75 protein-coding genes and 1 riboswitch are annotated in these 83,216 nt (G+C 71.4%); of the genes, 36 read left to right on the top strand and 39 right to left on the bottom strand.

Going from position 1 to position 83,216, the window contains the following annotated elements; genetic code table 11:
- Positions 1-225 precede the first annotated feature (225 nt).
- From ACZ4U4_RS13305 to ACZ4U4_RS13290, 4 genes are all read left to right on the top strand, one after another.
- Positions 226-1,173 (top strand): ATP-grasp domain-containing protein, encoded by a 948-nt coding sequence (locus ACZ4U4_RS13305; RefSeq protein WP_467872630.1) that lies wholly within the window; start codon positions 226-228, stop codon positions 1,171-1,173.
- A 49-nt stretch (positions 1,174-1,222) separates the two neighbouring features.
- Complete coding sequence (locus ACZ4U4_RS13300; protein WP_467872628.1) at positions 1,223-1,648, top strand: ATP-binding protein; 426 nt, start codon at positions 1,223-1,225, stop codon at positions 1,646-1,648.
- A 238-nt stretch (positions 1,649-1,886) separates the two neighbouring features.
- Entirely contained in the window at positions 1,887-2,234 is a 348-nt protein-coding gene (locus tag ACZ4U4_RS13295; protein WP_467872625.1) for an ArsR/SmtB family transcription factor, read from the top strand.
- 56 nt (positions 2,235-2,290) lie between these two features.
- The gene (locus tag ACZ4U4_RS13290) at positions 2,291-2,785 is read left to right on the top strand and encodes a peptidylprolyl isomerase (RefSeq protein WP_467872623.1); all 495 of its coding nucleotides are present in this window, start codon (positions 2,291-2,293) and stop codon (positions 2,783-2,785) included.
- A 118-nt stretch (positions 2,786-2,903) separates the two neighbouring features.
- Here ACZ4U4_RS13290 and ACZ4U4_RS13285 read toward each other — a convergent pair whose 3' ends face one another.
- Together ACZ4U4_RS13285 and ACZ4U4_RS13280 are read right to left on the bottom strand one after the other, a co-directional pair.
- Positions 2,904-3,899: an SDR family NAD(P)-dependent oxidoreductase gene (locus ACZ4U4_RS13285; protein ID WP_467872620.1), complete on the bottom strand. Its 996-nt coding sequence runs from the start codon at positions 3,897-3,899 to the stop codon at positions 2,904-2,906.
- A gap of 60 nt (positions 3,900-3,959) precedes the next feature.
- Positions 3,960-5,471 (bottom strand): aminotransferase class I/II-fold pyridoxal phosphate-dependent enzyme, encoded by a 1,512-nt coding sequence (locus ACZ4U4_RS13280; protein ID WP_467872617.1) that lies wholly within the window; start codon positions 5,469-5,471, stop codon positions 3,960-3,962.
- A gap of 293 nt (positions 5,472-5,764) precedes the next feature.
- Here ACZ4U4_RS13280 and ACZ4U4_RS13275 point away from each other — a divergent pair, with 293 nt between their 5' ends.
- On the top strand, positions 5,765-6,184 hold the full coding sequence (locus ACZ4U4_RS13275; protein ID WP_467872615.1) for a PPOX class F420-dependent oxidoreductase: 420 nt from the start codon (positions 5,765-5,767) through the stop codon (positions 6,182-6,184).
- Positions 6,185-6,233: 49 nt separating this feature from the next.
- Here the strand turns inward: ACZ4U4_RS13275 and mmsB are convergent, their stop codons facing one another.
- The 6 genes from mmsB to ACZ4U4_RS13245 all read right to left on the bottom strand — a co-directional run bounded on the left by mmsB (position 6,234) and on the right by ACZ4U4_RS13245 (position 13,158).
- Entirely contained in the window at positions 6,234-7,154 is a 921-nt protein-coding gene (gene mmsB / locus ACZ4U4_RS13270) for a 3-hydroxyisobutyrate dehydrogenase (protein WP_467872613.1), read from the bottom strand.
- Positions 7,148-8,227, bottom strand: a complete 1,080-nt coding sequence (locus ACZ4U4_RS13265) for an enoyl-CoA hydratase/isomerase family protein (RefSeq protein ID WP_467872611.1) — start codon at positions 8,225-8,227, stop codon at positions 7,148-7,150. Before ACZ4U4_RS13265 ends, mmsB begins: the two co-directional genes overlap by 7 nt.
- A complete protein-coding gene (locus tag ACZ4U4_RS13260; protein WP_467872609.1) occupies positions 8,224-9,378 on the bottom strand; it encodes an acyl-CoA dehydrogenase family protein in 1,155 nt (384 codons plus the stop codon). The genes ACZ4U4_RS13265 and ACZ4U4_RS13260 overlap by 4 nt, the downstream gene beginning before the upstream one ends.
- Entirely contained in the window at positions 9,375-10,874 is a 1,500-nt protein-coding gene (locus ACZ4U4_RS13255; protein ID WP_467872607.1) for a CoA-acylating methylmalonate-semialdehyde dehydrogenase, read from the bottom strand. Before ACZ4U4_RS13255 ends, ACZ4U4_RS13260 begins: the two co-directional genes overlap by 4 nt.
- Before the next feature lie 276 nt (positions 10,875-11,150).
- A riboswitch (cobalamin riboswitch) is annotated at positions 11,151-11,330 on the bottom strand.
- A 74-nt stretch (positions 11,331-11,404) separates the two neighbouring features.
- Positions 11,405-12,046 (bottom strand): CBS domain-containing protein, encoded by a 642-nt coding sequence (locus ACZ4U4_RS13250; RefSeq protein WP_467872604.1) that lies wholly within the window; start codon positions 12,044-12,046, stop codon positions 11,405-11,407.
- 113 nt (positions 12,047-12,159) lie between these two features.
- Complete coding sequence (locus ACZ4U4_RS13245) at positions 12,160-13,158, bottom strand: YdcF family protein (RefSeq protein WP_467872602.1); 999 nt, start codon at positions 13,156-13,158, stop codon at positions 12,160-12,162.
- A 224-nt stretch (positions 13,159-13,382) separates the two neighbouring features.
- Here ACZ4U4_RS13245 and ACZ4U4_RS13240 point away from each other — a divergent pair, with 224 nt between their 5' ends.
- Together ACZ4U4_RS13240 and ACZ4U4_RS13235 are read left to right on the top strand one after the other, a co-directional pair.
- Positions 13,383-14,294, top strand: a complete 912-nt coding sequence (locus tag ACZ4U4_RS13240) for a universal stress protein (protein ID WP_467872600.1) — start codon at positions 13,383-13,385, stop codon at positions 14,292-14,294.
- A gap of 66 nt (positions 14,295-14,360) precedes the next feature.
- A complete protein-coding gene (locus tag ACZ4U4_RS13235) occupies positions 14,361-15,194 on the top strand; it encodes a universal stress protein (protein ID WP_467872598.1) in 834 nt (277 codons plus the stop codon).
- 58 nt (positions 15,195-15,252) lie between these two features.
- Here ACZ4U4_RS13235 and ACZ4U4_RS13230 read toward each other — a convergent pair whose 3' ends face one another.
- Entirely contained in the window at positions 15,253-15,906 is a 654-nt protein-coding gene (locus ACZ4U4_RS13230) for a CBS domain-containing protein (RefSeq protein WP_467872596.1), read from the bottom strand.
- A 350-nt stretch (positions 15,907-16,256) separates the two neighbouring features.
- Between ACZ4U4_RS13230 and ACZ4U4_RS13225 the strand changes: the two genes are divergently transcribed.
- From ACZ4U4_RS13225 to ACZ4U4_RS13205, 5 genes are all read left to right on the top strand, one after another.
- The gene (locus ACZ4U4_RS13225) at positions 16,257-17,024 is read left to right on the top strand and encodes an HAD family hydrolase (RefSeq protein ID WP_467872594.1); all 768 of its coding nucleotides are present in this window, start codon (positions 16,257-16,259) and stop codon (positions 17,022-17,024) included.
- Positions 17,021-19,402 (top strand): glycoside hydrolase family 65 protein, encoded by a 2,382-nt coding sequence (locus ACZ4U4_RS13220; protein ID WP_467872592.1) that lies wholly within the window; start codon positions 17,021-17,023, stop codon positions 19,400-19,402. The genes ACZ4U4_RS13225 and ACZ4U4_RS13220 overlap by 4 nt, the downstream gene beginning before the upstream one ends.
- Positions 19,377-20,798: an Acg family FMN-binding oxidoreductase gene (locus tag ACZ4U4_RS13215; protein ID WP_467872590.1), complete on the top strand. Its 1,422-nt coding sequence runs from the start codon at positions 19,377-19,379 to the stop codon at positions 20,796-20,798. The genes ACZ4U4_RS13220 and ACZ4U4_RS13215 overlap by 26 nt, the downstream gene beginning before the upstream one ends.
- 29 nt (positions 20,799-20,827) lie before the next feature.
- On the top strand, positions 20,828-21,730 hold the full coding sequence (locus tag ACZ4U4_RS13210) for a universal stress protein (protein WP_467872587.1): 903 nt from the start codon (positions 20,828-20,830) through the stop codon (positions 21,728-21,730).
- A 103-nt stretch (positions 21,731-21,833) separates the two neighbouring features.
- Entirely contained in the window at positions 21,834-22,325 is a 492-nt protein-coding gene (locus ACZ4U4_RS13205) for a universal stress protein (protein WP_467872585.1), read from the top strand.
- Between the two features lie 10 nt (positions 22,326-22,335).
- Here the strand turns inward: ACZ4U4_RS13205 and ACZ4U4_RS13200 are convergent, their stop codons facing one another.
- Positions 22,336-23,184 carry a dienelactone hydrolase family protein gene (locus tag ACZ4U4_RS13200; protein WP_467872583.1) on the bottom strand — a complete coding sequence of 283 codons (849 nt, stop codon included), beginning with the start codon at positions 23,182-23,184 and terminating at the stop codon, positions 22,336-22,338.
- A 305-nt stretch (positions 23,185-23,489) separates the two neighbouring features.
- Here ACZ4U4_RS13200 and ACZ4U4_RS13195 point away from each other — a divergent pair, with 305 nt between their 5' ends.
- Positions 23,490-24,770, top strand: coding sequence for a chloride channel protein (locus ACZ4U4_RS13195; RefSeq protein WP_467872581.1), 1,281 nt, complete (start codon positions 23,490-23,492; stop codon positions 24,768-24,770).
- A 78-nt stretch (positions 24,771-24,848) separates the two neighbouring features.
- Positions 24,849-26,081 (top strand): MFS transporter, encoded by a 1,233-nt coding sequence (locus ACZ4U4_RS13190; protein WP_467872578.1) that lies wholly within the window; start codon positions 24,849-24,851, stop codon positions 26,079-26,081.
- 100 nt (positions 26,082-26,181) lie between these two features.
- Here ACZ4U4_RS13190 and ACZ4U4_RS13185 read toward each other — a convergent pair whose 3' ends face one another.
- Positions 26,182-27,135 (bottom strand): DMT family transporter, encoded by a 954-nt coding sequence (locus ACZ4U4_RS13185; RefSeq protein ID WP_467872575.1) that lies wholly within the window; start codon positions 27,133-27,135, stop codon positions 26,182-26,184.
- Between the two features lie 155 nt (positions 27,136-27,290).
- On the opposite strand from ACZ4U4_RS13185, the gene ACZ4U4_RS13180 reads away from it, so the two are divergent.
- Positions 27,291-28,301 carry an aldo/keto reductase gene (locus tag ACZ4U4_RS13180; protein WP_467872573.1) on the top strand — a complete coding sequence of 337 codons (1,011 nt, stop codon included), beginning with the start codon at positions 27,291-27,293 and terminating at the stop codon, positions 28,299-28,301.
- 97 nt (positions 28,302-28,398) lie between these two features.
- Here ACZ4U4_RS13180 and ACZ4U4_RS13175 read toward each other — a convergent pair whose 3' ends face one another.
- The 21 genes from ACZ4U4_RS13175 to ACZ4U4_RS13075 form a co-directional block, all read right to left on the bottom strand.
- A complete protein-coding gene (locus tag ACZ4U4_RS13175) occupies positions 28,399-29,379 on the bottom strand; it encodes a carbohydrate kinase family protein (RefSeq protein ID WP_467872571.1) in 981 nt (326 codons plus the stop codon).
- A 1-nt stretch (position 29,380) separates the two neighbouring features.
- On the bottom strand, positions 29,381-30,604 hold the full coding sequence (gene metK, locus ACZ4U4_RS13170; RefSeq protein WP_467872568.1) for a methionine adenosyltransferase: 1,224 nt from the start codon (positions 30,602-30,604) through the stop codon (positions 29,381-29,383).
- 53 nt (positions 30,605-30,657) lie between these two features.
- Complete coding sequence (locus ACZ4U4_RS13165) at positions 30,658-31,467, bottom strand: class I SAM-dependent methyltransferase (RefSeq protein ID WP_467872565.1); 810 nt, start codon at positions 31,465-31,467, stop codon at positions 30,658-30,660.
- Positions 31,468-31,638: 171 nt separating this feature from the next.
- Positions 31,639-32,961: a cytochrome P450 family protein gene (locus ACZ4U4_RS13160; protein WP_467872563.1), complete on the bottom strand. Its 1,323-nt coding sequence runs from the start codon at positions 32,959-32,961 to the stop codon at positions 31,639-31,641.
- Between the two features lie 132 nt (positions 32,962-33,093).
- Entirely contained in the window at positions 33,094-33,909 is an 816-nt protein-coding gene (locus ACZ4U4_RS13155) for a carboxymuconolactone decarboxylase family protein (RefSeq protein ID WP_467872560.1), read from the bottom strand.
- 47 nt (positions 33,910-33,956) lie between these two features.
- Positions 33,957-34,796: a class I SAM-dependent methyltransferase gene (locus ACZ4U4_RS13150; protein ID WP_467872558.1), complete on the bottom strand. Its 840-nt coding sequence runs from the start codon at positions 34,794-34,796 to the stop codon at positions 33,957-33,959.
- On the bottom strand, positions 34,790-35,593 hold the full coding sequence (locus ACZ4U4_RS13145) for an alpha/beta fold hydrolase (protein ID WP_467872556.1): 804 nt from the start codon (positions 35,591-35,593) through the stop codon (positions 34,790-34,792). The genes ACZ4U4_RS13150 and ACZ4U4_RS13145 overlap by 7 nt, the downstream gene beginning before the upstream one ends.
- Positions 35,590-36,252 (bottom strand): substrate-binding domain-containing protein, encoded by a 663-nt coding sequence (locus ACZ4U4_RS13140; RefSeq protein ID WP_467872553.1) that lies wholly within the window; start codon positions 36,250-36,252, stop codon positions 35,590-35,592. The genes ACZ4U4_RS13145 and ACZ4U4_RS13140 overlap by 4 nt, the downstream gene beginning before the upstream one ends.
- Positions 36,253-36,255: 3 nt before the next feature.
- Positions 36,256-37,044, bottom strand: a complete 789-nt coding sequence (locus ACZ4U4_RS13135) for a DUF6182 family protein (RefSeq protein WP_467872551.1) — start codon at positions 37,042-37,044, stop codon at positions 36,256-36,258.
- A complete protein-coding gene (locus tag ACZ4U4_RS13130; protein ID WP_467872549.1) occupies positions 37,041-38,171 on the bottom strand; it encodes a hypothetical protein in 1,131 nt (376 codons plus the stop codon). The genes ACZ4U4_RS13135 and ACZ4U4_RS13130 overlap by 4 nt, the downstream gene beginning before the upstream one ends.
- A 2-nt stretch (positions 38,172-38,173) precedes the next feature.
- Entirely contained in the window at positions 38,174-39,592 is a 1,419-nt protein-coding gene (locus ACZ4U4_RS13125) for an NAD(P)/FAD-dependent oxidoreductase (RefSeq protein ID WP_467872546.1), read from the bottom strand.
- 2 nt (positions 39,593-39,594) lie between these two features.
- On the bottom strand, positions 39,595-40,449 hold the full coding sequence (locus ACZ4U4_RS13120; protein ID WP_467872544.1) for a class I SAM-dependent methyltransferase: 855 nt from the start codon (positions 40,447-40,449) through the stop codon (positions 39,595-39,597).
- 160 nt (positions 40,450-40,609) lie between these two features.
- The gene (locus ACZ4U4_RS13115; protein ID WP_467872541.1) at positions 40,610-42,292 is read right to left on the bottom strand and encodes a GH3 family acyl-acid amido synthetase; all 1,683 of its coding nucleotides are present in this window, start codon (positions 42,290-42,292) and stop codon (positions 40,610-40,612) included.
- Positions 42,289-42,921 carry a hypothetical protein gene (locus ACZ4U4_RS13110; protein WP_467872539.1) on the bottom strand — a complete coding sequence of 211 codons (633 nt, stop codon included), beginning with the start codon at positions 42,919-42,921 and terminating at the stop codon, positions 42,289-42,291. The genes ACZ4U4_RS13115 and ACZ4U4_RS13110 overlap by 4 nt, the downstream gene beginning before the upstream one ends.
- Positions 42,918-43,613, bottom strand: a complete 696-nt coding sequence (locus ACZ4U4_RS13105; RefSeq protein ID WP_467872536.1) for an HAD family hydrolase — start codon at positions 43,611-43,613, stop codon at positions 42,918-42,920. Before ACZ4U4_RS13105 ends, ACZ4U4_RS13110 begins: the two co-directional genes overlap by 4 nt.
- Positions 43,614-43,691: 78 nt before the next feature.
- Entirely contained in the window at positions 43,692-44,519 is an 828-nt protein-coding gene (locus ACZ4U4_RS13100) for an AfsA-related hotdog domain-containing protein (RefSeq protein ID WP_467872533.1), read from the bottom strand.
- Positions 44,520-44,531: 12 nt separating this feature from the next.
- Positions 44,532-44,750: a tautomerase family protein gene (locus ACZ4U4_RS13095; RefSeq protein WP_467872531.1), complete on the bottom strand. Its 219-nt coding sequence runs from the start codon at positions 44,748-44,750 to the stop codon at positions 44,532-44,534.
- Between the two features lie 45 nt (positions 44,751-44,795).
- A complete protein-coding gene (locus tag ACZ4U4_RS13090; RefSeq protein WP_467872528.1) occupies positions 44,796-45,689 on the bottom strand; it encodes a hypothetical protein in 894 nt (297 codons plus the stop codon).
- Complete coding sequence (locus tag ACZ4U4_RS13085; RefSeq protein ID WP_467872526.1) at positions 45,682-46,302, bottom strand: hypothetical protein; 621 nt, start codon at positions 46,300-46,302, stop codon at positions 45,682-45,684. Before ACZ4U4_RS13085 ends, ACZ4U4_RS13090 begins: the two co-directional genes overlap by 8 nt.
- Before the next feature lie 136 nt (positions 46,303-46,438).
- Positions 46,439-46,681 carry a phosphopantetheine-binding protein gene (locus tag ACZ4U4_RS13080; protein ID WP_467872524.1) on the bottom strand — a complete coding sequence of 81 codons (243 nt, stop codon included), beginning with the start codon at positions 46,679-46,681 and terminating at the stop codon, positions 46,439-46,441.
- A gap of 224 nt (positions 46,682-46,905) precedes the next feature.
- Positions 46,906-47,661, bottom strand: coding sequence for a helix-turn-helix transcriptional regulator (locus ACZ4U4_RS13075; RefSeq protein ID WP_467872522.1), 756 nt, complete (start codon positions 47,659-47,661; stop codon positions 46,906-46,908).
- Between the two features lie 320 nt (positions 47,662-47,981).
- Here ACZ4U4_RS13075 and ACZ4U4_RS13070 point away from each other — a divergent pair, with 320 nt between their 5' ends.
- The 4 genes from ACZ4U4_RS13070 to ACZ4U4_RS13055 all read left to right on the top strand — a co-directional run bounded on the left by ACZ4U4_RS13070 (position 47,982) and on the right by ACZ4U4_RS13055 (position 51,940).
- Entirely contained in the window at positions 47,982-48,797 is an 816-nt protein-coding gene (locus ACZ4U4_RS13070; protein WP_467872519.1) for a thioesterase II family protein, read from the top strand.
- A gap of 144 nt (positions 48,798-48,941) precedes the next feature.
- Positions 48,942-49,769, top strand: a complete 828-nt coding sequence (locus ACZ4U4_RS13065) for a helix-turn-helix transcriptional regulator (RefSeq protein WP_467872517.1) — start codon at positions 48,942-48,944, stop codon at positions 49,767-49,769.
- A gap of 338 nt (positions 49,770-50,107) precedes the next feature.
- The gene (locus ACZ4U4_RS13060) at positions 50,108-51,118 is read left to right on the top strand and encodes a beta-ketoacyl-ACP synthase III (protein WP_467872515.1); all 1,011 of its coding nucleotides are present in this window, start codon (positions 50,108-50,110) and stop codon (positions 51,116-51,118) included.
- 162 nt (positions 51,119-51,280) lie between these two features.
- Positions 51,281-51,940: an NADPH-dependent F420 reductase gene (locus ACZ4U4_RS13055; protein WP_467872513.1), complete on the top strand. Its 660-nt coding sequence runs from the start codon at positions 51,281-51,283 to the stop codon at positions 51,938-51,940.
- 141 nt (positions 51,941-52,081) lie between these two features.
- Here the strand turns inward: ACZ4U4_RS13055 and ACZ4U4_RS13050 are convergent, their stop codons facing one another.
- Positions 52,082-53,290, bottom strand: coding sequence for an acyltransferase family protein (locus ACZ4U4_RS13050; protein ID WP_467872511.1), 1,209 nt, complete (start codon positions 53,288-53,290; stop codon positions 52,082-52,084).
- 303 nt (positions 53,291-53,593) lie between these two features.
- Here ACZ4U4_RS13050 and ACZ4U4_RS13045 point away from each other — a divergent pair, with 303 nt between their 5' ends.
- Positions 53,594-54,841 carry an MFS transporter gene (locus tag ACZ4U4_RS13045; protein ID WP_467872509.1) on the top strand — a complete coding sequence of 416 codons (1,248 nt, stop codon included), beginning with the start codon at positions 53,594-53,596 and terminating at the stop codon, positions 54,839-54,841.
- Between the two features lie 75 nt (positions 54,842-54,916).
- On the opposite strand, the gene ACZ4U4_RS13040 is transcribed toward ACZ4U4_RS13045, so the two are convergent.
- Positions 54,917-56,887, bottom strand: coding sequence for a fumarylacetoacetate hydrolase family protein (locus ACZ4U4_RS13040; protein ID WP_467872506.1), 1,971 nt, complete (start codon positions 56,885-56,887; stop codon positions 54,917-54,919).
- A 32-nt stretch (positions 56,888-56,919) separates the two neighbouring features.
- Between ACZ4U4_RS13040 and ACZ4U4_RS13035 the strand changes: the two genes are divergently transcribed.
- From ACZ4U4_RS13035 to ACZ4U4_RS12970, 14 genes are all read left to right on the top strand, one after another.
- The gene (locus ACZ4U4_RS13035; protein ID WP_467872504.1) at positions 56,920-57,516 is read left to right on the top strand and encodes a TetR/AcrR family transcriptional regulator; all 597 of its coding nucleotides are present in this window, start codon (positions 56,920-56,922) and stop codon (positions 57,514-57,516) included.
- Positions 57,517-57,637: 121 nt separating this feature from the next.
- Positions 57,638-57,853, top strand: a complete 216-nt coding sequence (locus ACZ4U4_RS13030) for a Tm-1-like ATP-binding domain-containing protein (protein ID WP_467872502.1) — start codon at positions 57,638-57,640, stop codon at positions 57,851-57,853.
- Positions 57,775-58,875, top strand: coding sequence for a Tm-1-like ATP-binding domain-containing protein (locus tag ACZ4U4_RS13025; RefSeq protein WP_467872500.1), 1,101 nt, complete (start codon positions 57,775-57,777; stop codon positions 58,873-58,875). Before ACZ4U4_RS13030 ends, ACZ4U4_RS13025 begins: the two co-directional genes overlap by 79 nt.
- Positions 58,872-59,702, top strand: a complete 831-nt coding sequence (locus ACZ4U4_RS13020; protein ID WP_467872497.1) for a phosphoenolpyruvate hydrolase family protein — start codon at positions 58,872-58,874, stop codon at positions 59,700-59,702. The genes ACZ4U4_RS13025 and ACZ4U4_RS13020 overlap by 4 nt, the downstream gene beginning before the upstream one ends.
- Positions 59,703-59,711: 9 nt before the next feature.
- On the top strand, positions 59,712-60,149 hold the full coding sequence (locus ACZ4U4_RS13015; RefSeq protein WP_467872495.1) for a DMT family transporter: 438 nt from the start codon (positions 59,712-59,714) through the stop codon (positions 60,147-60,149).
- A 2-nt stretch (positions 60,150-60,151) separates the two neighbouring features.
- On the top strand, positions 60,152-60,565 hold the full coding sequence (locus ACZ4U4_RS13010) for a DMT family transporter (RefSeq protein WP_467872493.1): 414 nt from the start codon (positions 60,152-60,154) through the stop codon (positions 60,563-60,565).
- Positions 60,566-60,903: 338 nt separating this feature from the next.
- Positions 60,904-63,042, top strand: coding sequence for an ATP-binding protein (locus ACZ4U4_RS13005; protein WP_467872491.1), 2,139 nt, complete (start codon positions 60,904-60,906; stop codon positions 63,040-63,042).
- A 165-nt stretch (positions 63,043-63,207) separates the two neighbouring features.
- Positions 63,208-64,527, top strand: a complete 1,320-nt coding sequence (locus ACZ4U4_RS13000) for an SUKH-4 family immunity protein (RefSeq protein ID WP_467872489.1) — start codon at positions 63,208-63,210, stop codon at positions 64,525-64,527.
- A 141-nt stretch (positions 64,528-64,668) separates the two neighbouring features.
- The gene (locus ACZ4U4_RS12995; protein WP_467872487.1) at positions 64,669-65,133 is read left to right on the top strand and encodes a hypothetical protein; all 465 of its coding nucleotides are present in this window, start codon (positions 64,669-64,671) and stop codon (positions 65,131-65,133) included.
- Between the two features lie 381 nt (positions 65,134-65,514).
- On the top strand, positions 65,515-65,703 hold the full coding sequence (locus ACZ4U4_RS12990; protein ID WP_467873118.1) for a hypothetical protein: 189 nt from the start codon (positions 65,515-65,517) through the stop codon (positions 65,701-65,703).
- A gap of 281 nt (positions 65,704-65,984) precedes the next feature.
- Positions 65,985-73,052, top strand: a complete 7,068-nt coding sequence (locus ACZ4U4_RS12985) for a toxin glutamine deamidase domain-containing protein (protein WP_467872485.1) — start codon at positions 65,985-65,987, stop codon at positions 73,050-73,052.
- Positions 73,049-73,312: a DUF6406 domain-containing protein gene (locus tag ACZ4U4_RS12980; protein WP_467872483.1), complete on the top strand. Its 264-nt coding sequence runs from the start codon at positions 73,049-73,051 to the stop codon at positions 73,310-73,312. Before ACZ4U4_RS12985 ends, ACZ4U4_RS12980 begins: the two co-directional genes overlap by 4 nt.
- Positions 73,309-73,581: a DUF6406 domain-containing protein gene (locus ACZ4U4_RS12975; protein WP_467872480.1), complete on the top strand. Its 273-nt coding sequence runs from the start codon at positions 73,309-73,311 to the stop codon at positions 73,579-73,581. The genes ACZ4U4_RS12980 and ACZ4U4_RS12975 overlap by 4 nt, the downstream gene beginning before the upstream one ends.
- 181 nt (positions 73,582-73,762) lie before the next feature.
- On the top strand, positions 73,763-75,955 hold the full coding sequence (locus tag ACZ4U4_RS12970) for an SUKH-4 family immunity protein (protein ID WP_467872478.1): 2,193 nt from the start codon (positions 73,763-73,765) through the stop codon (positions 75,953-75,955).
- A 100-nt stretch (positions 75,956-76,055) separates the two neighbouring features.
- On the opposite strand, the gene ACZ4U4_RS12965 is transcribed toward ACZ4U4_RS12970, so the two are convergent.
- The 5 genes from ACZ4U4_RS12965 to ACZ4U4_RS12945 form a co-directional block, all read right to left on the bottom strand.
- Positions 76,056-76,256: a hypothetical protein gene (locus ACZ4U4_RS12965; protein ID WP_467872475.1), complete on the bottom strand. Its 201-nt coding sequence runs from the start codon at positions 76,254-76,256 to the stop codon at positions 76,056-76,058.
- Between the two features lie 233 nt (positions 76,257-76,489).
- Positions 76,490-77,158 carry a LysE family translocator gene (locus tag ACZ4U4_RS12960; RefSeq protein WP_467872472.1) on the bottom strand — a complete coding sequence of 223 codons (669 nt, stop codon included), beginning with the start codon at positions 77,156-77,158 and terminating at the stop codon, positions 76,490-76,492.
- Between the two features lie 219 nt (positions 77,159-77,377).
- Positions 77,378-77,761: a MarR family transcriptional regulator gene (locus tag ACZ4U4_RS12955; RefSeq protein ID WP_467872470.1), complete on the bottom strand. Its 384-nt coding sequence runs from the start codon at positions 77,759-77,761 to the stop codon at positions 77,378-77,380.
- A 42-nt stretch (positions 77,762-77,803) separates the two neighbouring features.
- Positions 77,804-80,467 carry an NACHT domain-containing protein gene (locus tag ACZ4U4_RS12950; RefSeq protein WP_467872468.1) on the bottom strand — a complete coding sequence of 888 codons (2,664 nt, stop codon included), beginning with the start codon at positions 80,465-80,467 and terminating at the stop codon, positions 77,804-77,806.
- A 252-nt stretch (positions 80,468-80,719) separates the two neighbouring features.
- Entirely contained in the window at positions 80,720-80,941 is a 222-nt protein-coding gene (locus tag ACZ4U4_RS12945) for a hypothetical protein (RefSeq protein ID WP_467872466.1), read from the bottom strand.
- Between the two features lie 226 nt (positions 80,942-81,167).
- On the opposite strand from ACZ4U4_RS12945, the gene ACZ4U4_RS12940 reads away from it, so the two are divergent.
- Complete coding sequence (locus ACZ4U4_RS12940) at positions 81,168-81,419, top strand: SPDY domain-containing protein (RefSeq protein ID WP_467872464.1); 252 nt, start codon at positions 81,168-81,170, stop codon at positions 81,417-81,419.
- A 1,293-nt stretch (positions 81,420-82,712) separates the two neighbouring features.
- Complete coding sequence (locus ACZ4U4_RS12935) at positions 82,713-82,952, top strand: hypothetical protein (RefSeq protein WP_467872461.1); 240 nt, start codon at positions 82,713-82,715, stop codon at positions 82,950-82,952.
- Positions 82,953-83,216 lie beyond the last annotated feature (264 nt).

Here is an 83,216-nt window from a genome sequence, read left to right as displayed (position 1 = left end):
CCCCCCCCCCCCCCCCCCCCCCCCCCCTTTCCCCCCCCCCCCCCCCCCCCCCCCCCTCCCCCCCCCCCCCCCCCCCCCCCCCTCTCCCTCCCCCGCCGTGCCGTCCCGCGCCCGCAGCCCGCGACCTCGGCGGCCGGGCTGCGGGCGCCCGCGTAGGATCCCGCATGTCAAAGGTCAAGGATCTGCCGGGCGGACGGTGGACGTGCGGCGATCGGGGTGGCATCGATGAGGCTCTGCTTCCTGGTGGAGGAGGAGTACCGCCACGACGGGATGCCCCGGGAGGTGATCGCCCAACTCGGCGCCTGGGGCCACGCGGTGGACATCATCCGGCCCGGCCGCTCCCTGCTGCCGCTGACCTCCGCCCTCACCGCCGGCGACCACGACGCGTGGGTGCTCAAGACCGTCTCCGGCGGCCCGGGCCTCACCCTGCTGGAGGCCGCCGCGCACACCGGCCTGACGACGGTCAACGACGTGCGGGCCATCCGCGGCGTCCGCGACAAGGCGCTCGCCGCGATCATCGCCCGCACCCACGGGCTGCCCGTCCCGGTGACGTACGCGGCCGTGTGCGCCGCGGAGTTCGCGCGGATACCCGAGGCGGAGTTCCCGCTCGTGGTCAAACCCGCCGACGGCAGCTCCGGGCGCGCCGTCCGGCTGGTCCGCGACCCGGGCGAGCTGACCACCACGGACCACGGACCCGCCGCCGGGCTGCTGATCGCCCAGCCGTACGTCCCCAACTCCGGTACCGACCTCAAGGTCTACAGCGTCGCCGGGGAGCTGTTCGCCACCGAGCGCCGCTCGCCGCTCCACCCCGGGCACGCGGTCCGCGAGCGGCGCGTCCCGCTCTCCGCCGAGGTCGCCCGCATCACCGCCGAGACGGGCGCCGCGTTCGGCCTCGATCTCTACGGCGTCGACGTCCTGTTCGGGCCCGACGGCCCGGTGGTCGTCGACATCAACGACTTCCCCAGCTTCCGTCAGGTCCCGGACGCCGTCGCCCGGGTGTCCGCCGCCGTCCTCCGCCTCGCCCGGCGCGACCCCGGCGCCCTGACCGCCCCGCCGCTCCCGGTCCCGGTCGCCGTTCCGGCGCAGCCCGCGGCGCACGGACGCCCCGTCCGACCGTACGGAGCCGCACCACCTCCTGGACCTGCGGAATTGCGAAAGTTGGCAATTGATTAGATGCTGTGGCGATGACCTTTGCATCAGGACCCGGCCACCGGGCGGCGCGGTGATCGCGGGGCTGGAATCGCTGCGGCAGCGCCACGTCCTCACCCTGCCCACCGTCCCGGCCGCGGTCCGGATGGCGCGGGAGACCGCCGAGCAGGTCCTCGCGGAGTGGCACATCGGCGCGCGCCACCCGACCGTCGGACCGGCGCTGCTGATCCTCGCCGAGCTGGTCACCAACAGCGTCCGGCACGCCGCACCGCTCTCCACCCAGCTGACCGTCGTCTACGCGGCCCGCCGGGACCGGCTGGTCGTCGCGGTCCACGACCGGCACCCGTACCTGCCGACGCTGTACGGCGCGACGGTCGGCAGCGAGGACGGCGGACTCGCCACCGTCATGGAGCTCACCCTCGGTCTGGGCGGCACCGCCGGGGTGCTCCCGGACGCGGACGGCAAGGGCAAGACCGTCCGGGTCTGTCTGCCCCTGTGAGCCGGTCCGCGCGCCGCCGGGCGCCCGCCGGGGCCGCCTCCGGTGACCGGCGGAGTTGATAATCTTGGCGATTGCCGAGGTCACCACGTCGGCCTCAGGTGGCTCCGGATCCCGCGCGCGTCGGCCGCCCGTCACCGCGCGGGAGGAGGAAACCGATGTCGTCGACGAGCGGATGGACGCGGTACGCCGCGGAGGGCCCGACCGGGTGCTCCCGCCGCGCCGGAGAAGTGGGGGCGCGATGAGTACGCCGCTGTACCAACTCAAGGCCGAGTTCTTCAAGACACTGGGGCACCCGGCGCGGATCCGCGTCCTGGAGCTGCTGAGCCGGCGGGAGCACGCGGTGGCGGAGCTGCTGCCCGAGGTCGGTCTCGAACCGGCGCATCTGTCGCAGCAGCTCGCGGTCCTGCGGCGGGCGAAGCTGGTCACCACCCGCAAAGAGGGCTCGACCGTCCACTACTCCCTGGCCAACCCGCAGGTCGCGGAGTTGCTCAGGGTCGCCCGGACGATCCTCACGGGCGTCCTCGCCGGACAGGCCGAGCTCCTCGCCGATCTGCGGGCCACCACGAACGACACCCCGGCGCCGTAGGCCCGGGTCCGAGGGCGGCGCACGGGACGGGGTACACCGGGTGCCACAATGCCTCCATGAGCACCAACGTATTTTTCGACATCACCATCAACGACCAGCCCGCGGGTCGCATCGTCTTCAAGCTGTACGACGACGTCGTGCCGAAGACCGCCGCGAACTTCCGTGAGCTCGCCACCGGCCAGCACGGCTTCGGCTACGCCGGCTCCGGCTTCCACCGCGTGATCCCGCAGTTCATGCTCCAGGGCGGTGACTTCACCAACCACAACGGCACCGGTGGCAAGAGCATCTACGGCGAGAAGTTCGCCGATGAGAACTTCCAGCTCAAGCACGACCGGCCGTTCCTGCTGTCGATGGCCAACGCCGGCCCGAACACCAACGGCTCGCAGTTCTTCATCACCACCGTCGTCACCTCCTGGCTCGACGGCAAGCACGTCGTCTTCGGCGAGGTCGTCGAGGGCCAGGAGCTGGTGAGCAAGATCGAGGGTCTGGGCTCGCAGAGCGGTGCCCCGCAGGCCAAGGTCACCATCGACAAGTCCGGCGTCGTCGCCTGACACCCGCACCACCGACGGGCCCCGGCACCGTCGGCCGAGCGCGCCCCCGGCACCCCGCCGGGCGGCGCGCTCGGCCGTTTCCGGGGCGCGGAACGCGTCAATCTGCGGTCGGATCCCGTCACCGGTCTTTGCGGATGCGTGCGTTGCAGCGGGCCGCGCCGCGGCGGTCGAGGAGGCCGAGGACGGCGCGCAGCCGGGGCGCGGGCGGCTGGTCGGCGTCGGCGACCTCGGCGCCGGTCACCGTCGCCGGGGCGTCGCCGCGCGGCAGTACGCGGGCGACGGCGGCCATCAGCCGGCCGGTGGTCACCGGGGCCACGCCGCCCGCCACGGCGCCGAGCCGGGCGGCCGGGGTGAGGACGATCCGCGGGCGGCGGCGCCGGATCCCGGTGACGATCCGGTCGGCGGCCCGTTCGGCGTCCATGGAGAGCAGCGGCAGCCCGGCCAGCGCCGAGAACCAGGCGTACTCCCGCCGCCGGTCGCCGCCGAAGTACGCCCGCCCGGGCGCGCCGGTGCGCACCGGTCCCGGGTGGACGGCGGTGACGGTGACGCCGTGCGCCGCCTCCTCGGCGCGCAGCCCCGCCGCGAGGGCGCCGACGGCCGATCCGGCGCAGGCGTACGGCACCAGATGCGGTACGGGCACCGGCGCGCCCACCGACCCGATCAGCCCGAGACGGCCGCCGACGGGGCTGCGCCGCAGGTGGGGCAGGGCGGCGAGGGAGGTGTGCAGGGCGCCGGTGAACACCGCGTCCAGCGCCTGGCGGAAGCCGTCGGGGCCGAGCGCCTGCGCCGGGCCGACCTGAAGGAAGCCCGCGTCGGCGACGGTGATGTCGATGCCGCCCTCGTCCTCGGCGATCTCCGCGAACCGGTCGCGGACCGCCGCCGCGTCCCGTACGTCGCAGACGACGCCGCGCACCGGGCCCCCGGCGCTGCGCCCGGCGAGCCGGACCGCCCGGTCGAGTTCGGTGGCGTCCGGGGCGAGCAGCACCACCCGGCAGCCGTACTGCGCGAAGCGGCGGCCGAGGAGGAGGCCCAGTCCGCGGGAGCCGCCGGTGACGACGGTGGTGAGGCCGCCGATGTCCGGTGCGGCGGTCAGCACGTCGCGGGCTCTGGTCATGGCGCACCTTCCGGCCCGGGGTGCCGCCGCGGACGCGGGGCGGGAGCGGAGATTTCCGCGTCAACGGTACGTCGGCGGGGGTTCCGGCGCGCGGTGGGCGGGGCGCTCCGCGCGGACGCGCAGGGTGGCCAGCCGCGGGTCGACGGCGTCGGGGACGTTCATGCCCCCGGCGACACCGGTGCGCAGATAGGCGAGGACAGGTTCGGTGAGACGTTCGCCGGGCAGGACGGCGGGGATGCCGGGCGGGTACGGCGTCAGCATCTCGGCGGCGGTCCGCCCGGCGGCCTCCGCCGCGGGGACGTCCTCGACCGGGCCGAAGAAGGCGTCACGCGGCAGGCACACCTGCTCCAGCCGGAGCGCGGAAGGCTCCGGGACCTGCACCGCGGGGGCGGTGGGCAGGCCCGGTGCGGCAGCGGCGGCGGCGCGGACCGCGGCGAGCAGCGCGGTCGTGGTCTCCCGGTCGTCGGCGTGGGTGAGCTGGGTGTTGATCCGCCGGTGGTCGGCGAGGTGGGCGTCGATCCGGCGGTGGGCGCGCAGCCAGTCGGCGATCTGGTAGCCGGTGACGCCGAGGCCGGAGACGTCGATGACGACGGGCAGCGGATCGAGGTCGTCCGCGAGGCCGGGGCCGCAGAAGTCGGTGCGGTCGTTCACGTGCAGACCGTCGATCGCCTCGATCTCCGCGCGGACCTGTGCGGCGAAGCCGAGGGCGCGGCCCATGAGGTCCCGGCCGTGCTGGACCATCTGGCGGCGCCACCCGTCGAGTCCGGCGTAGATCGGGACGGCGGGGCTGGTGGTGCCGAGCAGGTCGGCGCGGGTCTTGAGCAAGGCGGGGTCGACGAGGTCACCGCCGAGGTGGAAGACGGAGCCCTGTTCGAGGCCGCTGCCCATCTTGTGGATGCTGGTGACGCAGATGTCGGCGCCGGCGTCCATCGCCCAGGACGGCAGGTCGGGGTGGAACGGCAGATGGGCGCCCCATGCCTCGTCCACGATCAGCGGGCGGCCGTGCCGGTGGCAGACGGCGGCGAGCCCGGCGAGGTCGGCGCAGCTGCCGTACGGGGTAGGGCTGGTGATCAGCGCGCCGCGGGCGTCCGGGTGGGCGGCGAAGGCGTCGGCGACGTCCTGTGCGGACGGTGGGTGGGCGAGATGGCGTTCGGCGTCCCAGCGGGGGTTGAGCCAGACGGGCCGGATGCCGGAGAGGATGAGGCCGGCGACGACCGATTTGTGGGCGTCACGGCCGATCAGCAGCTTTTCGTGGGGGCCGGCGACGGCGAGCATGGCCGCCTTGACGGAGAGCGAACTGCCGCAGGTGGAGAAGAAGGTGTGTGCCGCGTGGACGGCCTCGGCCATCAGCCGTTCGGCACGCTCCAGGACCCGGTCGCTGGTGCGCCGGTCGTCGAGCCCCCCGGAGGCCAGGACGTCCCCGAGGAAGGCCGCATCGCCCAGCACCGCACGGACCCGTGGGTCCGCGCCCCGCGCCTGCTTGTGTCCGGGCGGGCTGAAGGGCAGCCGGTCCGCGCGGTGGTAGGCGGCCAGTGCCTCCAGGACCGGTGCCTCGTTCTGGTCGAGTGGCATGGCGCACGTGTTCCCGGGCCGCTGCCGCGCCAATCAGGGCGTTCGGGTGCCGTCGGGGCTGTGGGGTCTGTGGGGGCTTTCCGGTCCTCCGGGTGACGAAGACCGGAAGGGCCGTCGCGGGTGGTGACCGGGCCGGCCGGTTCGTCCCGGTTCACGGGAGCGGCCCTCGCGGGATGGCGGTCCGGGCGGGGAGCGGACAGCATGTCCCGGGGGCTCCGGTGCCCGCGGCAGGCGGCCCGGCGTCCGTCACCCGCCCGTTCCCGTCCACCGGCCCCGACCGTGAGGTGTGCCCCATGTCGAAGCCTCCGCTGCCCGAGGCAGCCACCGCCATGCTGGCGAAGGCCAACCCCGCCGTCATCGCGACCCTGCGGCCGGACGGCCAGCCCGTCTCCACGGCCACCTGGTACCTCTGGGACAGTGGCCGCGTCATGGTCAACATGGACGAGGGCCGCCGGCGGCTGACGCACGTCCGCGACGATCCGCGGGTGACGCTCACCGTGCTCGACGAGGGCGACTGGTACACCCATCTCAGCCTCGTCGGCCGCGTCACCGAGCTGCGGCCGGACGGGGAGCTGAAGGACATCGACCGGCTGGCCCGGCACTATCTCGGCACTCCGTACCCGCGGCGGGACCGGGCCCGGGTGACCGCCTGGATCGAGATCGACCGGTGGCACGGCTGGGGCGCCCACAAGGACAGCGCGCAGGCCGGATGACCGGGCCGGGGCCCGCACCGCGACGGGCCCCGGTCTCACCCCGTGCAGGTCAGGACGGGCCCTCCGGCGCCGTCCGCGGGGTGCCGGAGCGTTCCCGGATGGCCGCCACGATGGCGGAGAAGTCGCGGTCCGCTCCCCCGGCGGCGCCGAACTCCTCGTACAGCCGGGCCGCCTGGAGGCCGAGCCGGGCGTCGACCCCTCCGGCGCGGGCGGCGTTGGCGGCCAGGCCCAGGTCCTTCGCCATGAGGGGGGCGGCGAAGCCGGGGCGGTAGCCGCGGTTGGCGGGGCTGGTCGGGACGGGGCCGGGGACCGGGCAGTTGGTGGTCAGCGCCCAGCACCGGCCGGACGCGGCGGCGGCGACGTCGTAGAGCGCCTGGTGGGACAGGCCCAGGCTCTCGCCGAGGACGAACGCCTCGCTGACCGCGATCATCGAGATGCCGAGGATCATGTTGTTGCAGATCTTCGCGGCCTGTCCGGCGCCCGCGTCGCCGCAGTGGACCACCTTCTTCCCCATGGCCGCGAGGAGCGGTTCGGCCTCGGCGAACGCGGCCGCGCCGCCGCCTACCATGAAGGTGAGGGTGGCCGCCTCGGCGCCCACCACCCCGCCGGAGACGGGAGCGTCCAGTGCCCGGTGGCCCGCGTCGGTGGCCGCCCGGTGGGCGTGGCGGGCGTCGGCCACGTCGATGGTGGAGCAGTCGACGAAGAGGGTGCCCGGCGCGGCGGCGGCGAGCAGGCCCTCGTCCCGGTAGAGCGCGAGGACGTGGCGGCCCATGGGGAGCATGGTGACGACCACGTCGGCGCCGGCCGCGGCCTGCGGTGCCGAGGCGGCGGGGGTGACGCCCGCAGCCGCGGCCGCGGCCAGGGACGCGGCGTCGAGGTCGTATCCGCACACCTGGTGACCTGCGCGGACGAGGTTGGCGGCCATGGGGCCGCCCATGTGGCCGAGTCCGATGAAGGCGATGTTCACCACGGGACCTCCTGGGGTGCGGCGTCGGTGACCAGCCGCAGCGGCCGGTCGTCGGGCGGGGCGAAGAAGCGCGCCACGTCGTCGTCGGTGACCTCGGCGAGGGTGGCGGGCGACCAGCGGGGCGTGCGGTCCTTGTCGATCACCTGGGCGCGGATGCCCTCGGCCAGGTCGGGGGCGGTGAGCGCGGCGCAGGAGACGCGGTACTCCTGCTCCAGCACCGCCTCCAGCGGGCCGAGGCCGGGGGCCCTCCGCAGGGCGGCGAGGGTGACCTTCAGCGAGGTGGGCGAGGCGGCGAGGAGCGTGGTGGCGGCCTCCTTCGCGGCGGACAGGCCGCTGCCGAGGAGCCGGTCCACGATCTCCTCGACGGTGTCCGCCGCGAAGGCGTGGTCGATCCACCCGCGGTGTGCGTCGAGGCGGCCGGGCGGCGCCTCGCCGACGAAGGCCGGAAGGACGTCGTGGACCTCGCGGTCGGCCAGCGCGGTGCGGAGGTCCGGCAACCGGTCGGCCGGGACGAAGTGGTCGGCAAGTCCGCAGCGCAGCGCGTCCCCGGCGGCGACCGGCTGCCCGGTCAGCGCGAGGTAGGTGCCCAGCTGACCGGGGGCGAGCGCCAGCAGATGGGTGCCGCCGACGTCGGGGACGAAGCCGATACCGGTCTCCGGCATGGCGATCCGGGTCCGTTCGGTGACGATGCGGACGGTGCCGTGTGCGGAGAGGCCGACGCCGCCGCCCATCACGATGCCGTCCATGAGCGCCACATACGGCTTGGGGTAGCGGGCGATGCGGGCGTTGAGGCGGTACTCGTCGCGCCAGAAGGCGGCCGAGGCTCCGCCGCCGTCCGCGCGGATGTCGTCGTGGATGGCGCGGATGTCGCCGCCCGCGCAGAGTCCGCGCTCCCCCGCGCCGGTGAGGACCACGGTCCGGACGGCCGGGTCGTGCTCCCAGGCGTCCAGCGTCTCGGAGATCTTGCGGACCATGGGGTGGGTGAGGGCATTGAGGGCCCAGGGGCGGTTGAGGGTGAGGAGGCCGGTGCGGCCCGTCACCTCGGCCAGGACCGTGCCGTCGTCGGATGCGGTCACCGGGCGACCTCCGTCAGGCCGCGGGCCACGATGAGCCGCATGATCTCGTTGGTCCCTTCCAGGATCTGGTGGACCCGGAGGTCCCGGACGATCTTCTCGATGCCGTACTCGCTCAGATAGCCGTAGCCGCCGTGGAGTTGCAGGGCCCGGTCGGCGACGGTGTAGCCGGTGTCGGTGGCGAACCGCTTGGCCATCGCGCACAGCTGCGGCGCCTGCGGGTCGCCGCCGTCCAGGGCGTCGGCGGCCTGCCGCACCAGGGCGCGGGCGGCGGCGAGTTCGGTCGCCATGTCGGCGAGGCGGAAGCGGAGCGCCTGGGCGTCGAGCAGCGGGGCGCCGAACGCCTCCCGGTCGGCGAGGTGGGCCAGGCTGCGGTGGAGGGCGCTGCGTCCGCCGCCGAGCGAACAGGCGGCGATGCCGAGGCGGCCGCCGTTGAGGCCCGCCATGGCGATGCGGAAGCCGTCGCCCTCGGCGCCGAGCATCCGGTCGGCGCCGACGCGGACGCCGTCGAGCACCACCTGCCGGGTGGGCTGCGCGTTCCACCCCATCTTCTGCTCGTCGGGCCCGAACGACAGCCCCGGATCGTCGCGTTCGACGACGAAGGCGGAGATGCCGCCCGGCCCCTCGCCGCCGGTGCGGGCCATCACGATGTAGACGTGGGAGGTGCCGGCGCCGGAGATGAACTGTTTGACGCCGGTGAGGACGTAGTGGTCGCCGTCGCGGACGGCGCGGGTGCGCAGGGCGGCGGCGTCGGAGCCGGCGCCCGGTTCGGTGAGGCAGTAACTGCCGAGTGCGTCCATGGCGCAGAGACCGGGCAGCCAGCGGGCGCGCTGGGCGGCGTCGCCGTGGTGGTCGATCATCCAGGCGACCATGTTGTGGATGGAGAGGTATCCGGCGATGGAGGGGCAGCCGGTCGCCAGGACCTCGAAGACGACGACGCCGTCGGCGCGGCTCAGCCCGGAGCCGCCGTACTCCTCACGTACGTAGATGCCGCCGAGGCCCAGTCCGGCGGCCCGGCGCAGGACGTCGACGGGGAAGTGCTTGTCGCGGTCCCAGGCGACGGCGTGCGGGGTGAGGTGTTCCTCGGTGAAGTCGAGGGTGACCTCGGCGAGGGCGAGCTGGTCCTTGGTGAGGGTGGTGGTCATCGCCCTCATCCCATCGTCGGCAGGGTGAAGCTCGCGCCTTCCTTGACCCCGGAGGGCCAGCGCGAGGTGACGGTCTTGGTGCGGGTGTAGAAGCGGATCGCGTCGGGCCCGTGCTGGTTCAGGTCGCCGAAGCCGGACCGCTTCCAGCCGCCGAAGGTGTGGTACGCGACGGGCACCGGGATCGGGACGTTGACGCCGACCATGCCGGTGTCGACGCGGCGGGTGAAGTCGCGGGCGGTGTCGCCGTCCCGGGTGAAGATCGAGACGCCGTTGCCGTACGGGTGCGCGCTGGGCAGCCGCAGCGCCTCCTCGTAGTCGGCGGAGCGCACCACGGCGAGCACCGGGCCGAAGATCTCCTCGCGGTAGATCCGCATGGCGGGGCTGACCTTGTCGAAGAGGGAGGCGCCGGCGAAGAAGCCGTTCTCGTGGCCGGGGAGGGTGAAGCCACGGCCGTCGACGACGAGTTCGGCGCCCTCGTTGACGCCGATGTCGACGTAGCGGCGCACCCGGTCGACGGCGTCGCGGCCGACCATCGGGCCGAAGTCGGCGTCCGGGTCGTCGGAGGTGCCGATGCGCAGGGTGCCCATGCGCTCCTTGAGGCGGGCGACGAGGCGGTCGGCGGTCTCCTCGCCCACCGGGACGGCGACGGAGACGGCCATGCAGCGCTCGCCCGCGGAGCCGAACCCGGCGCCGATCAGCGCCTCGACGGCCTGGTCGAGGTCGGCGTCGGGCATCACGATCAGGTGGTTCTTGGCGCCGCCGAAGCACTGGGCGCGTTTGCCGTGGCGGGCGGCGGTGGCGTAGACGTCGGCGGCGATCGGGGTGGAGCCGACGAAGCCGACGGCCTGGACGCGGGGGTCGGCGAGGAGGGTGCCGGCCGCCTCCTTGCCGCCGTTGACGACGTTCAGCACGCCGGGCGGCAGACCGGCCTCCAGGAAGAGTGCGGCGAGCCGCAGCGGGACGGACGGGTCGCGTTCGGAGGGCTTGAGGATGACGGCGTTGCCGCAGGCCAGGGCGGGTGCGGCCTGCCAGAGCGGGATCATCGCGGGGAAGTTGAACGGGGTGATCCCGGCGACGACGCCGAGCGGGCGGCGCAGCGAGTGCACATCGATGCCGCGGCCGGCGTTGTCGGTGAACTCGCCCTTGAGCAGATGCGGGATCCCGGCGGCGAACTCCACGACCTCCAGGCCGCGTTGGAGGTCGCCGTGGGCGTCCGCGACGGTCTTGCCGTGTTCGGAGGAGAGCAGCCGGGCGAGCTGTTCCCGTTCTTCTTCGACGAGTTGGAGGAATTTCAGCAGGACGCGGGCGCGCCGCTGCGGGTTCCACTCGGCCCATTCGGGCTGGGCCGCGGCGGCGTCGGTGATCGCCCGCTCGGTGTCGGCCCGCCCGGCGAGCGGGACGCGGGCCTGGACCTGCCCGGTGTTGGGGTCATGGACATCGGCGAAGAGCCCCGAGGTGCCCGGGGCGGGGGCGCCGCCGATGAAGTGCGTCAGTTCACGGACCATGAGATGCCTGCTCTCGTCAGGTGCGATCCGGGGAGGGCGCGGCAGGCCGGGGGCGCACCCGGTGGGGTGCGGGCACGGCATACCGCGGGACACGATGGCCGGGGCCGTCGCGGGGTCGGGGTGCGGCCGGGGGCGTCGCGCGGGGGCGGGCGCCGCCGGGCGCCGTCACGAGCGCCGCGTCAAGCCCTTCGGGCGGCTGCCGCCGCTCGGCGCGCCGGTTCACCTGGGTCGTGGAAACGGACCGGTGCCATGCGTGTCTGCTCCATCCTCGTGGACAACACGGAACACCCCGCGGCCGGTATCCTGACTCCCGGATCTGCGCGCGCCCTTGGCCTTCCCGACGGTGTTTCCTCCGTCAGTGGCCTTCTCTCGCCGAAGGGCGTACTCCCCGGTCACAGTGGCGGGACCGCGCCGGATTCACACCGGCTTCCCTGCACCGCGGGCCTTGGCCCCGAAGATATAGTTGGACGTCCTAGTAAGTCCACCCCCACCCGCCGGGCGGTTGCCGCGGCGGGTGGGGGCGTCTCAGGTCAGACGGGCTCCGGCGGCTCGACCGGCTCCCGGCTCTTCAGGACTGCGCGGTCGTCCGTCTCGTAGGTGAGGCGGTTGATCACCTCGACGACGCCGTCGACGCTCTCGCACAGCCGCACCGCCACGACGACCAGGCTGCGGCGCGCGAGGGTGCCGCTGAGCGTGACCGTGCCGTCCGAGACCTCCACGGTGACGGCGGACGGCGGGACGTTCAGCGTGCGGGTCAGCACGTCCTCCAGGATCTCCTCCTGGATCGCGCGGTCGCGCCGCAGGAAGAGCTGGACGAGGTCGCCGCGGCTGAGCACGCCGATGAGCAGCCCCTCCTCGTCGACCACCGGCAGGCGCTTGACGCCCTTCTCCTCCATCACCCGGGCCGCCCGGATCGCGCTCCACTGCGGGCGCGCCACGACGGCGGGGCTGGTCATGAGCGAGGCGGCGGTGTTCGACGGTGTCCGGTCGATGTGCCGTCGCAGCAGATCGGCCTCGGAGACGACGCCGAGCGTGCGGCCCGCCTCGTCCACCACCGGTACCGCGCTGATGTCGTACTCGTCCAGCAGCCGCGCGATCTCACCGAACGCCGTGCCGAGCTGTACGGCGACGGCGCCGGGCGTCATCAGATCGGCGACACTGCGGTGCCTCATCGTGTTCTGGTCCCTCCCGATATCCGCCCCAACGGGATATCTGCGGTCCATTGTCGCGCGTCCCCCGGCGACGTTGTCCGGTACCTCCGGAGGAGGGCCGCGGCCGGTCCGTCTCAGGTCCGGGTCGCGACGAAGGCCACCAGGGCGATCAGGGCGGCGCAGACGCCCAGATTGACCAGCTTGTGCTCCCAGAACACCGCGACGAACTCGCGGAGGGTGGCGCTCGGCCAGAAGTACCTCGCGGTCGGCGAACCCAGCACCTGGCCCGGGACGCCGGACTGGCGGGCCGTCATGGCGGCGCGGAAGGCGTGGAAGTTGTTGGTGACGACGACGCAGCGGTAGTCGCGCTTCCCGGCGGTCATGACCTCGTGGCTGAAGCGCAGGTTCTCGTCGGTGGTCCGGGAGCGGTTCTCCTCCTGGACGTGATCGGCCGGGGCGCCCTGCTCGACCAGCCAGCGGGCCATCGCCTCGGCCTCCGGCAGCTTCTCGTCCGGGCCCTGGCCGCCGGAGGTGAGCAGCACCGGCGCCGGGCCGCCGCGGGCGATCTGCGCGTCGTGGATCTCCAGGCCCTTGCGCAGCCGGGAGGCGAGCAGCGGCGGCACCCGCTCGCCGCCGATCAGTCCGGAGCCCAGCATGACGACGTAGTCGACGTCGCCGCGGACCGCGATCCGCCCGTAGAGGAAGGCGTAGGCGAGGAAGCAGAGGAAGAGGAAGGAGAGGTAGGCGGAGAGGAGGAGCACCGCTACGGCGGCGGGGAGGGCGGGCGTGCCCCGCAGGTGCCCCAGCGACAGCAGCAGGACGATCAGGCCGAAGACGGCCACGCCCAGCAGACCGGAGAGGAGGTTGGCCGGGCGGAGCCCTTCCTTGCGGGCCATGGTGATGCCGTTGGCGATCAGGAAGCCGCCGAGCGCCAGCACGCCGACGACGGGCACGGAGAAGACCAGCAGATAGACCACGACGGCCGCACCGGTGGGCAGCTGGCTCACTCTGCCGAGGAGCCAGCCCGAGAGGCTGATGAGCGCCAGTCCGAGGAGGACCGCGTTACGGAAACGGCGGCGGTCCTTCCAGATGCTGAGACCGAGGAGAGCGAAGAGGAGGGCGGTCATGATCATGCCCGAAGTATGCAATGCCGCCGCGCCACTCCGCCGCCCGCTGCCGCGCCCGGGACCGATCCGTGACAGGGCAGGTCAGCAGGGGTCCGGCGGGGGTTTGCGGGCTCGGTGCGCACCCCTCGGGGAGGTCCGGGCGGGCCCCCGGGGCCGGTCGGCCCTGGCGTGGCGGCCGCCGCGGGGTGAGGGTGGAAACAGGCCCCCGGAGCCGGAAGGCGGTGACGAGGATGGAGCTTCCCGTGGTGGTGGGCGTCGACGGTTCCGACGCGAGCCTGGCGGCCGTCGACTGGGCCGCCGACGAGGCCGTACGGCACGGCTGTCCGCTGCGTCTGGTGCACGCCTCACTGTGGGAGCGGTACGAGGGCGTGGTGCCGGATCCGGCCGCTGACCTGCCCGCGGAGCGGCTGCTCGCCGAGACGATCGTCGCCGCCGCGGCCGAACGCGCCGGACAGCGGGCGCCCGGCCTGACCGTCACGGCGGACGTGGCCGCCACCGACGCGGCGACCGCCCTGCTCGACGCGGCGCAGGAGGCCGGTCTCCTGGTCGTCGGGGACCGCGGACGGGGCGCGGTGGCCGGTCTGCTGCTCGGCTCCGTCAGCCTCCTGGTCGCCGCCCGCGCACACTGCCCGGTCGTCGTCGTACGAGGGGACCGGCAGGCCCTGGACGGCGAGCACGGGCGGGTGCTGCTGGGCATCGGCGACCACGACGTGGACTCCCCGGCCGTGCGGTTCGCGTTCCGCGCGGCGGCGGCGCGGGACGCGGAGCTGGACGCGGTCCGCACCTGGCGGCGGCCGCTCCACGAACCGGCCGACCATCCGCTGCTGGCCGGTGAGCCCGGCACGTACCACGAACAGCGCGCCGGGGAACTGCTCGACGAGGCGCTGGCGGCCGCGGTCCGCGACCACCCCGGGGTGCGGCTGCGCCGGAGTACGCCCGAGGGGCCCGCGCGCCGGACGCTGACCGAGCGGTCGTCCGCCGCCGATCTGCTGGTTCTCGGGGCGCGGCGGCGCGGCGGCGTCTTCGGGCGGGAGTTCGGCGGCGTCGTCCACCGGGCGCTGCACCATGCGGCCTGTCCGGTGGCCGTCGTCCCGCTGGGGCGCCCGGCCACCGCCGAGGCGCCCGAGGAGGAGGAACCGTGAGTGGGACGGCCGGCGGCGGTTCCGTGGGACGGAGCCGGAGCTGAGGGACGGGGTGCGGAGCCGGAGATGAACGACATCCTGGTCGGTGTGGACCCGCAGAAGCTGTCGGTCCCGGCACTGGTGTGGGCCGCCGACGAGGCAGCCCACCGCAGGGAGCGGCTGCGGCTGGTCACCGTCGCGCCGCCGCTGCGGTACGGCGCGTTCACCCGCCGCAGCACCCTGCTGATCCGCGCGCAGTCGGCCCTGGCGACGGCGGAGGACCTGGTACGGGAGCTGCACACCGGGCTGTGGACCGCTACGGAGTTCCTGGACGGGCCGCCGGTCGCCGTGTTGCAGGACCGGACGGCGGACGCCGCGCTCGCGGTGCTGGGGTCGCGGCACCGGCGCCTCGCCGAGGTCCTCGGTGAGGCGTCGGTGGCGATCCCGGTGGCCGCGCGCGCCCACTGTCCGGTCGTGGTGGTCCGCGCCCCCGAGCGCCCGGCGATCCATCCGCCGCTGGTCGTCGTCGGGGTGGACGGCGGCGCGGGCTGCCGGGCGGCCGTCGGCTTCGCGGTGGCCGAGGCGGCGCTGCGCGAGGCCCGGCTGCGGGCGGTCTGGGTGTGGCCCGGCCCGTTCCCCTACCAGGACGACACCGAGGAGGACCTGGCCGAACGCCGCCGTGCCCTGGCCGAGGCGGTCGCGGGCTGGGCCGAGCGCTACCCCGAGGTCCCCGTGGAACAGCAGGTCGTGCGGGGCCGCCCGGTCGAGGAGCTGAGCCGGGTCTCGTACGCGGCCCTCGCGGTGGTCGTCGGCCGCGGGAGCCACGGCGGGCGGTGCGGCGGGCGGCTCGGGTCGACGGTCCACGGGTTGCTGCACCGTGCGGCGTGTCCGGTGGTCGCGGTGCCGCCCGCGGAGGGGTGAGGCCCGAGGACGGCGGGTGGGCGGCTTCCGCCGGTGGCCGCGCGCGGGCGGTGGGGCGCTACGGGGCCGGCCGGGCCGTGAGGGCGCACCGTACGTCCACCACGCCCTCCACGGCGCGGGTCAGGCGGGCGGCGACCGGGACGACCGCGGTGTCGGTGACCTCGCCGGAGAGGGTCACGACGCCGGCTTCGACGGTGACGCCGATCCGCCGGTGCGCGTCCGGGAACAGCGGCTCGACGACCTCGCGGCGCACCTCGGCCGCGAGGTCCCGGTCCGGGCGGAGGAACACCTTGAGTAGGTCGGCGCGGCTGACGATGCCGCGGAGGGCCCCGTCCTCGTCGACGACCGGCAGCCGTTTGACGTGGTGGGTGGCCATCAGGCGGGCGGCCTGGGGCAGGGACGCCCCGGTGCCGACGGTGACGGCGGGCGCGGCCATGAGGTCCTCGGCCCGGCGGGAGCCCGCCTTGGCGGTGGCGTCGAGGCGGCGCCGCTGCTCGATCAGCCCGGTGCGGTGGTCGCGGAACTCCTCCTTCGCCAGCAGATCGGCCTCGGACACCACCCCGACGACCCGGTCCGCCGCCTCGACGACGGGCACGGCGGTCACCTTCCGCCGGGCCATCGCCGCGACGATCTCCTTGAAGCCGGCGTCCCGCCGGACCGCGACGACCTGCCGCGTCATCACATCGGCGACGGTGAAGTGCTGGGCGGTCATGGGGCTTTCCTCATCGTGCGGGGTGCGGGCCGCGTACGGGATCGGACCGGTGGGCGGCGCGGGCGCTCCGCGCCGTCCGGGCTGCGGGCGGCCTGCTCCCACCGTCTCCCGCCGGGGTGTTCGGCGCATGCCGGGCCGGCGGGGCCGCGCAGGCCGCCGGGCGGGGAGGAGCCGCCCCGTGTGCCGGGACGAGGCCGCCCCGGTTGCGGCCGTGCGGGTTCGCGGAACCCTGGTAAGGGACCACGGCCGACCGGGGCCCGGGAGCGGGCGCTCCCCCGGCGGGGCCTGCGGCCCGGGGGCCGTCCCGGGGCGCCCGGACGGTCCGTACGCCGTGCGCGAGGAGGCTTCAGGTGAACTCCCCCGGCCCGCCGACCGGCCCGCTGCACGCGGTCGTCCTGGACACCGACGGCGTCCTCCTCGACTCCGCCCGGCTGCACGCCGCGGCGTGGAAGACCGCACTGGACGCCTGCCTCCGGGCGGTCGCGGACGGCGCGCAGCCGCCGTTCGACGCCGACGCGGACTACCGCCGGTTCGTCGACGGGAAATCCCGCCACGACGGGGCGGCCGCCTTCCTCACCGCCCGGGGCATCGGTCTCCCGACGGGCACCCCGGGCGATCCGCCCGGCTTCGGCACCGTGTGGGCGGTCGCCGCGGCCAAGGAGCAGGCGTTCACCGAGCGGGTACGGAGCGAGGGCGTCACCGCGTTCCCGGACGTCGCACCGGCGCTGCGGGCGCTGCGCGCCGACGGGGTGCCGTGCGCCGCGGTGTCGGCCTCCCGGCACGCCCGCGACCTGCTCGCGACCGCCGCGCTCGACCGGCTCCTCACCGTGATCGTGGACGGCGTGGACGCCGCCCGCCACGGTCTCGCCGGGAAGCCCGACCCGGCGCTCTTCCTGCACGCCACCGGCCTGCTCGGCGCCCGCCCGGCAAGGACCGCGGTGGTCGAGGACGCGCTCGCCGGGGTGCAGGCGGCCCGGCGGGGCGGCTTCGGACTCGTCGTCGGCATCGACCGGACCCCGGACGGCGCCGCATCCGCCGCACTGCGCGAGGCGGGCGCCGACGAGACGGCCGACGCGCTGACGGCGCTGGTCGGACGCGTACGGAGGGAGCACGGATGACGGACCCCGACTGGCGCTACGACCGCTACGCCCCGGAGCGGGAGCGGCTGGTCGAGGCGCTCTGCACGCTCGGCAACGGCCGGTTCGCCACCCGCGGCTCCGCCCCCGAGTGCCCGGCCGGCCCCGTCCACTACCCGGGCACCTATCTGGCGGGCTGCTACGACCGGCGCACCTCGGAGATCGCGGACCGCCGGATCGAGAACGAGGACCTGGTCAACCTGCCCAACTGGACGCTGCTGCGCTACCGCTGCCGGCCCGACGACGCCCCGCCCGGCCCCTGGTTGACGCCCGCCACGGCGCGCCACTGCACCACCCGCCTCGATCCGCGGACCGGCGTCCTGATGCGGGACCTGTTCTTCGAGGACGCCGACGGGCGCGGGCTGCGCGTCCGCCATCTGCGGATCGTCCACATGGCGGACCCGGATCTGGCGGCGCAGCGCACGCTCTTCCGCGCCTACGGCTGGCGCGGCGCCGTCGAGGTCGAGTCCGTGCTCGACGGTGCCGTCACCAACAGCGGCGTGGAGCGCTACCGCAACCTCGAAGGGCGGCATCTCACGGAGCACCGGGCAGGGTTCCGGCCCGGTGGCATCGCCTGGCTCACCTGCCGCACCACCGACCCGGGCATCCGGATCGCGCTGGCCGTCCGTACCGAAACCGTCCCGGAGTGCCCCGCCCGGGAGACCGTCACGGAGACCGGGGCCGTCCGGACGTACCGGCTGCCGCTGGCGCCCTGCCGCACGGCGACGGTGGTGAAGACCCTGGCCCTGCGCTCCTCGCTGGACCGGCCGGTCGCCGATCCCCTCACCGCCGCCTGCGACGGGGCCGCCCGGGCACCGGCGCTGCCGCAGCTGCTCGCCACCCACGAGGCGGCCTGGGCGCGGCTGTGGGAGCAGGGTGAGCTGGAGGTGCCGGGCGAGGCGGGCCGGATTCTGCGGCTGCACCTGTTCCATCTCCTCCAGACGCTCTCCCCGCACACCGCCGACCTCGACGCCGGTGTCCCCGCGCGCGGGCTGCACGGGGAGGCGTACCGGGGGCACATCTTCTGGGACGAGCTGTTCGTGCTGCCCTATCTCGGTCTGCACTTCCCGGAGGTGGCGCGGTCCCTGCTCCTGCACCGGTACCGGCGGCTCCCGGCCGCGCGGGCGGCGGCGCGCCGCGCGGGCCTCCCGGGCGCCATGTACCCCTGGCAGAGCGCGAGTTCGGGCCGCGAGGAGACGCAGACGCTGCACCTCAACCCGCGCTCCGGGCGCTGGCTGCCCGACCACTCGCATCTCCAGCGCCATGTGGGATCGGCCATCGCCCACAACGTCTGGCGGTACGCGGAGACCACCGGCGACCGCGGGTTCCTGTACTCCGCCGGGGCGGAGATCCTGCTGGCGGTCGCCCGCTTCTGGTCCGGGGTCGCCACCTTCGATCCGGCGCTGGGCCGCTACCGGCTCACCGGCGTCGTCGGCCCGGACGAGTACCACGACGCCTATCCGGACGCCGCCGCACCGGGCATCGACGACAACGCCTACACCAACGCGACCGCCGCGTGGGTGCTCGCCCGCGGGCTCGACCTGCTCGGCGAACTGCCCGCCGCCCGGCGCGCGGAACTGGCCGGGTCCCTCGGCCTCGACGACGCGGAACTGTCCCGCTGGGACGACATGTCCCGACGCCTGTACGTCCCCTTCCATCAGGGCGTGATCAGCCAGTTCGCGGGGTACGGCGAGCTGGCGGAGCTGGACTGGGCGCGCTACCGGGACCGCTACGGCAACATCCGCCGGCTCGACCGGATCCTGGAGGCCGAGGGCGACACCGTCAACCGCTACCAGGCGTCGAAACAGGCCGACGCCCTGATGCTCGGGTACCTCTTCCGCCCGTCGGAACTGGCCACGCTGTTCGCCCGGCTCGGGTACCGGATGGACGACGCGCTGTGGCGCGCGACGCTCGACTACTACCTGCGGCGCAGCAGCCACGGCTCGACGCTCAGCAGCCTCGTCCACGGCTGGCTGCTCACCCGCGGGAAGGGCCCCGGGGCCCTGGAGTTCTGCCGCGAGGCGCTGCTCGGTGATGTCGCGGACCTCCAGGGCGGGACGACGGGCGAGGGCATCCACCTCGGGGCGATGGCGGGCACCGTCGACCTGGTGGAGCGCGGGCTCACCGGCCTGGAGGCGGGCCCGGAGGGGCTGCGGGTGGCGCCGGTGACGCAGCGGGCGATCCCCTGGTTCACGTTCACCTGCTGCATCGGCGCCCACCGGGGCGTGCGGCTGCGGATGCTGCCCGGGCGGCTGGCCGTCCGGGTCCCGGCGTCGTCCCGGGACCCGCTGCCGGTGGCCCTCCCCGGGGACCGGCACCGCACCGTCGCGCCCGGTGAGGAGCGCTGGTTCCGGCTCTGAGACGGCCCGGCGGGCTCGGCGGGAAGGCCGCCGGGACCGGGGCGACCGGCTCCTCGACGCGGTCCTCGCCGTCGGGGCGGAGCTGGAGCTGCCCGAGGTGCCGCGCGGCATCGTGCAGGCGGCCGTGACACCGGTGGACGCCCGCTACGGCGCGCTCGGCGTCATCGGCGCACCTCCGGAGACCCACGAGGCCCCGCCCCCCGGCATGGCCGGGCGGGCTCCACCGCGGCAGAAGCCGGTCGCCCCTCCCGCCGGGTCCCGGGCGGGGACCTGCGGCCTGGTACGAACGGGCCGGAGCGGCGACCCTGGAGGAAACCGGCTGCGTTCGCCGGAACCGGCCGTCTGCCGGAACCGGCCGTTCGCCGTCCGCCCCGTCCAGGAGGTGCCGGTGTCCGCTCCCCCTCTCGACGACACGCTGGTGAGGGCGCTCGTCGCCGACGCCGTCACCGCGCCGTCGCAGCACAACGCCCAGCCCTGGCGGTTCCGGTACACCCGGGCCGACCGCACGCTGACCCTCGCCGCCGACCCCGGGCGCGCCCTGCCGCACACCGACCCCGCCGGCCGCGCCCTCCACCTGGGGTGCGGCGCCGCGCTGCTGAACCTGCGGGTCGCCGCGGCCCACGCCGGACTGCACGCGGCGCCCACCCTGCTGCCCGACCCGGAGCAGCCCGACCTCCTCGCCGCCGTACGCCTCGGCGATCCCGCGGAGCCCGGTGGCCTGGGCCCCGTCGATGCCGACCTCGCCGGGCTGCACGCCGCGGTCCGCGCCCGGCACACCAGCCGGCTGCCGTACACCGACCGGGAGATCCCCCCGGCGGTACGCGCCGCGCTGCTCGCGGCCGCCGCGGCCGAAGGGGCCTGTCTGGCCTTCCTGACCGGTCCGCACCGTGAGACCGTCCTCGACCTGATCGAGCAGGCCGAGGGGTACAACCGGATGGACGAGGCCCGCGACGCCGAACAGCGCCGCTGGACCCGTGCGAGCGCGGACGGACCACCGGCCGACGACGGCGTCCCCGAGTACGCCTTCGGCCCCCGCTCGCCGGACGCCGCCGCGCCGGTCCGGGACTTCGCCGGGCGGCAGGCGCAGCCGGACCGCGCCTACGCCACGTTCGAGTCCCGTCCCCAGCTCGCGACGTTGAGCACGCCCGGCGACGACCCGGCCGACTGGCTGCGGGCGGGACAGGCGCTCCAGCGGGTCCTGCTGCGCGCCACCCGCCGCGGACTCGTCAGCTCCTTCGCGACCCAGCCCGTCGAATGGCCCGAGCTGCGCTGGCTGCTGCGCGACCCGGTGTCCGGCGCCGGCCACGTCCAGACGGTCCTGCGCCTGGGCTACGGGCCGGAGGGGCCCGCGACGCCCCGGCGCCCGGTGGCGCAGGTGCTGACCATCGTGCCGTGAGCGGTCCGCCCGCCGTACGAGGAGGAGCCATGGAACCGGAAGTGATCACCGTGGGGCTGGACGGCAGCACCGAGAGCCTGGCGGCGGCGCGGTGGGCGGCCGAGGAGGCCGAGCGGCGGCGGGCCGTGCTGCGGCTGCTGCACGCCTGGATCCTGCCGGGCTCCGAAGGGCCGCACACCCCGCCGGACCGCGACCGGAACGCCGGTGCCCGGCACCTCGTGGAACAGGCCCTGGACGAGGTCCGTGCCGACCATCCGGACCTGCGGATCATCGAGGACCTGGTCGGCTCCGAGGCCGTACCGGCGCTGCTGCGCGCGGCGGAGGCGTCGCGGCTGCTCGCCCTCGGTTCCCGGGCCCTCACGGCGTGGGAGAGCTATGTCCTCGGCGACGTCAGCCTGGAGGTGGTGGGCCGGGCCGACCGTCCCGTCGTACTCGTCCGGGAGGGCTGGTCGGGGCGTCCGGCGTTCCGCGGGGCCGCGGCGGAGGACGTGCCGCGGCCCGCCCCGCGCGTGGTCGTCGGGATGGGGCTGACGGGCCCCTGTGACGCCCTCCTCGCCTTCGCCTTCGACGCCGCGGCGCGCCGTGGTCTGCCGCTGCACGCCGTGCACGGCCGGGCCCTGCCCGTCACCGTCTACGCGCCCTGGGGCATCGACCCCGACGCCGCCGGGCAGTTCGTCGCGGAGCGGGAGGGGATGCTGCGGGAGACGGTGCGGCCGTGGCGGGAGCGGTTCCCCGGGGTCGAGGTGGCGGTGACGGTGCGGCCGGAGAAGCCGACCCGGGCCCTGGTGCACAGCGCGCCCGGGGCCGTCCTGCTGGCGGTCGGCCGTCGGCGGCGGCACGCCTTCGGCCCCCGGGTGGGGCCGGTCGCGCACGCCGCGATGCACCATGCGGCCTGCCCGGTGGCGGTGGTCCCGGACGAGGAGGCGGCCTGACGGTGTCCCGCTGCGGCGGGGCCGGGTGTGACGGAAGCTGGGGGAAGGGCGTGCACGGGCACGCCGTTCCGGTGCGCCGGAAACCCGTCCCGCGGAGGTCGCCATGGAGAACCGGCAGCAGGACCACGGACGCATCGTCGTGGGCGTCGACGGCTCGGAGCCGTCCCAGGAGGCGCTGCGCTGGGCGTTGCGCCAGGCGGAGCTGACGGGGAGCACCGTCACCGCGGTGATGGCGTGGGAGTACCCGCCGCTCTACGGCTCCGTCGGCTGGATGGACACGCCCCAGGACTTCCGTACGGTCATCGAGCAGTCGGCGTACGAGGAGCTGGTCGGCGCCGTAGCGAAGGTCGTCGAGCCGGGGTCCGGGCCGCCGGTGGAGCCGTTCATCGGGTACGGCACGGCCGCCGGGGTGCTGCTGGAAGCGGCCCGCGGTGCCGATCTGCTGGTCGTCGGCAGCCGCGGGCGCGGCGGTTTCACCGGGGCGCTGCTGGGCTCGGTCAGCCACCACTGCACGGCACACGCCCCGTGCCCGGTGGTCGTCGTCCGCGAGATCGAACCGGCGGAGGACGAGAAACCGGCGGAGGACGAGAAGTAGGGCGCAGGTCTCAGCTGCCGCTCTCCGGTACGGCCGGCCGCTCCCCCAGCAGCCGGGTGCGGAAGAGGTCGAGGACCTGGTCGAGGGCGGCGCGGGTCGGCTGGCCCGGTGCGTCGATCAGATGCTCCGTCACGACGGCGTGCGGTGCGGCGAGTGCCTCGGGGTTGGCGTCCTCGTCGTCCAGTTCCACGGCGACGAACGCGTCCCCCAACTCGCGGCGGAGCGCGGCGAACCTCTCCTCCGGTACGAAGCGGTCGCCGCGGAACCGCATGCCGAGGACGCGCAGATCTCCGCGGGCGCAGCGGTCCTTGACGACGGCCAGCTCCGCCGGGGAGATGTCGATCGTGGAGCGGCGGGAGGCGGTGACCGGCAGCGGCAGCGAGGGCTGGGCGAGGACGGGGGCGAGCAGCCGCTCGTCGGTGGCCATGGCGAGGGCGAAGCCGCCGGTGGCGCACATGCCGATCGCGCCGACGCCGGGGCCGCCGCACCGTTCGTGCTCCTGGGCGGCGAGCGCCCGCAGCCAGCTGACGACCCGGGAGCTGCGACCGGTGGCGAGGAGCGTGAACTCCCGGCTCACACAGAGCTTGACGAACGTGGACCGGACGTACGCCTGGGCCCGCAGCGGGCCGTGCGCCGACGGGTGGGGGTCGCGTCCGGGGACGCCGAACAGGACGGGCAGCACGGCGGTGCACCCTATGGCGGCCACCCGTTCGGCGAACCCGAGGACCTTGGGCGTGATGCCCGGCATCTCGGACATCACGATCACGGCGGGTCCGGTGCCGCGGCGCAGCACCTTCCGGGTGACGCCGTCGTGCGTGAAGGTGGTCCGCCCGAATCCTTCGAGCCCGTGATCCGCCATGGTCGCCCGCCCATCCGATGCCGTCGCCGATACCGCGATACCCCGTATCAGGGGCCGCGCCCGCGGGGGCGCATGCCCCGACGGTGCCAGGGCCCCGCCGTCCGTGTCCCCGTTTTCCCGCGGGTGCGACGCACGCCACGTGGCCGCGCCCCCGGCGTACGGGCACGACACGCGCGCCGGGTCCCGCGCCGCGCGCGCCGGGCCGGGAGACGATGCCCGGCAGGGTCCGGCAGCGGCGCCGGGACCTGCCGGGAAGGCGAGCGATGGGCACAGAGCGGAACGGACGGGCCCGAGGCGGCCGGGCGGTGGAGCAGCCGAACCTGGTCGCACCGGCGGACGTCCCGTCGCTGTCCGCGCGGTTCTGGGTGCTGGTGGTGGCCACCGGGGTGCTGGCGGGGCTCGCGGGCGCCGCGCTGATGGCGCTGCTGCACGCGGCGGCGCATCTGACGTACTCCTACGGTTCGGGGAGTTTCCTGGCCGCGGTCGAACGGGCGGGCGCGGGCCGCCGGGTGGCGGCACTGGCCGCCGCCGGGGTGGTGGCCGGGGCCGGCTGGTGGCTGCTGCGGCGGTGGACGGGGCCCGGCGGTTCGGAGGTGAGCCGGGCGCTGTGGCAGGACGAGGGGCGGCTGCCGCTGCGGCGCAGTCTGGGTACGGCGGTGCTGTCCGTGGTGATCGTGGGCATGGGCGCGTCGCTGGGCCGGGAGGCCGCGCCGCGGCTGGCGGGTGCGGCGCTCGCGTCCCGGCTGTCCGACTGGGCCCGCCTGAACACCGCGCACCGCAGACTGCTGGCCGCCTGCGGCGCCGGTGCGGGTATGGCGTGTGTCTACAACGTGCCGCTGGGCGGGGCGCTGCTCACCCTGGAGGTGATGCTCGGCGTGCTGTCGCTGCGGCTGGCGCTGCCCGCGCTGGCCACCTCGTGCCTGGCCACCGCGGTGTCCTGGACCGTGCTTCCGGCCGGGCCGACCTACCGGCTGCCCCAGGTGCAGCTGTCCGCGTCGCTGCTCGTGTTCGCCCTGGTGATCGGCCCGTTCGCCGGGTGGGTGGCGGTCGGCTGGGTGCGGATGATCCGGATCGCGCACGGGCGGCGGCCGGCGGGGTGGGGGCTGCTGGTCGGGCCGCCGCTGGTGTTCACCGCGGTCGGCGCGCTGGCCGTGCCGTACCCCGAACTGCTCGGCAACGGCAAGGACATCGTCCAGCACACCCTGGGCGGGCAGTTCGGCGTCGCCACCCTGGTGGCGCTCTTCCTCCTCAAACCGCTCGCCACCGCGGGCAGTCTGGGCAGCGGCGCCAGCGGCGGGCTCTTCACCCCGACGCTCGCCACCGGCGCGCTGCTCGGTTCCCTCGCCGGGCAGGGCTGGACGCTCGCCTGGCCGGGTCCGGCCGCGGGCTTCGCGATCATCGGCGCGGCGGCCGTCCTCGCCGCCGCGATGCAGGCGCCGATCGCCGCCGTCGTCCTGGCGCTGGAACTCACCCGCACCCTCGACGCCCTGATGGTCCCGCTGCTCTTCGCGGTCACCGGCGCGGTGCTGGTCTCCCGCCGGCTCGACACCCCTTCGCTGTACTCGGTACGGCTGCCCGCCCAGTGACCGGGGCGTACGGCGGCGGGCGCGCGCCCGGCGTGGCGTGCCGGTGCCACCGGGCGCCGCCCGGTAGGACACTTCCCCATGGACGACCACACCGGACAGCAGTCGCAGCGGGGCGGGCGGAGCGGCTGGTACAGCGCCGGGGTGGGCGGTGTAGGCGCGGCGAGCTTCTTCAGCGACTCCGGGCACGAGATCGCCACCGCCGTGCTGCCGGGCTTCCTCACCGCCACGTTGCACGCCTCGCCGGGGGCGCTCGGCGTGGTCGAGGGGGTCAGCGATGCGCTCACCGGGGTCGCCAAACTGGCGGGCGGCCCGCTGGCCAATTCCCCCGCGCGGCGGGCGAAGATCGCCACCGGCGGCTATCTCGGCACCGCGCTGGCCACCGGCGCCCTCGGCCTCGCGCAGTCCGTGTGGCAGGTCGGCGTCCTGCGCGCCACGGCGTGGGCCTCGCGCGGGATCCGGTCACCGGCCCGGGACGCGCTGCTGGCCTCCCTCGCCCCGCCGGGCGCCTACGGACGCGCCTTCGGCCTGGAGCGGGCCGGGGACAACCTCGGCGCGGTCGTCGGCCCCCTCCTCGCGGCGCTGCTGGTCTCCGTCATCGGCATCCGCGCCACGCTCTGGTGTGCGGCGCTGCCCGGTCTGCTGGCGGCGGTGGCGATCACCTTCGCCGGACGCGAGGCCCGCCGCACCCTCGCGCAGCCCTCCGCCCGGCGCCGTGTCCGGCTCCACCTGGGCGATCTGCGGCGCGCCGGGATGGCCCGTGCGCTGCTGCCGGTGGCGATGTTCGAGATCGGCAACATCGCCGTCACCCTGCTCATCCTGCGCGCCACCCAACTCCTGCACCACGGCGCCCGCGACCTCGCCGCCGCCACCTCGCTGGCCGTGCTGATCTACGCGGCGCACAACGCTTTCGCCGCCGCCGTCGCGTACCTGGGCGGCCACTGGATCGACCGGGCGGGCCCCCGTACCGCCTTCGCCACCGGCGGCGTCCTCTACCTGGCGGCGTACGGCATGTTCGCCGTCCCCTGGCACGGCTGGCCGCCGCTGCTGGCCGCGTTCGTGCTGGCGGGCAGCGGCATCGGGCTGGTCGAGCCCGCCGAGTCGACGCTGGTGGCGGGGATGCTCCCGGACGCGCTGCGCGGCAGCGGCTTCGGGCTGCTCGGACTCGTCCAGTCCTTCGGCGACTTCGCCTCCTCGGCCGTCGTCGGCATCCTGTGGACGGCCTTCGGCCCGGCGGTCGGCTTCGGCTACGCGGCGGCGTGGACCGGCGCGTCGGCGGTGGCGGTGTGGGCGACCGGACGCGGACGGCGCTGACCCCGGCTCCGGCGGAGCGCTCCGCCCCGGGCGCCGGTCCGGACCGGAAACAGGCTTCCTGCCGGATCCACGACCGCTGCGAGGTCTGTGCCGGATGTCGCTACGCGGGGCGCGCGGCGGGCTTCTTCCGAGGTGTGCGGTTGCTGGTCCACACCGCGGCGATCACCAGGGCGCAGCCGCCCAGCTGGGTCGGGGTGGGCGTCTCGCGGAGGATGAGGAGGGCGAACGCGATGGCCATGACCGGCTGGAGGAGCAGCAGCGCCGCAGCGGTGTTGGGCGGGAGCAGCGGCCCTCCCTTGCTGATCAGCAGCCAGGCCGCGACCTGGCCGAGGAGCGCCAGCGCCACGATCCAGCCCCAGGAGGCGGCCGGGACGGCCAGCGGCAGCCCGGTCGTGAGGAGGCTGATGACACCGGAACTGACGGTGGCCGCGGCCGTCGAGACGCAGACCGGGGTCACCACGTGCCGCGGTGAACTCCGGCCGCAGCGGCGCATCAGATACAGATACACCGCATAGGCCGTGCCCGCGCCGACGCCCAGCAGCGCCCCTCGCACGGGGTGCACGGCCTGCTCGCCGGAGCCGACGACGCCGCCCGCCAGGGTGATGCCCATCAGCATCAGCGGACAGGCCAACAGGAAGCGGCGCGTCACCCGCGTGCCGTCCCAGACCCGGGCCAGCAGCGGGAAGACGATCACCTGCACATTGATGAGCACGGTGGAGACCGCGGCGCCGATGTCCAGGATGCTGAGGGTCCACATCACGTAGTCGGCGCCGAGGAACACGCCCGCGAGGATCGCGTTCCGGTGCAGCGCGGCGGGCATCGCGCCGCGCCGACGGGTCTCGTACCAGAACATCGGCACGAGGGCGAGCAGGGCGACGGCGCAGCGCAGAAAGGCCGCGGTGCCGGCGTTGACGTCGGCCAGCTTGACGAAAACGGCCGACATCGAGAGGCAGGCGGCCCCTCCGATGATCAGGGCGGCTGCCGTCGGCTGGATGCCCGGCATCTCCGGGACACGCTCGGGGGCGGGGGTTCGGGTCTTCGATGTGGCTTCCACGCCAAGCAGCCTTCCCCCTCGACGCGACAGCACTACGTGGAGATGCCGCGGGGAGGGGCGCCGTCGCGAGCGCCGCGACACCGCCGCCCCACGCCTCCGCATTCCTGGCCGGGACGTCTTGCGTGAGAGCGCACTCCAACTCCTAGGTTCGGCGCGTGCGATACATCAAACTCGGAACGACCGGACTGGAAGTCTCCGCCATCGCCCTGGGCTGCATGAGCTTCGGCGAGCCGGACCGGGGCGGCGAGCCCTGGTCACTGGGCGCGGACGCCGCCCGGGACATCATCAAGCAGGCCCTCGAGGGCGGCGTCAACTTCCTCGACACGGCCAACGGGTACAGCGCCGGAAGCAGCGAGGAGATCGTCGGACAGGCGGTCAAGGACTTCACCCGGCGCGAGGAGGTCGTTCTCTCCACCAAGGTCTGGATGCGGATGCGCCCCGGCCCGAACGGCGCCGGGCTGTCCCGCAAGGCGATCTTCGCCGAGCTGGACGCCTCCCTGAAGCGACTGGGGACCGACTACATCGACCTGTACCAGATCCACCGCTGGGACTACGACACCCCGATCGAGGAAACCCTCGAGGCGCTGCACGACGCGGTCAAGTCCGGGAAGGTCCGCTACATCGGAGCCTCTTCCATGTACGCCTGGCAGTTCGCCAAGGCCCTGTACCTGGCCGACCTGAACGGCTGGACCCGGTTCGTGTCGATGCAGGACCACTACAACCTCATCCACCGGGAAGCGGAGCGGGAGATGCTCCCGCTCTGCGCCGACCAGGGCATCGGCGTGATCCCGTGGAGCCCGCTGGCGCGGGGCAGGCTGACGCGGGCCCGGGACACCGCCACGGCGCGCGCCGGGACCGACGAGGGCGGCAAGATCCTCTACCGCGACGAGGACCAGGCGGTGGCCGAGCGCGTCCACGAGATCGCCGGCGAGCGGGGGCTGTCCCCGGCCCAGGTCGCCCTGGCCTGGGTCATGCGCAACCCGGTGGTGACCTCGCCCATCGTCGGGGTCACCAAGCCGGCCCAGCTGGCCGACGCGGTCGCCGCGGTGGACGTCGAACTCGACGAGGACGAGGCCGCCTACCTGGAGGAGCCCTACCAGCCGCACGAGGCCGCCTACCTGAAGGAGTCCTTCTACAAGCAGCGCCCTGTGGCAGGCTCCCGGTAGTCCGGGCCACCGCCGGGCCGCCGGGACACCCGGCGGCCCGGCGGCCATGACGGCTCCTCCTCCGCCTGCGGAATCTCTCAGGCATCGGAGGACGCCGTCACCCCGGCACCTCGACGCAGCGCGCGATGTCCGCAGAGGCGCCTGCGCCATAGGTGTCCGCGACGCGTGCCAGCAGATCACCACTCAGCCGATACTCCTGGGTCCCCACCGTCTCCAGAACCGTGGTGGCCACGGCACAGCCCAACTGAGCCGCCCTCTCCTCGGACAGGCCGCGTGACATACCCACGAGATATCCCGCGCGGAAGCCGTCCCCCACACCCGTGGGATCGACAGCCTTCTCGGACGGCACGGCAGGGATGGTGAGGACTGCTCCTCCCCGGGTGGCGACCGTCACCCCGTTCGCCCCCCGGGTGGTGACCCAGGTGCCCACACGGTCCCCCACCTGTTGCTCGGTCCACCCGGTGCGTTCACACAGGAGCGCGGCCTCGTATGCGTTACTGAAGAGCAGCTGCGCTCCGTCGACGAGCCGGCGGGCCTCCTCCTTTCCCAGACGGGCCAGTTGTTGTGAGGGGTCGGCGGCGTACGCAATGCCGAGCTGCCGACTCGCGGACGTGTGGCGCTGCATCGCCAGAGGGTCGTCCGGTGCGATGACGACGAGGGCGGGTCTGCCCCAACCAGCTGTGATGTCGGCCAGACTGATATGCCGCGCTTCGGTCATGGCACCCGGGTAGAAGGCGGCAATCTGGTTCTGGTCCCTGTCGGTGATGCACATGAATCTGGCCGTCCGGGACTGCTCGCTCACCTTCACATGGCTGATGTCCACGCCGTGCATGCGTAACCAGGCGCCGTACTCGGTGAAATCCGTGCCCACGGCACCGACCAGCAAGGGAGTGCATCCCAGCAGGCCGAGGCCGAAGGCGATGTTCGCGGCGGTGCCGCCCCTGCGTATCTGGAGATCGTCCACCAGGAAGGAGAGCGAGATGTGGGCCAGTTGGTCGGGCAGCAATTGTTCACCGAAGCGGCCCGGGAATGTCGTCAGATGGTCGGTGGCGATGGACCCGGTGACGGCGATGCGCATGTCAGACGCTTGCCGCCTTGCGCAGCGCCTCGACCCGGTCGGTGCGTTCCCAGGTGAACTCGGGGAGTTCACGGCCGAAGTGGCCGTACGCGGCGGTTTGGCCGTAGATCGGGCGCAGGAGATCGAGGTCGCGGATGATGGCGGCCGGGCGGAGGTCGAAGACCTCGTCGATGGCCTGCTCGATCTTGTCGGTGTCGACGGTGGCGGTACCGAAGGTCTCGACGAAGAGGCCGACCGGCTCGGCCTTGCCGATGGCGTACGCCACCTGAACCTCGCAGCGGGAGGCGAGGCCCGCCGCGACGACGTTCTTGGCCACCCAGCGCATCGCGTACGCGGCGGACCGGTCCACCTTCGACGGGTCCTTGCCGGAGAAGGCGCCACCGCCGTGGCGGGCCATGCCGCCGTAGGTGTCGATGATGATCTTGCGGCCGGTCAGACCGGCGTCACCCATCGGACCGCCGATCTCGAAGCGGCCGGTCGGGTTCACCAGCAGGCGGTAGCCGTCGGTGTCCAGCTTGATGCCGTCGTCCAGGAGGGCCTTCAGCTCCGGCTCCACGACGAACTCGCGGATGTCGGGGGCGAGGAGGGACTCCAGATCGATGTCGCCGGCGTGCTGCGAGGAGACCACGACGGTGTCCAGACGGACCGCCTTGTCACCGTCGTACTCGATGGTGACCTGGGTCTTCCCGTCGGGACGGAGGTAGGGGACCGTGCCGTTCTTACGGACCTCGGACAGGCGCTTCGACAGCCGGTGGGCCAGGAAGATCGGGAGCGGCATCAGCGTCGGTGTCTCGTCCGACGCGTAGCCGAACATCAGCCCCTGGTCGCCCGCACCCTGGCGGTCCAGTCCGTCCCCCTCGTCCCTCCGGGAGGCCCCCTCGACCTGGGTCTCGTACGCGGTGTCGACGCCCTGCGCGATGTCCGGGGACTGCGCACCGATCGACACCGACACTCCGCAGGAGGCGCCGTCGAAGCCCTTCTTCGACGAGTCGTAGCCGATGTCCAGGATGGTGTCGCGCACCAGCCGGGCGATCGGCACGTACGCCTTGGTCGTGACCTCGCCGGCCACATGGACCAGGCCGGTCGTGATGAGCGTCTCCACGGCGACACGGGACGTGGGGTCCTCGCGCAGGAGCGCATCGAGAATGGCGTCGCTGATCTGGTCAGCAATTTTGTCGGGGTGCCCCTCGGTCACCGACTCCGAGGTGAACAGACGACGGGACATGGCGATCTCCAGGATAAGGGACGGGCAGGCCGAGGAAGTGGACAGCCTTCACGTCATGCAGGGTCCTTGGTGACGGTGATGTTGTTGAAGCCGCAGGTCGCAGAGGTCTGGTGGTTGCTCTGCATCCACTCCTTCAGCTCCGCCTCGAGTTCCGCTCGGCTCTCCGGTGACAGCTCCAGGGTGTAGTTCCTGAATGCGGTGGCCATCAGGAGATTCCAGCCTCTGTCGGCCGTCCGGTAATCCGCTACGACGGACCGGTGGGTGAGCTTGACCTGCTGCCCCTGTGTCACTTCTTCGAGGAGAGTTTTCAAGAAGTGGATGTCTTCCGTGCTGCGCCAGGGTGTGGGGACCTGCAAGCCTTCCGTCTTGCTCTGTGCCAGGTCCAGGAGGACGCCGGAGATGGGCGCGAGGAAATTGCGCCCCAAGGTGCAGAGGACCAGTTTGCCGCCAGGCTTGACGGCGCCCCACAGTTTCGTCAGGAAGGCTTTGAGATCTGAGGCGAAGAAGGGGCCGCAGGAGGACACGACGATGTCGTATGCGGCGACATCGAACTGTGCCTTCTCCATGTCCTCCACGACGAACTGGATGTTCTTCACCCCTGCGGCCGCTGCGTTGGCTTCGGCTTCTTCGATCATGGAGGAGGAGACATCGATGGCCAGGGCGCTTCCTGTCGGTCCGGCGAGCTCCGCCGCCTTCACGATCGCGTCGCCCGTCCCGCAGGGCAGATCGAGTATCCGGTCGCCTTCCTTCACCGCCATGTCGGCCAGCAGCGGGTCGCGAATCAGATGGGGGAAAGTGTCCTGGATCTTCGTGTACTCGTTTGCCGCCTTCTGGAACGTGCCGCGAGAGTCGAATCCAGTCATTTCTTGAATCCCCTTCAGGTCTGTGAGCCCGTGATGATGGGCAGGCGGTCACGCCAACGGAAATACGTGCTGGCGAACTCCATCTGCGCCCCTGGTTCGGGGCAGGGGTGTTCCAGGATCTTCAGAAGGATGCAGGAGAAGGTGAGCCTCTGGGAATTCAGCTGCTGCAACTCAGCCGCGTCCCACACATTCATCTTCGGAGCACGGCGCCGAGGGAGGAAGTGTTTCCTGATCGTGGTGGTGCGAACACCACCTGTGACGAGAACCTGCCGCACGGGTTTCCCCGGGTGTCCCGTCGGCCCAGCGGACAGGGAGGCGCCGGGGGCCTCGTATGAGCAGGCCCTGGCGCCAGGGCAGGCGCGCCGGATCCGCGTCCAGGGCCAGGTCCGGGCAGCGCTCGAGGAGTGCGGTGATCGCGGTGGCCGCCTGGAGCCGGGCGAGAGGGGCGCCCAGGCAGTAGTGGATGCCATGGCCGAACGAGAGGTGACCGCCCGTGGCCCGGCGGATGTCGAAGCGGTTCGGGTCCGGGAAGCGGGCGGCGTCCCGTCCGGCGTCGGCGAGAGCGATCAACACCAGCTCACCACCCCCCGGGACGGTCACCCCGCCGATCGTCACCGGCCCGGTGGTGAATCGGTACGTCGTCGTCTCGACCGGGGTCTCGTGGCGCAGCATCTCCTCCACGGCGTTGTCGATGAGGCCGACGTCGGTTCGTAGGGCCGCGAGTTGGTCCGGGTGGCGGAGCAGGGCGAGGACGCCCGACGCGATGAGGTTGACCGTGGTCTCGAAGCCGGCGACCAGCAACAGCCAGGCCATGCCGATGAGTTCGTCGGCGGAGAGGCGGTCGCCGTCCTCGTCGGTGGTGCGGATGAGGGCGCTGATCAGGTCGTCGCCGGGGCGGCCGCGCTTCTCGTCGGTCATGCCGACCAGATAGGCGGTCATCGCGCTGGTCGCGGCGCGGCGGGCGTCGCGGTCCGGGCTGCTGAGGGCTTCTTCGGCCCAGGTGCGGAAGGAGCCGCGGTCCAGGGAGGGGACACCGAGGAGTTCGCAGATGATGCCGATCGCGAGCGGGAAGGCGAGGGCCTCGACGAGGTCGGCGCGTCCGTCGGGCGACGAGAGCATGGTGTCGAGGAGTTCGCCGGTCAGGGCCGCCACGCGCGGCAGGAGAGTCTCCACGCGGCGCGGGGTGAACTCCCTGGAGACCAGTCTGCGCAGCCGGGTGTGGTCCGGCGGGTCCGAGCTGAGCAGGTTGTGGCCGGCGGACAGCCGGGCCAGCGGCAACTCGGGGGACGCGTGTTTCCAGTTCTTGGACAGCGCCGGGTCGGTGAGGGCGTCTTTACATGCCTCGTACCCGACGACGAGCCAGGCTTCCGCGCCCTCGGGGACCCGCACACGGTGTACGGGTCCCCGGGCACGGAGTTCGGCGTAGACGGGGTGGGGATTCCTGAAGAATTCCTCGCCGAACGCCCCGAAGTCTGCTGCGATGTCCGTTTCCATGGTGAGCTGCTTCCCTTGATCGGTGCTGGATGCACGAACCGGTCAGCCATACGGTGTTCACGAACAGGCAACGGGGCGTTCCACGTTTTTATGACCGTGATTCCACGGGCATGCCGCTACCGCCGTACCGCTTTACGGCTCTACGGAGAGGTTTCGCTTCTCGAACACTTCCCGGGCCGTCCTGATGGCGTTGAGGACGCGCGGGAAGCCCGCGTACGCGGTCACCTGCGTCAGGGTCTCCACGACCTGGGCCGGGCTCAGGCCGACGTTGAGGGCGGCCCCGATGTGCACCGCCTGCTGGGGCGCCGTGTCACCGAAGGCCGTCAGGGCGGCGACGGTGACGAGCTGCTTGCGCTGCGGCGAGAGCCACGGCCGGTGGTAGATGTCGCCGAAGGAGAACTCGACGATGTACCGGGCCAGATCGGGAGCGATGTCCTTGAGGGAGTCCACGACGTCCAGGCCGTGCTCGCCGTCGATCCTGACCAGGTTCTCGGCGCCGCGCTCGTAGCGGTCGCGGTCGTCGTCCATGACCACCGGGTCGACGGTGACACCGTGGTCGGTGAAGACGGCCCGGGCGACGCGGATCGCGTTGAGCACGCGCGGGAGGCCCGTGAAGGGGGCCAGATGGACGAGGGCTTCCACGATCTCCAGGGGGGTGACGCCGACCTTGAGGGCGGCGTCGATGTGGAAATTCAGCTGGGGTGCGGTGTCCCCCAGCGCGGCGAGCGCGCCGACCGTGGCCAGCTCGCGCTCCTGCGCGTCGAGTCCGGGGCGATCGAAGAGGTCGGCGTAGGCCCACTCGACGACGAAGCGGCCGAGGTCCGGGGCGATGTCGGCCAGCGCGTCGACGATGGCGGCGCCGCGTTCGCCGGAAATCTCACCGAGGACGGCGAGGCCACGCTCGTATCGGGTGTCGGCCTGCGTGGACGGGGAATTGGGCTCATTCATACTGCACCATGCTAGTAATTAGAGTGCACACCAAGCAATTTGAGAATTCAGACGGTACCGACCGCGACGACATTTCCCTCACTGATGTAACCGTCCGGGTGGCGCAACGGGTTCGCCGCGCCCTCCGGGTCGAGGAACGGCGCCCAGTCGCCCGCAATCCCGAGATTCCGTGCCTGCCGCGCGAAAAGCGCGCACGCGTTGCCGTAGAACCGCAGGGCCGCAGGGGAGAGCGGGGCGTGGTGCTCCATGAGGATCGTGCGCTGCCGCACCGAACGGAGACCGGCCTCGCGGAGCCGGCGATACAGGTCGCGGCCGCGCAGCAGCTGCCGCGCGTACCCGGGGGACGCGGCGGACGCCCGGAAGAAGTCGGTGATCAGGAACGGGTCCGCGGGGCGTACGGTGCTCAGCGTGCCGTCGACGTCCTTGACCGCGACCAGTCCCCCGGGCCGGGTGACCCGGCGGAACTCCGCGAGGGCACGGGCCAGTTCGGCGTCGTCGAGGTACTGGGTGGTGTTCGCGCACCATACGGCGTCGAACGAGGCGTCCGGGTAGGGCAGCCGGAGCACGCTGCCCTGCCGTATCTCCGTCCGCAGCCGGGCCTGATGGTTCCGCATCCGCTCGGCGGCCCGCTCGACGTTCTCCCCGGCCAGATCGAGGGCGGAGATCCGGCCCCGTTCGCCGACGAGTTCCGCGAGCAGGGGCAGAAAGGTGCCGCTTCCGCAGCCCGCGTCCAGGACATGCCAGCCGGCGCGGATTCCGACACCCTCCAGGGCCTCCTGGTAGGCATCGGCGCAGGCTTCGAAGTGCGGGTCGACGATCTCCTCATGGGTGAAGGCCAGGCCGGTGGAGGTCGTGTAGCCGAGCCCCGCGTGATCGTCTGTCAGCATGCTGTCGCTCCATTCGGACGGGGGCCCTGCGCCGCGGCGAGGAGGCCGATGAGGATCTCCACGGTTTTCCCGGGTGCCTCCAGCGGGGCGAGGTGGCCGACGCCGGGGAGGGTGACGAGTCGGCCGTGGGGCAGGGCGGCGGCTGTCTCGCGGGCCTCGTCGAGGCTGACGAGTTCGTCCTCCTCACCCTGGACGACCACGGCGGGCACGTCCGTGGCGCTCAGGGTGGCCAGGGAGTCCTCGCGGGCGGCGATGGCCCGCTGCGCCCATGCGACGGAGTGCGGCTCGGCCTTCCCGGCCAAGGCCGTCACCTGGGTCGACAGCTGGGGCCGCCGGGCCCGGGTGGTGGCGCCGAGCAGGGACGGGGCGGTGTCCGTGACGATCCCGGCGCGCAGCGAGTCGTCGCTGATCAGGTCGGCGAAGCGGAGGCGCGCCGCGGCCCCCTCCGGCGTGTCGGCCGTGCCCCGGGCCGCGAACAGGGCCAGTGCGCGGACGCGGTGCGGATGGCGGCGCAGGAACGACATCGCCGTATAGCCGCCCATCGAGCAGCCGACGACGACCGCCGAGTCGATGGAGCGGCGGTCGAGTTCGCGGGCCAGGTCGTCGGCGACCAGGTCGAGGGAGGGGGCGGCGTCCGCCGGGAGCGGGGTGCCGCCGAAGCCGCGCTGGTCGAGGGGGAGGACGTGGTGGCCGCGGGCGCGCAGGGCCCGGGCGGACTCGTCCCACATGGACGAGTCGAGAGGCAGGGCGTGGAGCAGGACGACGGGGAGGCCCGCGCCGGTCTTCGTCCCGCTCATCGTCGGGCCGCCCGTTCCGCGTCGCCGACGAACCGCCGGACCGGTTCGGGCAGCCGGGTGCCGCGCAACCAGGCGAAGGTCACCGGGGAGGGGGGCAGGTCGTGCACCGGGACCACCTTGATGTCGGGCGGCAGGACCGCGTCGAGGGACTGGAAGGACACATGCATCGCGAGAGTGCTCCGGAGCTGTTCCACCAGGGCGGGCACGGTGGTCATGGTGTGCGTACGGCGGATGACACGGCCCGCCGGGGTACGCGGCGGTACGACGAGATCCCAGACGTGCGGCGGGAAGCCGTCGGGGCACCGGAAGCCCTCGTGGTCGGCGAGGTGTTCGAGGGAGACCGACTCCTGGGCCGCCAGGGGGTGATGGGCGCCGACGAGCACGGCACGGCCGTCCCAGGCGACGGGTTCGCTGAGCGTGATGTCCGGATCGCGCGGGTCGTACTTCACGAGCATGAGGTCCATCGCCCCGGCACGCAGCAGCGTGAACGGCTCGGAGACCTCGTGGGGGACGTACTCGACCGACGACTCCGGGTGGCCGGCGGCGGCCACGATGCGAGCGGCGAGATGGGTGGAGCCGTGGACGCCGAGCCGGAGGCGGCGGGGCGGGGCGGCCGCGCCGGGGGCGTCACCGGCGGCCGCGGGTGTGCGGGTGGTCATGGGTCACACCTCCGTGGTCAGTCCCGCGTATGCCTGGAGTTCGTCCGGGCGGTGGACGTCGGTGTCCACGCGGAGCATGGCGAACTGGTCGGCCAGGCCGGTCAGTCGGGGCACGAATCGCAGGGTCAGCCGGTCGCCGGGGTGGATCAGCCCGTCCAGGACGGCCTCGGCGAGCAGATGGTTGAGGTGCACGAGGGCGTGCGCGACGGTCACCCTGGCGGTGGCGATGTACAGGTCGCGGTGGACGGCGGGGCGGTGCCGGCCGGCATCGGAGGCGGTCGCCGGACGCGGGACGGTCACCGTGGTCGCGGGCATCGCGGCCAGCTCGTGGCCGGCCTCGAAGGTCTTGAGGAGACGGCGCAGCGTGGCCGTGGCCGCGCCCGGCGCCGGACCGCACCAGGCCACCGAGCCGTCGCCCGCGACGTGGTCGAAGGTGAACCGCTCACGCAGGTTGGCCGGGCTGCCGGCCAGGTACACGGTGCGGGTGAAGGAGCCGCGCCAGGCGTCCCCCGCCTCCGGCGCCAGGCCGAGCGCGAAGGCACAGGTCTCGCGCACCCAGCGGGGCAGATCGAGCCGGCCCACGACGACCACCGCCAGCACCTCGGTGGCGGTGGCGTCCGCGTGGTGGAAGCCGTCCCGGAGCGCGCTCAGGTCCTGGGGGCTGGAGAGTTCGAGCCGGTCGGCCAGTTCGGGGCGGGCGGTGCGGACGCGGTCCAGGGCGGAGCGCAGCAGGACGGCCGGGGAGAGGGCGTGGGGCGGGGCGAGGGTCGTCGGTTCGAGAGAGCTGGTCACAGGTACACCGCCGACAGGAGTCCGGGATCGGGAGCGGGCCGTCCGCGGCCCAGGAGGGAGCAGGTGAGCCGGTAGGGGTCGACATAGGTGTGGCCCCGCCGGTGCCGGTCGAGCGCGTCGAACAGATCGCCGGTGCCGGCCTCGACGGCGGCCCGGGAGCGCTTGAGGAGCCGGGCGGCCGTGGTCAGGCAGTTCCGCAGCAGGTCGTGCCGGAACGACTCGCGCTGGCCGGGGCCGAGGGTCGCCACGAAGTACAGGCGCATACCGAGCCGTAGCGCCTCGGTGTCGTCGCCGCACGTCTCGGCGGCCTCGCGGAGCAGTACGCCGGCCGTGTGCCCGCGCCAGCCGCCGTGCCGGGCGGAGGCGATCCGTCCGTCGATGGGTACCCGCCCCACGGGCACCCGGCGCACCGTGGGCCCGAGGCGGGTCAGGACGCGGTTGAGCAACTGGTAATCGGTGTCCAGCTCACGGTCGTAGAGCAGGACGATCTCGTCGTACCAGGGCACGAGCGGAAGCAGCTCGCGCAGGGCGCAGGCGAGGTAGTTGGGCCGGCCGTCCGAGGTGATGATGCGGCGCAGGGGCATGCCGTACCGGGTGAGGTCGAGGTAGACCGGGCCGCCGCAGTCGCGCTGGTCGAGGACGAGGCCCGTGGCGGAGAGCTGTTCGACCATCTCCTCCAGGGCGAGGCCCGGCGGCTGGTGTTCCTGGAGGCCGGGGTCGTGCATGCCGAGCCGCTCGTAGTGCCCGGCCCACAGCTCCAGCAGGCGTCGGCTCGCGGGGTGGGTCCAGCCGCTGTGCTCGATGGCGTCCCGGTACGGTCGCAGTGCCTGCGCGCTCTGCGACTGCTCCTCGGCCCGGTAGCGGACGTAGAGTTCGCCGATCTCCTCCTCGGAGAGGTGTGCGTAGTCGGTCTTGCCACGGGTGCGGTCGAGGTACTCCCAGAAGCCGACCGTCTGCTCGGTGACGTGGTAAGTGGTGTGGCTGTACCGGTACGTCACCTCGGCGAGCCGCGCCGTGGCCCGGAACATGACGTCGGTCCACAGCAGACCCTTGAGGTGGCTGGGGGTCAGGGGTTTGGTGGGGGTCACCGTGACCGGGGCCAGCAGGACGTTCTTACGGGGTGGCATCTTCATCCTCCTTTCCGCACGGCGGCTGTGAGGGTCTCCAGGAGTTCGGTCCGGGTGGGAGGCGGGGTTTCGGGAGGCGGGGCGGGGGCCGTGGGCGCCTGGCGTACCCGGCTCGGGAAGTGCTCGTCGGCGAAGAGCCGCGCGGGGGTGGTCAGGCTCGTCTGAGCGCGGAGGACTCCCCGCCGTACGACCGGATCGGTGGCCATGGCCCCGATCGCCGCCGCCCAGAGATCCGGGGGCACCGGCGGCACCGGGGGGCGCCGGGACGCCGGAGGTGCACCCGCCGCCGCCCGCCACCGCTCGGCCCGTGCCCACGAGTCGTGGACGCCCTGCTCGTACCAGGGGCGCAGGAGTTCGTCGGTGAGGTCGGCGGCGGCGCGGCTCTGCTCGGCCGTCGCGGACGGGTGCCGGTCGATCAGGTCCGCGAGCCGGAAGGCATGGGTGAGGGCGAGGGAGAGCCCGCGGCCGAACATCGGGTCGGTGACGCAGGCGGCGTCCCCGACCCGGAGGAGGCCCCTGAGGGGCGAGGCGCCCCGCAGGAGGTTCGGCGGCATGCCGATCACCCGCACCGGCCCCATCGGCTCCACGGCGTTCTCGTCGACCCACGGGAGGAGATACGGCGAGATCCCGCAGACGGCGGTGAAGGCGGCGGGGTCGCGCAGTGCCGCCGTGGCCCGGTCGCCCGGCAGGGTGCCGAGGGTGATGGCGAACACGTCGTTGTCCGCCGGGTGCGCCACGGCCGAGTAGTGGCCCCAGATGCCGCCGGCCGCGTTGCCCCGGTTGAGCGGGCCCGGCGGCGCACCGCCGGGTTCCCGCAGCCGGTAGAAGCGGCCGAAGGCGCGCAGGTGACTGGCGCCGGTGCGGTCTTTCCCGGCCGGGACGCCGGCTGCGGCGAGCCAGGAGCGGGACGCACAGCGGCGGCCGGAGGCGTCCACGACCAGGTCGGCGGCGAGCATCTCGCCGGAGTCCGTGACGACTCCGGTCGCCCGGCCGGCGTCGAGCAGGAGCCCGGTGACCTGGGTGTCGTGGCTGAGGGTCACCGTGGGCAGGGCGCTCGCGCAGCGGTGGAGGACGAGGTCCAGCACCGAGCGACGGCAGAACAGGGTGGCCAGGTCCGCGTCGTCGACTCCGCCGGGTGCCGCCGCTGCGAGGTCCAGCAGCTGTGCCCCGTCCTCCAGCAGCGCGGTCAGCACCGCCGGGGCGTGCCGCCGCAGCGTCCGTACCCCGAGCGCGTTGAGGACATGGTCGTGTGCGGCCTGTGGCACCGCCGGTCGCCGCCACAGCTCCGCGCTCTTGCCGGCGGGCCCGTCCGGGGGCGTCTCCCCCCGTTCCAGCACCCGGACCCGGTGGCCGCGTCCGCCGAGCGCCAGCGCCAGGGCGAGGCCGGCGGTGCCGCCGCCCGCGATCACGATGGTCCCCATGGTCAGCTTCTCCGGCCATGGACGAAGAACACCCGGCGTACCTCGGCGACCTCGCGTGGCGGCACCGGGTCCGGCCACCGCCCGTAGTCGGCGTCGGACTCGCCCGGCTGGACGGCGTGGACGTCGAAGCCGTACTGCGCGAACAGTGCCTCCGGCTCGTCGGTGCCGAACACCCAGGGGCACCCCCAGCGGCTGAACACGTCGAGCAGGCCCTGCATATGAGGGAGCGTCAGGGCGGCCTGGTTGACGATGTCGGCCGCGATCCGGCTGCCGGGCGCGGAGATCGCCGCGACCCGCTCCAGCATCCGGCGGGAGTCGGCCTCGGGGATGTAGTAGAGCAGGCCCTCCAGCAGCCAGGTCGAGGGCACGGTGGGGTCGTACCCGGCCGCGCGGAGCCGGTCCTCCCAGTCGTCGTCGGTGAGGTCGACGGCGACCGTGCGGTGGTCGACGCGGGGCGGGACCCCGCGCAGCCGCTCGGCCTTGAAGTCGAGCACCGACGGACGGTCGACCTCGAAGTAGCGGATGTGGTCGGGCCAGGACAGCCGGTAGGCGCGCGAGTCCATCCCGGCCGGGGCCAGCACGATCTGCGTGGTCTCCGGCGCCCGGGCGGCGTCCTGCAGCAGATCGTCGAAGAACCGGGTGCGGATGGCGTTGTAGTCCGGGGTACTGGGCAGGGAGCGCGGCCGGTCCGGCGGGAAGGTCGCGGCCCGGATCTCGGCCAGCAGGTCCGGCCCGTCGTCTCCGGCCAGTCCGGCGGCGTACGGGTCCTCGTACAGCCGGTCCGGGCGGCGGGTCTCCGCCGCGCGCAGGGCTGCGGTGAGCAAGGCGGTCCGTTCGACGGGGTTGAGCACGGGCATGGGGAGGGCTCCTCGTCGGGGGCGGTTCGAAAACGCGGGGGGGGGTCGGAGACGCGGGGGCGCGAGCGGGACCGGGGACGGCCCGCGGGCCTGCCGGGGGGCGGTTCGGCACGCCGGACGGACTCCGGTTTCTCGCGGCGCGTGGGTCAGCAGGCGGGCGTCAGCCGGTCGCCGGGCCGGTCAGCCGCCGCCACAGTGCGTCGTCCTGCCGGAACAGCCGGTCCTTCACCTGGGTCGGCCGGATTCCCGTGCCGACCGCCGTGTGCCAGTCGCGGGCGAACGCCTCGCGGTCCAGCAGCCGGACCGCCGGCCTCCCCAGCCGGCCGGCGCCCCGGGTGTGGCGGTAATCGGCGGATTCGGCGGCGAGGGCGCGGTCCAGATCGGCGGTGAAGCGGGTGGTCTCCTGCTGGTTCCAGGGGTTGCCGGGCGCGATCGCGAAGACGTACCGGGGGGTGTCGTCGGTGTCCGGTTCGACCCGGCACGCCACGTTGCGCAGGCCGAGTCCGCCGGAGTCCAGAGCGGTGTGCAGGGCCCGTACGACCTGGGCGTCCCGCAGCCGCTCCCCCGCCGCGTCGGAGCGCACGCCCCGGCCCGCGTACTCCACGCGGGGCACCCCGCCCACCCGGTCGACCACCCGGACCACGTCGCCGACGGTGTACCGGTAGAACCCGCCGACGTGGCTGAAGACCACGTGGTAGTCGCGGCCGGCCTCGATCTCGTGCGGCAGCAGCGTCGCACTGTCGGGGGCGAGGTCGCGGTCGGCGGGGACGAACTCGTACACCGCTGCCGACGCGACGAGGCTGCCGGCACAGGCGTGCCGGTCCAGCGCCACGCCGGTCGGGCCCTCGGACGCCGCCACCGGCGCGGGCAGCACGGTGACCTCGCTGCCGAACTCCGCGCGCAGCGCGGGGAGATAGAGCGAGGCGACGCCGGTGGTCCAGCAGAACAGCGCACGCAGATGAGGCCACACATGTGCGGGGCGCACGGTCCCGAAGTACTCGGCGATCCGCTCCAGTTGATCCGCTCGTGCGGCGTCGGGCGAGCAGTGGGGCAGGCCGCCCAGGGTGCCGTCGCGGACCTCCTTCACGATCCGCGGCCACCACAGGTTCAGCTGGTGCGGCACCGCGGCGATCATCGCGGGGTTGATGCCGATCAGGCCGCGCAGATCGCTCTGTACGGCCAGCCGCAGCCGCAGATAGGCACGTTCGAGGTGATCGCCGGGGTCGGTGGGCACGGGCAGGGCCGCCCAGGGCGCTCCGGTGCCGGGTTCGGCGGAGAGCGGCTCACCGAACCGGGTGCCGAAGTCGACCTGGCTGGCGCCCACGTGGGGGTGGCCGTCAGCCGTGGTGGGCGGGGCGGTGAGCGGGTCGTGCTTGAGGTTGAGGACGGCGTCGGGCCGCTGGAGCACTTCGGGAAAGTGCTCGATCAGCGGGGCCCAGGCCGCGAAGTAGAACGGCATGAAGGTGGTGCTCATGAAACGCGGGGTGACGGGCACTTTCTTGTGTGCTCCGGTGCTGCCGCTGCTGGTGAAGTAGACCTCGGGCGCGTCGGCCGTGAGCAGGCCCCGCTCGCCGGCGGCGGTCCGCTCGATCAGGGGGGCGTGGGCGGCGTAGTCCTGCAGCGGGACGGCGGCGCGGAAGTCGTCCATCGTGCGGATCCGGGCGAACCCGTGCCGCCGGCCGAACTCGGTGTCCGCGTTGAAGGCCAACAGGTCGGCCAGGGCCTGTGCCTGAGCGTGCGGCATGTCCGTGTTCTCGGCGGTGAGCCGCTCGCGCGCGGCGTACACGCGCTCGCGGTAACGGCCGGCGTGGCCGGGGGTGTGCCATACGGAGCGGGCGTTCACGCGGTGAGCACCTCCCGTACGGCCTCGACGGCGCGTTCGACGCTGGGCTGTTCCGGCAGCTCGGTCACCGGGAGGTCGTGCACCTCCTCCAGCAGCAGCTTGCGCAGATCCCTCTGATACCGCTCGAACCCGGCCATGTCGCCTTCGTCACCTTCGTACTCGAGGGAGTTGAGGCCCGCGCCGTCGCCGCGTCGCCGCCAGGCGGACGACGGCGAGACATCGAGGTAGACCACCCGGTCCGGCTGCGGGAACGTGCGCCACCAGTCGTACATCAGGGTGTCCCGGACCCCGGCCATCCGGCACTTCGCGAGGATCTTGTAGTAGTACGAGTCCACGAGCACCGGCACCCGCGGGTCCCGTCCGTGCACCTGGTCCCGCAGGTGCACCACGGCCGTCTGGAGCACGCTGGCCAGGAAATCCGCCGAGTAGGCGGTGCCGAGGCCGGGCAGCAGGTGATCCTGGAGGTCGCGGCGGAGCCGGGTGATCAGGGTGTGCTCGGGGGCGACGAAGGCGCTGTCCGTCGACATCAGCCGCCACTCGGGCAGCAGCCCGGCGAGGCGGCGCATCACCGACGACTTGCCGGCTCCGTCGGGGCCGAGCAGGACGAAGAACGGGCCTTCGGCCGTCATGCCGTGACCCCCTTGACGCGCTCGGCCAGTCGCTCTCGCAACTCCTTCGCCTCCCCGACGGCGACGGGGTGCCCCACGAGTTCCAGCATCGGCAGGTCGGAGACATGGTCGCCGTAGGCCCAGCAGTCGCGCGGGTCGACGTCGGGACGGGACGCCAACTCCTCCAGCACGGCGGCGCGTTTGCCGGCGCCGATGACCGGGGTCCCGACCTCCCCGGTGTAGCGGCCGTCGGCGACGAGCGGGCGGGTGCAGAGGACGACGTCGGCGCCCACCTCACGCGCGAGGGGCTCCAGGAGCGGCGGAAAGGAGCCGGAGACGAGGACGACGGTCGCACCGCCGGCGCGATGAGCGGTCAGGGCTTCCCGGGTCGACTCGATGTAGAAGCCCCGGCCGGACGCGGTGCGTTCGGCGAACCACTCCTCGGCGAGCCTGCCGATCGTCTCCACCGACTCGTCGGCGTAGTGGCCGTAGTAGAAGCGGTTGATCTCCGCACGGGGGGTGCCGTCGCCGGCCCGGCGGCGGACCTCCGCCATGATCCGCTCGTACTCCGCCTCCCCGGCGGGGCCCTGCCGGCGCACCAACTGGTAGTGGAGGAAGTCGAACATGCTCTTGACGGTGATCAGGGTTTCGTCGACGTCGCTGAAGACCAGGTAGGGGCGGCCCGCAGCCGGCCTGCGGCTGGGTTCTGACATGTAAGGGCTCCTTCTTGATGCCGACCGGTGGCCCGCCGCGCATCCGGGCCGCCGTCTGTCACTCGGTACACGCCTCGGTCACGCGATACGGACCTCGGCCGATTCCGGTTCCTTCGCCGCAGCCAGGATCGCGGCGGTGTCCTGGAGGGACCGCGCCGCCGCCCGGGTCTCCTTGGCGTGAGAGACCTGGGTGTCGAAGGCGGTGAAGCGGACCTCCATCACCGCGGTCTCCCCGCCGCCCTGGAGCACGGCGAGTTCGCAGGAGAACGCCGTACGGGTGCGGTGCGGCGAGCGGTGCGAGAGGACCGTGCACCGGACGGTCGCGGGCAGCGGGAAGAGGAAGTTCCGGTAGCGGGTGGCGAAGGTGTCGATCACGAAGTAGCTGTTGCCGACCGCCTCCGGCGGCAGGTAGTGCTGCTCGGCCACCGCGATGAACATCTGCCGTCCGGCCTCCATGACCAGCATGCCCTGCATGTGCTGGCCGGTGACGTGGTCGGACATCACCTCGCTGCCGGAGTCCACCAGCAGGTCCGACTCGAAAGAGCTGGGGCCGGTCCGCCGGGGCAGGGAGATCAGCACGTTCTCCGCCCGGTGCTTGTGCGCGATCTCCCGCCCGGCACGGTCACACAGCGCCTGGTCGTCGATGACGACCGCGTCCGTGAGGCCGCGCCGGGCCAGGGTGTCGCGGACGAACTGGACGTCGAACTGGGACACCCCCTGCCCGAGCGTCACCGAGGCCGCGCCGGTGCCGCCGGGGAACGCGCCCTCCCTTATCCGCCGGATGAGCTGAGATACCGTCAGGACACCGTCGTGTGCGGCGAATTCGGCGAAGACGTCGCCCACGAGGAAGAGGGTGCCCGGTTCCGCTTCGGTGCGGCGAGGGGGCTCATGTATCTCGGAGGACACGGCGAACGCCCCTCACTCGGAGAGCCGGCGGCTCAGTTCCGGAAACTTGGGGTCGTTGCCCAGGGCGCCGCCCTCCGCCCAGCGGCTGCGCGGCACCTCCTGGATGTACACGGTGATCTTGTCCAGGGGGGCGCCCGTGACACGCCGGACGGTTCGGGTCAGCTCCTCCATGAGTTCCTGCGCCTGGGCGTCGTCCTGGCCGTCCCAGGTGGTGACGGAGATGATGGGCATGGGGCTTCTCCTGTGCTGAATGCCGGTGGGTGGTGCGGGGGGGGATCAGGACTGCGGGGCCGCGGTGGTCCGCAGGTTCTGGAAGGACGCGCCGCGCAGCTTGAGGTGTGCGTGGATGTCGCCGCCGAGGCCGAACTCACCGATGGCGCCGCCGTAGCTGCGCTGGTAGCTCATCCACAGCACGACCACGTTGATGATCCGGTTGGCCCCGGGCAGCCGGGGGTCCGGGAACGGGTCGGGCAGGGTCGCGTGGTAGCGGCCGTTCCCGTCGGCGTCGGTGACGAAGACGTTCGGCACTCCGAGCGGGCCCGGCCGGGTCGGCCCGGCGGGGTCCAGGTCGCGGGTGCGCAGCGACATCACGGTGTAGACGCTGTCCGGAACGAGCCGGGAGAACGCGAAGCCGAACGTCCCGCGGTGGCCGTCGGGGGTGACCCCGACCTCCAGGGTGCCGCTCGCCCTCATCCAGGCGCCGAAGGTGACCGGGGCGGTGACCTTCGGCCCGTCCTCGGGGCGCAGGTCCGGGATGGGCACCTCGTGGAAGGCGTGGCTGGGCCGCTCGACCTGGCCGGCCTTGGGCAACTGCTCCGGTGCGAACACCATGGAGTAGTTGTTGCACGGCAAGGGCAGCGGAAGCGTGTGCAGGACGATGTCCTTGTCGGCCCCGTCGGGGTCGGTGTCCAGCTCCCGTACCACGGTGTACGGGGCGAGTGTGCCGAACTCGGGCAGCGGACTGTCCGGGGAGACGACAGCCGCGCCCCACTCCGGCCGGGTCGCACCGTCCGGGCCGGCCCGGTTGACCATCCCGACCACCACGAAGTTGCCGTCGGCGTCCATGACTTCGCTCGGTGGGTAGAGTGGGCCCTGGGTGGTGAGGCTGAGCTCGTGCGTCTCTGTGGCGCCCGGGGTCGCGGTCCAGGGGGCCGCGACGGTCTCAGGCATCGGCACGCCGGTAGACGCGGGTGTAGAGACCGCTCTCGCCGCCGACGATGAAGCGGTCGCCGGCCTGCTGGACGATGTCCTGGTACTCGGCCGAGGTGAAGACCTTCTGGTACTCCTCCGGCTCGCAGTCGAAACCCGCCACGAACATCACGCCGGGCTGGGTGCTGAGCAGCGTGTGGTACGCCAGGAACGTGGTGACCGGCTCGGCACGGCGCACGACGTCGAAGATGGTGTTCTCGCGCCACTCGCGGTAGGCCGGGTACTCCTTCGGCTTGACCTCGATGTAGCGCAGTTGGACGTACTGCGTCAGGGGCAGCGGGTCGGCGGTGTCCTTGGGGGCCTCGATGAACTCCAGGAGCTGGCGCCGGAAGTCGGTGACGAGGTCCGCCGAGACGGCGTCCCACACCTTCCGCCAGCCCGCCGACAGCTTCTCCAGCTCGGCGTAGTCCTGGACGGGCGTGATTTCGAGAACGCTGTCGCCGTCCGCGCCGCGGAACAGGGTGCGGCCGGCCAGCGGTTCCTTCTCGTTCAGTGCGCTCCAGCGGGCCAGAACCTCGTCCGCCCTTCCGGGGGCGACGCCAACTTCGTTGAGAATGAGCAGAGTGGCGGACATCGTTATCCCTCTCGATTAATTTCGAAATAAAACACTTGGACGTCACGACCAGTTGAGATGTCAGCAAACGGATCGCCACGGAGAATGGCGAGAATGCATGACCGGGAAGGTGCTCGGACCGGATCCCCGGAGCGCGTCAGGCTACGGCGACGCCCTTGGCGACGAGTACCGCGGCCGCCTCGGCGACGGTCTGCTCGGGGACGAGTTCGCCGGTCTCGATCTCGATGCCGAAGGCTTTCTGGAGACGCAGGGCGAGTTCCTCCAGCAGGAGCGAGTCGATCTCCATGGCCTCGAAAGTCGTGTCCGGCGTGACCTCTGCCGTCGACACGTTCAGTTCCGTCAGGAGCACGACGATGCGGCTGGCAATCGAATTACCCATATCTTCCTCCGCGAGTCGCTGGGAACGCCGACTTCGAATTCAGGGCTTGAATCCCATCGCGTCCCATGGATCCAATCCTGGGATCTGCGTCCGGGTGGAGGAAGTGTCTCCCCATGATGGTGGTGACAACACCACCATCCGTGAAACCGGGAGGCGGCAAAGTGCATCTCACGGGGCGATGCGCCGGTGTCCCGTACCGGCGCCCGCCGCCCGCGAGGGTATGACTAAGGCTGCCCCGAGCTGGACACACCCGCGAACTCCCGCGCCTTAATGGCCGCAGCGGCACGGGGCTGAGCTATGTACACGGTCAGCACCGACTCGGAGTACTCCGGCATTCGCATCAGCACGCGGTCGAAGACCATCACCCCGGTGCGTGGGTGGGCGAATTTACGCACGTTCTGATACGGGTCCTCGACCTCGTGCCGGTCCCACAGCTCGGCGAACTTCGGACTCGTCCGGCACAGCCGTTCCGCGATCCTGCCGAATTCCGGATCGTCCGGGAACCGGGCCGCCTGTGCCCGGAAGTGGGTCACCAGCCCCCGAGCCACTCTTTCGGTTTCTGGATACTTCGCCCGGGTGTCCGCGTCGGTGAAGAACTTCTCCAGGCAGTTGTCCCCGCTGGCGTTGAGACGGAACAGCGAGCGGGCGGACCCATTGGCCACTTCGATACGCCCGTACCGATCGGTGAGATAGGCCGGATGGGAGGACCAGCTCTCCACGAGCGCGCGCATGTGCGGGAACATCCCGTCCCGGCGCTCCCCGTCCGTGCACCGGGGCGGGTTGAGTCCGGCCAGCCGGAAGAAATACCGGCGCTCGCAGTCGTCCAACCGCAGGGCGTTGCTGATGGCGTGCACGATTCCTTCGGAGACATTGATGTCCCGGCCCTGTTCCAGCCAGGTATACCAGGACACCCCGACACCGGCGAGCGCCGCGACCTCCTCCCGGCGCAGGCCGGGGGTACGCCGTCGCTCGACGTTCACCAGACCGACTTCTTCGGGTGATATTCCCTCTCGGCGCGTCCGCAGGAAATGTCGCAGCTTCGCTCGCCGTAAAGGTCCGGATAAGCGCGAGGGTGCAGTTGTCTGCATGTATCGACCTCTCTCCTTGAATCCATACGACCCGAATGGATCTCACTATATTTTTTAGTTAAGCGGAAGGGCTCGCTCAAGCCCTACGGCGATTTTCGGCAATCGCCGTCCGGTGTGGCGGCGGTGGACCGGGTACCGGAACCACTGGTGGTGGCGCCACCCTGTTGGACACGCACTCCCTCCCTTCCGGCGTGGGCGGGAGACTGGTGGCCATGGCCCACACGACGCGGTACCTCACGCAGGACACGGCGAGCGGCGCGCCCGCCGGCGTGGCCCGGCGCGCCGTGGTGCGTGGCGAGACCGCCCCGCTCCGCCTGTTCTGCTTTCACCATGCGGGCGGCAGCGCCTGGTCCTTCGCGGGCTGGGGACCCCGGCTCGGGCAGGGGGTCGACGTGGTGCCGGTGACCCTGCCCCCGCGGTCGGCGTCCGCACCGGGCTCCTCCGGATCCGTCAGCACGATGGACGACTTGGTCCGAGAGGTGACACAACGGCTTGCCCCGGCCCTCGACGAGCCCTACGCCTTCTACGGCCACAGCATGGGTGCGCTGGTCGCCTACGAGGTGGCCCAGCGGCGCCTCGCCGCCGGCCGTCGACCGCCCGTCTGCTTCGTGACCGGGGCCCACCGCGCACCCCATCTGCCGGCCCCCGGCCTGATCATGGACCTGTCGGACACCGCCGCGCTCGAATTGCTGGTGGACCTGGGCGGAGCCGGCCGGCTGTTGCGGGAGGACCCCCGGCGGATGCGGGACGTGGTGGCCAGACTCCGTCAGGATCTGCTGGTCAGCGCCACCTACCGGTACCCGGCAACGGGACACCGCCCCCTCCCTTGTCCGGTCCATGTGCTCCACGGCAACGACGACCCGCTGGTTCCCGTCGCCGACGCGACAGCCTGGAACCGCCATGCGGGGGGACCCTTCTCGCTGCATGTCATGCCCGGGGGCCACTTCTTCCACAAGGAACACAAGGAGCTGTTCTTCGAGGAGTTGGGGCGGGCCCTGCGGGCGACGGACAGCGATCACCGGTGGTGATGCGCTGAACTCAGGGCGCTCCCGGGCCGGTTGACCGCCACCCTCCAGCGAGTAGCCGTGCCCGGTACACTTTTCCGCAAACCGTACAGACGTGTGATTCTCGCCGCTGACATGGCGATTTCTTCCGGCCTACATTTCGTTGGCATGGATACCACGACCTCCAGGGCCGGCAGCAAGAAGCAGCGACGCAATGAGCTGACGCACTTTCTGCGCAGCCGTCGCGCCGCGCTCTCCCCCGCCGATGTCGGAATGGGGCCGGCCGGCGGTCGCACCCGGGCGGGCCTGCGCCGGGAGGAGGTCGCGGTCCTGGCCGGGGTGAGCGCATCCTGGTACGCGTGGCTGGAGCAGGGCCGCCCCATCAACGTCTCGGACGGGATTCTGGACGCGATCAGCCGCGCGTTACGCCTCACCGAGCGCGAGCGCGTCCATCTGTACCGGCTCGCCGACACCAATCCCCCGCTGCCGACGCCGCGTGCGGACCCGTCGGACACCGAGGTCCTCCAGCGGGTGGTCGACACCCAGGCATCGGGGCCGGCGTGCGTCATCGACCGGTACTGGGACGTCCTCGCGGCCAACGAACAAGCCGCCAGGGCGCTGCACCTGGGTCAGGAGGGCAACGAGAACTTCCTGATCGGTCTGTTCACGGGATCCCACGGACGCCAGTACGCCAATCTGCCCCAGGTGGCCCGTCAGATGACCGCCCGCTTCCGCCTCCAGACGTCCTACCTCGCCGACGATCCGAGATACGAGCAGATGGCCGACCGGCTCTCCGCCGACAGCCCGCGGTTCGCCGAGCTGTGGAGCCGTCACGAGGTCGAGGAGTTCGTGCCCACGACCGTCGAGCTGGACCGTCCCGACGAGGGCCGCGTCCCCTTCGCGCTGTACACGATGGATCTCGACGAAGCCTCCTCCGTCCGGCTGCTGATGTATCTGCCCCCGGGCGGCACCGGCCCGCAGCCGGTCCGGAAGTAGCGTTTCCCCATAGAGAGTTCGGCCCTGCCCGGGAGGGTGGTGTTCCCACCACCATCGGGGCCGGTCACAGCGTCGGCACGGTCTGGCAGCGCGGTGTCCGGCCGTCCGATAATTGTCGTACGCCTTGGTACGTCCCCGCGACGGCGCCGCATCAGCGCCGTCCCACGTACCCGGCCACGTGTGCCGCTCCTCTCCCGCCCTCCGGCCGGAGGGGCGGCACCTTCCGACGGGCCCGGTCACGACGTCCGGCACCGGAAATCAGGGAGGCCCCCCTTGGCATTCGCGCTGTCCCACGGACTTCTCGTGGGGGAAGGACTTCTGGCGAAGGAGGCGGCGACATGAGCAGGGCTGCGGTCCTCACCGGGCTCGGAACATACGTGCCGCCTCGCATCGTCACCAACGACGATCTCTCCCGCACCATGGACACCACCGACGAGTGGATCCGCTCACGCACCGGCATCACTCAGCGCCACTGGGCCGAGCCCGGCACCGCCACCGGTGACCTGGCCGTCGAGGCGGGCGGGCGGGCGCTGAAGTCGGCCGGCTCCGGCGATGTCGATCTGGTCGTCGTCGCCACGACCACGCCGGATCACCCCTGCCCGGCGACCGCTCCCGATGTCGCCCACCGGCTGGGCCTGAATTCGGTCGCCGCGTACGACATCGCCGCCGTGTGCAGCGGATTCATCTACGCGATGGCGTCCGCGGCGGGCGCCATCGCCGCCGGATTCGCCGAGCGCGTGCTGGTCATCGGGGCGGAGACCTACTCCACGATCCTCAACCCCGAGGACCGCACCACCTCGGTGATCTTCGGTGACGGCGCCGGGGCCGTGGTGCTGCGGGCCGGCGATCCGTCCGAGCCGGGCGCGCTGCTCGGACACGACCTGGGGAGCGACGGCTCGCTCAAGGACCTCATCACCGTCCCGGCCGGCGGCTCACGGCAGCCGGTCGGCGCGGTGGCCGGGTCCGGCGTCCGCCCTGCCGAGACGTACTTCCACATGGACGGCAAGCCGGTCTTCCGGCACGCCGTGACCCGCATGGCGGCCTCGTCCCAGGCCATGCTCGACCGCGCCGGCTGGGCCCCGGAGTCGGTGGACCGGTTCGTCGGCCACCAGGCGAACGTCCGGATCCTGCACGCCGTCGCCGACCAGCTCGGCATGGCCCGCGACCGAGCAGTCGTCAACCTCGACCGTGTCGGCAACACCTCGGCGGCCTCCATCCCGCTGGCACTCGGCGACGCCGTCTCCGGGGGCCTGCTGACGCCCGGCGACCGCGTCCTGATGAGCGCTTTCGGGGGCGGCCTGACCTGGGGCTCCACCGCCCTGGTGTGGCCGGAGATCGTGGCGGGCTAGGGGGTGTCTTCCCGCTCTCCGGGCGCCACGGCCCCACGGAGAGCGGGAAGACACCCCAGACGATTCACCCAGGCGGCCGCCGGTGCAGGGAGACCGGCGGCCGCCATTCCTGTCCGGCGGCTGTCCCGCCGTGACCGATCACGAAGACCAAGGAGCTGGACAATGCCCGAATCCAAGGCCGGTCCCACCCCGCTGCGCATCGCCGTCCTCGGCGCGGGGAACATCGGCCGCCCCCTGGGCCGCCACTGGCTGGCCGCCGGTCACACCGTGACCTTCGGTTCCCGGACTCCGGACCGGCTCGCCGCCCTCGTCGAGGAGTCGGGCGAGCGAGCGCGGGCGGCCACGTACCCGGACGCGGTGGACGCGAGTGACGTGGTGCTGCTCGCGGTGCCGCGTCCCCCTCTTGAGGAGTTGCTGGCGCAGGTGGCCGACCGGCTGGCCGGGAAAACCGTGATCGACGCGACGAGCCCGATCGGGCTCTCGGCGGACGGCCTGTTCGTGTCCGAGCTGGGCACGGGCCTGCCCCAGGGCAGCTGGTCGGCGAAGCGACTGCCGGGCAGTTCGGTGACACGGGCGTTCTGCCACTTCCCGGACGAACTCCTGTCGCGCGGGACGCGGCAGCCGCATTTCTGGGGGATGGCGGTCGCCGCGGACGACGCGGACGCGCTGCGGATCACGGAACGCCTCGTCCACGACGCGGGATTCGTCCCGGTACGGCTCGGGGGCCTGGACGAGTCCGCGGCGTTGGAGCCCGGCGGCGCGCTCTTCGGATACTTCTCGACGGCGGCCGGTCTGCGGAGGGCCGCGGGCATCGGCGGCTGACGCGCCGTACGGCGGCTGCGTCCCCGGACGTACCCGTCGTCGCGCACCGTCCGGGAAGACGGAGCGACCGCCTGCCCCGACCGGCCGGAGCCGGTGGGGCAGGCGGTCGCCGTATGACCGTCTCTCCCTGCTCGGCGTCGGTCAGTGCTCCGTGCCGGTCCGCCCGGCGGCGAGCGGCACGGACTCCACGGGGACCGGCGGATCCTGTCGGGCGGGCGCCGGCTTCTTCCTCGGGTTGGACCAGCGCCGGGTGAGGGGGCGTTCGATCAGGCCGTACAGCGCCCAGGACGCGAGGATCGAGACGCCGAGTCCGAGCAGCATCATGGCCGCGGCCTGCGGTGGGGTGTACGTCTTGCTGCCGAGCAGCTTCCACACGCCTTCCAGCACGGTGAAGTGCACGAGATAGAAGGCGAAGGAGATGTCGCCGAGCCAGACCGTCACCTTGTTGCGGAAGACGGTGAAGCGGCCCTCGTCGTCCGCGATGGCGCCGGCCGCGATGAGGATGGCGGCCGGGATGACGCAGACGGCACGCGACGAGTACATGTACGGCGTGAAGTAGCCGAGCACGAAGCTGGCGACGAGCAGTGCGCCGGCCCAGACCATACCGATATTGCGCCAGCGCCCCGCCATCACCGAGCGGGCCACCAGGATGCCGAGCGCGAAGTCCAGTACCCGCGGGAACGGCAGGATGTACGAGACGAAGTACTGGTTCACCGAGGTCTCGGGCTCCATGGGCATGAACACGGAACCGGCCGGGACGAGATGGGTGGACAGAAACGGCGTGGCGATGATGCCGAGGCCGACGATCGCGACCCAGAGATTGATCCGGTTGACCGGGATCTTCTTGATCATGCGGAGCAGCAGCGGGAAGGACAGGTAGAAGATCGCCTCGACGGCCAGGGACCAACCCGCCGGGTTCACACCGAAGTTGATGGAGAAGTCCGGGTAGTACACCTGGAGCATGAAGAAGTTGAGCACCCCGATCTTCATGTCGGTGAGGGGCGCCGCGAAGACCACCATGGCCAGCACCCAGACCACCAGGTAGTTGGGGACGATCTTGAGGAACCGGCGGCGCCAGAAGCGCGGCGCGGTGTCCGTGTCCCGAGCCGACCAGGTCAGCACGAATCCGCTGAGCACGAAGAAGAAGCTGACGCCGAGGGCGCCGGCATGGTGCACGGAGCGGTAGTAATCGTGCACGTTCTCGGAGCTGAGCCAGGGCACGCCGAGGAAGCCGAGCAGCGCCGCATGGTAGAGAAACACCACGAAAGCGGCGGGAAAGCGCAGCCCGGTGAGCGTGTTGAGGCGAGTGACCCGGGAGCGCCCCGTCGCACTCATTCGGTCTGTCGACACGTATCTACTCCTCAGGAAATGCGGGGTCCGGATAAGCGCAAGTTACCCGACCATCCCCTCCGCTACAGGGGTCGATTCATCCGGTTACTCCCAGCACCATCGGGGCGACTACCAGGCAGTTTGCGATGGGTGGTGGTCCTACCACCATGACTGGGAAACACTTCCGAAAGACTCGGTGCGCCCGCGATGATGGCCCCATACCCACATCACGCGAAGGACCCACCAAACAATTCTCCGCCCCCCTTCACCCCTCATAGATTTCCCCCATTAATTCATCGCAGGAATATCCCACCGGGAGCAGGAATGTCCCACGGTGCGACCGGTCAGTCGACCGCGCAGCGCTCACCCCATCCACCCCCCTCACCGCAGGCGGCCGGACAGGCGAAGAACTCGGCGCTGCGCGGCTGGCTGGCCGTGGCCGGACTGGCCCTCGGCGTCTTCTCGTTCGTCACGACCGAGACCCTGCCGATCGGACTGCTGCCGTCGATCGCTGACGGCACGTCGGTGTCGCTCGGTGCGACGGGCTTTCTGGTGACCGGCTTCGCCATGGTCGCGGCGGCGACAGCGGCGCCGCTGACCACGCTCACGGGCCGCATGGACCGCAAGTGGCTGCTCGCGACGCTGATGGCCTTGTACATCGCCGGCAACCTGCTGGCGACCGTGGCCTCCACCTATGCGCTGCTGCTGGCCGCCCGCATCATCGTGGCGCTGGCCCACGGTGTCTTCTGGTCCATCGCCGTGTCGATCGCCGTACGGCTGGTGCCCCAGCGGCACGCGGTGCGCGCGACCTCGGTGGTGCTGGGCGGGATCTCGCTGGCCTCGGTCGCGGGCACGCCGCTGGGCACGGCGATAGGCCAGTCGACCAGCTGGCACGTGGCGTTCGCGTGCGTGGGTCTGCTCGGTGTGCCGGTGCTGGCGGCGGTGTTGCTGTTCATGCCGGCGCTGCCTGCGCAGGGCAGCGGAAACCTGCGCACGCTCCTCCATGTCCTGCGCCATCGCACCCTGCTGGCGGCGATCGGGGTGACCGCGCTGGTGATGAGCGGGCACTTCCTGGCCTTCACCTATGTGACGCCCTACCTGGAGGAGGTCACAGGTGTCCGGTCGTCGCTGATCAGCGTGCTGCTGCTGGCCTTCGGTGCGGCCGGACTGGTGGGCAACTTCGCGGCGGGTGCGGTGGTGGCGCGTGCGCTGCGGGGCAGCCTGATCGGCAGCAGCGGACTGCTGACCGTCGTCCTGGCCGTGATGTGGGCGGGCGGTGCGAGCACTCCGCTCGCCGTGACCATGCTGGTGTGCTGGGGCGCGCTGTACGCGGCTCTGCCGGTGGCGCTTCAGACGTGGGTGCTGCAAGCCGTCCCCGAGGAGAGCGAGGCGGCTTCCTCGTGGTACGTGGCGGCCTTCAACGGTGCCATCGGTGTCGGGTCGTTGATCGGCGGGCTGCTCACGAACGCGTCCGGGCAACGGCCGACGATGCTCGCGGCGGCGGTGTTCGCGGCGGGCGCGACGGTGCTGGCCGTGGCGTGCGGAAGGGGCCGCGGGCAGAGGCAGGGCTGAGCCCACCGCTGCCCGCGGAACACCGACTTCCGTCCGGGGCGCGCCGGTCCGGCGCGCCCCGGACGCCGGTCCGTCTCACCGCCGCCGCTGCCGCTCCCACTCCGCCATCAGGCCGAACAGGGTGAGCCGGTCGACCACGGGCTGGTCGGGGTGGATCTCGCGGTAGCGCCGGTAGATGTTGGCCACGATCCGTTCGGCGTCGAGCCAGTCGGCGTACTCGGCGAGATCGACGCCGAACGCCGCTTCCTTGAAGTCGAGCCCCTTGGCGTACGCGGCGTCGGCCTGTTCGACGACATGGCGGAAGTAGCCCCGGACGGCGCGGATCCCGTCGGCGTCCGTCACCGGGCCGTGCCCCGGCACCACGGTCGGGGCGCCGAGCGCGAGCATCGTGTCGCAGGCGTCGATCCACCCGGCGATCGGGCCGCTCCACACGATGGGCGTGCACCCGATGAACAGCAGGTCGCCCGCGAAGAGCACCCCCGCGTCGGGCACATGCACCACCGTGTCGGCCTCGGTGTGGGCGGGCCCGAGGTTGAGCAGCTGCACCTCGCGGCCGCCCACCTCGACGGTGAGCCGCCGGTCGAAGGTCCGGTCGGGTGTCCGCAGCCGGATGCCGCCGAAGTCGAACGCGGCGAACCGCTCGCGCAGATACGGCGTGAGCGTCGGCCCGAGGTCCATCACCTGGAGGGCCGCGGTCAGCTCCGGCGCCATCTCGGCGTGCATCTCGTGTGCCGTCCCCTCGGCGGCGATGAAGCGGGCCGCGGCGGGCAGCAGTTGGCCGCCGTGGGTGTGGTCGCCGTTGGCGTGGGTGAGCACGGCGTGGGTGAGCGGGTTCCGGTCGGTGATCCGCCGCATGCCGGAGAGCATCTCGGCGGTGAGCGGCAGATCGTAGAGCGTGTCGACCAGCAGGGAGGCGCCGTCGCCCGCGACCAGCCCGGCATTGCTCATGCCGTACTCGCCGTGCGGCAGCAGCCATGCCCAGACGCCGTCCCCGACCTGGTGCAGCCCCTTGGTGTAGGGCAGGGCGGAGGCGGCCGGATTGGTCCGCGGACGCCGGGGCGCGTCGGCCGGGTCGGGGCGGGCGGCGAGCGGGTGGGGAGCGGTGCCGGCCCGGACGGTCTGGCGCACCTCGCCCAGTCCGTCGGCGCGCAGCGACACCACATCGCCGTCCTTGAGCCAGCCGGGGAACGCCGCGAGGTCGCCGAAGTCGAGGTGTTCGAGCAGACAGCAGCCCGGGACGGTGCCCGACCCGAAGACGTCTCCCGGCCGCAGCTCGACTCCGCGGGAGGCGTACGAGACGACCTCGCCGAAGGTCCAGTCCATGGCGTCGGTACGGCCCTCGCCCACGGTCTCGCCGTTGACCTCGGCCCGTACCCGCAGCGCGAGCCTGCCGTCCGGGCCGAAGGGCAGCTCGTCGGGGGTGACCAGCCACGGTCCGAGGGTGGAGGCGCCGTCCTTGCCCTTCGCCTGGCCGATCTGGAGCTGGCTCTCCAGCCCCTGGAGGTCCCGGGCGCTCCAGTCGCAGAAGAGCGCGTAGCCGGCGATGTGCTCCTCGGCCTGTTCGGGCGTCAGATCGCGGCCGGCGGTGCCGATCACCGCGGCGATCTCCAGCTCGAAGTCGAACCAGGCGCTGCCGGGCGAGATGGTCACGTCGTCATGGGGGCCGAGGACGGAAGCGGGGTTGGCGAAGTAGAAGGCCGGGATCTGGTACCAGGTCGGCCCCAGCTCCCCCGTACCGCCGGTCGCCTTGAGGCCGGCGCGCAGGTGATCGAGGAAGCAGAGGCAGTCCCGTACGGACGGCGGCCTGGGGATCGGGGCCCGCAGGGTGACATCGGCGAGGGGGACGACCTCGGCGGGGTCGGCGAGTGCCCGCTCACCGGCCAGGAGCAGTGCGGGGCCGAGGAGTTCCGTCAGGGAGGTGCCCGGCGGGAACGCGTGGATCAGATCGCCGTCGAGGACACCGGTCCGGTCGCCGTCGGCAGAGGCGTAGGTGACGAAGCGCAAAACGACCTCCTTCTGGCCGACCAACTCTGTGTTGGCCAACATAGAATATGATTCCTAGCATAGAAGGAGGTGTCGTGGCCACGCGACGAGAGCACACGAGCCAGGAGAGCAGCGAGCGGATCCTCAACGCCGCGGCGGAGCTGTTCGCGGAGAAGGGCTACCGGCAGACCACGTTCGCCGCCGTGGCCGAACGGTCCGGGATCAGCAGAGGTTCGATCCCCTGGCACTTCGGCAGCAAGGAGGGGTTGCTGCTGGCCGTGCTCGAACGGTCGGTGCACCTCATCAGCGCAGGTCTCGGCGGCGAACCGGCGGGCACCGACGGGACGGAGGCGGGTCTCGACCGGATCATCGAAGGCGCCCACGCCCTGTGGGCGCTGCCCACCACCAAGCTCTTCGCCACCCTCCTGGTGGAGGCGCTGGAGCCGGACTCACCGATCCACGGCCGCTACGCCGAGATCCACCACACCCTGCGCGACCACTGCCGGCGGCAGCTGGAGCAGCTGCCGCTCCCGTCCGGGGTGTCCGCCGAGGCGCTCGCCGCCGCGATCATCGGCGCCGGTATCGGCATCCACCAGCAGTGGCTGCTGGCCCCCGACCGCGTCGACGCCGAACAGGCACTGGCCGCACTGCGCGCGATGGTGGCGGCGATGGTGACACCGGCCCGGGAGTGACGCGCCGGCATCCGCCGCTTCCGGGGTCTGGCCCCGGGCCTGGCGCGCGGCGATCATCTCCCCGTCGGGACGGAACCCGGCGCCGAGAGATCCGCGGTGGCGCGTCGCGAAGGAGGCCCCGGTGACGACGGTGTGTCTGCTGGGCACGTTGGACACGAAGCACGAGGAGTACGGCTGGCTCCGCGACCGGCTCCGGGAGGCGGGGGCGGCGGTCGTCCTGGTGGACGTCGGCGGGTACCCGCCGGCATCCCGGCCGAGGTGTCCGCACAGGAGGTCGCGGCGGCGGCCGGTGCGGACCTGGCGGCGCTGCGGGTCCGGCGCAACCGCGGCGCCATGATGGCGGCCATGGCGGAAGGCGCCGCCCACGTCGTGCGCCGCCTCCACACCCGGGGCGCCATCGACGGCCTCCTCGCCATCGGCGGCTCCAGCGGCTCCTCGGTCGCCGCCGCGGCGATGCAGGCCCTGCCCCTCGGCTTCCCCACACTCCTCGTCTCCACGATGGCCTGCGGCGACGTCCGTCCCTACGTGGGCGAGACGGACGCCACCCTGATGTACGCGGTGGTCGACCTCGCCGGCCTCAACTCGGTGTCGGAACAGGTCCTGGGCAACGCGGCAGCGGCGATGGCCGGTATGGCCGCGGCGTACCGCCGCAGGCGGGCCGCGCCCCCGCGCACCCGGCCCGCCGTCGCCCTCACGATGTTCGGCGTGACCACCCCGGCGGCCGACGAGGCCCGGCGTACGCTCGACCAACTCGGCTACGAAACCCTCGTGTTCCACGCCACCGGATCCGGCGGCCGCGCCATGGAACGCCTGGTCTCCGCCGGTCTGATCGCCGGTGTCCTGGACCTCACCACCACCGAGCCGGCGGACGAACTCGTCGGCGGCGTGCTGAGCGCGGGCCCGGAACGGCTGACGGCGGCGGCGCGGCACGGCGTGCCCCAGGTGGTGAGCGTCGGCGCCCTCGACGTGGTCAACTTCGGCCCGCCGGACACCGTTCCCGCCCGCTTCGCCGACCGGGCGCTGCTGCGCCACAACCCCACGGTCACCCTGATGCGCACCACGGCCACCGAGATGGCTCAGCTGGGCCGCCTCCTCGGCGCCAAGGTGGCCGCCGCCACGGGACCGTCCGCGATCCAGCTGCCGCTGCGCGGCGTCTCCGCGGTCGACGTGGCGGGCGGCCCGTTCCGGGACGAGGCGGCGGACGCGGCGCTGTTCGCCGCCGTACGCGACGCCACCGCGGGAACCGCCGTCGAGGTCCACGAGCGGGACGAGGCGATCAACGACCCAGGTTTCGGCCGGGCCATGGCGCGGAAGCTCCATCACCTCATCTCCCGCACCGAGGAGGACGACCGGGTATGACCGGACGGGACCGACAGCACGTACTGCGGCGACTGCGGGCGACCGTGGCCGCCGGCACCCCGGTGATCGGCGGTGGCGCCGGCACCGGCCTCTCCGCCAAGGCCGCGGAGGCCGGCGGCATCGACCTGCTCATCATCTACAACTCCGGCCGCTACCGGATGGCCGGCCGCGGCTCCCTCGCGGGCCTGCTCCCCTACGGCGACGCGAACGCCGTCGTGGTCGACATGGCCGCCGAGATCCTGCCCGTCGTCAAGGACACCCCCGTCCTGGCCGGGGTAAACGGCACCGATCCGTTCCGCCTCATGGGCCCCTTCCTCGACGACCTGAAGCGGATGGGCTTCTGCGGTGTCCAGAACTTCCCGACGGTGGGCCTCTACGACGGCACCTTCCGCCGCCACCTGGAGGAGACCGGTATGGGCTACGCCCTGGAGGTCGACATGATCCGCCAGGCGCACGAGCGGGACCTGCTCACCGCGCCCTACGTGTTCGACCCGGACCAGGCCGCCGCGATGGCGGAGGCCGGCGCGGACATCCTGGTCCCGCACCTCGGCCTCACCACCAGCGGCACCATCGGCGCGCAGACCGCCCCCACCCTCGACGAGGCGGCCGCCGCGATCCAGGCGATGCACGACGCGGCCACCCGCATCAACCCGGACCTCCTCGTCCTCTGCCACGGCGGCCCGATCGCCGAACCGGCCGACGCCGCCCACATCCTCGCCCACACCCAAGGCGTCGTCGGCTTCTTCGGCGCCTCCTCCCTCGAACGCCTCCCCGCGGAACGCGCCATCCGCGAGCAGACGGAGGCGTTCAAGGGGGTGGGGCTCTGAGCGGTACGGGTGGACGGCCGGGCGTCCCGGAATGATCGCCGACCGCGCTGCCGTTGCAGGCAGTGGGTCGTCGGCCGACGAGGTCCGGCCCGGCACCGACCGTCGGAGAGGAACGTTTTCACCGTCATGGCCTGGATCTACTTAGCCCTTGCCGTTGTGTTCGAGATCGTCTTCGCGCTGGGCGCCGGCGCGTCGGAGGGCTTCACCAAACCCAAGGAGTCCCTGATCACGCTGGTCGGCGTGGTGGGCGGGATCGTCTTCATCAGCTTCGCCCTCAAGACCCTGGACGTGGGGGTCGGCTATCCGATCTGGACGGGCGCCGGGGCCGTCGGCACGGTCGTCTTCGGGGCGCTGCTCTTCAAGGAGCGGATCACCCTGCCCAAGGTGTTCTGCTTCCTCGCCATCATCGGCGGGGTCGTCGGGCTCAAGTCGCTGTCGGGGGTGTGACGATGGGTGCACCTCGGCAGAGGGCGCGCGGCGGGCAGAGCGCCGCGACCGCCTGGACCCTGCTCCTGATCGCCGCGGCGGTCGAGGTCGTCTTCGCGCTCAGCTCGGGCGCGAACGCCGGCTTCACCAGACTCGTCCCGTCCGTCGTCACCGTCGTCGCGGGCGGTGGCGGGGTCTATCTCCTCAGCCTCGCCCTGAAGAGCATCGACGTCGGCGTCGGTTACACCGTCTGGACCGGCATCGGCGCCGTCGGATCCGTCCTCCTCGCGGGGGTGCTGTACGGCGAGCAGATCACACCCGGCAAGGTGCTCTGCTTCCTCGCCATCATCGGTGGTGTGATCGGCCTGCACCTCACCTCCGGGGAGGACGGAGACGCGGCCCCTGCCGGGGACTCCCCGCAGGTCGAGCCCGAATGACGCCGCCGCCGGGCGGGGCGGCCGGGATGCCCCGAGGGGTGACGGCGTAGCGCCCCGGTCTCCGCCCGGCCCGTCCCACCGGGGCTGCCACTGACGGCCGTTGGGTACGTCAAGGCAGGTCAGGGCCGTTGTCAGTGGGGTGCGGCATGATGCAGGTGCGCAAGCTTCACGGGGTGGTCGCAGGTATCCCGCGGGGGCGCCTGCGCGCCCTCCGGCCGTGCAGCCCGTCGAGGACGGGCGGCGGTCGGGGGGCGGCTCGCCCCGTGCGACGGCTCTAGGATGACGGCGTACGGTCAAGGCGTCTTGACGGCGTGGACGGACAGGACAACGGGGGAACGATGACCAGCCCGACCCAGGCCCCGGAACGGGCCGCTGCCCATGAGCCCCACCCCTATATCGGGGGGCGCAATGCCGCGCTGCGCGCGCTCGCCGCGTGGCGCGCGGAGCGGCCGGACGCGCCTCGGGTCGCCGTCCTGACCGGCAGTCCGGGCACCGGGTGTTCACGGCTGCTCACCGGGTTCCTGATGCTCTGCGACCCGGAATACCGCAAGGGGCTGGAGCTGGACGCGCTGGATCCGGCGACCGTGCCGCCAGCCCTGCCCGCACCCGCGGTGCCGAGTGTCGCCGGGCTGACGGCCCCGCAGACGCTGTGGCTGCTCGCCGACCACTACGGGTTGTCCGCGACCCGCACCGCCGACATCTTCCCCGAACTCGGTCGGCTCCCGGCGTCGGGGCGGCCGGTGACGATCGTCGTGCCGGATGTGGACCGGGCCGGCCCGGTGCGGGGGGCGGGTGAGCCCGCGCGCCTGGTGCGGGACGTGCTGAAGCCCCTCGCCGCCGTCGACTCCGTACGCCTGCTCGCCGATGTGCCCCGCGAGTTCGCCGCCGAGCTCGCCGAGAGCCTGCCGCCCGGCATGGCCCGGATCATCGACCTCGACGCACCCGAGTGGGCCGACCCCCACGGGCTGATCCTGCAGGCCGAGGCGCTGCTCAACCCCCAATTCGGCGCCCCGGAGCTGCCGTTCACGACCGATCCCGACGCGCGGCGCGCGCTCGCCGAGGCGATCGCCCGGCAGGCGGGGGACGGCGCGGGCAGCCGTCTGACCGTGCAGCTCGCCGTCCAATCGGTCCTGATGCACCCGGAAGGGTTCGATCCGGCGGACGCGGGCCAACTCCCCGGCAGTGTCGGCGAAGCGCTGGATCTGCACGCCCGGCGCCTTGACGCCCACCCCCGCACCCTGCGGCAGATCCTCGCGCCCCTCGCCCTTGCCGAGGGCGAGGGCCTGCCCGCACAGCTGCTGTCACCGCTCGCCTCCGCCGTCGCCGAGCGGGACATGCGCGAGGACATGGCCCGGGGCATGCTGCTCGCCGCCCCCTTCATCCGCCCCGTCGAGCGGGACGACGAAGACCTCCCCGAGGACGAGCGGACCCTCGTCGGATTGCAACACCCGGGCATCGGTGAGGCCGTTCGGGCAGGCATCCCGGATGTACCGGGTGCTCAGGCGCGTATCGCCATGGAGCTGCTGAAGGCCGTACCCCACCAGGACTGGGGGCAGGCCGGGGAGTACGTCCGCGACCGCATCGCGGGACACACCCTGGAGGCCGGTCTCCTCCCCCAGCTCCTCACCGACCCCAACCTGTTCGCCCACGCCGAGCCGGTGCGGCTGCGCGCCGCCGTGGAGGCCCTCCCTCCGGAGCAGTTGGACGCACCGGCCCGCACCTATCTGCGGACGGCGCCGCTGCTCACCCGCACCCAGGCGCCCGTCCTCCTGCGAGCGGCGCTGCTGGAGACCGCGTTCGTCGAGGACGGGCTGCCGGAGTACGCGGCGGTGCTGCGCCGCACACTGCCGGAGCTTCCCTGGCACACCGTGTGGAGCGTACGGGTCGCCGGGGTCGACGCCGTGACCGTCGGCAGACTGCGCCCGGCCGTGCCGGACAGCGCCGAGGGCGCCCCCGCGGAGCAGGAGCCCGCAGAGTCGGCCCCCCTCGCGGTCGCCGTGAGCGTGGTGCCGCAGGGCATTCCGGGCTCACGCCCGCTGCGGGCCGACGCTCCCGAGACCCCCGCCGTACTGGTGCAGGATCTCGCCACCGGCTCCGTCATCGAGGCCGACCCGAACCGGATCGAGCGCCTCTCGGATGACGAGCGGGCCACGGGAACACTCGGGTTCAGCCGCGGCACCGACTACCTACGCGTCTGGCACCGCGGGGAGCAGCCGGGCGACGAGGAGATCGTCACCGCCCTGATCTCCGCCACGCCCTTCACGGGAACCGACCTCTCGCCCGACGGCATCCTCCTCGTCGCCACGGAAGACGGCGTGAAGGCGCTGCGGATCCGCCCGGGCCGGCCCGGCACGGCGACCACCCAGCGCTCCGTCCCCGACCCCCAGGCAGCCGGGCCGGAGCCCGTACGGGCCCCCGGGCCGGAAGCCGCGCAGGCTCCGCAAGCCACCGGCCCCGCTGCCCACCCGACCGCCTGACAGCCACCCACCGCAGCCCGTTAGCCTCGAAGGCCCGCAGCCTTGCGAAGGCACCCGCATCGGACCGCCTGCACCCAGGCCCACCCGGACGAGGGCCGCGGAGTGCGCCCGGCGCCGCCCCGGCCGCACCGGCCCCGTCCGTCCGAAGACTTGAAGGGAGTTCCCGTGATCAGCCAGGAGCAGGCGCTCGCGACCGCCGAGGGGTGGCTCAACCCCGAGGGGCAGCACCGCCGTGAGGTGCGGATTCAGGAGTTCGATCTGGGCTGGGTGGTGTGGGCCGCGGCCCCGCCGGTCGAGCGCGACCCGGTCACGGGCAAGCGCCGGCCGCCGGCCACGATCGGCCACGCCTGCGGAGTGGTCGACCGCCGCACCGGCGAGCTGAGCACCTGGCCGTCCGTGCCGGTCGAGGAGGTCGTGCGGATGTACCAGCAAAAGCACGGCGGCGGCCAGGAGACCGCGCCGCCCGCACAGCCGCCGGTGACCGGCCCCGGCAACACCACGGTCCTCACCTACGTCGACCCACGCACCGGCGAGGAGACGAGCCTCGTCAAGAACTCCGCCCCCGGTGAGCCGCACTCCGAGTACCAGGCCCTGGCGGAGATCGACGGCCTCGGCGTCCCCGCGCAGAACGTCGTCGCGCTCCACACCGACCTCAGCTCCAGCCTGCTCCCCGGCGGATACCCGGGCGTGCTGCTCGGCCGTCGCTTCCCCCACGCCCGGTTCTCCTGCACGCAGGAGTACGGCCTGCGGGGCGAGGAGCGCGCCGAGGCGATCGCCGGGCTGATCCAGCACGTCGAGCAGATGCACCGGATCGCCGGACAGCAGCCGCCGCCCCGGCCGCACCGGGCGCCGGTGCCGACCGACGTCGAACCGGCCGAGCCGCTCCGCGATGTCGCCCTGGGCCGTGAGCTGACGGAGGTCTTCGGCGCGGACGACGTGCGGCGCCACGACGCCGACGACCTGGCGGGGACCCCGCTCCCCGAAGCTGCCAAGGCCACGCTGACCTGGGCCGGGCTTCCGGACGTCGTCCCGTTCTTCTTCACGGCCGACAATCCGGAGGCGAACCTTCCGGCGGGCCTGTTCGGCAATGCCGCAGCCCATCTGCGCGAGGTCGGCTCCCGGGCGGGCGCCGACGCCCTCGCGTTCCTGGAGGGACACGTCCGGATCGGCACCGACGGGGTCGCCCTGATCACCGTCCAGTGCACGGGCTCCGCTCTGGAGGGTGAGCCGGTCGGCCAGGTCTGGGCCGTCACTCCGGAAAACGGTGCGGGCCGCCGGGTCAACGCCTCGGTGGCCGCCTTCGTCCGCTCCCTCGCGCTCCTGGAGACCACGCGCGAGGAGATGACCGGACTCGACCCGGTCATGGCGGGCAGCGCCGTCGCCGACTTCCAGGAGCAGCTCGTCGCCATCGACCCCTCGGCCCTGGACGACCCGAGGAACTGGTGGTCGGTGATCGTGGAGCAGATGTGGCACGGGTTGTTCTGATCGTCTCTCTCCGTCCCCACCGGGCCTGACGCACCGCAGGGGTTGAGGAGCTGTCAGTGCCTCTGGGTACGCTGACACAGACATGAACGGACGTGCGACCGGCAGTGCGATGACGCCGGTCGGTGAAACGGGGGCGTAGTCATGGGCGACGAGTTCAAGAGCAGTCCGGAGACGCTGAAGAGCGAGGGAAGGAACTTCTCCGATATCGGGAGGGACTTCTTCCAGGCGACCGCCAGGCTGAAGAACGGCCTGGCCGCGCAGGGGGACGGTGGCGGTGGCGGAGGCGAAGCCCCGAAGGCGACGACGTTCTCCAGTGTGGCCCATGACGCCTGGAAGGGCCTGACCACCTTCAGCGACAAGCAAGGCACCCCGCCCTGGGGAGACGACGAGCTCGGCGAGAAGTTCGGCGTGGTCTACGAGGGCCTGCGCGACGGCATGACGGACTCGATGGATCACCTCGCCACCAAGCTCAACGAAATAGGCAAGGCGTTGGAGCGGATGGCGAAGAACCACGAGGAGAACGAGGACTTCAACGACGCCCTGATCAAGGAGCAGAAGCCGGAGAACCAGTTCGGCGGCGACGTCCGGGCTCTGAAGTCCGTCTAGGCAAGTGATCCGGCCCGCACCGCAGGGCACCTGACGGCCGTACAGCGGAGCTGCGGGGCCGCCACAGGGCATCGCGGTCGCGTTGGTCAGCGCCGGTAGGTGCGGCGTCATGGTTACGGCATCGCATCGCCTCCACTCCGGCTCCAGCTCCGGCTCCGGCTCAACACATCGGCAGCCAACAGTCCGACACCGCCGCCGAGTTCCACCGCAGGACCACGCCTGCCCCACACCCATCCCTTCACCGACAGGAGAGAGTCCGTGTCGCACCCCGGCGCGCCGGAACCGGTACAGCCCGTCCCCGCCACTGCCGAAGAGGCATTGGCGGCCGCTCGGGCCCGATTCGAAGTACGGGACAGGGAAGGAAATCCGGCGCCGTTGTACGTGGTCGAGTTCGACATCGGCTTCCTCGTCCACGCCGTCCTGCCCCCGCCGCCGCCCGGCACTCAGGCGCCGCTGGGCGGCAGCCACATGGTGATCTCCAAGAGCGACGGAGCCATCACCTACGTCCCCAACTTCCCGCCGGACTCCGCGATCGAGCTGTACCGCAGCATGCGCCGGCCCCGCGGCTAGGACGGCCGCCTGAAGGCTGGACAGTTTGGGGCCAAATGTCCACCACGGCACCGTGACACCACGCAACTGAGAGATCAGAAAGGACCGTTGGGTAGGCTCTGGCATGAGCATGGCTCTGCCGACAAGCCGGTTGGGCGCTCACGGAGCTCCGAAGGGCGCCTCCGGCAGCAGTAGAGAAAGAAAAAGAGGGGCCCTTCCGCCGACGGCACGGCGGGAGGGGTCGGTCGGCCCGCAAGGCCGGGACGACATGAACAACATGGGCGACAACGGGGGTCTTCGTCATGGCTTTGATGCTGCCGAGCGCACTTGAGTGGGTTCTGGAGATGTGCGGCTTCGAGTGGCCCACAGGCGACGAAGACAAAATGATGGAGTGCGCCAACACCTGGCGCCAGTTCGCCGCCGATGTGGAGGCCCTCCAGTCCCGTGGTCTGAGCGCCGCCAGTAACGTTCTCGCCGACAACGCCGGTGACTCCATCGACGGCTTCAACAAGACCTGGGAGAAGTTCGCCGGCGGCTCAGGCTATTTCGACGACGCCCGCCAGGGCGCCGAGTTGATCGCCATCTGCATGGATGCCGCGGCGATGCTCATCATCGGGCTCAAAGTGGCGGTGATCGCCCAGTTGGTCATCCTGGCGGTCGAGCTCATCGCAGCCCAGGCCGCCGCCCCTTTCACCCTGGGTCTGTCCGAACTGGGCGCGATGGGCGCGGCCGCCGCCACGCGGATGATTCTGCGAAAACTCCTCAAGGAAATAGCCAAACAGATCCTTGATGCGGTGCTGGAGACCGCCAAGGAACCCTTTGTCTCCGCTCTCGAAGCCATGGTCTCCGATGTGGTCGCCCAGACCGTCGAGCAGAACTTCGGCAAGCAGTCGGGCTACGACCTGGGCCGCACCGCCAAGAAGGGTTACGAAGAGGGCAAGAACACCCTCAAGGATTCCGGTTCCACCTTCGGTAATTCCCTGCGTGACGGCGCGGGCTCCCGCGTGGGACATGGCGCCCGCCACCGACTGACCGACAGCGGACACAACGGCGGCGACGGCGGACACGACTCATCCGACTCCGGCGACGACAACTCATCGCACTCGAACGACCCGTCGTCGGACAACAACTCACCGTCCGATAGCAGCCGTTCGTCCGACAACTCCCCCAGCTCCGACAATGCGCCGGGCTCGTCCCACTCGCCGTCGGGCGACAACAGTTCACCGAGCGACTCCCCGAGTTCCGGCAATTCACCGAGCCCGAGCAGCGGCGACTCCGGTCGCAGAGCACCGGACATCGGCAATTCGTCGCCCTCGTCGTCCGACGGACCGTCGGATTCGGGTTCGCCCTCCTCGTCGACCACGTCGGCCCACAGCAGCACGGACGGCACCGGCGGCCCGGACTCGTCGAACCCGTCGTCCTCGCCCTCACCGGACCGTGGCTCCGACTCGCCCAGTCCCTTCGACGTGGGCACCCATGCCTACCACGAGAGCGTGGGGCACACTCCGGGCAACGACTCGCCCGCCCCCGGCTCGTCCCCGGACCCGTCCCCACCGTCCACGGGAACAAGACCGGACATCGAGGGCGGACCGGCCCCCGACACCACTCCGGACAGCGCGCGCCCGAGCCACCCGGAAGGCTTCGCCCCTCACACTCCGGAGCACGAGGCGTCGCTCCCGGACCCGCGCACCACCGAGCCCGCACCCATGCCGTCCCCAGCACCGGCGGGGGACCACCACGAGGCCGCACCGGCCCCGGCTCCCGACAGCTCCCGCCCCGAACCGGCCGTGCACCAGGTCGAGCACGACTCGGTCACCACCATGCCCGCACCGGCCCAGGGCCCCACGCCGGACGCCTCCCACGACGGCAACACCGACAGTCAGAACCAGGGCAGCGGCCGCGCCGCCATGCCGAGCGGCGCCATGCCCGGCAACACACCCACCGCACACCCCAGCCCTGGCCAGGGCCACGCGCCGACACCGTCGCGGCCCACCCCGCACCACCCTGGCGACACCGACGTCAGCCTCATGAGCGACACCGCCACGGTGGTGCCCCCGGCCCACGGTACGCAGCCCGGTGAGGCGAACGCCCCGCAGCACCCGGCCCCGTCGTCCACCACACCCTCGACATCGCCCTCGGGCACCGTGCCGCCACCAACGGTCGGCCCCGTCCCCACGCAGGCGCCGGCGGCAGGCACCCCCGGAACGGCACCGCGGGCCACGACGCCGCGTACGGAACAGCCGAGCACCAGGCCCGGGCCCACGACGCCGTCGCGGGCCCCCCAGCAGAACCGCCCCGGGGCGCAGCCGCGCACCGAAACGCCGAGCCGCCCCTCAGCTCAGCCACGCACCGACGCACCACGTACCGAATCGCCCAATCGCCCCACCACACCTCCAGGCACCGACACGCCCGCACGCCCCACCACTCCGCCCCGCGGTGAGCAACCGACGAACCGCCCGACGGACCAGCGGTCGCCTGCCGACTCCCCCACCTCCACGCCGAACGACCCGGGGATGCCGGCACCGCACAACCAACAGCCGGACCACCAGCAGCCGGACGCCACCCCTCGGACGCCCGATCAGCATCAGCCCCCCGCTGACGGCAGCACTCCCGTCCACCCCTCGGCACCTCCGCCTCCACACCAGGCGGACAACCTCTCGGACATCCGCGGCGACCTCGACATCCCGCACGAAGGTCTGACCGCACCCGACCCCGCCCATCAGCAGGACCTCGAAAACGCCCACCCGAGGAACCCCGACGGCACCCCGCAGGTGTACGCGGACCCGCGGCAGGGCAACTGGGCCGGTCTGCAGAACGACGGCGGCCCGGGGGTGCCCGGACGGTCCAACAACTGCGCCGACTGCACCCGCTCGTTCCTCGAAACCTGGTTCGGCCGCCCGACGGTGTCCGCCCCGCGCACCCTGGACCGCAATCCGGACGGCAGCCTGAACACCTTCTCCGCGGAGCACAATTCCGTCGAGAACCAGACACGTTGGGCCGGCGCGCCCAGCACGTACGCGGGCAATGACCACCCCAACCCGTACGCACGTATCACCCACGAGCTGTCGCAGGCCGGGCATGGCTCGGCAGCCGTGATCGGCGTCAACTGGCCCGGCGGTGGCGGCCACGCCTTCGCCGCGGTCAACCACAACGGCACGGTCCTGTTCGTCGACGCGCAGACGGGCGTCGTCAGCGAAAATCCGATTCACCTGGGCGCCCAGGAGGTCTTCTACACCCCGCTGGACGCCAACCGGAATCCGATCACTCCGTACTTCCTGACCCCGTCGACACCTCAGCCGTCCACCCAGAACACCCCGGACACCGACAGCAGCTCGGGCACCGACTCGTCGACGGATCACTCCACGACCGACATCCGGTCGGACGGCCCTTCCGACACCACACCGTCGTCGACGCCCCGGGATCCGGACACCGCCCGGGACCAGGACTCGGCCTCCGGGGAGCACGACGGCCGGCCGGCGGACGAGACGCGGAACGCGCAGGACACACACGACACACCGGACGACGCCCGGGACAGCAGGGACAGCCGGGACAGTCGGGACACCGAGAACGACCGGGACGGGCAGGGCACTCAGGACTCCCAAGACACCCGGAACGATCAGAACGACCAGAACGATCAGAACACCCACGAGTCCGACGAATCCCGCCAGTCCGACGAGTCCCACGAGCCCCATCGCTCTGACGAGTCCCACGAGTCCCACGACGGAACGCACTCCCAGGACTCCCAGGACTCCCCGGACACCGACCACGAGCCGGAGTCGAGGGAACCGGTCTTCCCGGCCGCCGACACCCGTCCCTACGGCCCGCCGGACGGCTACGACCGGCCCAGCGACGAGGACTCCCGCGTTCAGCAGGGGCGGTTCCCGCGCAACGAAGACGGCTCGTTCCAGCACGCCCCCGACCCGCATGAGGGCACCTGGGTCGACGACATCCGCGGCCAGCACCCGGACGAGTCCGGTCGCGACGTCAACTGCCCCGACGGGGCCCTGGCATTCGCCGATGCGTACGCCGGAAACCCCACGGTCGCCGCCCGCCGCAGCCTCCAGGAGGACGGCGCCCCCGCCGACACCCCCGAGCCCCACGGCCGGGACCGTATCGAGCGCACACTGGGCGCCGAGTTCCACGACTTCGGCGACGGCCGCGACGCGTACCGCAACCTGGAGACCACCCTCCTCGACGAGGGCAACGGCGCACAGGCCGTGATCATCACCCAGAACGCCGACGGCCGCGCCCACGCCTGGAACGTGGTCAACCACAACGGCCGGATCGTCTACGCCGACCCGCAGACGGGCCAACGCAGCACCACCCCGCTCCACAACGGCGACAACGGCGTCTTCGCCATCCCGTTGGACGCCAACCGACGGCCCGTCGACACCACAGGCCAGCCCGCCGCCCACACGCAGAGCCCGACCACACCCCAGAGCCCGGCCGGCTCCCCCGCCGAGTCCCACGACCCCAGCGCGGAAGCCACTCGCGAGCAGCGCAACCAGAGCCTTCCCGACCCGGAAAAGGCCGACCAGGAGCACGCGAACGTCCCACCGGATTCGTCACAGCAGGCGCTTCGGGTTCCGGGGGAGCGCAACGTCCACAGGATCGATCTCGATCCGGTCCAGGCGCAGATGCGGGCATGGGCCACGCCTCCCCCTCCCGCCTCCTCCCCCCTGGGCAATCTGCTGCAGGAGTCCCTCGATCGCCGGCAGGACTACGTGGAATCGGCGCAGAACGTCCGCGGCACCAAGCATGCCTTGGACGACGCTCGCAAACAGGTCAGGGACGCCATCACGGAACGCAAGAAGGCGATCAAGGCCGAGAAGGACGCCACCACCGACGCGGAGAAGCAGGCCGCCCAGGATCGGAAGGCAGCCGCCGAGCAGAGGCTGGCAGACGCCAGGGCCGCTGTTCCGGCAGCCACGGCGGCGCACAAGGAAGCGCAACAGACCCACCAGAACGTCCAGGTCCCCAAGACCAACTTCACGGACAGCGACCTTCGTCGCCACCTCGACCCTGCGTGGTCGAACATGAATGACGGTCAGCGCTACGCGACCCTGGCGACGCTCGGGCGTATGAGCCACTCGTTTCACGCGAACAACGCAGTTGGCATGGCGCCTGGGTCGGCAAAGGACAACTCCCCGTATGCGGATGCTCCGCCCAAGCGGGGCAACAAGCCTGACCCGGCGGCCGAACACCCCGAGTCCGTGGCTTCCTGGCGGCGCGAGGCCTCGGCGTACTCGAAGGCCGAGAACCTGCAGAACCCGGAAAACCTGCGCAAGCTGCTCGAGGAAATAGAACGCAATTCCTCCGACTCCTCGGACAAGAATTACGCAGTCGTCGAGATCGTCGACGACAAGGGCGAAAGCCACTACATCATCGACTCCTCGGTTCCCCCCTCCGTGGACGGCGTGCGCCCTCGCCACTCCGAGAGCCATATTCTGGAATGGATCGAGCAGCACAACAAGAACCGGGAAGCCGAAGGAAAGTCCAAGTACTCCATCGCCGGCCTGTACACCGAGCGCGAGCCTTGCGGTTCCCGGAAGGGAAACTCCGGACACGCGGACTGCTCCACGACGATCCGCAACTCCGAGGCGATGAAGGGCGCTCCGGTGTATTACAGCACCACCTATCGAGTCGACCCCGAACGCAAGAAGTTGGTGGAGGAGGAGCGCGAACGCCTGAAAAATGAGGGGGATTCCGAAGCCGAGATCAAGAAGAAGATCAAGGAGTACCGCACACCAAATCAAAAGATCATGGACGAGGAAATTCAGGGACACCTGGATTTCGTCCAGGAACTGTCCCGGAAGCTGGCAGCTCCGGGCCAGAATCCACCATCGGCTCCGGCGTCCGACGCTCACACACCGCCCACTCAGGCGCCTCAGTCGGGCCCGTCCCACCACACGAGCCCCCACCGCACACCCCCGTCAGACCCGGCAGGCACGGATCACCGTCCCCCCGCCGACCCGACAGGCACAGACCGCAGGCACCCCACCCACCCGACGGGCGCGGACCACAGGCAGCCCACCACCCCCGCAAACACGGACCACAGGCACCCGGCGGACTCCGCCGCCACGCCGTCCGCCACCCCGACCGATAGCGGGCGTACGCCTTCGGCAAACCCCGCGAGTGCCAACTCACCCGCGCCCAACGGGACTGCGGGCGACAGCGCCACGGGCAACGGAACCTCCGCACCGACGGATGCGCAGCGCTCGCGCCATGACGTTTCCCAGCCGGAGACCGAACCCGCGAGCGCACGAGAGACCCCGCGCCCCACCGCCACCGCCACCGCCACAGGGACGCGCGAGCAGTCCGACGCCCCGCACCCGTCCACCGACGAGCCTCGCGAGAACTCCCCCGCCTCTGACGACCAGCCCGAAAAGCATGGTGGGCTGAAGCGACTCTGGCAGTCCTGGATCCACTCGGAACCGGCCGAGCCCACCGAGATCACCACCGAGGTGGACCAGCCGCGCTTCGGCAACCACAAGAAACTGCCGGAGTCGCAGCCCGACCGTTACGGCACGCCGCTGGACCGTCCCGACGGGACACGTGTGCCACTGTTCGACGGGCCGCCGTCGCGGGAGCAGACGCAGCAGGGCGCCATCGGCGACTGCGGCATCATCGCCACCTTGGGCGCCATCGCGAGCAGGTACCCGGATCTCCTCCAGGACATGATTCGCGAGACGGAGGACGGCAACTACGAGGTCCGCTTTCATGAGGTCGCGCGCAACAAATACGGCAACCAGGCTCCGACCGGGCGCGTCCTGACCGTACGGGTCACTCCCGACGTACCCGTGTACAGCGATTTCCCTGGCATCACCGCCTACGCCAACGCCAACGACGTGGGCGTGGCCTGGCCGGCGATCATGGAGAAGGCCATCGCGGGCCTGGACCAGTTCTGGGACGACAAGCAGCGCGGTCACAAGTTGCAGTTCCCCGGCAACAAGGACTTCGACGGCAACCTGCTGACGGGCTACTCCCGCATCACCCAGGGCTCCACATCTGGCGACCGTGCAGAGCTGCTCGCCCAGCTCACGGGGCGCACATCGGAGAACCACGATTTCCCGACGCAGTACGATGTGCACGGCCGCACCCCGGAAAAACAACTCCTGGCCCACCTGCGGGAGCTGACGGAAAGCGGCAGGCCGGTCATCATCGGCACCCGCCCCAAGGGCACAGGTGTGGAGAACAAGATGGAGAAGGGCCTCCGGAGTTCCCACGCCTACGAGGTCGTCTCGGTCGACGAAAAGGGCCTGATTCAGTTGCGCAACCCGCACAACGACGATCATCCCCAGCCGCTGACCATCAAGGAATTCATGAAGTACTGCAGCAACCAGTACGCGTCTTTGGAGGATGAGAAGTGAGTAGTCCCGACACGGTTCATCTCTGGCACGGGATTCAGCGAAACACCGAGAACGCGAGGTTCTCTGTGAACGATATCTACAGGGAGTCCGACGCCGAGGTCAGAGTCCGACTCGTGACCGTCACCACAGAAACGCAGAGTCGCGTCCTCCGCATCGGTGAGACCTTTCCCGTGGGTGACGAAACGTGGCAGCTCGCCGAATTGATGGGCTGGCCGAGTGAGGACGACTGGACCGTGGTGCTGCGCCGCATCGAAACGTGAGCGCCGACACGATCGGTCTCTGGCACGGGATTCAGCGCAATACTGGGAAAGCCAGCTTCTCAGTGATGGGCATCTACCGGGAGTCCGACTCCTCGGTCAGGGTCCGGCTCGGGATCGTCATCGCCGCTGAGGAGCAGTTTCACACCCTCCGCGTGGGCGAGACCTTCCCCGTGGGCGACGAGACGTGGCGGCTCGCCGAGTTGACGGGGTGGCCGAGCGAGGACGACTGGGTCGTGATGCTGTGCCGCGTCGCGGCCGCTCCGGCCTGAGACCGCCAGCGCCCCATTCCGCGGGCGACGCCGCCGGCAGCTGATGGCGACCCCGGTCGCGCCGGCGCCACCAAGGCGAACCGCCGGGGAGTGTCAGTTCAGGAACATCTCCGCACGTCATGCAGCAACCGAAGGCCGTACTACGGTGACGGGGACCCAAGAACAAACATCAGGGAGCGACATGCCCGAGCCGACAGCGGACACCTCCCCGGGAGGAATCGTCAATGACGTCGTCGAGTGGTGGCATGAGGGCCAACACGGAGGCAGCGTCGCCTACGTCGTCTCTTCACTCGGGACCGCTGGCGCCTCGGTCATAAGGCAGGCCCACGAGCGCATCCCGGACAGCGTGCTCGTCGATGCCACCGGTCTGACCGCCGAACAGGTCCTCCACGAGGCTGCCGCAGCGCTCGGAGTGGAGCTGTCCGGGGACAAGAGGCGCAGCTGGCGGATCGCGCGCGATGCCTGGCCCGAACAGCGCCTGCTGCTCATCGCCAACGCCCGCCGCGCCGGGCCCACCAGGCGGTCGCACGAGCCCGAGCGGCTGATCGGTGATGCCCTTCGCTGGTTGGCACACGACAAGTTGGCCGTGCTGACGGACACCCCCCTCGAACTGCTTCCCAGCGGTACGAGCCCCAGGGCTGTCTTCAGCTTGCCCACGCCGGACTCCGTTGCACCGGTGCCGGACTCGGCTGAGCTGCGTGCCCTGGCCCTCGCGGAGCCACGCATGGTGCCCGTGACGGTGTGGGCCCAACTTCTTGCCGCATTGACCGGCACAGCCGCCACCGAGCACGAACTCACCGCGTTTGCCCAGGAGCATGGTGGCCTCTTGCAGTCCGGCCCCTTGGGTGTTTCCTTCCTCGACGAGAAGGTGGCCGAAGCCCTGCGCCTGGAGACCGGCGTCGACGAAGTGCGTCGTGTCAACGGGCAATTGGTGCAATGGCTGCTGCAGTCGACCTCCGCATTCCGTCATCCGCAAGGATGGGCCAGGAGTGGCGCCGTCGGTCTGTATGCCGCGGCCGGTCTTGCCATGCACGCCGCGCAGGCAGGGACGTACGAAGAAATTCTGCGAAATGGCGAGGCAGTCGCCAACATCCCGCAGAGCGTGTTGATGGACGCCGGGCGCACCGCACTGCGCTCTTCCCTCCCGGGAAACAGCGCGGCCGCTGACGCGATGCATCTGTGGGCGTGGGGGATCATCCCCGACAGCCAGGGCTCGTGGGCTTCCTGGCTGCGTTTGATGGCCCTCGCGCGCAATGACCACGAGGCAGCAGCCGCCATCGCCGCTTCGGGTGTGTCCTTGGCGTGGCGGGCCAAGTGGACGACGTGGCGCCCACCGGGCGGCTATCACCCCGCTTATCTGCAATCCGGAAAGATCGACGCGTTGGCGGAAGTGCGCTGGCAAGGACGGCGGGCCGTCGCCGGCAGACACCGGTCCTTCGCGGTCGAATCACCAACCGCGTACACCTCCGTCTGGGATGCGGAAACCGGTGATCGTCTCGCCGGCCCTTGGGAAGGAGACGGGATCCCCGCGCAGCACCGTGCAGATCTCGCTTGGCCACCCCATCCCTCGTCGACTGACAGCACCGGCCCCTCCACTGCTCAAGAACTGTTTGCTACGGCTCCCGCTCGCCGCAGCGACGACTCGTTTCTGTTGCCCTGCGGCCCGCTGTCTCTCGGCGACATCACCGTTTTCGGGAGTGACTCGGGGCTACTGGCCATCGAATCTGCACGCGGAATGGACGTCACCACCTTCGGCTCTCTGCACCAGCCCTTGAGCGGGGACTACGCAGACGCCCGCGGAAGCATGCCGGTTGATGCCCCAGGTCCGGAAAACACTGACCACACAGTGCTGGCCCTGTTGTTCGACGACATCTTTCCGGTCGAACCCGAAGAACTTCCCGACACTCTCGCCCACGAGCCGACCCGTGAACTCCTCCTCGAATTCGGCCTCCCCGACATGTACGAGGAAGGAGGGATGGCTCTCCTGCCCGGCGGCGACTGGGACGTCGAAATTCTCGAGGAAATGCCCTCGTGGCCGGATGACATCGACCCCGTCGACGAGACCGGGCCGTTCTTCCAGATCGGCAAGTGGATGGGAGCCGAAATCGTCATCGACGGTCCGACCGGACATGTGCTGCGCGTTCCGACGGGGCCCGACGAGGAAGAACTCTCTGCCCTTCCCGCGGCGGACAGCTTGGAGGCTTTTCTGACGATGGTGGCCTGGTGGGTGACGGGGCTGCGTACCCGAGACACCCTGCCTCTGCCCCATCCCGAGAAGCAACGGGTCTTCGGCAACGTTCTCGGTGCGCTGGCCGCAATCGAAGAAAAGGGCGGCGAAGCGCTTGCCTGGGCATACATCTTCGAAAACGAGTGAGCCCACTTCCCTGCACAAGCACCGATCCTCTCGGGGCGTAACTCCCCCTTACCGTGGTGGGAGTTCGGGAGCAGCGGTGACGAAGAGCAATACGGCTGTGTCATCGGTGGGCATCCCCGCGGAAGGGGTGCCCGGTCGTGTGGGTGCGTGGTGGCGTGCCGGTGGGCGGGGTGGCGGTACCGCCCATGTCGTCGCTCCGGTCGGTGTCGACGCCGGGGACGTCATGCGACGGGTGCACGAGGAGGTACCGGGGAGTGTTCTCGTCGATGCCGCAGGGCTCACCGCCGAGCAGGTGATGCATGAAGCCTTGCTTGCGCTGGGAGTTGATCTGTCCCCCGGGAAGCGGGACGACTGGCGATTCGCGCTCGGTTCGGGGGGCGAAGAGCAGCTGTTGGTGCTCGTCCACACCCACCGCGCCGGGCTCACCCGGCGGTCGTACGAGCCCGAGCGGTTGGTGACCTCGGCCCTTCACTCCTTGGTCCGTGGCAAGGCCCCGTCCTCGGTCGTTGCCATCGTTCCGCCTCGCCGGCCCGCTCAGCGGTTCTCCATCGCGAGCCAGCCGGCCAGCCCCACCATCGCCGCCCCCGTGAGGGCATCCAGGTGTCGGGGCCGACCGGAGGCGCCGCCCCGACGCTTCAGCAGGCCGCCGACCGCGGCGTAGGCGACCGCGCAGCAGAACTCCACGGTGATGTAGACGGCGCCGAGTACCAGCACGGGCGCCGCGATGTCCTCGGCGCCGTCCGGCAGGAACTGGGGAAGAAAAACGGCGAACAGGAGGAACGCCTTGGGGGTGGACGCGGCCACGAGGAACTCCTGCTTGGCCAGGGCCCACGCTCCGCGTTCCGTCCCGTCCCTCCGGAGCGGGGCGGCAGCCCTCTCGTCCCAGGACGTACGCGCCTGCTCAGACCCCTTACGCAGAGCGGCGATGACGGTGCGGGTCCCGAGCCAGAGAAGGTAGGCCACGCCGCACCACTTCACCACGTTGAACGCCACTGCCGAGGCGGTCAGCACGGCCCCCAGCCCGGCCGCGACAGCCACCACCATCAGAGCGAAAGCGGTGAATCGCCCCAGCGTCGCGCTGACGGCGGGACGTACACCGTGCCGCACCCCGTTGCGGAACACCAGCAGCTGATTCGCGCCCGGGGTCGCCGCCAGCAGCACGGCAGACGGCAGAAACGTGGCCCAACTCAGATCGGCGATCATCACGTCTACACCTATACCTGCCAGAATGCGCATTCCACGCCTCTGGCCCCTGAGGGATGGCTTGCCGTTACCGTGGTCGATCGTGACAGTGCCATGCTGCCCTAAAGGTGTTTGAGATGTGATCACGGGCTGGCCAACGGATGGTCCCGCTGATCGACCGGGCCAGCTGATCTGTCGAACTCGCCGGGGCCCGGGCGTTCCTGCCCGGGCCCCGGTTTGCTAAGCGCCTGTCCCGCCCGCGTTGCGGATCAGCTGCCGGAGCACCTTCAACGTGGTGACATAGTCCGCATCGTCGATGCCCTCGTGGAGGGCGGCGCGGATCGCGGGGGCGTCGCGAGCGAGGTCGACGCGGGCCTGTTCCCCCTCCTCGGTGAGCCACAGCCGGTTCTCGGTGTCCCGGGTCAGCCAGCCACGCTCCAGGAGCACTTCGGCCTCCGCTGCCAGATCGTCCTCGGGGCGGATGTAGGAGGCCATGGCCTTCCGCAGCGCAGGCAGGGTCATTCCCTGACCGTCGGGCGAGATGTCGTTCGCCGAGAGGTTGCGCAGCAGCCAGAACTGGGGCTGGGTGTAGCCCTTTTCACCTGCTGGGCCCGGGGGAAGCATGTGGATGAAGTAGATACCGGGCGGACAATCCCGAATGTCTCGTCAAGTAAAATTCAGCGACTCTCTGACAATCTCCGTAGAGGGTGGTAGCTTTTCTGAACCAACCAGCCGCGCCCCCTCGGGAACTCGCAGCGTCTGTAGCGATTTGATCATTTCCAGGCTACTGATATCGAAATGCATCAGATTGCTTTCCAGGGTGAGAGTATGTAGGTTCGGGAGATGCTCCAACCATTCCCACGTTGAACCCGAAACACACTCCATCCATAGGTGCGTAAGACGATACCCTGCGCACACTCTTACAATATCGCGGGGTTCAATTCCCCCTGTCACCCGGATGCGTGAGCGACCACCGAAGCGACGCAACGACAGCAGTTCCTGGAGAGTGGATACCGGAAAATAGATACCTTCTTCGCCCAGGTGAGCGAGAATTTCCTCAGCATACCGATCACATTCGAATCGACTCCAGACACGGGCGAGTTCGAGTCGCACGCGGCGATCCTGAATTTCTCGATACTGCGCCAGTACGGGGATTGCGGCATCTGTTGCGATCCGGGTGGCGCACAGCACGGTGAAATAGGCTTCGTCGTCGGAGAGGCCCTGTGGTCCGGGGAGTAGATCCAGGGCGATGGGACCCACATCAGCCAAGCTACGGGCATGCTCAGCCGATCGAGGCGGAATCAGGGCAGCGGCCCGGCGTTCCACCTCCGACCTCACCGCAGGATCCAGCTCTGTCGCATGCTCAAGGCAGGCAGCCGCCAGCAAGTGGAGTCTCTGACTGTAACTTGCAGAGCTGTCTCCCCGCTCAATGAGGCCAGTTAGCAGCCGCGCCCGCTCCATGGTTCTAGCATGCGCAACAGACATGCGGATCACATCTTCCCATTGGTCGAGGTGAGCATGGCCGATGAGAAAATCGAAGTCGAGTCCTTCGACTGCCGCTTTAGCTCCCAAGTAATCCTGGAAAGTGCGATGAATGAAGTCCAACGTGCCTACGCTGGGTTCCCGCAGAAGACCGCTTCGAACCAAGAGATGCCGATAGATTTCCTCTGGAGTTCCCTGCTCAGCAACCTTTGGCATAGCTGGCAGTGCGCGCGTGAGTAGCTCGACCGCGTCCGATCGATCCATTTCTGATCGACCGTTGCGGATCAGCCAGTAGGCAAATTTCTGCACCAGCTGAATATTATGCTCCTCGCTGATGCGTGGCGTTCCCGGCTTATGAATTCCTCGTTCGCGATCGCGTCGGGAAAGCAACATGGAAAGGGCCGCATCGTAGATTTCTTTACGACCTTCAGGCAGGTAGCCACGACGATCTTGGTGCAAGGCGCAGATCAGGGCGCACATCAGTGGATTCGTAGCAAGACGCCCCAGATCTTGCTTTGCTTGAACGGCACGCAAAAGGTCTCTGGCATAGCGATCACCGACACCAGACGCTCTATGCCATCGATTTATAAATTCGGCCACGTTTTCGCGGCTCATGGGAGCCATATCTAGCTCGACGAAATCTTCACCGACCAACCAGTCTGTCCGTACGGCAGAGGGCCGGGAGGTGACCAGCCACCGGTTGCTGGGGTAAGAGCAGACGAGATCCTGCAGCCAGCACCGGGCCTCTTGACGCTCCGCCTCTGGTACTTCGTCAATCCCATCGACCAGGAGGAGCCCTCGCCCAGATCGCAGCACCCTGTCAAACCAACCCGTTGGCTGCAGGTTGGCAATAGGGCAATCGACGGCCGAAAGAAACCCATCAGGTGTAGGCAGCTTGGCGCCGCCCCTGGTCAAGGTTCGCAAGGGGAGGACGAAGGGCACGAGTCCGTGGAGGTAGAGCAGACGTTCATCGAGCTCCTTCCGGGCCGTGGAAACGGCCAACCACTGCACCAGCGTGGTTTTCCCCGAGCCTGCGACACCACGAAGCAGGACACGGTTCCGTCCTGCTAACACGTGGTCAGCCGGCAGGACAACTGGCAATGTTCCCGATCCACCCCCGACCGCGTCAAGGCTGAGATATGCGGCGTCAAGGGGCCAGATCTCGGGTGACTCAGCCAGATCCAATCCAAAAATGGAAAGTTTACCGTGCTTCCGAGAGATATATTGGGCGTATCGATCCTCGAAGGGTGCATCAGCCGGAGAGGGTGTCCGCTCGATCAGCGTATCGATCTTGAGCGACAATTCCTCGATACCGCGAATATTCTCAACGAGCGTACGCGCCACGAAAGTTGAACGCTGCGTGAAGAAGTGCAGGATGTGCAGGCACGCAGTATCGAGCACACTCGCGTGAAGTTCCACCGCGTCGCTGGATAACCCGAGGGTTGCAGAAGGGCTTTGTGTCCTTAAGTGTCGCGATAGCGCAAGGTGCCCCAGACGCACAGCCTGCACGTCATTCATATCTATGTAGCCCATGGATCGCAACGAGTCGGCCACGGCATGCGCTACAGCTCGCAACTCATACGAGGGCAAAAGCTCCTCTACGCCGGTGGATTGCGCGGCTCGATTGACCAGTTCCTCGGCGATCTTGTGCAGGTCATCGTCAGAGAGGAAACGCTTCTCACCTTTGAAGGAAACGAGACTCGAGACCCGCACCGGCTTATTGACCAAGCCCGCCCCGGGGCCTTCCGCAACGAAGAGTTTCTTGATGAGCGGAGCAACGACACTCGAAGCAAGACGAGCTCCAATGGCAGTGGGTTCCATCAGTCCCCCGGGCAGGCGTGCCAGCATCGATCCGTAGCAGGCTAGGGCATGATCAGGCTGCGCGGCCCCGAACCCTTCAAGTGGCTGTGCAGGCGCTCGATCGGCCCGCTCTTTCGGCCACCGTTAACCCGTCGGTACCCGGCCCGGGACCACGTCTCTGAGCGGTCACTCAAGTTCCGGAGCACCTCGTCGTGGTGGTCATCCTCAATGCGGGAGCCCACCGCTTGGACCAGCTCATCCAACATCAACACGACGCGGCCCCCGTCTGCGCCCCAGTCCTCACCACCGCGTCCTCCTCCCCCCGTCGGACTGCGCGCCCACGGACCACTGGCCGTCGGCGACCATCGCGGTGTCGCCCACCGTCCACGGCTGCCTGGCAACGCGGATCTTGCGCTCCAGACCGGCTCCGTCCCAGTGTCTGCTCGGCCACCCCTGCTCCCCTTCGATCCCGTGCGACTCGTCGCCGCAACCCAGTGACGACAACCGCGTCCGCCAGTCCATTCCCGGACAGTGAGCTGCCGGCGCCAGTTCGCCCACGGCAGACGCCGCTTCCCGGGAAAGGACTACGTACGTCGGCACACCACATGTCAACGTACGGGTGTTGAGAAAACCGCAGGTCAACGAAGGGATCGTGTAACCGTGCCCGCCTCCGCCGCCCTCCTGCCCGCCGTCGTCCGCCCCGCCGTGGAACATCGGCGCTGGCTCCTCCGATCACACCGCGGCCCCGGTGCTCGACCTCCTCGACGACCTTGGCTGGGCCATCGTCGACACCCCGGAGGCCAACGTCCACGCGACGAGCCCGGACGGCCGCGTCTACGTCGGCTGGCTCCCCGAAGATCCTGCCGCGTGGAAACACAAGATCGTCTGGCAGGTCCGGATACAACCCGATGACGGTGCCCCGTGGACCCAGGAGTTCGGCCTTTACACCCCCGCCGAGGCCGTTGCCGGATTTATCACCGCCCTCGTCGCCCGCACCTGACCGCGTCTCCGTGTCGCCATGCTGCGTGGCCCGTTCGCCTTCCGCCCGTACCGACGTACCGGCACCCCCACGTCGGCCCGCTCCCCCCGGAGGACCCGTGCCCCACCACCTGACCGTCGGCCATCTGCTCCGCCAGCTCCAGGCCCTCGACCCCGACCTGCCGATCCGCCTCGCCATCAACCCCGACTTCCCCTTCGCCCACTACCTGGGAACGGGGATCGTCGTACGGGACGGCAAGGCATTCGTCGCCGACGACGGCCAGGAGGAGAAGGGGCCGCCCCGCGCCGGTCAGGCAGGGGCGGTCTTGCCGTACGCCCAACCGCGTCTTGCATCCCTTCATCGCCTACGAAGGAGGAGGTCACGGCGGCCGGGAATCAGCGGGGCTACCTGTAGCCGTAAGAGCCGGGACAGCTTGCCGGAGCCCGACACCAGCGTGCCAAACCGGTCCCGCTGGATGCCTACCACGTTCCGGGGGCCGGAAGCCGCGCGGCCGAGGGTTTCGGAGCGGCCGGTACTCCCCCACTCAGCACGAGATCAGGCTGTCCGGTACTCGTGCCCGTCCGTAGGCTGCGGCCATGGCGTTCGATTCGCCTGTGCCTTCCCCGCCGTTCCCTTCGCCTGACCACGCCGCGCTCCGGGTGGTCGTCGGCAACGCCATCGAGTCAGTCCGCAACGGTGAAGCATCGATGGAGGAGGCGATCCTGCACGCGGCCGTCCACGACTGGCGCGAGGGCCATAACCGTGGATGCCGAAGAACAGCAACCGCGGCTGACTATCGTGCACGCCGAGGTGGGCCACCGACATGTCGGTTGACACGGTCTTAGGCACTGCTCATGGGGCGGTCGCCGCACAGGGACGGGCCGGCGCCCACCGGCGGGGTACGCGACCGGGACCAGACGGCGAAAGCTGTGTGGAGCGCCATCTTGGGTAGATGTCCGTCATCTGCGGCAAAGGGCGGAACGGGTGTCAACTCCTGGGATTGAGTGATGATGCAGCCCACCCGTGTCAGGGCTTCGTAACAAGGCCACGCGGAATTTTGGAAACGCCGCTGCCGGTGTGATCGACTCAAATTCCTGCCCAAGAAGTTCTGGGCAGGAATTGAGCCCATGCGGTCGAAGGATTCGGCCGTCCCCGGGGTCGGTCGGCGCTCCGCCGAGCTCCGGCATTCCGGTCCTCACGGTGTCCGAAGCGCGCAGCGCAGTCGCACCGGCCGGTCATGCCGCGCCCCCGGGAACGGTGGCGGTACGCCTCCTGGCGTGCCCACCGTGTACGTACGGCAAAGGGAGAAGAAATATGCGCAAGTTCAAGCGGGCAGCCGTTCTCGGTGCCACCGTCCTGGCCTTCTCCGGGGCCGCCATCGGCGTCTCCCAGGCGGCCACGCAGCACCAGACGGAGGTGCCCGGCAAGATCGCGACGGACTGCAACAAGGCCTCGTTGGGTCAGGGCGACAACGCCGTCATCGACTTCTGCGAGCAGCAGGACGTGCCCGCCGGCTCCACCCCCACCATTACGATCTACTGGCACTACGCCTGACAGTCACCACGTCCGGCACCCGGTGGTGAGGCCACCGTTCCCCCTTCCCGCCCCTTGCTGAGTGCGCACCTCGCAGGGCGGGCCACGGGCCCTCACCCGTAACCGGCGCCGAAATCGACGGAAGCGGGGGGGGGGGGACGGGGGGGGGGGGGGGGGGGGGGGGGGGTTTGTTGTGGGGGGGGGGGGGGGGGGGGGGGGCTCGGGGGGAGATGTTCGCGGGGGGGGGGCAGGAGCGGAAGACGCTAGTCGGCGGGTGCGCGTGCA

Source organism: Streptomyces sp. NPDC029159, assembly GCF_055564055.1.
Note: the sequence above shows the minus strand (reverse complement) of the source record. Positions and strands in the feature narration are given on the sequence as shown.

Excerpts from the sequence above, each read along its gene's own strand:
- ACZ4U4_RS13250 (WP_467872604.1), bottom strand. The coding sequence starts at position 12,046 with ATGAGGCACCGCAGTGTCGCCGATCTGATGACGCCCGGCGCCGTCGCC.
- ACZ4U4_RS13260 (WP_467872609.1), bottom strand. The coding sequence starts at position 9,378 with ATGAGGGCGATGACCACCACCCTCACCAAGGACCAGCTCGCCCTCGCC.
- ACZ4U4_RS13045 (WP_467872509.1), top strand. The coding sequence starts at position 53,594 with ATGTCCCACGGTGCGACCGGTCAGTCGACCGCGCAGCGCTCACCCCAT.
- ACZ4U4_RS13145 (WP_467872556.1), bottom strand. The coding sequence starts at position 35,593 with ATGAGCGGGACGAAGACCGGCGCGGGCCTCCCCGTCGTCCTGCTCCAC.
- ACZ4U4_RS12935 (WP_467872461.1), top strand. The coding sequence starts at position 82,713 with ATGCGCAAGTTCAAGCGGGCAGCCGTTCTCGGTGCCACCGTCCTGGCC.
- ACZ4U4_RS13200 (WP_467872583.1), bottom strand. The coding sequence starts at position 23,184 with ATGGCGGATCACGGGCTCGAAGGATTCGGGCGGACCACCTTCACGCAC.
- ACZ4U4_RS13130 (WP_467872549.1), bottom strand. The coding sequence starts at position 38,171 with ATGCCACCCCGTAAGAACGTCCTGCTGGCCCCGGTCACGGTGACCCCC.
- ACZ4U4_RS13140 (WP_467872553.1), bottom strand. The coding sequence starts at position 36,252 with ATGACCACCCGCACACCCGCGGCCGCCGGTGACGCCCCCGGCGCGGCC.
- ACZ4U4_RS13070 (WP_467872519.1), top strand. The coding sequence starts at position 47,982 with ATGGCCCACACGACGCGGTACCTCACGCAGGACACGGCGAGCGGCGCG.
- ACZ4U4_RS12945 (WP_467872466.1), bottom strand. The coding sequence starts at position 80,941 with ATGGACTGGCGGACGCGGTTGTCGTCACTGGGTTGCGGCGACGAGTCG.
- ACZ4U4_RS13230 (WP_467872596.1), bottom strand. The coding sequence starts at position 15,906 with ATGACCGCCCAGCACTTCACCGTCGCCGATGTGATGACGCGGCAGGTC.
- ACZ4U4_RS12970 (WP_467872478.1), top strand. The coding sequence starts at position 73,763 with ATGCCCGAGCCGACAGCGGACACCTCCCCGGGAGGAATCGTCAATGAC.
- ACZ4U4_RS13290 (WP_467872623.1), top strand. The coding sequence starts at position 2,291 with ATGAGCACCAACGTATTTTTCGACATCACCATCAACGACCAGCCCGCG.
- ACZ4U4_RS13085 (WP_467872526.1), bottom strand. The coding sequence starts at position 46,302 with ATGTCCGCCACTCTGCTCATTCTCAACGAAGTTGGCGTCGCCCCCGGA.
- ACZ4U4_RS12950 (WP_467872468.1), bottom strand. The coding sequence starts at position 80,467 with ATGCTGGCACGCCTGCCCGGGGGACTGATGGAACCCACTGCCATTGGA.
- ACZ4U4_RS13005 (WP_467872491.1), top strand. The coding sequence starts at position 60,904 with ATGACCAGCCCGACCCAGGCCCCGGAACGGGCCGCTGCCCATGAGCCC.
- ACZ4U4_RS13010 (WP_467872493.1), top strand. The coding sequence starts at position 60,152 with ATGGGTGCACCTCGGCAGAGGGCGCGCGGCGGGCAGAGCGCCGCGACC.
- ACZ4U4_RS13235 (WP_467872598.1), top strand. The coding sequence starts at position 14,361 with ATGAACGACATCCTGGTCGGTGTGGACCCGCAGAAGCTGTCGGTCCCG.
- ACZ4U4_RS13285 (WP_467872620.1), bottom strand. The coding sequence starts at position 3,899 with ATGACCAGAGCCCGCGACGTGCTGACCGCCGCACCGGACATCGGCGGC.
- ACZ4U4_RS13155 (WP_467872560.1), bottom strand. The coding sequence starts at position 33,909 with ATGAATGAGCCCAATTCCCCGTCCACGCAGGCCGACACCCGATACGAG.
- ACZ4U4_RS12960 (WP_467872472.1), bottom strand. The coding sequence starts at position 77,158 with ATGATCGCCGATCTGAGTTGGGCCACGTTTCTGCCGTCTGCCGTGCTG.
- ACZ4U4_RS13240 (WP_467872600.1), top strand. The coding sequence starts at position 13,383 with ATGGAGCTTCCCGTGGTGGTGGGCGTCGACGGTTCCGACGCGAGCCTG.
- ACZ4U4_RS13175 (WP_467872571.1), bottom strand. The coding sequence starts at position 29,379 with ATGCGCATCGCCGTCACCGGGTCCATCGCCACCGACCATCTGACGACA.
- ACZ4U4_RS13190 (WP_467872578.1), top strand. The coding sequence starts at position 24,849 with ATGGACGACCACACCGGACAGCAGTCGCAGCGGGGCGGGCGGAGCGGC.
- ACZ4U4_RS13110 (WP_467872539.1), bottom strand. The coding sequence starts at position 42,921 with ATGACGGCCGAAGGCCCGTTCTTCGTCCTGCTCGGCCCCGACGGAGCC.
- ACZ4U4_RS13065 (WP_467872517.1), top strand. The coding sequence starts at position 48,942 with ATGGATACCACGACCTCCAGGGCCGGCAGCAAGAAGCAGCGACGCAAT.
- ACZ4U4_RS13280 (WP_467872617.1), bottom strand. The coding sequence starts at position 5,471 with ATGCCACTCGACCAGAACGAGGCACCGGTCCTGGAGGCACTGGCCGCC.
- ACZ4U4_RS13210 (WP_467872587.1), top strand. The coding sequence starts at position 20,828 with ATGGAACCGGAAGTGATCACCGTGGGGCTGGACGGCAGCACCGAGAGC.
- ACZ4U4_RS13160 (WP_467872563.1), bottom strand. The coding sequence starts at position 32,961 with ATGGAAACGGACATCGCAGCAGACTTCGGGGCGTTCGGCGAGGAATTC.
- ACZ4U4_RS12995 (WP_467872487.1), top strand. The coding sequence starts at position 64,669 with ATGGGCGACGAGTTCAAGAGCAGTCCGGAGACGCTGAAGAGCGAGGGA.
- ACZ4U4_RS13150 (WP_467872558.1), bottom strand. The coding sequence starts at position 34,796 with ATGCTGACAGACGATCACGCGGGGCTCGGCTACACGACCTCCACCGGC.
- ACZ4U4_RS12985 (WP_467872485.1), top strand. The coding sequence starts at position 65,985 with ATGGCTTTGATGCTGCCGAGCGCACTTGAGTGGGTTCTGGAGATGTGC.
- ACZ4U4_RS13295 (WP_467872625.1), top strand. The coding sequence starts at position 1,887 with ATGAGTACGCCGCTGTACCAACTCAAGGCCGAGTTCTTCAAGACACTG.
- ACZ4U4_RS13205 (WP_467872585.1), top strand. The coding sequence starts at position 21,834 with ATGGAGAACCGGCAGCAGGACCACGGACGCATCGTCGTGGGCGTCGAC.
- ACZ4U4_RS13125 (WP_467872546.1), bottom strand. The coding sequence starts at position 39,592 with ATGGGGACCATCGTGATCGCGGGCGGCGGCACCGCCGGCCTCGCCCTG.
- ACZ4U4_RS13020 (WP_467872497.1), top strand. The coding sequence starts at position 58,872 with ATGACCGGACGGGACCGACAGCACGTACTGCGGCGACTGCGGGCGACC.
- ACZ4U4_RS13055 (WP_467872513.1), top strand. The coding sequence starts at position 51,281 with ATGCCCGAATCCAAGGCCGGTCCCACCCCGCTGCGCATCGCCGTCCTC.
- ACZ4U4_RS13305 (WP_467872630.1), top strand. The coding sequence starts at position 226 with ATGAGGCTCTGCTTCCTGGTGGAGGAGGAGTACCGCCACGACGGGATG.
- ACZ4U4_RS13105 (WP_467872536.1), bottom strand. The coding sequence starts at position 43,613 with ATGTCAGAACCCAGCCGCAGGCCGGCTGCGGGCCGCCCCTACCTGGTC.
- ACZ4U4_RS13095 (WP_467872531.1), bottom strand. The coding sequence starts at position 44,750 with ATGCCCATCATCTCCGTCACCACCTGGGACGGCCAGGACGACGCCCAG.
- ACZ4U4_RS13220 (WP_467872592.1), top strand. The coding sequence starts at position 17,021 with ATGACGGACCCCGACTGGCGCTACGACCGCTACGCCCCGGAGCGGGAG.
- ACZ4U4_RS13165 (WP_467872565.1), bottom strand. The coding sequence starts at position 31,467 with ATGACTGGATTCGACTCTCGCGGCACGTTCCAGAAGGCGGCAAACGAG.
- ACZ4U4_RS12955 (WP_467872470.1), bottom strand. The coding sequence starts at position 77,761 with ATGCTTCCCCCGGGCCCAGCAGGTGAAAAGGGCTACACCCAGCCCCAG.
- ACZ4U4_RS13040 (WP_467872506.1), bottom strand. The coding sequence starts at position 56,887 with ATGTTGGCCAACACAGAGTTGGTCGGCCAGAAGGAGGTCGTTTTGCGC.
- ACZ4U4_RS13090 (WP_467872528.1), bottom strand. The coding sequence starts at position 45,689 with ATGCCTGAGACCGTCGCGGCCCCCTGGACCGCGACCCCGGGCGCCACA.
- metK (WP_467872568.1), bottom strand. The coding sequence starts at position 30,604 with ATGTCCCGTCGTCTGTTCACCTCGGAGTCGGTGACCGAGGGGCACCCC.
- ACZ4U4_RS13255 (WP_467872607.1), bottom strand. The coding sequence starts at position 10,874 with ATGGTCCGTGAACTGACGCACTTCATCGGCGGCGCCCCCGCCCCGGGC.
- ACZ4U4_RS13120 (WP_467872544.1), bottom strand. The coding sequence starts at position 40,449 with ATGCCCGTGCTCAACCCCGTCGAACGGACCGCCTTGCTCACCGCAGCC.
- ACZ4U4_RS12965 (WP_467872475.1), bottom strand. The coding sequence starts at position 76,256 with ATGCATCACCTGCTCGGCGGTGAGCCCTGCGGCATCGACGAGAACACT.
- ACZ4U4_RS13245 (WP_467872602.1), bottom strand. The coding sequence starts at position 13,158 with ATGATCATGACCGCCCTCCTCTTCGCTCTCCTCGGTCTCAGCATCTGG.
- ACZ4U4_RS13275 (WP_467872615.1), top strand. The coding sequence starts at position 5,765 with ATGTCGAAGCCTCCGCTGCCCGAGGCAGCCACCGCCATGCTGGCGAAG.
- ACZ4U4_RS13060 (WP_467872515.1), top strand. The coding sequence starts at position 50,108 with ATGAGCAGGGCTGCGGTCCTCACCGGGCTCGGAACATACGTGCCGCCT.
- ACZ4U4_RS13080 (WP_467872524.1), bottom strand. The coding sequence starts at position 46,681 with ATGGGTAATTCGATTGCCAGCCGCATCGTCGTGCTCCTGACGGAACTG.